General features: G+C 60.7%; 115 protein-coding genes and 2 tRNA genes (1 of these 117 only partly in view). 46 read left to right on the plus strand and 71 right to left on the minus strand.

Annotated features, from left to right (window positions below; all coding sequences use genetic code 11):
- Positions 1-573 carry the 5' portion of a flagellin gene (locus tag FHT77_RS03875; RefSeq protein ID WP_183752666.1) on the minus strand. It extends 318 nt beyond the left edge of the window, so 573 of the gene's 891 nt are visible here — the first part of the coding sequence; its start codon is at positions 571-573; its stop codon lies beyond the left edge, outside the window.
- A gap of 321 nt (positions 574-894) precedes the next feature.
- Between FHT77_RS03875 and FHT77_RS03880 the strand changes: the two genes are divergently transcribed.
- On the plus strand, positions 895-2,826 hold the full coding sequence (locus tag FHT77_RS03880; protein WP_183752668.1) for a glycosyltransferase family 41 protein: 1,932 nt from the start codon (positions 895-897) through the stop codon (positions 2,824-2,826).
- 86 nt (positions 2,827-2,912) lie between these two features.
- On the opposite strand, the gene fliP is transcribed toward FHT77_RS03880, so the two are convergent.
- The 13 genes from fliP to flgF form a co-directional block, all read right to left on the minus strand.
- A complete protein-coding gene (gene fliP / locus FHT77_RS03885) occupies positions 2,913-3,650 on the minus strand; it encodes a flagellar type III secretion system pore protein FliP (RefSeq protein WP_183752670.1) in 738 nt (245 codons plus the stop codon).
- Positions 3,647-4,165: a flagellar basal body-associated FliL family protein gene (locus FHT77_RS03890; protein ID WP_183752672.1), complete on the minus strand. Its 519-nt coding sequence runs from the start codon at positions 4,163-4,165 to the stop codon at positions 3,647-3,649. Before FHT77_RS03890 ends, fliP begins: the two co-directional genes overlap by 4 nt.
- An 11-nt stretch (positions 4,166-4,176) precedes the next feature.
- Complete coding sequence (gene flgH / locus FHT77_RS03895) at positions 4,177-4,893, minus strand: flagellar basal body L-ring protein FlgH (protein ID WP_016552764.1); 717 nt, start codon at positions 4,891-4,893, stop codon at positions 4,177-4,179.
- Positions 4,890-5,423, minus strand: coding sequence for a MotE family protein (locus FHT77_RS03900; RefSeq protein WP_183752674.1), 534 nt, complete (start codon positions 5,421-5,423; stop codon positions 4,890-4,892). The genes flgH and FHT77_RS03900 overlap by 4 nt, the downstream gene beginning before the upstream one ends.
- On the minus strand, positions 5,420-6,541 hold the full coding sequence (locus FHT77_RS03905) for a flagellar basal body P-ring protein FlgI (RefSeq protein WP_183752676.1): 1,122 nt from the start codon (positions 6,539-6,541) through the stop codon (positions 5,420-5,422). Before FHT77_RS03905 ends, FHT77_RS03900 begins: the two co-directional genes overlap by 4 nt.
- Positions 6,538-7,023: a flagellar basal body P-ring formation chaperone FlgA gene (gene flgA, locus FHT77_RS03910; RefSeq protein WP_183752678.1), complete on the minus strand. Its 486-nt coding sequence runs from the start codon at positions 7,021-7,023 to the stop codon at positions 6,538-6,540. Before flgA ends, FHT77_RS03905 begins: the two co-directional genes overlap by 4 nt.
- Before the next feature lie 17 nt (positions 7,024-7,040).
- Positions 7,041-7,829 carry a flagellar basal-body rod protein FlgG gene (gene flgG, locus FHT77_RS03915; protein ID WP_016552760.1) on the minus strand — a complete coding sequence of 263 codons (789 nt, stop codon included), beginning with the start codon at positions 7,827-7,829 and terminating at the stop codon, positions 7,041-7,043.
- 19 nt (positions 7,830-7,848) lie between these two features.
- Positions 7,849-8,175, minus strand: a complete 327-nt coding sequence (locus FHT77_RS03920) for a flagellar hook-basal body complex protein FliE (protein ID WP_183752680.1) — start codon at positions 8,173-8,175, stop codon at positions 7,849-7,851.
- Positions 8,175-8,591, minus strand: coding sequence for a flagellar basal body rod protein FlgC (gene flgC, locus FHT77_RS03925; protein ID WP_037114251.1), 417 nt, complete (start codon positions 8,589-8,591; stop codon positions 8,175-8,177). Before flgC ends, FHT77_RS03920 begins: the two co-directional genes overlap by 1 nt.
- A 4-nt stretch (positions 8,592-8,595) precedes the next feature.
- The gene (flgB, locus tag FHT77_RS03930; RefSeq protein ID WP_114711419.1) at positions 8,596-8,988 is read right to left on the minus strand and encodes a flagellar basal body rod protein FlgB; all 393 of its coding nucleotides are present in this window, start codon (positions 8,986-8,988) and stop codon (positions 8,596-8,598) included.
- A 173-nt stretch (positions 8,989-9,161) separates the two neighbouring features.
- The gene (locus FHT77_RS03935; RefSeq protein ID WP_183752682.1) at positions 9,162-9,713 is read right to left on the minus strand and encodes a flagellar protein; all 552 of its coding nucleotides are present in this window, start codon (positions 9,711-9,713) and stop codon (positions 9,162-9,164) included.
- 11 nt (positions 9,714-9,724) lie between these two features.
- A complete protein-coding gene (fliI, locus tag FHT77_RS03940) occupies positions 9,725-11,116 on the minus strand; it encodes a flagellar protein export ATPase FliI (protein ID WP_183752684.1) in 1,392 nt (463 codons plus the stop codon).
- Between the two features lie 14 nt (positions 11,117-11,130).
- A complete protein-coding gene (gene flgF, locus FHT77_RS03945) occupies positions 11,131-11,865 on the minus strand; it encodes a flagellar basal-body rod protein FlgF (protein ID WP_016552754.1) in 735 nt (244 codons plus the stop codon).
- Positions 11,866-12,116: 251 nt separating this feature from the next.
- Between flgF and motA the strand changes: the two genes are divergently transcribed.
- The 6 genes from motA (at position 12,117) to FHT77_RS03975 (ending at position 17,307) form a co-directional block, all read left to right on the plus strand.
- Positions 12,117-12,989 carry a flagellar motor stator protein MotA gene (gene motA, locus FHT77_RS03950; RefSeq protein WP_007796569.1) on the plus strand — a complete coding sequence of 291 codons (873 nt, stop codon included), beginning with the start codon at positions 12,117-12,119 and terminating at the stop codon, positions 12,987-12,989.
- Between the two features lie 6 nt (positions 12,990-12,995).
- A complete protein-coding gene (locus FHT77_RS03955; protein ID WP_183752686.1) occupies positions 12,996-13,934 on the plus strand; it encodes a FliM/FliN family flagellar motor switch protein in 939 nt (312 codons plus the stop codon).
- 64 nt (positions 13,935-13,998) lie between these two features.
- Complete coding sequence (gene fliN, locus FHT77_RS03960) at positions 13,999-14,583, plus strand: flagellar motor switch protein FliN (RefSeq protein WP_183752688.1); 585 nt, start codon at positions 13,999-14,001, stop codon at positions 14,581-14,583.
- A 29-nt stretch (positions 14,584-14,612) separates the two neighbouring features.
- The gene (fliG, locus tag FHT77_RS03965; protein WP_183752690.1) at positions 14,613-15,653 is read left to right on the plus strand and encodes a flagellar motor switch protein FliG; all 1,041 of its coding nucleotides are present in this window, start codon (positions 14,613-14,615) and stop codon (positions 15,651-15,653) included.
- A gap of 129 nt (positions 15,654-15,782) precedes the next feature.
- Positions 15,783-16,862, plus strand: coding sequence for a flagellar biosynthesis protein FlhB (gene flhB, locus FHT77_RS03970; RefSeq protein WP_183752692.1), 1,080 nt, complete (start codon positions 15,783-15,785; stop codon positions 16,860-16,862).
- 4 nt (positions 16,863-16,866) lie between these two features.
- On the plus strand, positions 16,867-17,307 hold the full coding sequence (locus tag FHT77_RS03975) for a hypothetical protein (protein ID WP_183752694.1): 441 nt from the start codon (positions 16,867-16,869) through the stop codon (positions 17,305-17,307).
- An 18-nt stretch (positions 17,308-17,325) separates the two neighbouring features.
- Here the strand turns inward: FHT77_RS03975 and visR are convergent, their stop codons facing one another.
- The 13 genes from visR to FHT77_RS04040 all read right to left on the minus strand — a co-directional run bounded on the left by visR (position 17,326) and on the right by FHT77_RS04040 (position 29,418).
- Entirely contained in the window at positions 17,326-18,072 is a 747-nt protein-coding gene (visR, locus tag FHT77_RS03980) for a transcriptional regulator VisR (protein ID WP_016552747.1), read from the minus strand.
- Between the two features lie 12 nt (positions 18,073-18,084).
- A complete protein-coding gene (gene visN, locus FHT77_RS03985) occupies positions 18,085-18,831 on the minus strand; it encodes a transcriptional regulator VisN (RefSeq protein ID WP_114711407.1) in 747 nt (248 codons plus the stop codon).
- 375 nt (positions 18,832-19,206) lie between these two features.
- Positions 19,207-20,898 carry a flagellar basal-body MS-ring/collar protein FliF gene (fliF, locus tag FHT77_RS03990; RefSeq protein WP_183752696.1) on the minus strand — a complete coding sequence of 564 codons (1,692 nt, stop codon included), beginning with the start codon at positions 20,896-20,898 and terminating at the stop codon, positions 19,207-19,209.
- A 111-nt stretch (positions 20,899-21,009) separates the two neighbouring features.
- The gene (locus FHT77_RS03995) at positions 21,010-21,402 is read right to left on the minus strand and encodes a hypothetical protein (protein WP_016552744.1); all 393 of its coding nucleotides are present in this window, start codon (positions 21,400-21,402) and stop codon (positions 21,010-21,012) included.
- A gap of 17 nt (positions 21,403-21,419) precedes the next feature.
- The gene (cheD, locus tag FHT77_RS04000) at positions 21,420-21,974 is read right to left on the minus strand and encodes a chemoreceptor glutamine deamidase CheD (RefSeq protein ID WP_016552743.1); all 555 of its coding nucleotides are present in this window, start codon (positions 21,972-21,974) and stop codon (positions 21,420-21,422) included.
- Entirely contained in the window at positions 21,971-22,360 is a 390-nt protein-coding gene (locus FHT77_RS04005) for a response regulator (protein ID WP_007530058.1), read from the minus strand. The genes cheD and FHT77_RS04005 overlap by 4 nt, the downstream gene beginning before the upstream one ends.
- Positions 22,360-23,403, minus strand: a complete 1,044-nt coding sequence (cheB, locus tag FHT77_RS04010; protein WP_183752698.1) for a protein-glutamate O-methylesterase CheB — start codon at positions 23,401-23,403, stop codon at positions 22,360-22,362. The genes FHT77_RS04005 and cheB overlap by 1 nt, the downstream gene beginning before the upstream one ends.
- Positions 23,400-24,311, minus strand: coding sequence for a protein-glutamate O-methyltransferase CheR (gene cheR / locus FHT77_RS04015; RefSeq protein WP_183752700.1), 912 nt, complete (start codon positions 24,309-24,311; stop codon positions 23,400-23,402). The genes cheB and cheR overlap by 4 nt, the downstream gene beginning before the upstream one ends.
- Positions 24,308-24,775 carry a chemotaxis protein CheW gene (locus FHT77_RS04020; protein ID WP_183752702.1) on the minus strand — a complete coding sequence of 156 codons (468 nt, stop codon included), beginning with the start codon at positions 24,773-24,775 and terminating at the stop codon, positions 24,308-24,310. Before FHT77_RS04020 ends, cheR begins: the two co-directional genes overlap by 4 nt.
- A 4-nt stretch (positions 24,776-24,779) precedes the next feature.
- Complete coding sequence (locus FHT77_RS04025; protein WP_183752704.1) at positions 24,780-27,065, minus strand: chemotaxis protein CheA; 2,286 nt, start codon at positions 27,063-27,065, stop codon at positions 24,780-24,782.
- A gap of 17 nt (positions 27,066-27,082) precedes the next feature.
- Positions 27,083-27,448 carry a chemotaxis response regulator CheY1 gene (gene cheY1, locus FHT77_RS04030; RefSeq protein WP_007530053.1) on the minus strand — a complete coding sequence of 122 codons (366 nt, stop codon included), beginning with the start codon at positions 27,446-27,448 and terminating at the stop codon, positions 27,083-27,085.
- On the minus strand, positions 27,445-27,741 hold the full coding sequence (locus tag FHT77_RS04035; RefSeq protein ID WP_183752706.1) for an STAS domain-containing protein: 297 nt from the start codon (positions 27,739-27,741) through the stop codon (positions 27,445-27,447). The genes cheY1 and FHT77_RS04035 overlap by 4 nt, the downstream gene beginning before the upstream one ends.
- A gap of 63 nt (positions 27,742-27,804) precedes the next feature.
- On the minus strand, positions 27,805-29,418 hold the full coding sequence (locus tag FHT77_RS04040; RefSeq protein WP_183753875.1) for a globin-coupled sensor protein: 1,614 nt from the start codon (positions 29,416-29,418) through the stop codon (positions 27,805-27,807).
- A gap of 645 nt (positions 29,419-30,063) precedes the next feature.
- Here FHT77_RS04040 and FHT77_RS04045 point away from each other — a divergent pair.
- Together FHT77_RS04045 and FHT77_RS04050 are read left to right on the plus strand one after the other, a co-directional pair.
- Positions 30,064-31,497, plus strand: coding sequence for an ArnT family glycosyltransferase (locus FHT77_RS04045; RefSeq protein ID WP_183752708.1), 1,434 nt, complete (start codon positions 30,064-30,066; stop codon positions 31,495-31,497).
- A gap of 207 nt (positions 31,498-31,704) precedes the next feature.
- Positions 31,705-32,073 carry a hypothetical protein gene (locus FHT77_RS04050; protein WP_183752710.1) on the plus strand — a complete coding sequence of 123 codons (369 nt, stop codon included), beginning with the start codon at positions 31,705-31,707 and terminating at the stop codon, positions 32,071-32,073.
- Positions 32,074-32,154: 81 nt separating this feature from the next.
- On the opposite strand, the gene FHT77_RS04055 is transcribed toward FHT77_RS04050, so the two are convergent.
- A complete protein-coding gene (locus FHT77_RS04055) occupies positions 32,155-32,463 on the minus strand; it encodes a DNA-binding transcriptional regulator (protein WP_183752712.1) in 309 nt (102 codons plus the stop codon).
- A gap of 34 nt (positions 32,464-32,497) precedes the next feature.
- Between FHT77_RS04055 and ybaL the strand changes: the two genes are divergently transcribed.
- The 4 genes from ybaL to FHT77_RS04075 all read left to right on the plus strand — a co-directional run bounded on the left by ybaL (position 32,498) and on the right by FHT77_RS04075 (position 38,193).
- Complete coding sequence (gene ybaL, locus FHT77_RS04060; protein WP_183752714.1) at positions 32,498-34,315, plus strand: YbaL family putative K(+) efflux transporter; 1,818 nt, start codon at positions 32,498-32,500, stop codon at positions 34,313-34,315.
- 54 nt (positions 34,316-34,369) lie between these two features.
- A complete protein-coding gene (locus FHT77_RS04065) occupies positions 34,370-34,753 on the plus strand; it encodes a hypothetical protein (protein ID WP_183752716.1) in 384 nt (127 codons plus the stop codon).
- A gap of 91 nt (positions 34,754-34,844) precedes the next feature.
- A complete protein-coding gene (gene secD, locus FHT77_RS04070; protein WP_183752718.1) occupies positions 34,845-37,400 on the plus strand; it encodes a protein translocase subunit SecD in 2,556 nt (851 codons plus the stop codon).
- Positions 37,401-37,485: 85 nt separating this feature from the next.
- Complete coding sequence (locus FHT77_RS04075) at positions 37,486-38,193, plus strand: ATP-binding protein (protein ID WP_183752720.1); 708 nt, start codon at positions 37,486-37,488, stop codon at positions 38,191-38,193.
- 8 nt (positions 38,194-38,201) lie between these two features.
- Here FHT77_RS04075 and FHT77_RS04080 read toward each other — a convergent pair whose 3' ends face one another.
- From FHT77_RS04080 to FHT77_RS04090, 3 genes are all read right to left on the minus strand, one after another.
- Positions 38,202-38,636: a response regulator gene (locus FHT77_RS04080; protein WP_183752722.1), complete on the minus strand. Its 435-nt coding sequence runs from the start codon at positions 38,634-38,636 to the stop codon at positions 38,202-38,204.
- A 14-nt stretch (positions 38,637-38,650) separates the two neighbouring features.
- The gene (locus tag FHT77_RS04085; protein WP_183752724.1) at positions 38,651-39,355 is read right to left on the minus strand and encodes a helix-turn-helix transcriptional regulator; all 705 of its coding nucleotides are present in this window, start codon (positions 39,353-39,355) and stop codon (positions 38,651-38,653) included.
- Between the two features lie 312 nt (positions 39,356-39,667).
- A complete protein-coding gene (locus tag FHT77_RS04090; protein WP_183752726.1) occupies positions 39,668-40,042 on the minus strand; it encodes a response regulator in 375 nt (124 codons plus the stop codon).
- Between the two features lie 169 nt (positions 40,043-40,211).
- Here FHT77_RS04090 and FHT77_RS04095 point away from each other — a divergent pair, with 169 nt between their 5' ends.
- From FHT77_RS04095 to FHT77_RS04125, 7 genes are all read left to right on the plus strand, one after another.
- Positions 40,212-42,359 carry a PAS domain S-box protein gene (locus FHT77_RS04095; RefSeq protein WP_183752728.1) on the plus strand — a complete coding sequence of 716 codons (2,148 nt, stop codon included), beginning with the start codon at positions 40,212-40,214 and terminating at the stop codon, positions 42,357-42,359.
- Entirely contained in the window at positions 42,346-42,783 is a 438-nt protein-coding gene (locus tag FHT77_RS04100) for a response regulator (protein WP_183752730.1), read from the plus strand. The genes FHT77_RS04095 and FHT77_RS04100 overlap by 14 nt, the downstream gene beginning before the upstream one ends.
- Positions 42,776-44,392, plus strand: a complete 1,617-nt coding sequence (locus tag FHT77_RS04105; RefSeq protein ID WP_183752732.1) for a response regulator — start codon at positions 42,776-42,778, stop codon at positions 44,390-44,392. Before FHT77_RS04100 ends, FHT77_RS04105 begins: the two co-directional genes overlap by 8 nt.
- Entirely contained in the window at positions 44,389-46,011 is a 1,623-nt protein-coding gene (locus FHT77_RS04110) for a VOC family protein (protein ID WP_183752734.1), read from the plus strand. Before FHT77_RS04105 ends, FHT77_RS04110 begins: the two co-directional genes overlap by 4 nt.
- 721 nt (positions 46,012-46,732) lie before the next feature.
- Positions 46,733-47,650, plus strand: a complete 918-nt coding sequence (locus FHT77_RS04115) for a glycosyltransferase family 2 protein (protein ID WP_183752736.1) — start codon at positions 46,733-46,735, stop codon at positions 47,648-47,650.
- A 67-nt stretch (positions 47,651-47,717) separates the two neighbouring features.
- On the plus strand, positions 47,718-49,208 hold the full coding sequence (locus FHT77_RS04120; protein WP_016552720.1) for a lipopolysaccharide biosynthesis protein: 1,491 nt from the start codon (positions 47,718-47,720) through the stop codon (positions 49,206-49,208).
- 42 nt (positions 49,209-49,250) lie between these two features.
- Entirely contained in the window at positions 49,251-50,270 is a 1,020-nt protein-coding gene (locus FHT77_RS04125) for a polysaccharide pyruvyl transferase family protein (protein WP_183752738.1), read from the plus strand.
- Positions 50,271-50,276: 6 nt separating this feature from the next.
- Here the strand turns inward: FHT77_RS04125 and FHT77_RS04130 are convergent, their stop codons facing one another.
- A complete protein-coding gene (locus FHT77_RS04130; RefSeq protein ID WP_183752740.1) occupies positions 50,277-51,173 on the minus strand; it encodes a DMT family transporter in 897 nt (298 codons plus the stop codon).
- Positions 51,174-51,320: 147 nt separating this feature from the next.
- Positions 51,321-51,746 (minus strand): OsmC family protein, encoded by a 426-nt coding sequence (locus tag FHT77_RS04135; protein WP_183752742.1) that lies wholly within the window; start codon positions 51,744-51,746, stop codon positions 51,321-51,323.
- Positions 51,747-51,981: 235 nt separating this feature from the next.
- Between FHT77_RS04135 and FHT77_RS04140 the strand changes: the two genes are divergently transcribed.
- Positions 51,982-52,188: a hypothetical protein gene (locus tag FHT77_RS04140; protein ID WP_016552716.1), complete on the plus strand. Its 207-nt coding sequence runs from the start codon at positions 51,982-51,984 to the stop codon at positions 52,186-52,188.
- 112 nt (positions 52,189-52,300) lie between these two features.
- Here FHT77_RS04140 and FHT77_RS04145 read toward each other — a convergent pair whose 3' ends face one another.
- Positions 52,301-52,705, minus strand: a complete 405-nt coding sequence (locus FHT77_RS04145; protein WP_016552715.1) for a hypothetical protein — start codon at positions 52,703-52,705, stop codon at positions 52,301-52,303.
- A gap of 244 nt (positions 52,706-52,949) precedes the next feature.
- On the opposite strand from FHT77_RS04145, the gene FHT77_RS04150 reads away from it, so the two are divergent.
- The 3 genes from FHT77_RS04150 (at position 52,950) to FHT77_RS04160 (ending at position 54,555) form a co-directional block, all read left to right on the plus strand.
- Positions 52,950-53,183: a hypothetical protein gene (locus FHT77_RS04150; RefSeq protein WP_183752744.1), complete on the plus strand. Its 234-nt coding sequence runs from the start codon at positions 52,950-52,952 to the stop codon at positions 53,181-53,183.
- A 180-nt stretch (positions 53,184-53,363) separates the two neighbouring features.
- Positions 53,364-53,564 (plus strand): hypothetical protein, encoded by a 201-nt coding sequence (locus tag FHT77_RS04155; protein WP_183752746.1) that lies wholly within the window; start codon positions 53,364-53,366, stop codon positions 53,562-53,564.
- 145 nt (positions 53,565-53,709) lie between these two features.
- Entirely contained in the window at positions 53,710-54,555 is an 846-nt protein-coding gene (locus tag FHT77_RS04160) for a class I SAM-dependent methyltransferase (RefSeq protein ID WP_183752748.1), read from the plus strand.
- A 111-nt stretch (positions 54,556-54,666) separates the two neighbouring features.
- On the opposite strand, the gene FHT77_RS04165 is transcribed toward FHT77_RS04160, so the two are convergent.
- The 10 genes from FHT77_RS04165 to FHT77_RS04210 all read right to left on the minus strand — a co-directional run bounded on the left by FHT77_RS04165 (position 54,667) and on the right by FHT77_RS04210 (position 60,595).
- Positions 54,667-54,742, minus strand: a tRNA-Phe gene (locus FHT77_RS04165).
- A 183-nt stretch (positions 54,743-54,925) separates the two neighbouring features.
- A complete protein-coding gene (gene yacG, locus FHT77_RS04170) occupies positions 54,926-55,132 on the minus strand; it encodes a DNA gyrase inhibitor YacG (RefSeq protein WP_114712461.1) in 207 nt (68 codons plus the stop codon).
- Between the two features lie 17 nt (positions 55,133-55,149).
- A complete protein-coding gene (locus FHT77_RS04175) occupies positions 55,150-55,770 on the minus strand; it encodes a Maf-like protein (RefSeq protein ID WP_016552710.1) in 621 nt (206 codons plus the stop codon).
- Between the two features lie 49 nt (positions 55,771-55,819).
- Entirely contained in the window at positions 55,820-56,038 is a 219-nt protein-coding gene (gene infA / locus FHT77_RS04180) for a translation initiation factor IF-1 (RefSeq protein ID WP_003545338.1), read from the minus strand.
- A gap of 118 nt (positions 56,039-56,156) precedes the next feature.
- On the minus strand, positions 56,157-56,633 hold the full coding sequence (locus FHT77_RS04185; protein WP_183752750.1) for a low molecular weight phosphatase family protein: 477 nt from the start codon (positions 56,631-56,633) through the stop codon (positions 56,157-56,159).
- A gap of 5 nt (positions 56,634-56,638) precedes the next feature.
- On the minus strand, positions 56,639-57,112 hold the full coding sequence (locus tag FHT77_RS04190) for a UPF0262 family protein (RefSeq protein WP_183752752.1): 474 nt from the start codon (positions 57,110-57,112) through the stop codon (positions 56,639-56,641).
- Positions 57,113-57,115: 3 nt separating this feature from the next.
- On the minus strand, positions 57,116-58,414 hold the full coding sequence (gene hisD, locus FHT77_RS04195) for a histidinol dehydrogenase (protein WP_183752754.1): 1,299 nt from the start codon (positions 58,412-58,414) through the stop codon (positions 57,116-57,118).
- A 35-nt stretch (positions 58,415-58,449) separates the two neighbouring features.
- Complete coding sequence (locus FHT77_RS04200; protein WP_183752756.1) at positions 58,450-58,887, minus strand: DUF2948 family protein; 438 nt, start codon at positions 58,885-58,887, stop codon at positions 58,450-58,452.
- A gap of 117 nt (positions 58,888-59,004) precedes the next feature.
- Positions 59,005-60,297, minus strand: coding sequence for a UDP-N-acetylglucosamine 1-carboxyvinyltransferase (gene murA / locus FHT77_RS04205; protein WP_016552705.1), 1,293 nt, complete (start codon positions 60,295-60,297; stop codon positions 59,005-59,007).
- Between the two features lie 103 nt (positions 60,298-60,400).
- Positions 60,401-60,595, minus strand: coding sequence for a hypothetical protein (locus FHT77_RS04210; RefSeq protein ID WP_016552704.1), 195 nt, complete (start codon positions 60,593-60,595; stop codon positions 60,401-60,403).
- A gap of 152 nt (positions 60,596-60,747) precedes the next feature.
- Between FHT77_RS04210 and FHT77_RS04215 the strand changes: the two genes are divergently transcribed.
- Together FHT77_RS04215 and FHT77_RS04220 are read left to right on the plus strand one after the other, a co-directional pair.
- Positions 60,748-60,822 (plus strand) — tRNA-Thr (locus FHT77_RS04215).
- 250 nt (positions 60,823-61,072) lie between these two features.
- A complete protein-coding gene (locus FHT77_RS04220) occupies positions 61,073-61,210 on the plus strand; it encodes a hypothetical protein (protein ID WP_183752758.1) in 138 nt (45 codons plus the stop codon).
- A gap of 181 nt (positions 61,211-61,391) precedes the next feature.
- Here FHT77_RS04220 and FHT77_RS04225 read toward each other — a convergent pair whose 3' ends face one another.
- The gene (locus FHT77_RS04225; RefSeq protein ID WP_016552701.1) at positions 61,392-61,640 is read right to left on the minus strand and encodes a hypothetical protein; all 249 of its coding nucleotides are present in this window, start codon (positions 61,638-61,640) and stop codon (positions 61,392-61,394) included.
- Between the two features lie 297 nt (positions 61,641-61,937).
- Here FHT77_RS04225 and FHT77_RS04230 point away from each other — a divergent pair, with 297 nt between their 5' ends.
- Positions 61,938-62,180, plus strand: a complete 243-nt coding sequence (locus tag FHT77_RS04230) for a DUF982 domain-containing protein (protein WP_183752760.1) — start codon at positions 61,938-61,940, stop codon at positions 62,178-62,180.
- A gap of 228 nt (positions 62,181-62,408) precedes the next feature.
- Here the strand turns inward: FHT77_RS04230 and FHT77_RS04235 are convergent, their stop codons facing one another.
- Both FHT77_RS04235 and FHT77_RS04240 read right to left on the minus strand, forming a co-directional pair.
- On the minus strand, positions 62,409-63,557 hold the full coding sequence (locus FHT77_RS04235) for an acyltransferase (protein ID WP_183752762.1): 1,149 nt from the start codon (positions 63,555-63,557) through the stop codon (positions 62,409-62,411).
- Between the two features lie 150 nt (positions 63,558-63,707).
- The gene (locus FHT77_RS04240) at positions 63,708-63,965 is read right to left on the minus strand and encodes a hypothetical protein (protein ID WP_183752764.1); all 258 of its coding nucleotides are present in this window, start codon (positions 63,963-63,965) and stop codon (positions 63,708-63,710) included.
- A 479-nt stretch (positions 63,966-64,444) separates the two neighbouring features.
- On the opposite strand from FHT77_RS04240, the gene FHT77_RS04245 reads away from it, so the two are divergent.
- Together FHT77_RS04245 and FHT77_RS04250 are read left to right on the plus strand one after the other, a co-directional pair.
- Positions 64,445-64,723 carry a hypothetical protein gene (locus FHT77_RS04245; RefSeq protein ID WP_016552697.1) on the plus strand — a complete coding sequence of 93 codons (279 nt, stop codon included), beginning with the start codon at positions 64,445-64,447 and terminating at the stop codon, positions 64,721-64,723.
- An 81-nt stretch (positions 64,724-64,804) separates the two neighbouring features.
- Positions 64,805-66,865 (plus strand): ATP-dependent helicase, encoded by a 2,061-nt coding sequence (locus FHT77_RS04250; protein WP_183752766.1) that lies wholly within the window; start codon positions 64,805-64,807, stop codon positions 66,863-66,865.
- A 3-nt stretch (positions 66,866-66,868) separates the two neighbouring features.
- Here FHT77_RS04250 and FHT77_RS04255 read toward each other — a convergent pair whose 3' ends face one another.
- The 3 genes from FHT77_RS04255 to FHT77_RS04265 form a co-directional block, all read right to left on the minus strand.
- Positions 66,869-67,933: an enoyl-CoA hydratase/isomerase family protein gene (locus tag FHT77_RS04255; protein WP_183752768.1), complete on the minus strand. Its 1,065-nt coding sequence runs from the start codon at positions 67,931-67,933 to the stop codon at positions 66,869-66,871.
- A gap of 140 nt (positions 67,934-68,073) precedes the next feature.
- Positions 68,074-69,105, minus strand: coding sequence for a UDP-glucose 4-epimerase GalE (gene galE / locus FHT77_RS04260; protein WP_183752770.1), 1,032 nt, complete (start codon positions 69,103-69,105; stop codon positions 68,074-68,076).
- 293 nt (positions 69,106-69,398) lie between these two features.
- Entirely contained in the window at positions 69,399-69,590 is a 192-nt protein-coding gene (locus FHT77_RS04265; RefSeq protein ID WP_183752772.1) for a hypothetical protein, read from the minus strand.
- 260 nt (positions 69,591-69,850) lie between these two features.
- On the opposite strand from FHT77_RS04265, the gene FHT77_RS04270 reads away from it, so the two are divergent.
- From FHT77_RS04270 to FHT77_RS04285, 4 genes are all read left to right on the plus strand, one after another.
- A complete protein-coding gene (locus FHT77_RS04270; protein WP_183752774.1) occupies positions 69,851-71,353 on the plus strand; it encodes a DUF1254 domain-containing protein in 1,503 nt (500 codons plus the stop codon).
- 87 nt (positions 71,354-71,440) lie between these two features.
- Positions 71,441-72,586, plus strand: coding sequence for a calcium/proton exchanger (cax, locus tag FHT77_RS04275; RefSeq protein WP_183752776.1), 1,146 nt, complete (start codon positions 71,441-71,443; stop codon positions 72,584-72,586).
- A 97-nt stretch (positions 72,587-72,683) separates the two neighbouring features.
- Positions 72,684-73,025 (plus strand): hypothetical protein, encoded by a 342-nt coding sequence (locus FHT77_RS04280; protein ID WP_183752778.1) that lies wholly within the window; start codon positions 72,684-72,686, stop codon positions 73,023-73,025.
- Positions 73,026-73,159: 134 nt separating this feature from the next.
- Positions 73,160-73,471: a potassium channel family protein gene (locus FHT77_RS04285; RefSeq protein ID WP_183752780.1), complete on the plus strand. Its 312-nt coding sequence runs from the start codon at positions 73,160-73,162 to the stop codon at positions 73,469-73,471.
- Between the two features lie 74 nt (positions 73,472-73,545).
- Here the strand turns inward: FHT77_RS04285 and FHT77_RS04290 are convergent, their stop codons facing one another.
- Entirely contained in the window at positions 73,546-74,712 is a 1,167-nt protein-coding gene (locus tag FHT77_RS04290; protein WP_183752782.1) for a pyridoxal phosphate-dependent aminotransferase, read from the minus strand.
- Positions 74,713-74,836: 124 nt separating this feature from the next.
- Positions 74,837-75,277, minus strand: a complete 441-nt coding sequence (gene mscL / locus FHT77_RS04295; RefSeq protein WP_183752784.1) for a large conductance mechanosensitive channel protein MscL — start codon at positions 75,275-75,277, stop codon at positions 74,837-74,839.
- A 217-nt stretch (positions 75,278-75,494) separates the two neighbouring features.
- Here mscL and FHT77_RS04300 point away from each other — a divergent pair, with 217 nt between their 5' ends.
- The gene (locus FHT77_RS04300; protein WP_183752786.1) at positions 75,495-78,998 is read left to right on the plus strand and encodes a PAS domain-containing hybrid sensor histidine kinase/response regulator; all 3,504 of its coding nucleotides are present in this window, start codon (positions 75,495-75,497) and stop codon (positions 78,996-78,998) included.
- Positions 78,999-79,002: 4 nt separating this feature from the next.
- Here FHT77_RS04300 and FHT77_RS04305 read toward each other — a convergent pair whose 3' ends face one another.
- Positions 79,003-79,557, minus strand: coding sequence for a TetR/AcrR family transcriptional regulator (locus FHT77_RS04305; RefSeq protein ID WP_183752788.1), 555 nt, complete (start codon positions 79,555-79,557; stop codon positions 79,003-79,005).
- Positions 79,558-79,691: 134 nt separating this feature from the next.
- Here FHT77_RS04305 and FHT77_RS04310 point away from each other — a divergent pair, with 134 nt between their 5' ends.
- On the plus strand, positions 79,692-80,897 hold the full coding sequence (locus FHT77_RS04310) for an MFS transporter (RefSeq protein WP_183752790.1): 1,206 nt from the start codon (positions 79,692-79,694) through the stop codon (positions 80,895-80,897).
- 13 nt (positions 80,898-80,910) lie between these two features.
- Here FHT77_RS04310 and FHT77_RS04315 read toward each other — a convergent pair whose 3' ends face one another.
- On the minus strand, positions 80,911-81,315 hold the full coding sequence (locus tag FHT77_RS04315; protein ID WP_183752792.1) for a GFA family protein: 405 nt from the start codon (positions 81,313-81,315) through the stop codon (positions 80,911-80,913).
- Positions 81,316-81,369: 54 nt separating this feature from the next.
- On the opposite strand from FHT77_RS04315, the gene FHT77_RS04320 reads away from it, so the two are divergent.
- Positions 81,370-81,870, plus strand: coding sequence for a MarR family winged helix-turn-helix transcriptional regulator (locus tag FHT77_RS04320; protein ID WP_183752794.1), 501 nt, complete (start codon positions 81,370-81,372; stop codon positions 81,868-81,870).
- Between the two features lie 117 nt (positions 81,871-81,987).
- Here the strand turns inward: FHT77_RS04320 and FHT77_RS04325 are convergent, their stop codons facing one another.
- From FHT77_RS04325 to FHT77_RS04340, 4 genes are all read right to left on the minus strand, one after another.
- Positions 81,988-82,203 (minus strand): hypothetical protein, encoded by a 216-nt coding sequence (locus FHT77_RS04325; RefSeq protein ID WP_016552681.1) that lies wholly within the window; start codon positions 82,201-82,203, stop codon positions 81,988-81,990.
- A gap of 286 nt (positions 82,204-82,489) precedes the next feature.
- The gene (locus FHT77_RS04330) at positions 82,490-86,287 is read right to left on the minus strand and encodes a peptidoglycan-binding protein (protein WP_183752796.1); all 3,798 of its coding nucleotides are present in this window, start codon (positions 86,285-86,287) and stop codon (positions 82,490-82,492) included.
- A 343-nt stretch (positions 86,288-86,630) separates the two neighbouring features.
- Entirely contained in the window at positions 86,631-87,332 is a 702-nt protein-coding gene (locus FHT77_RS04335; protein WP_183752798.1) for an SDR family NAD(P)-dependent oxidoreductase, read from the minus strand.
- A 58-nt stretch (positions 87,333-87,390) separates the two neighbouring features.
- Positions 87,391-87,849 carry an Lrp/AsnC family transcriptional regulator gene (locus FHT77_RS04340; protein WP_183752800.1) on the minus strand — a complete coding sequence of 153 codons (459 nt, stop codon included), beginning with the start codon at positions 87,847-87,849 and terminating at the stop codon, positions 87,391-87,393.
- Positions 87,850-87,969: 120 nt separating this feature from the next.
- On the opposite strand from FHT77_RS04340, the gene FHT77_RS04345 reads away from it, so the two are divergent.
- Positions 87,970-89,253, plus strand: a complete 1,284-nt coding sequence (locus FHT77_RS04345) for a cystathionine gamma-synthase family protein (RefSeq protein WP_183752802.1) — start codon at positions 87,970-87,972, stop codon at positions 89,251-89,253.
- A 13-nt stretch (positions 89,254-89,266) separates the two neighbouring features.
- Here FHT77_RS04345 and FHT77_RS04350 read toward each other — a convergent pair whose 3' ends face one another.
- The 5 genes from FHT77_RS04350 to FHT77_RS04370 form a co-directional block, all read right to left on the minus strand.
- Positions 89,267-89,638, minus strand: a complete 372-nt coding sequence (locus tag FHT77_RS04350; RefSeq protein ID WP_183752804.1) for a hypothetical protein — start codon at positions 89,636-89,638, stop codon at positions 89,267-89,269.
- A 236-nt stretch (positions 89,639-89,874) separates the two neighbouring features.
- Positions 89,875-90,894: a histidine kinase dimerization/phosphoacceptor domain -containing protein gene (locus FHT77_RS32030; RefSeq protein WP_183752806.1), complete on the minus strand. Its 1,020-nt coding sequence runs from the start codon at positions 90,892-90,894 to the stop codon at positions 89,875-89,877.
- Between the two features lie 16 nt (positions 90,895-90,910).
- Positions 90,911-91,348 carry a response regulator gene (locus tag FHT77_RS04360; RefSeq protein ID WP_183752807.1) on the minus strand — a complete coding sequence of 146 codons (438 nt, stop codon included), beginning with the start codon at positions 91,346-91,348 and terminating at the stop codon, positions 90,911-90,913.
- Complete coding sequence (locus FHT77_RS04365; RefSeq protein ID WP_183752809.1) at positions 91,345-92,838, minus strand: sensor histidine kinase; 1,494 nt, start codon at positions 92,836-92,838, stop codon at positions 91,345-91,347. Before FHT77_RS04365 ends, FHT77_RS04360 begins: the two co-directional genes overlap by 4 nt.
- A gap of 139 nt (positions 92,839-92,977) precedes the next feature.
- A complete protein-coding gene (locus FHT77_RS04370) occupies positions 92,978-93,451 on the minus strand; it encodes a VOC family protein (RefSeq protein ID WP_183752811.1) in 474 nt (157 codons plus the stop codon).
- A 204-nt stretch (positions 93,452-93,655) separates the two neighbouring features.
- Between FHT77_RS04370 and FHT77_RS04375 the strand changes: the two genes are divergently transcribed.
- Genes FHT77_RS04375 through FHT77_RS04385 form a run of 3 tightly spaced genes read left to right on the plus strand, consistent with a single transcriptional unit; the run spans position 93,656 to position 98,923 of the window.
- Positions 93,656-95,452 carry an acyl-CoA dehydrogenase C-terminal domain-containing protein gene (locus tag FHT77_RS04375; protein ID WP_183752813.1) on the plus strand — a complete coding sequence of 599 codons (1,797 nt, stop codon included), beginning with the start codon at positions 93,656-93,658 and terminating at the stop codon, positions 95,450-95,452.
- A 36-nt stretch (positions 95,453-95,488) separates the two neighbouring features.
- Positions 95,489-96,697, plus strand: coding sequence for an acetyl-CoA C-acetyltransferase (locus FHT77_RS04380; RefSeq protein WP_153269413.1), 1,209 nt, complete (start codon positions 95,489-95,491; stop codon positions 96,695-96,697).
- Between the two features lie 12 nt (positions 96,698-96,709).
- Positions 96,710-98,923 (plus strand): 3-hydroxyacyl-CoA dehydrogenase NAD-binding domain-containing protein, encoded by a 2,214-nt coding sequence (locus FHT77_RS04385; RefSeq protein ID WP_183752815.1) that lies wholly within the window; start codon positions 96,710-96,712, stop codon positions 98,921-98,923.
- Positions 98,924-98,992: 69 nt separating this feature from the next.
- On the opposite strand, the gene FHT77_RS04390 is transcribed toward FHT77_RS04385, so the two are convergent.
- The 3 genes from FHT77_RS04390 to FHT77_RS04400 all read right to left on the minus strand — a co-directional run bounded on the left by FHT77_RS04390 (position 98,993) and on the right by FHT77_RS04400 (position 101,550).
- Positions 98,993-99,421, minus strand: coding sequence for a plastocyanin/azurin family copper-binding protein (locus FHT77_RS04390; RefSeq protein ID WP_183752817.1), 429 nt, complete (start codon positions 99,419-99,421; stop codon positions 98,993-98,995).
- Positions 99,422-99,543: 122 nt separating this feature from the next.
- On the minus strand, positions 99,544-100,659 hold the full coding sequence (locus FHT77_RS04395) for a flavin-containing monooxygenase (RefSeq protein ID WP_183752819.1): 1,116 nt from the start codon (positions 100,657-100,659) through the stop codon (positions 99,544-99,546).
- Positions 100,660-100,737: 78 nt separating this feature from the next.
- Positions 100,738-101,550 carry an arginase family protein gene (locus FHT77_RS04400; RefSeq protein ID WP_183752821.1) on the minus strand — a complete coding sequence of 271 codons (813 nt, stop codon included), beginning with the start codon at positions 101,548-101,550 and terminating at the stop codon, positions 100,738-100,740.
- Positions 101,551-102,084: 534 nt separating this feature from the next.
- Here FHT77_RS04400 and FHT77_RS04405 point away from each other — a divergent pair.
- Positions 102,085-102,567 carry a hypothetical protein gene (locus tag FHT77_RS04405; RefSeq protein WP_183752823.1) on the plus strand — a complete coding sequence of 161 codons (483 nt, stop codon included), beginning with the start codon at positions 102,085-102,087 and terminating at the stop codon, positions 102,565-102,567.
- A gap of 103 nt (positions 102,568-102,670) precedes the next feature.
- Here the strand turns inward: FHT77_RS04405 and FHT77_RS04410 are convergent, their stop codons facing one another.
- Entirely contained in the window at positions 102,671-104,293 is a 1,623-nt protein-coding gene (locus tag FHT77_RS04410; protein WP_183752825.1) for an ABC-F family ATP-binding cassette domain-containing protein, read from the minus strand.
- A 280-nt stretch (positions 104,294-104,573) separates the two neighbouring features.
- Between FHT77_RS04410 and FHT77_RS04415 the strand changes: the two genes are divergently transcribed.
- Positions 104,574-105,206 (plus strand): TerC family protein, encoded by a 633-nt coding sequence (locus tag FHT77_RS04415; RefSeq protein WP_183752827.1) that lies wholly within the window; start codon positions 104,574-104,576, stop codon positions 105,204-105,206.
- Positions 105,207-105,230: 24 nt separating this feature from the next.
- Here the strand turns inward: FHT77_RS04415 and FHT77_RS04420 are convergent, their stop codons facing one another.
- Entirely contained in the window at positions 105,231-105,824 is a 594-nt protein-coding gene (locus FHT77_RS04420) for a DUF922 domain-containing Zn-dependent protease (RefSeq protein WP_183752829.1), read from the minus strand.
- 279 nt (positions 105,825-106,103) lie between these two features.
- On the opposite strand from FHT77_RS04420, the gene FHT77_RS04425 reads away from it, so the two are divergent.
- A complete protein-coding gene (locus tag FHT77_RS04425; RefSeq protein ID WP_016552660.1) occupies positions 106,104-107,024 on the plus strand; it encodes a sulfite exporter TauE/SafE family protein in 921 nt (306 codons plus the stop codon).
- Complete coding sequence (locus tag FHT77_RS04430) at positions 107,024-107,830, plus strand: TIGR02186 family protein (protein WP_183752830.1); 807 nt, start codon at positions 107,024-107,026, stop codon at positions 107,828-107,830. The genes FHT77_RS04425 and FHT77_RS04430 overlap by 1 nt, the downstream gene beginning before the upstream one ends.
- Here the strand turns inward: FHT77_RS04430 and FHT77_RS04435 are convergent, their stop codons facing one another.
- Positions 107,831-108,337, minus strand: a complete 507-nt coding sequence (locus FHT77_RS04435; RefSeq protein WP_183752832.1) for a winged helix-turn-helix transcriptional regulator — start codon at positions 108,335-108,337, stop codon at positions 107,831-107,833.
- A gap of 90 nt (positions 108,338-108,427) precedes the next feature.
- Between FHT77_RS04435 and FHT77_RS04440 the strand changes: the two genes are divergently transcribed.
- Positions 108,428-108,985 carry a dihydrofolate reductase family protein gene (locus FHT77_RS04440; RefSeq protein WP_183752834.1) on the plus strand — a complete coding sequence of 186 codons (558 nt, stop codon included), beginning with the start codon at positions 108,428-108,430 and terminating at the stop codon, positions 108,983-108,985.
- Between the two features lie 33 nt (positions 108,986-109,018).
- Here FHT77_RS04440 and FHT77_RS04445 read toward each other — a convergent pair whose 3' ends face one another.
- The gene (locus FHT77_RS04445; protein ID WP_183752836.1) at positions 109,019-110,086 is read right to left on the minus strand and encodes a cyclic nucleotide-gated ion channel; all 1,068 of its coding nucleotides are present in this window, start codon (positions 110,084-110,086) and stop codon (positions 109,019-109,021) included.
- Positions 110,087-110,325: 239 nt separating this feature from the next.
- On the opposite strand from FHT77_RS04445, the gene FHT77_RS04450 reads away from it, so the two are divergent.
- The gene (locus FHT77_RS04450) at positions 110,326-110,907 is read left to right on the plus strand and encodes a transglycosylase SLT domain-containing protein (RefSeq protein ID WP_183752844.1); all 582 of its coding nucleotides are present in this window, start codon (positions 110,326-110,328) and stop codon (positions 110,905-110,907) included.
- A gap of 58 nt (positions 110,908-110,965) precedes the next feature.
- Here the strand turns inward: FHT77_RS04450 and FHT77_RS04455 are convergent, their stop codons facing one another.
- Positions 110,966-111,268, minus strand: a complete 303-nt coding sequence (locus FHT77_RS04455; protein WP_183752846.1) for a hypothetical protein — start codon at positions 111,266-111,268, stop codon at positions 110,966-110,968.
- Positions 111,269-111,408 lie beyond the last annotated feature (140 nt).

Below are 111,408 nucleotides of genomic sequence, written 5' to 3' on the forward strand. Positions count from 1 at the left end.
GATCGAGCCGGCGGTGTAGTTCGTGCCGGTCGAGCCGAGAATGCCGCCCGTCGCGCTGTTGAACAGGGTGTTCGTGGCGCTGAGAGCGTAGTCTGTGGTCTTGATGCTGACCGTGCCGTTGGTGCCGCGGACGAAGGAGGAAACAACGCTGACGGTACCGCCCGAGTTGTTGACCCAGTTTTCACCGTTGAACGAAGCAGACTGGGCAACGCTGTAGAGCTGTGCCTGGAGCTGCGAGATTTCGTCCTGAACCTTCGCCTTGTCGACGCCCTTTTCAGTTGCGGCAACGAGCTTGGCCTTGATTTCGCCAACGATGTCGATGGCGCTGTCGACAGCGGTGTAAGCCGTGTCGATCTTTGCAGCACCCATGCCGAGGGCGTCGGAAACAGCCGAAAGGGCCTTGTTGTCCGACTTCATCGTGGTGGCGATCGACCAGTAAGCAGCGTTGTCGGAAGCCTTGCCGACGCGCAGGCCAGACGAAACGGCCGCCTGCGTCTCGTTCAAGCCCTTGTTGACGTTGCGCAGCGTCTGGAGTGCCGCCATTGCAGAATTGTTGGTGTTAATGCTTGTCATAAGTCTGTCCCCAAAAACAAAATACAAAAGGAGGACATACCGGACTTCTATACCGGCGATGACGGACCAGCTTCATGCCACTCGGTGCCGTTTTGTTTGCAACCAAACCCGTCATGTCCATGTGAATTTCGCAGCCATTGATTGCCAAGCAGTTAAGATCATTAGGAAACCGCCGACGACGCCTGCAGTGGTTAACGATGACTGAAGAGATCGCCTCGCCCCGCTGCAACACCGGCTTCATGCAAGCTTCAAATGCTTAGAATGAGACAGCTAGGACCGTGCCCATATGCTCGTGGTCCGGCGCGTCGACGAAATCCCGGCATGGAGTGGGTCTTGAACAGTAGCATTTCATTCGCAGCGGCCTCCAAGGACTACCAGAAGGGCCTCTATCTCAAGTCGCTTGAGGTGCTGAACCAACTCGTCGACACGCAGAAGGACGTCAAGACCTACGTGCTTCTGGCCAAAAACCTCATAAAGCTTGGCTTCAAGGCCGAAGCCGCCGCCGCCTATTCGCTCGCCGGGAAGCTCGATGGTCAGGCGGCGTCGATCTACACACGCGAAGCAGCAATCCTGTATTTCCAGAGCGGCGACGAACAGGAAGCGCTGGCGCATGCCTTGCGCGTGATGAAGTTGGCGCAAAACGACGCCGATCTCGCCTATGTCCTAGTCTCGATCTACATCAAGCAGGGACGGCTTGACCTCATCAGCCCCTTCAGGCGCGTCATCTCGGAAAGCTCCAATCCGGACCATATCGCGCTCGCGGTCCACGCGTTGACCGACCACATTCTGGATCCGACGAACGAGGCTCTGGTAACGAACCTCTTCAAGCGATTTCCTGAAATGCCAGCCCTCCGGCTCCTCAATCTCGTCTTCGCGCGAGAGACCTGCGACTATGGTCGCGTCGCCAGCCTCTTTGGTCCGATCGCCGACATGATCGCGAAGCGCGATCTCGAGTTTCTGCGGAAGGACAACCCCTTCTACAATCTGCATTGGTGCGGAGATGAGGCGCTGAACGGCATCGTCTCGCTCAACCCCCTCCTTTCACTGCCGGAACTCGCAGCCAAGCGGCGGTCGTTGCCTCACAAGTGGGGAGAGAAGATCCGGATCGGCTATCTCTCGTCAGACTTCTGGAGCGACCATGCGACGATGAAGCTGCTTCAGCGCGTGCTCGAGCTGCATGACCGCAATCGTTTTGAAATTACCCTCTTCTGCCACTCCGGAGAAGCGTATCTGGCGGCGAACAAGGCCGACCGATCCGCCTGGGGCAATGTCTGCCTGATCCGTGATCTGACCAACGCGGAGGTCGCCGAGAAAATCCGAGAGCTGGAAATCGACATTCTGGTTGATCTGAAGGGGCATACCACTGACGGACGGCCGGATATCCTCAACCAAAGCGTCGCCCCGATCCATGTCTCCTGGCTGGGCTTTCCCGGCAGCACTGTCAACATTGACCTCGATTACATCGTCGGCGATCACTTTGTTCTCCCCGATCGCGCCAAGCCTCACTATCACGAGAAATTCGTTCGGATGCCTGAGAGCTACCAGCCGAACGATCCGACGAACCGCCCAAAGCCGGCCCCCACCACGCGGGCGGCGGTCGGATTGCCGGACGATGCATTCGTGTTCGCGTCATTCAACGGCAACCGAAAGATCACGGCTGAGACACTCGATATCTGGTGCAACATCCTCCGGCGGGCGCCGAACAGCGTCCTCTGGCTGATGCTGTCGTCAGTGCGCGCCGAAACGAATATCCGGAACTATGCGAACAAGCGCGGAATCACTTCGGACCGCATTATCTTCTGCCCGCGCGTCACCTATCAAAAGCACATCGACCGACAGCAATGCGCCGATCTCGGCCTCGACACGTTCCCGGTCAACGGCCACACGACAACGTCGGAGCAGCTCTGGGGCGGGTTGCCGGTCCTCACCGTCAAGGGTACCAACTTCGCGTCGCGCGTCAGCGAGAGCTTGCTGAATGCCATCGGCTTGCCGGAACTCGTGGCCGCCGATACGCAGGCCTATGAGGATATGGCTGTGGAGATGGCGCTCGACGCGCAACGCGTCGTCGCCTACAAGGCGCGCCTCAAGCAAAACGCCGGCATCATGCCGCTCTTCGATGCGGATCGCTTCCGGCAGCATCTCGAGAAGGCTTACGAAATGATGATCGACCGCGCCAAGCGCGGCCTGGAGCCGGATCATCTCGACGTCCCGGCGCTGCCGCCGCGGACAACGCCTTTCATCACCACCGTGTGAGCCAACCCGACAAACAGAAAACCCGCCGCGTCTCCGCGGCGGGTTTTCTGTTTCATGGTGTTCGGCGCGGACCGCCCGGTGTGAACCTAATGGAAGGAGCGTACCAGGCTTCCAACCAAGAGATTCCAGCCGTCGATCAGCACGAAGAACAATATCTTGAACGGCAGCGAAATCGATGTCGGCGGCAGCATCATCATGCCCATCGCCATGGTGATGGTGGCAACGATCAGGTCGATGACGAGGAACGGTAGAACAACCAGAAAGCCGATCTCGAAACCGCGCCGGATCTCCGAGATCATGAAGGCAGGAATGAGGACGCGGTAGTCGATCTTCTCACCGGTCTCGACGCTCTGGCCGCGCTCCCGCGCCAAGTCAACGAAAAGCGCCAGATCCTTGTCGCGCGTGTTGCTTGTCATGAAGGTGCGGAAGGGCTCCGCAATGCGCGTGATGGCCTGCTGCTCGTCGATCTGGTTCGACAGGAGCGGTTGAACGCCGGTCTGCCATGCCTGGTCGAAGGTCGGCTGCATGACATAGAAAGTCATGAACAGCGCAAGCGACAGCAAGATCATATTCGAAGGAGTGGAGGACAGGCCCATTCCCGATCGCAGGATCGAGAAGGCGATGACGAAGCGCGGGAAGCTCGTCACCATGATCAGAATGCCCGGCGCGACCGAAAGGACGGTCAGCAGGCCGAATGTTCTGATGATCCATGCCGCGACCGAACCGTCGACCGGCAAGTTCAACAGGTTTGTCGGGAGCTGCTGCGCATGTGCCAGCTCCGGTGCCGCCATCATGGCAGCGAACAGCAATAGGAATCGAATCATTCGACGACGAAGGTCCTGAACATGACCTTCGATACGCGGCCTTGCGCGCGAAGGTCAACACGCTCCTGGATGTCATCCTTAAGATATTCGAAGCCTCGCGGCCCTTCGATCTGCTGCAACGAAACCGTACGGACGTAGGCGAGAATATCTTGATGGATATCCTCTGCGAGTTTCACGTCGGGCGGGCCGGAAAACAGCAGTGCGACTTCCAGACGAACCCAGTTCTCCGAGGGATAGGCGAGGTTCGACGTGATCGGCTCAAGCTGAACGACGTTGTTGGCTTCCGTGGAAATGTGAGGCAGTCCCGCCTCGCCTTCCTTCTTTTGCGCGGCCTCGTCCTTGGCCGCCTTTGCCTGCTCCGCCTGCTCGGCACCCTTGATGTTGGGCGCGACCATGGCACCAACCACCCAGCCGCCGCCGGCGCCAAGCAGCGTCAGGATCGCAAGCCCGGCGATGGTCATGATTGCGGCCGATTTCTTCTTCGGCTGGCCTTCGGCGGCTTCTGTCTCTGCCATGATGTTCTGCCTCAGAGCGGCGAGAAGAGATCGACGGCCTGCTGGCCGCGCGGCGGCTGCTGCACTTCCATCAGGCGGCCGCGACCGCCGTAGGAGATGCGGGCCTCAGCAATCTTCTCGTAGGAAATCAGGTTGTCGGCGTCGACGTCCTGCGGACGGACGATACCGGCGACGTTGAGAATGCGGATTTCCTGGTTGACGCGAACTTCCTGAGAGCCGCTGATTACCAGGTTACCGTTCTCCAGAATGCCGGTGACCACCGCGGCGACCAGCAGCTTCAGCGTTTCGGAGCGGTCGATCTTACCCTTGCCGTCGGTGCTCGTGTCCGAGCCGTAGGTCAGGTCGGTCTTCGACGACGGATTCCAGCCCATGACGTTGGCGTTGACGTCCCAGTTCATGGCGCTCGAATTGGTTCGGCTGCGGCTGGTGTCGTTCTCGAACTTCGCCTTATCGTTGATCTTGATATCGACGGTCAGGATATCGCCGACGTTGAGAGCGCGGGCATCCTTGAAAAGGGCGGCCTGCGAGTCGCTCCAGAGCGAATAGCCTTGCGCCACCTGGCGCGGCTGCTTCGGATAGAGCGCCATTTGTGGGGTCTGGCCGTAGGCGAGACCGCTGCCGATCGGGCTCATGGCCGGGGCGCGACCGATCTCGTTGACGGCCTGCGGCGATGCGCAGCCTGCAAGGAGGGCTACAGCGGCAATCGCGGCCGGGAAACGCTTGTTCATGAGGGGTCCTTCGACGTATTGGGATCGGACGCGCTGGCGATGATGTTGGCGATGACCGCAGCCTTCTGCGGATCCATCTCGTTGAGGATCAGGCTCGACTGGGTCGGGTTCAGCCGCATGATGACCGCCGCTGCGACTTCGATCTTGACCTCTTGCAGCTGCGATGCGGCTGCGTCCGGCTTCATTTTCTTGTAGATATCGGTGAGGCCCGCTTCGGCCTGCTTGAGGAAGACATCACGGCGCTTCAGCCAGTCCTGATATTCCTCTTTGCGCTTGTTCATCTCGGCGATGCGCGAATCGACGTCGGCACGAAGCTTCTCGAGCTCCTGCTTCTGAAGCAGGTAGCGTTGGTCGCGGGCGGGATCGGCAATGTTCGTGCAGAACTGCTTGATCTCCTCCTGCGAGGTCATTTCGCCCTTCGGCGCCGGCTGCTCCTGTGCGAAGGCGCCGGGAATGGACAGCGCCACGACGGCCATGGCCGGCAAGGCAAGACGCTGAAGCAAATCTGACAAAGCCATGGTCTTCATCATTGCAGAACGAGCTCCGCTTGCAGCGCGCCGGCTGACTTGATGCCCTGGAGGATGGCGATGATGCCATCCGGCTTGACGCCGATATTGTTGAGGCCAGCCACGAGTGTCCTGAGGTCCGGCCCATCCAGCAGCGCCACCTTGCCGCCCGTTTTCTGCGCCGCGATATCGGTCTGCGGCTGAACCGCAGTCACGCCACGCGAGAACGGCTCGGGCTGAATGATCTGCGGCGTCTCGGTCACCTGGACGGTCAGAGTACCATAGCTGACGGCGACCGGCGACACGCGCACGTCCGCACCGATGACGATCGTTCCGGTCCGCTCGTTCACGACAACCTTCGCCGGGGTATCTGTTTCGACGACGAGATTCTCCAGATCGGCCATCAGGCGCGTCAGATCAGCTGTTCTCGGCTTCTGGACGATAACCTCCTGCGCATCCTTGGCCTCGGCTACCGGCCCGCCGAAGCGAGCGGACGCATAGCCGTTGACGACATCGGCAATGCGGATGGCCGTCGAGAAGTCGGGGTTGCGCAGCTGCAGAACGAGATTGACGGAATCCTTGAAGCGCGAAGGCAGCTCACGCTCGATGATGGCGCCCCCCGGCACGCGACCGGCCGTCGTGACACCTTCGGTTACCGTTGCAGCCTGGCCTTGGGCGGTAAAGCCCGAGACAACGACCGAGCCCTGTGCGACCGCGTAGATCTGGCCGTCCGCGCCCGAGAGCGAGGTCATGATCAGCGTACCGCCGCGCAGCGAGGTCGCATCACCAAGCGAACTGACGTTCACATCGATGCGGCTGCCGGGGCTGGCAAACGGCGGCAGGTTGGCGGTGACCATCACGGCCGCCGTATTCTTGGCGTTGGACTGACTGCTCTGCGTGGAAATGCCGAGGTTCTGCAGCATCGCGCGCATCGACTGCTCGGTAAAGGGCGAAGCGCGGAAGCCGTCGCCCGTGCCTTGAAGACCAACGATCAGGCCGTAGCCGATCAGCTGGTTGTCGCGCCCGGCCTGCAGGGAGGCGATGTCCTTGATGCGCGAATTCATCGCCGCAGCGGGCGTGACCGCGACGACGTTCGGAGACAAAAACGCGAGAGCGACGAAAAGGCGGAAAAACTTCTTCATTTTGCGGCCACGTGTATGGTGCCGTCAGCGAGCACGGTGCCGCTGACAATCACGCCGGAATCCATGTTGCGAACGCGGATGAGCTGGCCGGTCATGCCGTCTTCAAGCGGCGACCCGGCCGCTGAGATCGTCATCGGGCCAAGCGTGAAGATCAGCCGGATCGACGAGCCGCGTGTCACGGTAAAGGGCTCGCGCAGCGCCGAGACCGAGATGGTGCGTCCCGGCAGGAGCGTGCGCTTCGAGATCATTCCCTCCACCTGGCGGATCGACTTTGCGTAGTCGCCGGACAGGTTCGGGTTGGTTACTTCCACTTCCTGGAGCTGGGCACCGGACACGGTTTCGCCGGGGTAGATCGTCGTCGTCGGAACGACCGCAAAGCCCATGCCGGCAGCAACAGCTGCCTGCGCTGCGGCAAATACGGCGATCGCAATGGCGGCGGCTGCCGCCCATCCGAGGATACCTTTGACCTGGCAAAACATCATGTTTCGGCCCTTCCCGATTACTTCAGGTTTTTGCTGACGATGGAGGCCATTTCGTCGGCGGTGGTGATGACCTTGGAGTTCATTTCATAGGCGCGCTGTGCCGATATCAGCTCGGTGATTTCCTTCACCGGATCGACGTTCGAGGACTCCAGGTAGCCCTGCTTCATGTAGCCGAAGCCCTCTTCGTCGGGCGTGCCGACGACGGGATCGCCGGAGGCCGGCGTCTGCTGGAAGAGGTTGTCGCCGAGCGGCTGAAGGCCGGCTTCATTGACAAAGTCGGCGATCTGCAGCTGGCCGAGCACGGTCGGATCGGTATTGCCCGGCAGCTTCGCCGAGACTTCGCCCGAGCGGCTGATCGTGACCTGCGTCGAGCCCTGCGGGATGGTGATGTTGGGCGCCACGAGATAGCCGTCGACCGTGACGATCTGGCCCGTCTCGTTCTTGTTGAAGGCGCCGGCGCGGGTATAGAGCGTGGTGCCGTCCGGCGCCTGGATCTGGAAGAAGCCGCGACCGATCATCGCCACGTCGAGATCATTGCCGGTCTGCGAAAGTTCGCCCTGGATGTGCAGGTTGCGGACAGCAGACGTCTGGACGCCAAGACCGATATTCGCACCTTCCGGCACGATCGCCTGGTTCGCGCGGTTGGAAACGCCCTTGGCGCGCTCGGTCTGATACAGCAGGTCGGTAAATTCAGCGCGGGCCCGCTTGTAGCCGGTCGTGTTGATGTTCGCGATGTTGTTCGCGATGACTTCGAGGTTGGTCTGCTGGGCATCCATACCCGTTGCAGCAATGGCAAGCGCTCTCATGGCTTCGTCCTTAAATCAATTACATCTGCATCCGGGTGACGTCGAGAAAGGCAGAAACGACCTTGTCGCGAATGGCAATTGCGGTCTGCAGCGTCTGCTGCGCCTGCATGACGGCATCGACGACTTCGCGCGTCGTGGCGGTGCCCTTGATGCCGGCGAAAGACATGCCTTCCGCATGCTTCAGGGTGTTCACGGCGCCAGTCGCAACATTGCTGAGAACAGCACCGAAGCCGCCGTCGTTTGCTGCGCTTTCTGCAGCCGACGAAGCCGTCGAGCTGTCCTTTTCGATAGCGGCGAGGCCGCGGGTCATGGAGAGGGAGCTGACGCTATTGACGTTGTTGATCATTATTGGCTCTTCAGTAGATCGATCGTTGCCGAGATCAGGTCGCGGGATTGCTTGATGGTCTGCAGGTTGGCGTCGTAGGAGCGGTTGGCTTCCCGCATGTCGGCCATTTCGACCAGCATGTTGACGTTGGGGAGCTTGACGACGCCCTTCTCGTCCGCCGCAGGATTGCTCGGGTCGTATTCGGTGATGAACTTCGATTCATCCTCGCCGAGCTTCTTGACGTTGACCGTGGTGACGCCGTTTGCGCGGTCGACGGCTTCGCCGAAGGTTACCGTCTTGCGGCGGTAGGGATCGGCGCCGGGCGTATCACCCGTCGAGCGGGCGTTGGCGATGTTTTCGGATACGATGCGCAGGCGCGTCGATTGCGCCTCTAGTCCCGATCCTGCGATTTTGAGTGCTGCCGACAAAGGATCCATGATCTTAGCCCTTCACCGTCATCAGCATCATCCGATTGAACGAGCTCACCAACGAGGTGTTCAGATCGTATTGCCGCTTGATTTCACCGGATTTGGAAAGTTCCTCGGCTAGACCGACCGTATTGCCCGACTCCTGGACGCCGATCTCCTGATCGAGAGCCGCATCCTTCACATCGATGTCGCTCTTCGTGCCCAGGTCATTGCCGGTCAAGTGCGCCGCATTGGTGCGCGCCATGGTAACGTCCGACTTGTCGAGGGCGGCCTGGAAGGGCGTGATGTCCTTGGCGCGATATTTCGGCGTGTTCGCGTTCGCGATGTTGCCGGCAACAACCTCCTGACGGATCGTCAGCCATTCGGCCTGCCGCGAGGCCAAGTCGAAAAGTTGAATCGGTTGCATGGGAACTCTCCGTTTTTACTGATGCGAACCTAGGGCGGTAATCTTGCGTCAGACTTACGGGGGATGCGGTCCGGCAATCCCGGAGCTTTTTGGCCACTGCGTCCAGAACGCGAAGAAGGCTCCAACCTTATCCGGCGGAGCCTTCCGTTGATTCGCTGCCTCGTGGGCGGTGCTCAATTATGCTGATAGACATCGCCTTTGGAGGTGATGATGACCCATTTGCCATCACGCTCCTCCAATGTCGCCAGCCGGCTCTCGTCCGGCAGAATGGAGCCGACACGCACGACGTACATGCCGGACGGGTCTTCGATCAGCGCGCGGCCGTTTGCCACGTGGAGAAGTCGAAAACCGGATTTGCTGGGAAACGGCTGATCTTCGGCCGGCGGACCCTTGTCATCCTCCTTGCCGATGTTGGAGACCGTCGCGGTCGTCAGCGGATCGACCGGAATTTCGGGCTTCTTCTCGTATTGGTTCTTGTTGGCCATCGCCAGCGGCGAGACGCTGAAGACGTTTCGCGCCGGCCAGTCCGGAAGATCGCGCGTCCGGTCGCCCTGCGCGACGTTGATGCCGAACTTGTCCTCGTTGAAGAAGACGTACCACGGGAAAAAAGCGGACGCTCCGGCCAATGCGAGGCCGGCAATGGTCAAGGCGCGGTCGAGGAACACGGTCTTGCGCCGCAAGGGCTTCAACGGCGCGATCTTCTCATCGTCATCGAAATCGGTCACGTCACGCCTCTCTACCTGCGGATATTCGGCTGGCCGCCGATGCCGGCCGCCGCTTTCAGGGCCCCAGCCAGATCGGCAAAGGCATCCTGCGAATCGACATCGCCCGGCGACTGTTTCAAAACATCGTAAATGATCGGTACCTGCTTGACCGCCATGTCGAGATCAGGATCGGCGCCCTGCCGATAGCCGCCGATCAGGCGAAGGTCGCGGGTTTCCTCGAAGCGGTGGATGAGCGTCTTCAGACGCGATACGAGCTTTTCCTGGTCCGGGGTCCAGGCCTTGCGCGCGAGGCGCGAGATCGAGGCCAGCGGATCGATTGGTGGGTAGCGTCCCTCCTCCGCCAGGCTGCGCTGCAGGACGATATGACCATCCAAGATACCGCGGGTCGAGTCGGCGATCGGGTCGTTGTGATTGTCGCCATCGACGAGGATCGAGATGATCGCGGTGATCGTCCCCGTGCCCTCCGGGCCGGGACCTGCGCGCTCCAGCAGACGTGGCAGCTCGGTGAAAACAGAAGCAGGGTAGCCGCGCGCGATCGGCGGTTCGCCGGATGCGGTCGCAACCTCGCGGATGGCGTGGGCAAATCGGGTGACACTGTCGACGATCAAGAGCACGTTGTCGCCCTGATCGCGGAAATGCTCGGCGATGGTGACGGCCGTCAGCGGCGCCATTTTGCGCAGCATCGGGCTTTCATCGCTCGTCGCAACGACGGCGATCGCCTTCCTCATGTTGGCGCCGAGGGTGTCCTCGATGAATTCGCGCACTTCGCGGCCACGTTCGCCAACCAGGGCGATGACGACCTTGTCGAAGGCGTCTGCGCGCGCCAGCATCGAGAGCAGCGTCGATTTGCCGACGCCTGAACCCGCGAAAATGCCGAGACGCTGGCCGAGGCAGAGTGGCGAAAAAATGTCGATGGCGCGAACGCCTGTCTTGAAGCCTTTCTCGACGCGCTTTCGCGTCATCGACGGCGGCGCGGTGTTCGAAATGGAGCGGCGGCCGAGTCCTTCAACGATGGGGCCGAGCCCATCGATCGGCTCGCACAGCGAATTGATCGTGCGCCCGCACCAACTGTCATCAGGCGAAATGCGAAAGGCACCCTTGCGGATGACCGTATCATGGATGCCAATCGGCTCGCCCGGCTCGATCGGGCAGACATAGGTCAGTTCCGGCTCAACACGCACGACCTCACCGAGGTGAATACCGGTGGACGATTTGTGTGCTACGAACTCGCCGAGCCTCACATGGCGCGACAGCCCGGTGACCGTGTAGTGGCCGGCCGCGATCGTCTGGACATGGCCGCCGGCGGCGACCGAAAAATCGGGATTCGAGTAGCGCGACACGAGCCCGGCAAGATGCGCGAGCTTCGGTGAGAGATCGGCTTCGGTAAGCGGCGTATTACCCATGCGTCAGACCTCGACTAGCGGCTGCCGCCGAGCGTCTTGATCGCTTCGCTGAACGACGCTTCGCTGTCCTTCGAAAGCGACGTCATGCTCTCGAAGGCGCGATTGACTTCGATCAGCTGCGTGATTTCGCGCATGGCGTTGACGTTGGAGTTTTCCAGGTAACCCTGCTGGACGCCGACGTTGAAGCGATCGGTCACGGCGCGCGGCTGCTCCGTCGTCATGATGCCGCTGTTTTCATAGCGCAGGTAACCCTTGCTGATATCGGCCTCGAAGAGACCCAGCGAACCGACCTGCTTGCCGTCCTGGTAGATCAGCCCATCGGCGCCGACCTTTGGCTCGCCGGCAGCCGTGTTGAGCGTCACCGGCGCACCGCCGGCATCGAGAACCGGATAGCCGCGAACCGAAACGAGTTCGCCGTTATCCTTCATGGTGAAGCGGCCGTCCTTAGTCAGAACCTTGCCGGCCGGCGTGTCCACCGAGAACCAGGCGTCGCCCTTGATTGCGAAGTCCAGCATGTTTCCGGTGTGCTCGAGCTCGCCGCTATCACCAGAGAGATAGTCGTTGCCCTGTGACACATAGGCGATCTTGGCATTGATCTTGTTGCCTGTTTCGCCGAGCATCTCGTCGAACTTCACCTCCGTCGCGCGAAAGCCCGTCGTGTTCACGTTCGCCATATTGTCGGCGATGGTTGTGAGGCGACGTTCGAGTGCGATCTGCGACGACAAAGAAACATAAAGACCGGATTGCATCCCGACAGGCTCCTGCATTGGCGATGAACGGTACGAAATCCGGGTGTTTGCAGTCGGTTCGACCACGAATTTCGCTGAGGCGGCATCTCAGAAACGGGCACGGATGCCCATTCGTCACCGACAAGCTGACAGCAAATGCTTGCGCGAAGCTGGCACTGCAAAAGCTTGGTTTACAGGGGCAACCATCAGCCTCACGCAAGCCAGCAGCCCTATCCCTTGGGTTGAAAATAACGATCAGGTTTGGACTGACGATGAATATCATTATCGGATTTGTGATTACCTGCGGCTGCATCATCGGCAGCTTCATGGCGATGGGCGGTCACGTCGAAGCGCTCTGGCAGCCCTTCGAGCTCGTCATCATCGGCGGTGCGGGCCTCGGCAGCTTCGTCATGGGCAACCCGATGAAGGTGGTGAAGGATTCCGGCAAGGCGCTCGGCGAAGCGTTCAAGCACACGGTTCCTAAGGAACGGAATTATCTCGATACGCTTGGTGTTCTCTATTCCCTGATGCGCGACCTTCGTACGAAATCGCGCAACGAGATCGAAGCCCATATCGACAATCCGGCCGAATCCTCGATCTTCCAATCCGCGCCGACGATCCTGAAGAACAAGGAACTGACGGCGTTCATCTGCGACTACGTCCGCCTGATCATCATCGGCAATGCCCGTTCTCATGAGATCGAAGCGCTCATGGACGAAGAGATCAACACGATCCTTCACGACAAGATGAAGCCCTATCACGCGATCCAGACCATGGGCGACGCCTTCCCGGCGATCGGTATCGTCGCCGCCGTTCTCGGCGTCATCAAGGCGATGGCGCACATCAACGATTCGCCCGAAGTTCTCGGCCACCTGATCGGCTCGGCACTCGTCGGCACCTTCCTCGGCATTCTCTTGTCTTATTGCGTCTGCTCGCCGATCGTTTCTCAGATCAAGATCGTCCGCAACAAGCAGCACCGCCTCTATGTCATCGTCAAGCAGACACTGCTTGCCTACATGAACGGCTCGGTGCCGCAGGTTGCGCTCGAATACGGCCGCAAGACCATCTCGGCCTACGAACGTCCGTCAATCGACGCCGTCGAGCAGGAAATGATGAACCCCGGCGGCGAGAACAAGGCGGCGTAAACGGTCATGAACGCTATCCTCAAGAAACCCCTCATGGATGAAGCCCTTCTTGCCAAGCTGACTGGCCGGCTCGGCGACAAGGCTACCATCGAGAAGATCTGCGGCGCATTCGGCGATGTCTATACGGCCTTCCTGCCGGACGTCATCAAGAGCGAGACCAACCTGGACGTCGAAGTCGCCTATCTCGGCTGCGACAGCGGACACAAGAACGACCTGGTTACCGATCTGGGCGGCAACACCACGCTTGTCGACGCGACACTCCGCAACTGGTCGCAGAATATCACGCTCGCCTGCGGCAACAGCTTTGTCATCACACTGATGGAGCATTTGCTGGGTGCGGATGCAGGGACAGTCGAGCAGCCGGCCGACCGCCTGCTCTCCATAATCGAGCTCGAACTCGCGGTCATGGTTTTCGACAAGATCGCCAATGTTCTCCGCTCGGCGGTGAACGCGCCCGGTGGATTCGAGCCTGCCATGGAGTTCCCCTACGCCTTCGAAACGCGGACCAAGCCCGCCGAGGACAAACCCGACGAGTTTGCCGCCGCAATCAACATGTCGATCACGCTGTCCGGCATCACTTCGGATTTCTCGCTGATCGTACCCCAGGCCGCCCTGTTGAAGACGACGGTGGCGCCTCCAAAAGCCAAGGGACAGTCGGCAAAATCCGCGGAATGGACCGACCAGCTCAGCGAGCAGGTGCGCCGCTCGCAGGTAACGCTCAACGCCAAAATCCGTCTGCAAGACCTGACGCTGAGGACCATTTCAAAGCTCGCTGCCGGCGACGTTATCCCCTTCTATGACCGCGGCGACGTTCGCGTCGAAGTCAGCGCCAACAGCAAGGAACTGTACATCTGCGAGTTCGGACGATCGGGCGAGAATTACACCGTCCGGGTCAAGGATACGATTAACTCGGATGACGAGCTCATCCGCCACTTGATGAATTAGCCCATTTTCCAACCGAGCCGCCGCACGGCAGCTTGAGGCAAGTTTCAACTGGAATAGTGATTTCATGGCGACGAAGAAGACACCCAAGACCAGCGACCTTTCAACGGAGCTCCCGGGCAACGAGGCCGAGCTTGATCAGGCTATCGATGACCTGCGCGGCGTCCTGAAGACCGACGCGGACGGCGGCCTGCCGGACTTCGCAGGTGAGAGCGACGCGTTCAGCGGCAGCACCGATCTGTCGACCTTTGGCGGCGATTTCGAGGAAACCGCCGGCGATTCCGCATTCGGTGGAAGCGATTTCGGCGTAACATCCGACTTTGGCGGCTCTTCCGATTTCGGCGACAGCTCTTTCGGTGCGATCGCGTCCGAGCCGGCGCCGCTTGGCAGCGCCATGCAGTCGAACCTCGACCTGATCATGGATATCCCGATCGACGTTCAAATCATGCTCGGCAGCAGCCGCATGCAGGTTGCCGGCCTGATGAACCTGAATGAAGGCGCAACCATCGCGCTCGACAAGAAGATCGGCGAACCGGTCGAAATCATGGTGAACGGCCGCAAGATCGCGCGCGGCGAGATCACCGTTCTGGACAACGACGACACGCGTTTTGGCGTCAAGCTGATAGAAGTTTTGAGTACGAAAAAAGCCTGATCCCGGTGCAGGGACGGAGAGGTTAGACCATGATGGACTTTGACGATTTCGGCGGCGCTCTAGCCGAGAAACCGTTGACCCAGGCTGAAAAGGCGGCGGCCGTTCTCCTCGCGATGGGGAAAGGGGTCGCCGGCAGGCTGTTGAAGTATTTCACGCAGGCCGAGTTGCAGACGATCATCAACTCCGCGCAAACGCTGCGCGCCATCCCACCGGATGAGCTGCTTGGACTTGTCGCGGAATTCGAGGACCTGTTCACCGAAGGTGCGGGTCTCATGGACAACGCCAAGGCGATCGAAAGCATTCTCGAGGAAGGCCTGACCCCTGACGAGGTCGACAGTCTGCTTGGCCGTCGCACGACGTTCCAGGCCTACGAGACGTCGATCTGGGACCGCCTCGGCGAAGGCGATCCAGCTTTCATCGGCAAGTTCCTGTTGCGCGAGCACCCGCAGACTGTTGCCTACATTCTCTCGATGATGCCCTCGTCATTCGGCGCCAAGGTTCTGATGCAGATCCCTGATGGCCGCCGTGCGGACATCATGAACCGTACGGTCAATCTCAAGTCTGTCAGCCCCAAGGCCGCGCAGATTATCGAAAAGCAGGTAATGACCCTGCTGGCCGAGATCGACGCCGAGAAGAACTCGATCGGCTCGACGAAGGTTGCGGAACTGATGAACGAGATGGACAAGCCGCAGGTCGATACCCTGCTCACCTCGCTCGAATCGATCAGCCGCGAATCGGTCAACAAGGTCCGCCCGAAGATCTTCCTCTTCGACGACCTCATGCTCATGCCGCAGCGCAGCCGCGTCATGCTGCTCAACGATATCTCCGCGGACATCCTGACCATGGCGCTACGTGGTTCGTCGGCCGAAATGCGCGAAGCGGTTCTCGCGTCGATCAGCCCGCGCCAGCGCCGCATGATCGAATCGGATCTGCAGAGCGGAACGACCGGCATCAACCCGCGCGAGATCGCGATCGCGCGCCGCGCCATTGCCCAGGAAGCGATTCGCCTGTCGAATTCCGGTCAGATCCAGCTCAAGGAGACCGAGGCGGAAGACTCGGCAGCGGCTTAAGCCACTGTTGTTGTGCACGAAGCGTCTCCTCTCCGTCACCGCGGTTGATCGCGGCGACGAAAGGGAGATACCCTTCCGGAAAGGCCGCGCCCTGGCGCGGCCGTTTCTTTTTGATGGAGGGCTTCGGCCTTGGCCGACGACGACAAGGATAGCAAAACAGAAGACCCGACAGCGAAAAAGAAAAGTGACGCTGCCGAGAAAGGTAACGTCCCTTTTTCGCGAGAGGTACCTCTCTTTGCCACTGTTCTTGCCACCTTCGTCTACATCATCTTCTTCCTGCCGAGCGGGCTCAGCAAGGTAGGAGAGGCGCTGAAGGACATTTTCGAGCAACCCGACCAATGGAAGCTCGAAACGGGGCCGGACGCGCTTTCCCTGTTCGTTCACCTCGGCTGGGTTTCGGCGACCTTGCTTGCGCCCGCCTTCATCCTGTTCATGGTGTTTGGTGTCGGAGCATCCATCGCTCAGAATTTGCCGACGCCGGTGCTCGAGCGAATCAGGCCGCAGTTTTCGCGTATCTCGCCTGCAAAGGGGTGGTCGCGGTTGTTCAGCCTGCCCGGCCTCGTTGAGTTCGGCAAATCGCTGACGAAGATCGTGATCGTCGGTGTCGTGATGTTCTTCGTGCTGAAGAGCGAATATTTCGGCGCCATCGATGCGATGTTTTCCGATCCGCAAACGATCTTCACCCGCATGATGACTTCGATGCAGAAGATCACGATCGTCGTTCTGATCGCCACCGCGGTCGTGGCGATCGCCGACTTCTTCTGGACGCGCTACCACTGGTTCACCGAACTGAAGATGACGCGGCACGAGGTCAAGGAAGAAAACAAGCAGTCGCAGGGCGACCCCTTCGTCAAAAGCCGCCAGCGCTCGCTGATGCGCGACCGCGCCCGCCGCCGCATGATCGCCAATGTCGACCGTGCGACGCTTGTGATTGCCAACCCGACGCACTTTGCCGTCGCCCTGCGCTATGTGCGCGAGGAGAACGACGCACCTGTCGTCGTCGCCAAGGGTCAGGATCTAATTGCGTTGAAAATCAGAGAGATCGCGGAGAAGAACGGGATTCCGGTTTTCGAAGACCCGCCTCTTGCGCGCTCCATGTTTGCGCAAGTCTCGGTCGATAGTGTCATACCGTCTGTATTCTACAAGGCAGTCGCGGAGCTCATCCATCGGGTTTACGCGACGCATGCCAAGAACAAACGGGTAAGATAGCCGAATGAAAAAATGCCCCTACTCTACCCAGCGTGAAAAAATCCTGGCGGAAGCCATCAGCCCGGTAGCCACCGAACTAAGGCTTCTGGACGCTTCGGACCTCATCTCGCTGCTGCGCTTCGAGTACTATGGCAATCTTTCCGATCTGGTATCGTCAGCTGCGGAGCTCTTCTTCCACCCCGGCACGGTCAATTTTGGCCATGGCGGTAGCTATACGCTTGAATGGGGCGGCAAGCCTGAAGTGGTGATCGACCTCGAAATCAAGCCACGCGGCGTCACGATCTACGCACAGCTCACGCTCGCCGAGCAACATGCCGGCATCGAGATCAACCACATCGCGTTCCAGGATCCATCTGCTGATCCGGACGAAAACACCGTTTTCCTCGCGCGGAGCCTGCGCGACGCGCGCTATAACGTCGAGGCATTGCGGGCAATGGCGGGCTAAGACGCCCTCGCCCTCATATCAGCTGATATATCCGAGGCGAATGGCCTTCGCGATCGCCTGTATTCGGTTAACCGAATCCAGCTTGATCGTCGCCGAGCCGAGGTAGGCATTGACGGTATGCACCGAGAGGCCAAGCTTGTCGGCGATCTCTTCGCTGATACGCCCGTCTCCAGCAAGCTGCAGGCAGGCAATCTCGCGTTCGCTGAGAGCTTCGGCGGCCGCCACTCTGCGCTCGTCGAGCGAGAGCAGATCGATCATGACCTGGCAGGACCTCGCATGCAGTTCGACGATCATATCACTCGCTGGTTCGAGATCATCGCCCGTGAAGACGATGAAGCCGTTACCGACGGCACCGAGGCGAACCGGAAAAGCTATGCCCGAGAACGGCAGCAGGCCGTCCTTCAGGCGCGTCATGAAGGGGGCAATGCTGGCAGGCCTTGGGGCAGCGCGATCAAGCCCGCCGGCCCATACGACCGGCAAAAGCGATTTCTCGATATGATCAAGCAGCGCCTCGCCATGCGCGTCGACGAATGCGCGGCTGAAGCCACTATGCGTCGAACCCCAGTTCTCCAGTTCGCAAACCAGCCGCTGCTTTCCTGGCACACCCGCGCCGCTGACGCGGTAAACCGCAAAATTCTGAGCGTCGGCGAGTTTCTGCATGCCGATCAGGCGCGGAAACAGGTCCGATCGGCTCGCAACCTTGTTGACGCGCACCGCGCGCATCGTTTCTGAATGTCCCATCGAGCGACCGGATGACTGCCCCATAACGCCGTCCCCCTAGACGAGATTATTCCTGACCGCGAACGCGATGGCCTCGGAACGAGTCTTCGTGGCCGTCTTTCGCATGACACTGGTGATGTAGTTGTTGATGGTGTTGCGGGAGATGCCGAGGATCATCGCGATCTCGTCGCTGGTCTTTCCCTCGGCGATCCAGAAAAGGCACTCCAGTTCGCGATCGGTCAGTTCGAAGTCCCGGTCAGCCTTGGTGGCGCCGCACTGCAGGAAGCTAGCGAAGTAAGCCGTCAAAAGTCCCACGTCCCGCAGCCGCTCCTGTGACAGGATGAAGCCGTCGTCAAACAGGAACATCAGCACGAGGCGCGAACGGCCGATGTTGAACATCAGCGAACAGTATTGGCGGCTCGCGCCATCAGGCGCGTCGGCCTCATCCGGTAGGAGGGCGAAATGCGGCTGGAAGAGCAGCATGCATTTTTCGAGCTCCGTCGCGCGGGCGAAGCCGCCAACGAAGGCATGCGCCAGGTTGGTGACAAGATCGAATGGCCAGTCGGAGGAGACCACGAAGTCGAGGCCGGCTTCCTGCACCAGGTCCGCTCGCGCCAGGAGATAGTGCGAAGCGCCGACATAATCGGTCAGCGCCCGCAGCCCCGGCTGCAACCGTCCCGTGCTTGAGATCTCACAGAGCTGCGCGATCAGCTCGTCACGTGAAGAGAGGTTTGTCGCTGCAATGCCAACAAAGTTTGCCTTGTGCGTATCGCTCTTGAGAGCCTGCAATATATGCATATCCATAGGCAAAACCCCGCGGCTGTAAACCACTTACGACAGAAGCTTGATCCGCATGCTCCTGAACAAATTACGACCTCTCCGCGAATCACCCAAGATTACGATAGGTAGCATAATGCACCATCTCCGAGTTCTTGGGATTTACATTACCTGCTTTTTGTGCCCTGATTCGCACGCAAATTCCGCTTGTTAAGGAATTCTTAATTTAAAGTGATTCGGGGAATTCTGACAATACGATTCGCGTAAAACGCGTGGCTACATCCGGCCTCTGTCAAGTCTATCCTCAGAAATCTTCATGCCCGCATTCGACCGATGGCAAAAGATGACTAGGATCGCCGTGTAGGCGTAGACAAAGAAAAAGGCCGGTCTCCCGGCCTCTCTTTATGCGGCGTTGTCGACCGCCCATTTCCTGAGGATTTTCGCAGCGCGTTCCTCGTTGATCTCGACCATGCGCGCCAGCTTGCGTTCTGGACCTTCCTTGACGCGACGATTGAAGTTTCCGTCGTCGTCGCCAAGGCTGAGCAGGTCTTCGGTACTGTCGAAGCCGAAGTCCGAGCCGAAGCCATCCATCAGCGCGCCACCGGCGCCACCGCCCGCTGCTGGAGCGAAGTCTGGAAGTTCGAGTCCAGCACTTTCCGGCGAGGTGTCGCCGAGGACGGCGGCACCACTGCCCGTCACGCTGCGAACCATCGGTCGTACACCCATCCAGATCACCAGGAAGGCAACCGCGACGAAGGCGAGAGAGTTGATGATGCCGGCGAGGTTGCGGCTCAACATATCCATGACGCGAACGCCACCGCCCGTTTCCTCGAGAAGCTGGTTCTCCAGGAAGTCCATGGCCGTGACGGTGACGACGTCACCGCGATTGGTGCTTATGCCGGCTGCCGATGCCACGATCTTCTGCATTTCAGCAAGGTAGGCATCCATCTTCGCCTGGTCAGCCGGCTCGCCGACCATTTGAGCAATGCGGCCCTTGTTGACGACGACAGCGATGGAGAGCTTTTCGATCTTGTAGCTGTTGCGCGTCGTGGCGGTCGTCTTGCTGTTGATTTCGTAGTTGGTCTGCTCTTCCTTTTTGTCAGACTTGTCCTGTGATTCCGGGCCGGTAGGGCCGCCAGAGTCGGGCGCTGCCTGCGGAATGTTCTGCTCGACAGTTGTCGCGTTGTCGGACTGCTTCTGCTGCGACTGCGAGGCTTCCTTGGTCGTGCGGATCGAGCGCTCGACCTTCGATTCCGGATCGTAGGTCGTTTCCTGGATCTGCTGTGCGTCGGTATTCAGTTCGGCGGTGACACTGGAGCGAAAGTTGTCCATGCCGAGGAACGGTGCGAGCGCCTTGTCGATATTGGATTCCACTTCGCCCTGGACGTTCTGGACGATGTTCAGGGAACGGTTCAGCGAGCTGTTGCTGGCCTCGTCGCCAGAGGCGAGCAGTTGTCCGGCGGAATCGAGGATAGTGACATCGCCGACATCAAGACCAGGAACAGCTGATGCAACCAGATGACGGATTGATGTCGCTGCCGTGCGGCCTGTCGCGGCACTTGCGCGGATCATGACGGAAGCGGTCGGCTTCTGCTCGGCTTTGCGGAAGTTCCCGACTTCGGGCATGACGATGTGGACGCGTGCAGCTGTGATGCCCGAGATCGACTGGATCGTTCGGCCAATCTCGCCCTCAAGTGCACGGACGCGCGTAACCTCCTGCATGAACGACGTCAGGCCGAGCGAGCCGACGTTGTCGAAAAGTTCGTAGCCTGCGTTGGCGCTGTTCGGGAGACCGCGCTCGGCGAGCAGGAGGCGTGCCTTGCCGGTCATGCCGGCCGGAACCGTGATGCTGGAGCCGTCGGTTCCGACCTCGAAGCCGATATTTGCCTCGGCAAGCGCCATGCTGATCTGGTTCAGATCCGGCTGATCAAGCCCGACATAAAGGGTTTCCTGGGCCGGTTTATTGACCAAAAGGGCCGCCCCCAGGATGAGCGCGACAGAAACGACGCCCACGCCAGCCAGCGCCAACAGGCGATTCCGCCCTAGCGAACTGAAGTTCTTAAAAATTTGAACTAATTGATTTAACAGATTCATTCTGTTCTCGCACGACCGTCACCGACAAAGCAGGCTTATTGCCTCATGTCCGACGATAGATGCCGAAACTTGTGCGAGCGTTTCGTAAAATCGTGCGAGGAAATGCTGGGATCAGAAGAAGTCGAAGTCTCCGGCTGCCTTCGCCAGCGGCTGCACGTTGCCATGACGTCTGGCACCACCCAGGGCACGCTGCATTTCACTGAGTTTCACGAGGCTCAATGCAGTCGCAACATCGACCGCCCAGTCCTGCGGGATTTCGCCGGTGATGGTGTCGATGAATTCTGCGAGACCGCGCGTCTTCTGGACGGCAAGATCAATGCCCTGCATAACCTTCATGCTTTCCGGCGAGTTCAGCAGTTCGGCGCCGCCTCCTACGTCAAGGAGCTGCGGCTCGATCCGCTCGATCAGGTAGGCGACGTCATGCAATTCCGAGACGATGCGCATCAGGATCTCAGGCAGGGCTTCGGCCGGCAACGGCTGCTCTGTCATGGCATTCACGGTCATTACTACTGTCCTCGCCCTCAGAAGAATTCGATGCTTGTTTCGACGGGTTTCTGCGGAGCGGCCGGACGCTGCTCGAGCGCAACCGTTCTCTGCGTTTCGGCACCCGTCAACGGGTACTGCCGAGCGCGCCCGGAAACGGGCCAATATTCGAGCTTGCGCCCGTGGTCACCACCGGTACTGGAGCCGACGACGGGAATGCCTTCATCCTTCAGGAACTGCACGGCGAAAGCGGCGTTCTGTTCGCCGACATTCGAGAATGTCGAGATCGTCTTCGCCCCTCCGAAGATCTTGGCCTCTAGGCGGTCGCGGCGCGCGCCCTGCTTCAGGAGGCCGTTGATCAGCAATTCCATCAGATGGACGCCATAGCGTGTGGCGTCGCCGCCCGTCATCGGCGTATTTCCTGTCCCCGGCAGGAGGAAGTGGTTCATTCCTCCAACGCCTGCCACGGGATCTCGCAGGCATGCAGCCACACACGATCCAAGGATGGTCGTCAGAACCGCGTTCGGATCATTCAGGACCTTCCATTCGCCCTGGATGATATTGACGCGGCGGGCCGCAACCTCGAGATTCATTTCAATGCTCCAAATACGGCTTCGATAGCCGCCTTCATCTTCTCGATCGTGAAGGGCTTGGCGAGAACGTTGTTGGCGCCAAGCTGCGCTGCTTTCGTGACGAGGGCGCGGTCGCCCTGTGCCGTTAGAATGATGAAAGCCGCCTTCTTCGTCGCCGGGTTGGCGCGAACCGCCTGAAGGAAGCCGAGGCCATCCATCTTTGGCATGTTGAAGTCGGAGATTACGAGGTGATGCGGCTGCTGGGTCATGATCTTCAAGCCCTGCTCACCGTCGCCGGCGGCCGTGATCTGCTTGAAGCCGAGCTGGGTCAGAGCGTCGCTGAGCAGCAGACGGCTGGTAACCTGATCGTCGACAATCAGAACTTTGATTTTCTCTGCGATAGACATTAGTCAGTTCCTTCCTTTCGGGCGGCTGTCATTTTCAAAATTTCTTCGCCGATGGCATTCAACGGCAATTGCTGCTCGACGGCGCCGAGCTCATAGGCGACCCTCGGCATACCGTAGACCACCGAGGTCTTTTCATTCTGGCCAAGCGTACGCGCGCCGGCATGGCGCATCTTCAACAGGCCGGCGGCACCGTCGCGCCCCATGCCCGTGAGGATCACGCCGACCGCGTTGCGGCCTGCCAGTTCGGCAACCGAGTCGAACAGCACGTCGACGGACGGCCGGTGACCGTTCACCGGATCGCGCTCGATCAGGCGGCAGCACGGCGCGTGAGCATTGGCAACCTGCAGGTGACGTTCGCCGCCCGGGGCAAGATAGATCTTGCCGATCTCGAGGCGTGCTCCGTCTGTTGCTTCCTGCACGACCGGCGCGCAAAGGCGGTTCAGGCGTTCCGCGAAGCTCTTCGTGAAGGTCGGCGGCATGTGCTGTGTGATAACGGTCGGCGGGCAGTTTGCCGGGAACTTCTGCAGCACGGCAATCAACGCCTCGACACCGCCGGTCGATGAACCGATGGCGACGATCTTGCGTCCGACGCGAAAGTCGGCAACCGCAGGGGGCGGTACAACCGGCGTCGGCTGCGTATATTGGCGGCGCTGCGAACGGGCGGCTGCCTTCACCTTTTCAGCGAGATCGCCGAACGGGCGTGCATCACCTGGAAGCGGCTTGCCGACGCAATCAAACGCGCCGATTTCAAGCGCCGCCAGCGAGGCATCGGCGCCGCGATGGGTCAGCGTCGAAACCATGATGACGGGCATGGGGCGGAGCCGCATGATCTTCTCGAGAAAGTCGAGGCCGTTCATGTTCGGCATCTCGATGTCGAGGGTAACGACGTCGGGATTAAGCTTCTTGATTGCCTCGCGGGCCTCGAGCGCATCGCCGGCCTGGCCTATGACGTTGACCTCGGGATCGGCGCTGAGAACTGCGGTGATCAGGCCACGCATGGTGGCGGAGTCGTCGACGACAAGAACACGTGCCTGTGCACTCATGCCTTCCTCCCCACACCCTTGGTCGTATAGCGATAGGTCGTGATGCCGATATTGTCGAAGACGTGCTTGGCGTCGCCGGAGACGCGCTCGGAATGGCCGATGTAGAGGTGGCCGCCTTCCGGCATCAATTCGGCGAAGCGCGACCAGATCTTCATCTGTGTCGGCTCGTCGAAATAGATCACAACATTTCGACAGAAGATGACGTCGAACTTGCCCTTGAACGGCCACTGCGCCATCAGGTTCAGCTCGTTGTAGGTGATCAGGCGCTTGACGCGGTCATCGACTTGGAACTTGCGGCGGCCCTGCATCTCGACTTCGCTGAACCACTGCTTGCGCATGGCAGGCGACACGGTTTCAAGCGCGCTCTCGTCGTAAGCTCCGGCGCGGGCAATCGCCAGGATCTTCGGATCGATATCGGTCGCTAGGATCTTGAAATCGTAGTCGGCGACGTTGGGCATCATCGACAGAACCGTCAACGCGATCGAATAGGGCTCCTGGCCATCCGAGGAGGCGGCCGACCAGATACGGACCCGACCACCCATCTTGGCGCGCTGCAACAACTCCGGCAGCACATGCTCGCGAAGATGCTCGAAGTGATGGTTCTCGCGGAAAAACCGCGTGAAGTTTGTCGTCAGATGCGACAGCATCTCACGTCGAGGCGCGGCACCAGCTGGCGAGGAGACGAGCGCGCAATACTCCCGAAATCCGGACAGGCCGAGGTTGCGGATGTGCTTCGACAGACGCGAGTAGACGAGCGAGGCCTTCGTCTCGTTCAGGAAGATGCCTGCGTCCGAGTAGATCATCGCGGCGATTTCCGTGAGGTCGCGACGGGTCAGCGGATACTCGCCGCTCGCCAGCACCTCGTCCGGGCTTCCCTGCCGCACGTCTTTTGCACTCATGACATTCATGCAGCTTCGCTTTCCGTATCGGGGAAGATGGCGTCGAGTTCGAGCAGGCAGATCATGCGCTTGTCGATCGCCAGGATGCCGCGCGCAAACTGCCGCTGCAGTTCGGAAGCGATCTCCGGCGTCGGCTGCACATTTTCATCCGTCACCGTCAGGATGTCGGATACCGCTTCGACGAGCAGCCCAACCACCTTGCGGCACACCTGCGCGACAATAATGACATGACGCTGCGTAGGCTCGGTGGCCTTCATGCCGAGCCGCGCCGACAGGTCGATGATTGGCAGGACGGCACCGCGAAGGTTTATCACACCGCGCATGTAAGATGGGGAGTGCGGCATGGCCATGGCCGGCGTCCAGCCTCGGATTTCGCGGACCGACATGATGTCGACGCAGAATTCCTGATCGCCGATGCGGAAGGCGATCAACTCGCGACTGCCGGCGCTCAGATTTTTTGCGGCATAAGACATGATGCTATCCCGCTGCTGCCAGAGACATTTCAGGCTTCAAGGCCTGACCGCGCGAAGCGCCGACGACCGCATCGACGTCCAGGATAAGCGCCACGCGGCCATCACCAAGGATGGTTGCGGCAGCGATGCCCGGAACATGCGTGTAGTTCGCTTCAAGGCTCTTGATGACGACCTGACGCTGGCCCTGGATCGCATCGACCATGAGGGCGCGCTGACCGCCACCTTCGGATTCGACGAGAAGGGCGACACCTTCCACCGGATTGGCCTGGGTGGCCCGGAAGTTCAGGATCCTACCGACATCGACCAACGGGCAGAAGCTGTTGCGGATCGAGATCAGGCGATGGCTGGCGCCGAAGGAGTGGATCGCGGACGCTTCCGGCTGCAGGGTCTCGACGATTGCCGTCAGCGGCACGACTAGCGTCTGACCGGCGACAGTGACGACCATGCCGTCGAGAACGGCGAGCGTCAGCGGCAGGCTCATGGTAAAGACAGAACCCTGCCCCGGCCGCGAAGTGATGTTGATACGGCCGCCGAGCGCCTGGATCGAGCGTTTGACGACGTCCATGCCGACGCCGCGTCCGGAGATGTCGGAGATCTTGTCGGCCGTGGAGAAGCCCGGCAGGAAGATCAAGTTGTCGATTTCCTCGTCCGTGAGGTTGGCATCGGCCGGGATCAGCTCGTTGGCGATCGCCTTCTGCTTCACCTTCTCGCGATTGATGCCCGCGCCGTCGTCCGCAAGCTCGATCAGGATGCGGCCCGAGCGGTGTTTTGCCGTCAGACGAACCGTACCCTCGACATTCTTGCCGTTGGCAGCGCGCTTCTCCGGCGTTTCGATGCCGTGATCGACAGCGTTGCGGATCATATGCGTCAGCGGCTCGGCCAGCTTGTCGATAACCGTCTTGTCGACTTCGGTGTTTTCACCTTCGGTAATCAGGCGGATCGTCTTGCCCGTCATGTCGGCGATTTCGCGGACGATGCGCGACATACGCTGGAAGACCGGCTTCACCGGCTGGGCGCGGATCGCCATGACCGAATCCTGGATCTCGCGGGTGAGCTGCTGCAGCTCCTCGAGACCCATATTGATGGATGACGTTCCGGTCGTGTCATTTTCGATGACGCTCTGCGAGAGCATCGCCTGATTGATGACGAGCTCGCCGACGAGGTTGATCAAGCGGTCGACGCGGTCGAGATCGACGCGGATGGTCTGGCCAGCACCGGCAGCGGCGTTGTTCTGGGCGGCGGCAGCTGCACTTGCGGCAGCAGCGGCAGCCGATTCCTTCTTCTCGACGCGAGCAGCCGCAGCAGCCATCTGGGTGACGTTGGACGCTGTTTCGGCGGCGGCAACCGCGGCAGCAACATCGGACTTCGGCTGCTCGGCCGGCGCACCGGTCGCGCCGTCGTCGAGGATCGACAGGTCGAAGGGCACTGGGATCATCGGCAGTTCTTCGGTCTCGGCGGCAGCCGCCTTTTCCTCGACGGCAGAGATCTGCAGGTCGCAATCCCACTCGGCAAATTCGAAGACCGTGCGGATCGCGTCCTCGCCCTTGTCGGTCTTGAGCGTGACGTTCCAGTAGAAATAGGCGGCTTCCGGATCGAGTTCGTCGAGGCCGGGAAGCTCATCCATGTTGCAATAGACGCTCATCTCGCCGAGGCGGGAGAGATCGCGCAGCAGGAGGGTCGCGTCGTTGCCCTTGGAATAAAGGTCCGAGCGCGGCTTGAAGGTGATTTCGTAGGCGGGCAGATCGGAACCGGCCTCTTCGTCGCCGCCGAAATCGTCGAAGGAGAACGGGATCGGCTGGAAGCCGCTATCATCGGTGGGCTTGGGTGCTGGGGTGGCGGCAACCGGTGCGGCGACCGGCGTCGGCTTTGCTGCTGGAGCTTCTACGGCTGCGGAAGGCATCGGCAGCTCGCCGTTGGCGAGCGCTTCCAGTTCCTTTACCAGGCCGCGGCTGCGGCTTTCATCGACGCTGCCGCCATCGCGGGCAGCATTGGTCAGATCGGCCAGGACGTCTGCCGACTTCAGCATGACCTTCAGGACGTCCTGGGTCGGCTCAAGCTTGTTGGAACGAACGCAATCAAGTGTGGTCTCGAACACATGCGCGAAAGCGACGAGATCATCCAGACCAAAGGCGCCAGCGCCGCCCTTGATCGAATGGACGGCACGGAACACCGCATTGACGGTTTCCGGATCGCGATCGCCATCATTCATTTTCAGAAGACCCGATTCCAGTTCGGCGAGCTGCTCCTCGCACTCCTGGAAAAAGATCTCTTTGATTTCGTTCATATCCATAGGAGAAAATCCTGGGTTTAAGCGGTTACGCGCTCAATGGCATCGATCAGCTTGGCAGGGTCGAACGGCTTGACGATCCAGCCGGTGGCACCGGCCTGGCGCGCGCGGTTCTTCTTTTCCGCATCGCTTTCGGTTGTCAGGACCAGGATCGGGATCGCGCGGTACTTGTCGTTGCGGCGAACGCCTTCGATAAAGCCGAAGCCGTCTAGGCGCGGCATGTTGATGTCAGTGACGATGACGTCGGGGTTGGATTCTTCCAGAACCTCGAGGCCTTCGACGCCGTCTTCCGCCTGGATCGTCTCGAACCCTGCATTGTTGAGGGTGACGAGAAGCATGTTCCTGATGGTCCGTGAATCATCCACGGTAAGCACTTTTTTCTTCATTGCCGGATCTCCTTGGCAAGCAGATGGTGGATATCGACACCAATCAGCTGCATGGTTTTCTGAAATGCGTCCGAAACCTTGCTGAACTTGAAGGCCAGCTTGTCCTGGTCCCAGGTTTTGGCAGCCGCCATCAGGACCTGCGCGCTGAGCGCACCGACGCGTTCGACCGCAGAGGCGTCGATGGCCAGATCGTTGCCGCGCAACGCAGCAAGCTTGTCGCGAAGCGTGGTCGCTTCGTTCAGATCAAGCACCGCCGACAGGTTCAGCGTCTTCCCAGTTTTTCTTGCCGCCATCAGCTCGTCCTTGTCTCCTCGTTCCCACTCACCGAAGGTGAGCAGGGCTCATATACTGGTGTGTTAGTAAACAATCCGCCCTCCGACCGAGGCGACGGGCTGCACAAATCCGAAATCGTCTTCCTCGGCCACGACGTCGACAGGGCGTCTGACATCGAGCGTCGCCGACAACAGCGGCGCAGAGCGCGCAGCTTCGGCATTTTGCCGGGCAATTCGAAATTCGCGGATCGTCTGGCCGAGTTCGACAATGACGGTATGCAGGTCGTCGGCGCGTTCCGCGGACTGTGTCGCCGAGGCAGCACTGCCGGTCATCTGAACACCGAGATCCTTGACGTCGGTCGTCACCAGATCAAGGTTTGCGGCATGCTCGCCCGCCTGATTGGCGACCGCCGCAATCGCCGCGTTGATGTCGGCGACCTGACGAACGATGTTGCCAATGGAATCCTGCGTTCGGCCGACCATTTGGACGCCCGCACCCACCTGCGATTTGGTGGTGCTTACAAGCGTCTTGATCTCCCGCGCAGCATCCGCGGAACGCTGCGCCAAGGCGCGCACTTCCTGGGCCACGACCGCGAAGCCGCGTCCGGAATCACCGGCGCGAGCGGCTTCGATGCCGGCATTCAACGCTAGAAGGTTGGTTTGGAAGGCGATCTCGTCGATCGCTCCGATGATCTGCCCGATCCTTTCGGCCGACTGCTCGATGTCCGCCATGGCGGCGATTGCCCGACCGACGACCTGGCCGCTCTCTTCGGCTGCCGTGCGCGTCGACGCTGCCGCCTGCTCCGCAGCACGGCTGCCCGCGGCACCGTGACGTACGCTCTCCGAGAGATCGGCAAGGGCGGCCGCAGATGAGAGCAGTCGCTGTGCATGCGCGGAGGCATTGCCCGCAAACTGCTTTGATGAAACGCCAAGCGTCCCGACCGACGCTTCAGCGGCCGCAGTCTTTTCGGCAATCGACTGGAATTCGGACTGAATGGCATCGAGGGCACCGTTGAGTGCCTGCGCGATGTCCCGATGGGCACCCTCTTCCTCGACGTTTGCCCTGACCGTCAGGTCGCGATTGACAAGACCGTTGATGACATCGGCGAAAACGCGGGTGATATCGGCCTTTTCATGGTTGCGCTGATCGGCAAGGGCGCGCTGCTGGCTAGCCCGCAAGGCATTGAAACGCAAAGATACGGCAATCTCGACATCGACCATCACCAAGCGGACGACCGCGGTCATGAGGTCGGAGATTTCCTTGGCCCTGCGGCGGCTGCTCGGCAGGAAGGAACGTCCCGCGAGCTCGCCGGCGAGGCCGCCAATGATGTGCTCGAGAACGACGCCATGGCCGGCGACATGCCAGCGCGGGTCGAGACCCATCTTGCTTTCGGAATCCGAGAGAACCTTCACGCGCTCCGCATAAAGACTGTCAAAGCGTGCATCCGTCAAAACGTCCCAGTGTGATGCCTGCAGATCGTGGAGCCGCTCAACCTGGCGCTCGCTCTCGAAGTTCCGGGCCGCATCGGGAAATGATTGAAAACGCTGGAAAAGATCGCGCAGACCAGCAGACAGGTATTGCTGGAGATCAAGGCGGCGACGCCGCACCAGGTCGCAGTGCTCGGCATCGAGACCGGCAAAACGCAGCCTGTCGCGCAAGCTGCCCGCCTGCGCACCTCGTGCCTGATCTGATGGCATTTCCTGCCCCAACGCCTGCCCCCAACCACATGCCGGGCGGATGCCCGTCATAATTCTACCGCTCCGAGCGGCAGGCACACTGCTGATTGATGGCTTGCCTCCGGCGGCCGCCGGCGGCCTGAAGCCTCCCGATCAGTAGTTTCTACTTCGGAGCTACTTGAAGAGATGGATTCCGGATTGACCGGTACGGCGGTGCGGCGTCATGCCTGGTGGGAACGAGTGAGTTTTCCCATTCCGACGTGTCATGCAATGTTTATGGTTAATTCCTTGCCTGAAGGTTAATGCGTATTTTATGAATGTCGACTTTCCGGCAGACCCTAATAACCATCTACGAATTACTGGGCTTGCGTTGCCGCGCTGCTACAAGTCCGGCGCAAGCTTTGTGCTATAGCCCCGAAAATAACCGTGACATGACGTCAGAAGGATTGGGCAATGATTGTTCTCGGATTGGGGTCGTGCTTCCTCGCAATTGCTGTTCTCGCAGCCGTCACGCTGCTGGACCGCATCGAAGCGACCCGCGGCCAAATCGCCCTCCGTGTTCTTTGAATTTCCATAATACGCCAGTAGAAACCAGCCACGCGCCCGGCACGCCGGCGCGCCAAACCTCGGCTCGACTACTGTTTGCGTTCAGCGGAATTTCCGTTCATGTCTGCCAGACTTGGCCTCTTCATCATCCTTGGCGTGACACTCTGGCGAGTTCTCAGCCTTCATTTTGACACCACCGACCTCTTCGTCGACGAGGCGCAATACTGGTTCTGGTCGCAGAACCTGGATTTCGGCTATTACTCGAAACCGCCGATGATCGCCTGGGTCATCCGAGCCGTGACGGAACTTGCGGGCTCGACATCGATCTATTGGATCAGGGTCAGCGGACCGCTGATCCATATGGCGACGGCAATTGTGCTGATGAAGACGGCGAAGCGCTTTGTCGGACCAAAGATTGAAGGCTGGACCGGCGCCACCTTCATCACGCTGCCGGGCGTTGCCCTTTCATCGGTGTTCTTTTCCACCGATGTGGTCCTTCTCTTCTTCCTGACGGTCGCGCTGTGGGCCTATTTCGGCCTGACCGAGAAGCGCTCTGTCGGTCTCGCTCTCCTGATGGGATTTGCGTTCGGCTGCGCCTTTTTGTCGAAATACGCCATCCTCTTCGTCGTCCCTGGCGGGCTGATCGCGCTCATCCTTGTTCCAAACGCGCGGATCGCCTGGCGCGACTTCTTTCTGTCCGTGATTGTTGCCCTCGCCGTCGCCGCCCCGAATCTCTGGTGGAACCTTGCGCATGACGCCACGACCGTCCGGCACACGACAAACATCGCACACTGGAGCAAGCTCGGCATTAACATCGGCGGTGGCCTCGAATTCTTCGCCGCGCAATTCGGCGTTGTCGGGCCGATCATCTTCTTCGCCATGCTGTGGGCTGTTGCACGCGCGCTCAAGGGGGAGAGCGAGCCGCGGGAACGGTTGCTGATCTGGCTGTCGATCCCGGTCGTGCTGCTAATCACGCTTCAGGCACTGGTCGCCAAGGCCTACGCCAACTGGGGTGTGACCGCCTATGTTGCTGGAACGATCCTTGCCGTGTGGCTGCTTGACCGCCTCTGGCCGAAGGGCTTGCGCCTATCACTTGCGGTCAACGGTACGGCCAGCCTCCTGTTTCCCCTCGCCGCGGTCTTTGCACATCAGCTGGTGCTGCCGAATGGCAGCGAAATCATGAAGCGCTACCTGGGCCGCAGTGCGATCAGCCGCGAGGCCGGCGAGCTGGCGCGGCAGTCGGCGACACCGGTGATCGTCAGCGACAGCCGCGACCTTCTGGCGGACATGTTCCATACGCTGCGGAACGATCCTGTCCACATCTATGCAAAGCCACCGGTCGACGCGCCTGATAACTATTACGAGCAGACCTTCGCGCTGCCGAGTCAAATCGCGGACAACGTGCTCTACATAACGATCCATCCGGTGGACTGTGCGCAAGCGCCTGAACTCGTCCGGAGCTGGCAGCCGGCGGAAGGCTACTATCGCGGAAAGACGATCTTCGCCTACCGGATTTCACCGAATTGCCTTGCGGTACCTAACCAACCGCGTTGAGTGGAGTATATCGGTTTCGGACGCCGAGGCCTCGGCTGGAGCAGCTGTCGCTGTCATTTGCGTGAAGGGCTTGCCGAGAGGTCGCTAAGCGCAACGGCCAGCGACCGGAGGCTGATGTAGTCACCCGTCGGGGCTGACATTTGACACGATTCTCTTGAGCGCTAGGCTTCGCAGCCGACCGACGTTCCAGCAAAGAGGGAGCGAGACATGCCAGCCAGTTCGCCCGACGCACCGCTGATCGATCGCATTTTCGAGGTGTCCGATGAGATCCGCTATGTCGCCCTCTACCGAAGAGGCGAACTGGTTTCGCGACAGAAGTCGCAGGTGGCTGGCGCCTCTGCATCGGAATCGGACAAATACGAGGAACTGTTCGTCAATCCCACGCTGCTCAAGCTGGCGCGCCAGCGCGGCGACCTCGATTGTGGCGGCATGCGCTTCGTCGTGATCGGATACGGCAATTTCCACCAGCTTGTCATCGACCTGCCTGACGGTCACGTATCGGTCTGCTTTGAACTCGGCTCCGCGCCATTGGACCACTGGGAGGCCATTCGCGACATTACACTCGCTTCCGGCTAACGGTCCGGCGCGGCGTGCCCCTTATACCGCACCGAAGGTCCCTGCCGGGAAGCGGCATGGACAACCTCTTGAGGCTAACATCTAGCGATCGTCTGGCGCTGACAGGCCCAGGCAGATCCCCATGCCTTCGACATCCACGAACGCGACGCCGCCGTTTTCGAAAGCGAGCCGCAACTGCGCCTCGGTTGCGCGGTGGATTTCGTGGTGCTTTCCTTCATAGTCGCGGATGGTGCTGCGCGACACGGCCGCATGCTCTGCCAGATCGAGTTGCGTCCAGTCGAGCAATCCACGAGCGGCCCGGCAGAGTGCTGGGGTCAGAATTGTTTCCTTCGCGCCTTGACCCATAATGTCAAACCACCCATATTGGTTGATATAAGCCATATATGTCATAATTGAACCGGGATTTCCAGTACAGGAGAACGTGATGCCGCACGACACACCTTTGATTTCGACGATCGTCGGAGGTCTCGTGCTTGCGTTCATCCTCGGCGCGCTTGCCAACAGGCTCCGCATGCCCCCCTTGGTCGGATACCTCATTGCCGGCGTGCTTGTCGGTCCGCATACCCCCGGCTACGTTGCCGATCAAAACCTTGCTCCTGAACTCGCCGAAATCGGCGTCATCCTGCTGATGTTCGGCGTCGGGCTGCACTTTTCTCTCAAGGATCTCCTCTCCGTTCGCGGGATCGCCGTTCCGGGCGCCATCGTGCAGATCGGATTTGCGACGTTACTCGGCTGGGGACTGGGGGCGTTGATGGGATGGCCGACGGGCGGGAGCCTCGTCTTCGGACTCGCTCTTTCCGTCGCTTCGACGGTCGTCTTGTTGAAGGCGCTGCAGGAGCGACGGCTGATCGAAACCGATCGCGGCAAGATCGCGGTGGGTTGGCTGATCGTCGAGGACCTCGCCATGGTGCTGGCGCTGGTTCTCATCCCGGCCGCGGCCAGCATCGGCGGTGGGGAGCATGCGACCGTCGAGCCGCTCTCAGCCGCTGTCAGCCGAATTTTCGGCCTCGATCTCGGCATCGGCGGCATCATCGTCATGACGCTGATCAAGGTCGCGCTGTTCGTTGGGCTGATGTTGGTCTTCGGGCGGCGCATCATTCCCTGGACGATGCACCGCATCGCGCACACCGGATCGCGCGAACTCTTCCGCCTCGGCGTGCTTGCCATTGCGCTCGGCGTTGCCTTCGGCGCCTCGAAGATGTTTGGCGTTTCGCTGGCTCTTGGCGCTTTCTTTGCCGGCATGGTTCTGGCCGAAAGCGAACTCAGCCACCGGGCCGCCCAGGAAAGCCTGCCGCTTCGCGATGCCTTCGCGGTTCTCTTCTTCGTCTCCGTCGGCATGCTGTTCGATCCGAACATCCTGGTCGACAAGCCGCTGCCGCTGCTTGCAACCATCTTCATTATCGTCATCGGCAAATCCATCGCCGCCTTCCTGATCGTACTGCTGTTCCGCAAGCCCGTCGGCACGGCGCTGACGATTTCGGCAAGCCTCGGGCAGATCGGCGAATTCTCCTTCATCCTGGCAACGCTTGGCGTCGCCCTCGGCCTGCTGCCGGAGGAAGGGCGCGACCTCATCCTGGCGGGAGCGATCATCTCGATCATCCTCAATCCGCTGCTCTTCTATGTCTGCGACCGGCTGCGCCCGATGCTGGAGCGTGGCAAGCGGGAAGAGCCTGTCGCCGAGCTGACTGCTGAGACGGCACCAGAACCACTTGACGAGCCCGTCGCAGAGGAAGACGAAGTGCACCCGACGGCGCTTCGGGGGCACGCGATCCTTGTTGGTTACGGCCGCGTCGGCAGCATCGTCGGGCAAAACCTCAGATCTTCAGGTACGCCTTTCCTCGTGATCGAGGACTCGGACAAGCGCATCGGCGAACTGCGGGACCAGGGGACGGAAACAATCAGCGGCAATGCGGTGACGCGCGAGGTGCTCGACCTTGCCAACATCGGTGGCGCCCGCAGCCTCGTCATCGCCATCCCCAATGCCTTCGAGGCCTGCCGCATCGCCGAACAGGGCCGCGACATCAACCCGTCCATCCTGATTGTCGCGCGTGCGCATTCGGACGCCGAGGTCGAGGAACTGAAGGAATACGGTGCAGACACCGTCATCATGGGCGAACGGGAAATTGCCATGGGCATGGTTGACCGGCTCGCTCAAGTGCATCATGACAGTGTGCGCTATGAAGACGAGGCCGAGACTGCTACAATTGCAGCCAAGGAAGCGCCTTCTCCCGACAAAGAATGAGAGACTTTTGCGCCGTTGAACCGGTACGAGGCCGAAAATTTGGGTGACCACGAGATGAGGCTCGACGCACGCCGCATGAGCGGTCGCGTTGCGATTTCTCTGGTCATTGCCGTCTTCGCTTATCTCGGCCTGCTGTTCGGCGGCAACCTTGTCATCGGCCCGACGCGCGGCCCGAACTCTGTCTCCTCGTCCAGCAAGGATGGCCAGCCGCTGCAGCTCAGCGTGCGAGACGCCGTCCGCGGTATTCTGACCGCCGAGCGCAAAGCGGCACCGAAATATATTCCTTACGATTCCGCCAACGCCGCAGTCGGAGCAATCCCCGGAATTGCGCTCCTTTCGTTCGTGGAGCCTACATATCCCGTCGCCTTCCACCCGCAGCCTCGTGCCGCCGATGCGAAGGCTTACGATTCGCACGGCCCGCCTGCGGCCGCGGCATGAATGCGCGCCCTCCGGCGCTTTCCATGGCTTTTAAGACACGCCGCCTGCGCGAGGAGCGCAGGCTCAAGCGTTATCAAGGATAAACAACAACATGCGTAATTCACCATGGCTGGTGTTCACCTATACGGTGATCATTCTCCTCGGCATTCTGATCGCTTTGCCGAACGCACTGCCGCAGTCCACCCTCGACCGCCTGCCCTCGTGGTTGCCGCACGACCGGGTTTCCCTCGGTCTCGACCTTCGCGGCGGCTCGCATCTCGTTCTCGAAGTCGACGAGGCGGACCTGACCCGCGAGCGCCTGCAATCGCTTCTGCAGGACGCGCGTCGCGTGCTTCGTGAAAAGAACATCCAGACGAAGTCGATCGTTCGCAATCAGAACCAGATCGTCGTCACCCTGACGGATACCGCACAGACCGACGAAGCCGTCACTCAGCTGAAGACGCTCGGCAACGCCATCGCCACTGGCCTCAGCGCCGGCCAGTCGGATCTCGCGGTGACGACCAGCGGCGGCAATATTCTTGTCGCCTTCTCGCCGGCAGGCATCGCGGCCAACGTCGATTCCGCGGTCCAGCAGAGCCTTGAAGTCATTCGCCAGCGCGTCGACCAGGTCGGTGTTGCCGAACCGACGATCCAGCGCATCGGCGGAAACCGCGTGCTCGTGCAGCTCCCTGGCGCGCAGGATCCGTCGCGCCTTCGCCAGCTTCTCGGCTCGACTGCGAAGATGTCCTTCCACATGCTCGCTCCGAACAACCAGCCGGGACCGGGCGTGACGATGCTCAAGGACGAGCAGGGCAACAGCTATCCGGTTCTCGATCGCGTCGAAATCTCGGGCGACCGCCTCTCGGATGCCCGCGTCTCCTTCGATCCGAACACGCATGAGCCTGTCGTTAGCTTCCGCTTCGACAGCGCCGGCGCAACCCGCTTCGCCGACATCACCCGCCAGAACGTCGGCAACCCGTTTGCCATCGTTCTCGACGACAAGGTGCTGAGCGCGCCGGTCATTCGTGAGCCGATCACCGGTGGTTCCGGCCAGATCTCCGGCAGCTTCTCGGCTGACAGCGCAACGACGCTTGCCGCCATGCTGCGCGCCGGCGCCCTGCCCGCCAAGCTGACCGTCATCGAAGAACGCACCGTTGGCGCCGACCTCGGCGCGGACGCGATCCGCATGGGTATCTATTCCGGCCTCGTCGGTTTCGTGCTTGTCGCGGCCTTCATCTTCATCCTATACGGCAAGTGGGGCTTCCTCGCGAACTTCGCGCTGCTCATCCACACGATCCTGACCTTCTCGGCTCTGACGCTTGTCGGTGCGACGCTGACGCTCCCAGGTATCGCGGGTGTCGTTCTCGGTATCGGTCTTGCGGTGGACGCGAACGTTCTCATCAACGAGCGCATTCGCGAAGAAACGCGCAAGGGCAAGAGCGCCTTCGCCGCCATCGACACCGGCTTCCGCCGCGCCTACTCGACGATTATCGACGGCAACATGACGGCGCTAATCGCAGCGGCGATCCTGTTCTGGTTCGGCACCGGTCCGGTTCGTGGCTTCGCGGTCACCATGGCGCTCGGCCTGATCATCTCGATGTTCACGTCGGTTGCCTTCGTTCGCGTCACGATGATCGAGATCACGCGTCGCCGTAAGCTGAAGGTTTTGAACATCAAGCCGCTGATCCCGATGATGTTCAACCCTTACGGCCGCCACATCCAGTTCATGAAGGCTCGCTTCTTCGGCGTGACGGTCTCGGCGCTTCTGTCGATCGCCTCGGTCGTCCTCTTCATCCATCCGGGCCTCAACTACGGCGTCGACTTCCGCGGTGGTATCCAGATGTCGGTGAAGACCGCGGAAGCCAGCGATCTTGGCCGCTTCCGCGAAGGCTTGAACAGCCTTGGCCTCGGCGAGGTGTCGCTGCAGTCCTATGGCGACAACAACACCATGGCGGTGCGCGCGCAACGCCAGGACGGCGGTGAAGAGGCCCAGACGGCAGCCGTCGAAAAGCTGAAGGCGGAGATCATCAAGATCGACCCGTCGGCAACCGTCACCGGCACCGACGTCATCGGTCCGAAGGTCAGCGGCGAGCTCGCCTGGGCTGGTATCCTGTCGGTCGTCATCGCAAGCTTGGCGATGCTGTTCTACATCTGGTACCGTTTCGAATGGCCGTTTGCAGTCGGCGCCATCGTCACGCTCATCCTCGACGTGACAAAGGCGATCGGCTTCTTCGCGTTGACCGGCCTCGACTTCAACCTTACCGCCATCGCCGCCATCCTCACGCTGGTGGGCTACTCGGTGAACGACAAGGTCGTGGTCTATGACCGCATGCGTGAAAACATGCGCCTCTACAAGTCGATGCCGCTGCGCGAAATCATCGACCGGTCGATCAACGAGACGCTGGCACGTAGCCTCTACACCAACGCGACCGCCTTCCTCGCCCTGCTGCCGATGGCGATCTGGGGTGGCAGCGCGGTCTCGAGCTTCGCGATCCCGATGGTCTTCGGCATCCTCGTTGCCGGCGCGTCGTCGGTCTTCATCGCGGCACCCATCCTGCTCTTCCTCGGCGACTGGCGTCGTCGCCACGGCAAGGCTGTCGCGGCCGCAGAAACCGCGCCGGAGATCATCCCTCCGGAAGAGGGCCAGTCGCGCAAGACCGCCGGCTGAGAACATGCTGACGTGACTTGAAAAGAGGGCGCCGGTTGCAGAGCCGGCGCCCTCTTTCTATGTTGACGCAAGGAGATTCCGCGACATGTCGTCTGAACAATCGCTTGCATCGACTGAGAACGAGGAGCGCATTCGCCGCTTCCTGGCGATCGCCTCGCACGATCTGCAGTCGCCGCTACGGCACATCGCGATGTATGCGGAAATCCTGATCGACGACCTGGGTGACAAGCTCGACAGCGAGCAGTTGAAAAGCCTGCAAACCATTCTCCATAAAGCAGAGACGGCGCAGCGACTGACAAAGGCGCTGATGGGCTTTGCCACCAGCATGCCTCAGGTGGCCGCGGATGAGATCGATCTAAACGGTCTTGTCAGCGAGATCTGGGCCGCTATGGAGAGCGACGTGATCGCGTCCGGTGCGACCTTGCAGCACGATCGCCTCCCGACGATCGTTTCGGATGGTGCGATCGTCAGGATCGCGCTGACAAACGTGATTGCCAATGCACTGACCCATCGCGGCAGCTTGGTTCCGGTCGTGACAATCGAAGCCGAGCGGGAAGCCGCCGAAGTGACGATCCGCATTTCCGACAACGGTCCCGGTATTGACCCGGCTCATCAAGACAAGATCTTCGATGCTTTCTGGAAGCTGCCGCAGGGGGGCCTGCCGGTCGGTCCTGGGCTTGGATTGACGGCCTCGCGCGAAATCTTGCGGGCGCTCGGCGGCAGCATTCGTCTGGAGCGGTCGGACGCGGGCGGCAGTCGCTTTGCCATTCGCCTCCCCGCCTCGCGAGCATAAAAAACGAGCTACGTGGTGTAGTCGTCCTTCCAGACGTCGGGCATGTTGTAGGTCACATATTCGCGGATGATGTATTGCAGGGTGTCCGCGTCTATCTCGTCCTTGCCGATCCGGAAGTCGACGCCGTAGTCTGGGAACTGCTGGAAGTAGCCGTCCGAGATATCCATGGAAATGACGCCGATCGGGCCGGTATAGCCGCTGCCCCGCAGCTTAGGCACCGTTTCGCGAAAATCGGCATTCGGCAGCAGCCGATTGTCGAGGAGGATCAGGTCGAACCTGTCGCCGCCGAGCTTGCCCAAAGCGTCGCCGATCGTTTGCGCATAGTCGATCACGACCGGCGGATCGGTCAGCGTAGAGAGCTTCTTTTTCAGCGATCGAAACTCGATGAACTCGTCGTCAACGAACAGCACCTTTACCGCCCTGCGGCCCTCACCGGCTGTCATTCCCGTTTCTCCGATCACGACACCAGCCCCATCCTGAGCGCGATTGCGACCATGTGGACGCGGTTGACAGCCTCAAGCTTTCTCACGGCGGCCGCGATGTGGGAATTGACCGTGTGTTCCGACAGGCCAAGGATGATCGCGATATCGGCGGAAGTCTTGCCCTCACTGGTCCACTTCACGACTTCGGTCTCGCGCTGAGTAAGACGTGCCGACATTTCATGCGCCAGGATCTCCTCATAAAACTTATCGAAGATTCGGATCGTGTCGAGCAGCACCTCGGCGACTTCGCCCTGATCCGGCTCCGCCCGCTTGCCGCTGAAGGCGACGCAATAGCGCTTGCCCTCCGGCGTGAACAGCGGGACGAGGAGGAAGGAGTTGCTGTCAAATTCGTTGAGGACGAGATCGCGCGGGTAATCTTCCCGCAAACTGCCGCTGCCGGTGAGCGGCATCGCCAGAAACTGCGCGGCTTTCGTCTTCAGCAGGCCTAGAGCCTGGCGCATGCCGTAGAGAAACAGGGCGACACGCCGTTCGGCAACGTTTGTAATGATGATCTCGCGGTTGCTGAACGGTGGCGAAGCTTCGGAGACACGCGCCAGGGCGAAGCAGTCGAAGCGGTAGTGCTGTGCTGCGGACTTCAGCAACCGAAAGAAATCGGTGCGGTTTATCGCCCGACCGAGCTCCGGTCCGAGATGGAAAGGAATGGCGGCGGCACTGCTCATTGCACGTCCTGGGCCTCTCGGGTTTGGCGGCCTTATCCCTAGATCTAAGGATACACGTCCTAGACCGGCACAGTTATTACCACCAGCAAGACTATTGCAGGAAGAGCGTGAAACAAGACCTCGATCTTCGGATTAGGGGCCCGCGCCGTCTCCTCCCAGTCTTTTGTCTTTCCGCATCCAACACCCCTTGAGTGCGGAAAGCGGTGCCGTAGCGGCATTGGAGAGAGCCGGCAGCCTTTCAGTCAAGGGGTTGGCTGTGTTTGTGGCGGCAAACTTAAGGTTGCCCGGCTCTCTCAGCTTTTTCTTCCGACATTAGCCTATTCGCGCCACCATGGCCGGGAGATCGATCGGTTTCTCGACATAGAAGTCGGCACCCGCGGCCAGCGCGCGCCGGCGATCCTCATCCGCATCCGAGCCTGTGCAAACACCGAGCCTAACCTGCGAAAACCGTGCGTCGGCGCGCAGTCGCATGATCAGGTCGAGGCCGCTGTCGAGCGGCATATAGAGATCGACGATCAGGGCGTCCGGCAATTCTTCATGCTTCGCATATGTTTCTTCCAGCGCCTGCACGGCATCCTCAGCCTTGGAGAAGCATAGGAGCGTGACGCCAACCTGCTGCTTCTTGCGCACATAATCGGCGTAGAAGAGGTCGTCGGCGTTGTCATCTACGTAGAATACCGTCGGCATATCGATCCGTTCGAACCATGAGGCTGCCACTATGCCTTAGGATCGGGTGGCGGGAAAACCGAAATACGCCATCCCTGCAGCGCGCGGGAAAGCTCTCGTAACCGCAACGAACCATATTGAAAGTTCCCAGTTTCCAGAACTAGATGAGCGCGCAAATGGGAGAGACCGCGTGCCAAAGCCGATCGAGGCCGCCAGCGCCGATATACTACGCCGCCAACGGCAGTACCGGTTCGTTGTTATAGCGATCGGCGCCCTCCTCGTTGCGCTCGGCGCGGTCGTGATCGTCGCCTGGATCGCGCAGATCCAGAGTATTCTCTCAGTGCTGCCCGGCTTCTCGTCAATGGCCCTGAACACGGCCCTATGCTTTGCGCTCTCCGGGCTCGGTCTCATCTCCTCCGTTCAACCCGGTCAGCGCGGTCACATGCTGGCATTCCTGCTCTTCAGCCTTGCGGCAGCGATGAGCGGACAGCGTCTGATCGAAATCCTGTTTGTCGGAAATCAGGCGCAGATCGTCGAGCGCTTTCTCGCAAGCCTGATCGTTGACCCCGACTTTACCGCGAGGGTCAATCGCGGCATGGCCCCGAATACGGCGGTCATCTTCTTCGTCGCCAGCCTCTCGCTCGCTTTTGCGCTCTCCGGGCGAGCGGACCGAACACAGCTTGTGCAGGAGCTTGTCGGCTATGTCGTCATAGGTCTCGGCATGGCAGCGCTTGCCGGCTATGCGACGCGGTCTGAGCAAGGATACCAGTGGGGTGCCAATATCGGCATGGCCGTCCATACCGCGGCTGGGCTGGTGCTGCTCGGCTCAGCGATGCTGGCACGCTCCTGGTGGCCGAATCCGGAAAGTCGCGGCCGCATGCCGATCTGGTTGCCGGCAGTCGTTTGCCTTACCGGCTTATTCGTCGATCTCTATACGCCGCTCGGCGTGGCCAACGGCATTCTCTATGTGCCTCTCGTGCTCGCCTCCTTGTGGTTCGGCAACAAGAATGCACCCTTTTCCTTCGCGTTTGCTTGCTCCGTGCTCGTGTCGCTCGGGTTCTTTGCGGTGGATCGGGCGGGCGCAGGCTACTGGTACGAGGCCACCAACCGAGCCATCACCATAGCGACGCTGTGGCTGGTTGCCCTGCTCGTCTTCTATTTTCTCCGCAAGGACAGCAGCCTGAATGCGGAACGCATTCGCTTCGACAGCGTCATCAGAAACACGCCGAACGCCGTGATCGCCATAAACGCGGAAGGCTTAATCTCGCTGTTCAATCCGGCAGCGGAGAAAATTTTTGGCTATGCCGCCAAAGAAGCTATCGGCCAGAACGTTCGACTGCTGATGCCGGAGCCCTATCATTCCGAGCATGAGAGCTATCTTGCTCGGTACGCCCGGACCGGCGAAAAGCATATCCTCGGAACAACGCGGTCCGTTTCCGGCAGACGCAAGGGCGGCGAGGTATTTCCTCTCGATCTCTCAGTGAGTCGGTTGGCAACGGACACGACCATTGCCTTCGTCGGCATCCTTCGCGACATTAGCGATCGCGTCGCGCATGAGGAGCAGCTGAAGACGATGTTTCGCCAACTGCAGGCCTATACGGCCGATCTCGAGCGCAGCAATGCGGATCTCGACGAGTTCGCCTACATCGCCTCGCATGACCTCAAGGAGCCCCTGCGCGGTCTGCACAATCACTCCCGTTTTCTCCTGGAGGACTATCAAAGCCAGCTCGACGAGGATGGCACCAGGCGTCTCAACCGGCTTGTTCTCCTTAGCCAGCGGATGGAGAAGCTGGTCAACGACCTCCTCTATTTTTCGCGCATCGGGCGGCAGCAGCTGGCAATCAAGCGCAGCGATGTCAACGCGATCGTCGGGGACGTCGTTTCGACCATGGAACTCTATCTGGAGGAGCGCCATGCCAAGGTTCAGGTCGAAGGTCGCCTGCCGGAGATCGTCTGCGATGCTCTGCGGTTGACGGAGGTCTACCGCAACCTGATCACCAATGCTGTCAAGTACAACGACAAGCCCGACCCCATCGTAACAATCGGACATCTCCAGCAATTCACGGGCAATGATGGCACTTCGGCACGCGACGTCTTCTTCGTCAGGGACAATGGCAAGGGCATTCCGGCTGAGTTCCACGAAGACATTTTTCGTATTTTCAAACGGCTGGAAAAGCCTAAGGATTCCGACGACGGTACCGGAGCCGGGCTGACCTTCGTGCGCAAGATCATTGCCCGGCATGAGGGCGATATCTGGCTGGAGTCCGAGGTGGGGCGCGGAACGACCTTCTACTTCACCTTGGGCCACAAACGAGAGGACCAGAATGCCACAGCGTGAATCACAGCCGATCCTCATCGTCGAGGACAGCGAAGACGATTTCGAGGCAACGCTGCGCGCCTTTCAGCGTGCCAAGCTGAAGAATCCTATCCGTTGGGCAGCGTCGGGGCAGGATGCCCTGGAAGCGCTGGCCGCCATGATGCCGCGACCCGGCCTGATCCTGTTGGATCTGAACATGCCAGGCCTCGACGGCCGCAAGACGCTGGAGGCGATCAAATCCAATCCGGAATGGCGCAAGATCCCGGTCGTGATCCTGACGACATCCGACGACGAGCGCGACATCGAAGGGTGCTATGCGCTCGGCGCCAATACCTATGTGCAGAAGCCGGTGGATCTCGATGGCCTCTTCGCCGCCATACAGCGGCTGAAGGAATACTGGTTCGAGATCGCCATCCTACCCGCCGATGGGGACGACCGTGGCTGACGACTGCGCCATACTCATCGTCGATGACAACGTCGACGACCGCGAATTCTATCGACGCATGCTCTCGCGGGTGTCCGAGGCCCACTACAGTGTTCGCGAGGCCGAAAGCGGCGACGAGGGAGTCGCACTTAGCCTTCTGAAACGTCCTGACTGTATCTTGCTGGACTACTCTCTGCCCGGCCGCGACGGCATCGGCGTGCTGGAAGAAATCCTGAAACAGGATCCGACCGCAAACGTCGTCATGCTGACCGGCCAAGGAAGCGAAACCATCGCCGTCGAGGTGATGAAGGCCGGAGCTCGCGACTACCTGACGAAGGATTCGCTCTCCCCTCAAACTCTTCATTGGTGCATCCAGAACGCCATCATGCATGGCGACCTCGAAGCCAAGCTGGAGCAGAAGCGGCAGTCGCTGGAAATCTTTACCCGCGCGATGGCGCATGACCTGAAGGAGCCGCTGCGCACGATCCGGTCGTTCAGCAAGATCCTGCAGGTTTCCCCGACGTTGTCAGACGAGGACCGCGAATTGCTGGACTACGTCGTCGGGGCAGCGGGTCACATGGAAGATCTCATCGTAAAGGTTTCCGGCTTTACCAAGCTCGAGGCTTCGGGCGAGCTGGAGTTGAAGCCCATCGCGCTTGCGGCAGTGATCGAACGCGTGGAGAGCAACCTTCGTGAACAGATCGCCAGTTCCGGCGCGTCGCTTTCCTATGGCGACCTGCCCGAAGTAATGGGCGATACAACGCTATTGGTGCAGTTGCTGCAGAACGTCGTCTCGAATGCAATCCGCTACTGCGTCGATCGGCCAGAAATCCATGTCTCCGCGGCAAGCGATGGTGAGATATGCCGCCTAGCCGTCCAGGACAACGGTCCAGGTATCGACGCGGAGCATCGCGAGGTCATCTTCCAGCCGTTCAAACGACTGGTGGGACGCGGCATCGAGGGCACGGGGCTCGGACTTGCAATCTGCCGGCGCATCGCGCAGCTGCATGGCGGCGCGATCTGGTGCGAAAGCAGGCAGGCCACAGGTTCGACCTTCGTCGTCGAATTGCCGCTTGCCAGACCCGCTGCCTCCGCTTCGGCAAATGTGCCGTATGGACATGCTGCCAATGTGTTGTCGCCAGCACCCGAAGGCTCGCCCAGGCTTGCCGAGGTTCTACTCGTCGAGGATAGCCCTGCGGACGTTCAACTGCTGAAGATCAAGCTGATGCAACGCGCCAAGGTGAACTTCAACCTCCATGTCGCCGGCAACGGCCGCGATGCCATGCGACTACTGCAGGAGCGGGCGACATCAGATGGCATCCCTGGAATCGACCTCATGCTGCTCGACATCAACATGCCGATCATGGACGGTTTCGAGGTTCTCGGGGCGCTTTCGGCGGACGCGCGGCTGAAGACCATTCCCGTTTGCATCCTGAGCACTTCTAGCGACGAAAGCGACATCCAGCAGGCAAAAAGACTTGGCGCTAGCGCCTACATGACCAAGCCGCCGACCCTCCAACAGTTTCAGGAGGCCTTGGCCGGACTGGACAGTTTGGATTTGAAGCCGCGCGGAGATAGCCTAGTTCTTTATGCGGAACCTTCGAGGCAAACTCCAATTGTAACGGCATGACGTTTATACTCGCACTGATTCTGGCGCTTACGACGCCCTCCACGCCATCCGGACTGAACTCAATGGTATCTGGCATCCATCACGTGACCCTTCTGACCCGAAAGGTTCAGGCCAACGTGGATTTCTACGCGGGGTTTCTCGGCATGCGGCTGGTCAAGCAGACCGCGGGCTTCGAAGACGCCACGCAGCTTCATCTCTTCTACGGAGACACCGTGGGCAGCCCCGGCTCGTTGGTGACCTTCCTCGTCTGGGAGGATGGTTCGCCCGGTCGTGTCGGCCATAGCCAGATCGGCGAACTCGCGCTTGCCATCGATCCCTCCAGTATCGGTTATTGGCTGACGCGCTGCATGAGTTTCGGGTTTCGCTCAGAAGGTCCGGCCGACGAGTTTGGCGAACCCGTGCTGCGGCTGAAAGACCCCGATAACATCATCGTCAAGCTTGCCGGCGCTCGTAATCTGAAGTCCCCGGCCGCCTGGGATGGCGCCGGCGTGCCGATCGAGCATGCCGTGCAGCGCGTGCGCGGCGTTACCATGCTGACGGAAAAACCGGCAGAAAGCCGTGACTTCGTGGAGCGGCATTTCGGCTATCGCTTCCAGGAGCGCCGCGGCAACATCGAACGGCTTGTCTCTGAATCGGGCGATATTGTCGACGTCAGAAACGCTCAGGGCTTCTGGGCCGGCGCGCCGGGCACAGGGACTGCCGACCACGTCGCTTTCCGCGCCGCCGACGAAAAGCAGCTCCATAAGGTACACGATGCGCTGAAGGATGGCGGCGCGGCGGCGACGAACCTGCACGATCGCAAATATTTCGAATCGCTTTACGCCCGCGAGCCGGGCGGCACGCTAATCGAACTGGCGACAGACAAGCCCGGTATGATGGTGGACGAGCCGCAGGCCACACTCGGCACCAAGCTCTTCGTCCCCAAGGATCCGATCACTGACCTCAAGGACCTCAAGGTCGTGCTGCCGCAGTTTTCGATGCCGGGCGAGCCGCGCGTCAACTATCGCGACCTGCCGTTCGTGCACCGCTTCTATACGCCGCCAAATCCTGACGGCAGCGTGCTCGTGCTGTTGCACGGTTCGGGCGGTAACGAAACGACCCTGATGCCGCTCCTGCATGAGGCGGCTCCGCGCGCCACGCTGCTCGGCGTGCGCGGACGGGCGACCGAGGAAGGCATCCCGCGCTGGTACAAGCGCATCACGCCGTTCTCCTTCGACCAGGATGACATCAAGAGCGAAGCAGAGGCCTTCGCCGCCTTTATCGAGGGCGCCGTGTCGTCATACGGTATGGATCCCAAGAAGATCGTCTATGTCGGCTATTCCAATGGCGCGAACCTGCTCAACTCGTTGCTCTATCTGCATCCGAATCTGGTGCACCGTGCGGTGCTGTTGCGTTCCATGCCTGTTTTGAAGACCTATCCGCATGCCGATCTGAAAGGCACGGATCTTCTTGTTATCAGCGGAAAGACGGATGCCTACGGAAAGTATGCGAACGAACTCGAAACGCGCCTCAAGCAATCGGGCGCGACAGTCGATTCGGATGTCATCTCCGGCGGACACGACCTCGGCGAGGGAGACGTCTCGATCATCCAGAAATGGCTGTCGCAGCAAATCAACTGAGCAGAGCGCCTTGTGGCGAAGGGCATCAGCGTCGAGCGATTCGGCTACAGCGCCTTGGCATAACTGGGGATAATAGCCCCCTTGCGAGCAAGGCGTTTGCCTGCGTGCTCCGACCCATGCCCATGCGCCCGCAGTTTTGCCAGTTGTTGGCAGAGTAGTATTTAACGTCCGCACAGCGGCGGTAGCGGACAACACTACGTTGGCGGCATGAGACGACGATGAAGACATGCGAAATGGCCCTCCAACAGATCCGATGGCTATCTATTCTCGAATCTGCACAGTGATCGCGCCATGCCGTTGGCTATGGCCAATGCTACCCAGAAGGGTGTTTGTGATCGTTTCTGTTGAGGACTACCGACTGCCGCAACGATTATTGCAAGCACTTATCGACAAAATACTTCTTATTGCATTTTGACGGTCGAATACTATAGAAACAACCGAAGCCGCACCAATCTTCTTTAATTTTGGCAAGCTAAAAATTCTTCGGTGCTTAGGTAGAACTACATAAGATTATTTTTCATTGTTATTTTTACGATTAACTTTGATTTGTGACAAAATCTATATTTGTATTTATTTTCTATCTTCTTGAGGCAAGAAATTACCACATTCGTCTGCGAACTGCTCCAACTGTTCTATTTTGCTGCAGCGCAAAAAGCTCCTTGCCGAAGCGGGGTCTCAGCCCTATCCTCGCCTCGACATCGATCGCAGAAGGGGAAATTGCATGCCTCCTCGGCCCGTGGACATCAGCCTGATTATCTCGTCGAGAAATCGGGCCTATGGACTGACGAACTGCCTGGATGCCGTGTCTGTTGCCGCCCGGCAGGCAGACTATCTGAGAGTTGAGCTGGTCTTCGTGGACAATGGATCCACGGACGAGACGTCGGACGTCGTTCGCCAATGGGCGTCGACCGCGCCGATCAAGACCAACTTGATCTACGAAGCGAAGCCCGGCCTCGCCGTGGCCCGCAACACGGGCCTGAACGCCGCCAGAGGTCGCATCCTTGCCTTTACCGACGACGACTGCGAGATTTTCCCAGACTATTTCACGACGCTTGCGGCGCTTTTCAGCTCGGATACCGAGATGGTCATGCGCGGTGGACGGATCGAACTCGGTGATGCCCGCGACCTGCCGGTGACGATCAAGCCTGAGATGGAACCCGCGGTGCTGACCAGCGACTTGCACGCCGGCGGCTTCATTCATGGCGCCAACATGGCGTTTCCGCATGGCCTGGTCGAAAGGATCGGCCTCTTCGACACGCGTTTCGGGGCCGGCACGCCTTTCCGCTCCGGCGAAGACACGGATTATGTCCACCGCGCCTTCAATGCCGGCGTGCGCGTCGAATATCTGCCCGATTTTGCCGTCAAGCACTTTCATGGACGGCGTGATCTCGCTGATATCAAGCGCCTGCAGACCGGCTACGCCTTCGGCAACGGAGCGCTGTACGCCAAATATCTCTTCGATCGTCGCTCGAACATGCGCGGCATGTTGCGCTGGGAAATCCGCCAGGCGCTCATGGAAGCCATGGGGCGCCAGAAACTCAACGAGGACCTTGGCCTGACCTATCGCAGCCAGCTTCGTGACAACCTGACCGGCATGCTCGCCTACTGGCGGGCGCCGAAGGCAAAGCAGCCCGCCTAGGGCGCTCGCCTCACCGTCAACGGAAACACGCGAGACCGATCGCGAGCCAGATTCGATTGGATAATGCATGGCCGATACGGCAATTGCGCACGCCGAGCTTAAGAAGAAAACCGCGCTCTCCGTCCTTTGGTCGGTCGTCCGCGTGGCCTGGAGCACGATCGCAACCTTTGTGATCTTCGTCATCCTGGCGCGCATTCTCGGGCCGGGCGATTTCGGGACCTTCGCGCTTGCGAGCCTGTTCGTGGAAATCGGCCGCGTGTTGGCTTATGCGGGCCTCGGCGATGCCGTCACGCGCCAGCTCGATCTCGACGAGGAGCTTGCCGACACGGCCTTCTGGGCGACGATCGCCTTCAGCGGCATCGTTGCCTCGCTGGTGTTCTTCTTCGCGCCCTACTACGGCGATCTGGTGCGCGACCCATCGGTCTCAGGCATTCTACGCTGGCTGGCGCCGCTGCTTCCGATTTCCTCGCTGGCAGTCATCCACAATGCCCGCCTTGCCCGCGAGTTCGGCCACAAGAGCCTTGCCGGGCAGGCGATCGCCGCCAGCCTGCTGTCCGGCATCACCGCCGTCGTCTGCGCTTTCCTCGGCTGGGGCGTCTGGGCGCTCGTAGCGCAGACCGCGGTCAACGCTGCCGTGACCGTGCTCCTCGGCTGGTTCTACTATCCCTGGATGCCGAAGTTTCGCTTCAACGTGCCGATGTTCCGGTCCGTTTTCCTCTTCAGCATCAGCCTCGTGGTCACCCAGCTGATGTGGATGCTGCTTGCCCGCGTGCAGGACATCTTCATTTCGCGCTGGTTCGGCCCGGTCGAAGTCGGCCGCTACCGCATTGCCTGGCGACTGATCGAGCTGATCGGACAAGCGGTGCTGGCGCCGATCGGCAGCGTGTCGCTCGTGACGCTGTCGCGCCTGCAGAACGACCACACGGCCTTCCGCAATGCCTATAACAAGATCGTCGGCGCTGCCGCGCTCGGAACCATCCCGCTGCTGCTCGGCTTCGGCGCTCTGTCCAACGACATGATCGCCCTGCTCTTCGGCGACAAGTGGGGCAATGCCGGCGATATCGCCACCGTTCTCGTGCTGATGGCGGTTCCTTTTGTCATGAACTTCTTCGCCTCGTCGGCGCTTTCTGCGGTCAACCGGGCGGAATCGATCCTGTCCGTCGCTGCCCTGCAGCTCGCGACGACGTTGATCCTCACCTGGCTGCTCGTCCCCTACGGCGTCGTGGCCGTTGCCGCGGGCTACACATTGCGGGCCTGGCTGACGATGCCCTATCAGCAATATGTGCTTGCACGATATGCGCATATCGACGCCAAGAGCACGTTGAAGGCTGTCGCCCTGCCCTTCTGCGGCGCGGCGTTGATGGCGGTCTGCGTCTGGTTCGCACATCCAGTCATCCTCGCACATATTCAAAACCGCTGGCTGGCGCTCGGCCTCAGCATCGGTCTTGGCGGACTGATTTACCTCGCCTTCCTGCCGATCTTCGGCCGCTCGGTCATCCGTCCGTACATCGCGCTTGCCATGTCCCTCAACCCATTCCGCAAACAGGCCGAAGCCTAGCCGCTTGCATGGACCCAAGTGTCCGCAAACAAGGAGCATTCCATGGAATCCAATATTACGATCATCAACCGTCTTCAGGGTGTGATCGCCAATTGCCTTTCCGATCTCTTTGATCCGTCCGAGCGTTTTGCGCTTCTCGACTTCCCGAACCACTACAACATCGGCGACAGTGCCATCTGGCTTGGCGAACTGGCCTATTTTGACCGGAAGCGCACCCGTCCGACCTACGTGACCGAGATCCCGACCTACGATGAAGGCCGGATGCTCAGCGCGATCGGCAACGGTCGCATCTTCCTGCACGGCGGCGGCAATTTCGGTGACATCTGGGCCGGCTACCGCCAGTTCCGCGAAGGTCTGCTCGACAAGCACAAGGGCCGGCCGATCGTGCAGATGCCGCAGACCATTCATTTCAAGGAACAGGCGAACGTCGACAGCACCGCGCGCGCGATCGAGCGTCACGGTCAGTTCACGCTGCTCGTCCGCGACCAGCGAAGCCTGGAATTTGCCCAGCGCTGGTTCCAGTGTGAGACGCGCCTTTGCCCCGACATGGCCTTCTGCATCGGTCCGGTCGCTCGACCGACGCCGCAGCACGAACTGCTGCTCAATCTGCGCGAGGACCAGGAAGTCGGTACCGCACAGGACTTGACAGCAGCAACCTTGCGTCCGGGCACCGTGAAATCGGACTGGCCCGACGAGCCTGCCGATTTCCAGCGCCAGACGAAGCACGCCGCGATCCTGAAGGGCCTTCTGACCGGCCGCATCGGCGGTCGCGCGCGGATGACCGAGCTAGCCTATCGCGAACGGGCGCAGCAGCGTTTCGACCGCGGCGTGGCTCTATTGGGCTCGGCACGCCAGGTCATTACCGACCGTATGCACGGACACATCATGTGCGTGCTTCTCGGCGCGGATCACTGCGTTCTTGATAACAGCTATGGCAAGACCAGCAGCTTCATCGCGGCCTGGGGCACCTGCAACAGCGACAAGGCGGAACTTGCCTCGACAGTCGACGAGGCGCTTGCGATCCTCGATGCGCGACGTGTCGCTCCTGCAGCGGTCGCCTGACTGAGATCAGCCTCGCCGGGCAACCAGAATCCCGGCGAGCACCACAATGCCGCCGATCGCCTGCATCGGACCGATCGGCTCGCTGAGCAGCACCCAGGCGAGGATTGCCGCCACCACCGGCTGCAGCAGCAGCGTCAGTGAGGAGAAGGCGGCTGGCAGATAGGCGAGCGCGTAGGCGATGGCCATCTGCCCTCCCGCGTGACTGACGAAGGCAAGGCCGAAGACGATTGCCCAGCCATAGGCCGTCGGCGGCAGCATGTGGCCTTCGTAGAAGAATCCAAGCGGAAAGATGCAGACAGCGGCGGATGCCGTGCTCCAGAGCATGATACGGACCGTATCGAAACGGCTGCGAAGCTTGCCGATCGCCAGGATGTAACCGGCATAGAAGACGGCGGCGATGACCGCCACACCGTCGCCACGCAAGTCGCCATTGCCGAGTGCCGCAGGGCCTCCCTTCAGGATGACCACGCCTGCAAGCGCCAATATCAGCCCGAGAACGAACACACGGGTGACGGACGCGCCGAAAAAGACAAGCCCGATCACCGTGACGAAGACGGGGGCAAGATTGGCAAGCAGCGTCGCATTGGCCACCGACGTCATGGTGATGGAGAGATGCCAGGCAGCCAGATCCATCGCGAGAACCACGCCCGGCAGGATCAGCAGGGCATAATCCGAGAGTTTTTCAGGCTTCGGGCCGGCGTTCTTGCCCTTGGCAAGCGAAAAAATGAAGAGCGGGATCAGGGCAAGCGCCACGCGCCAGAAGGCGGTTGCCATTGGGCCTACTTCCGACAGCCGAACGAAGATAGGCGAGCCGCCGATCGCCGCGCCGCCGAGGATCAGGGCGGCAAGAGCCAACCGGTTGGAGGTAGGGGGGTCTGCGATTGTGGAAGCGGCCTGCGACATGACTCTCGATGCTTTCTGAGCCGCCTGGAGGCAGGCGACGGAACGGGCCTATCAGAAGCTGTACCGAGTGGATAGCCGAGGAGCGACAAGGGTAGGCAAAAGCGTAATCTTATTGTCCGCCGATGCGCATTTGCAGCACTGCGCCCATCAACCGGAAACGACGGTCGAGAATTCGGGCGTGCCGCGGATGGTGTTGCTGACCGTACAGATCTCTTCGGCCGCATGAGCGATCTTCAAGCGCGTCTCTTCGTCGATGTCACCCTTGATCGCGAAGGCAATGTTGAATGCCTGAACCCGCGACGGACCGTCGCTTGCCTTCTCGCCCGTCACGTCTGCAGTGATCTCGGTGATGCGGTCGAGAATGCCCATCTGGCTCGCGGCGATGCGGGCGCTGAGGACCAGGCAGGCCGACAGGGACGCATATAGAAGGTCCAGCGGATTGAAACCAGGCTGCGAAGCGCCGGTGACGATATGCAACTCGCCCTTGGTGGCCGACGTGACATGCGGAAAGCCGGTGCGGCCGAGAACGGCGGTTGCGCCAACGGGACGGGGGCGCGCCTTGAGGTCAGCCATGGGAAAATCCTTTGGTGATGATAGCCTGCCCTAGATAGGGATTTTGAACCGCCGCGGCAACGCGCATTTGATCTGCTCGCGGCGGGAACAGACAATCAAAAGTGATTCGGCCAGCGACAATCGGCCCGCTCGTCAACCTCAGTTTCCCATCCCGATTTCTGAGGATAGCTCCGAGTCAGCTTCAAGGCGCAATATGCAAATGCACTAAAACAGAAACGACTCATTGGAGTTATCCATGCGAGCACTTGCGGCTGTTCCTGTTGCACCCAGCGTTATCATCGATGCCGAGCCCTTCGGCTACGTCAGAAAAGTCTATGTCGACGAAGACCCCTGCTGGGGTCTTTTCGATTCCGACGGCGACGTGATCTTTGTCGGCGACGCCGCCAGCGATTGCCATGACTACGCGGCCAAGGAACAGATCCGCATACAGATCATCCACTGAAGCTCCGGTCCGACGGCACCACACCGTCAGAGCCTGAGATCACGAGCGGATATCTGCACCAAGAGCGTTCGGCAAGGCGATCACGCCCCGCCGAACACCGCGTTGGGTGATGTCAGCGATACGAAGGTGCCGACGGTGTGACGACCACTTTTCCGCTCGAGAAGATGATGAACGCGAAGAGCAAGACGCCCACAAAGGTGACGACAGAAGCGAGCGCGACGATCGGCTCCATCGCCGCATTGCCCTGCAGCATGAGATAGAGCGACGGCACCATAAGGACGATGCCGGCCGTGTAGACGTAGTACTGGATCATGGCCAGGCGCGTCTCCGCCTTCTGCGGATTGAGCGCATGGTAACCGCCAAAGATCGCCATGGTGACCCAGCCTAACAGATTACAGTGCGCATGGGCGCCGATGACGGTGTGATCTTGGGAGATCGCCATGTTGAGACCCATGAGAATGCCGATAATCAGAAATAGAATTGCGGTCTTAAAGTATAGCTGCGAGATGCGTGGCATAGAGTATCCCCTCCGTTTGCGCCGTTAGTATTATCATTGCAAAAGCGGATTGAGAACGGCAGATGAACGGAGTTTTAACCTTCGGAAAATCATCATGTTGCCATCGCGTGAGCCATGTCCCGAAGGCGACGCTCGGGCATCGCCGCGCGGAAGTGCCACAGCCCCGCCCAGTAGCTATTTCTTAAGCACTTTCTTAAACTCATTCCCGCTATTCTGTCTCGTTGGCACATTCGCGGAGAGCGAGATGAGAGACATCTACAGACCCTTCGTCACGACAGACGACCCCGATCGGGACGTCCGCTGCCAGGACGCCCTGCAGTTTGCCTTCCGCGATCTTGTCGCAGCATCGGTCGAGGCGGGCTGGAGCGAGCATGAAGCGCTCGAGGCCATCATCACGCTCGCGGACGACGGCCTAAGGCGGATCGGCGCCAATGATGACGCGCAGACACTGCTCGACGTGCTGCGCAGGATGGCGTAATTCCGCTCGACCTCAGCGGACCACCGGCGGTCGCAATAGCCTTCGTAAAAATTGCTCGAAGAGCTTGTATCATTCCCGTGGAATGAGAGTACACTAATGAAATCGGCCCCATAAGATTAATCGGCGGGGACTGCTTGGGAGTTTTTACGTGCTCTTGCCGCTTTAGCGAAGGGCACAAAAATGCTCCAATCTCTCATATCGCTTACAGACCACGATGTTGCGCGCGTTACCGAAGCCGTTCGGCAATGGTGTTCCGCCCAACGGATCGACGTTGACAGCAGTGAAGGGCATCGCGCCCTTACCGTCGCAATCGATCTTGTCCTGACGAGGCGAGGCGAAGCGCTGTTCGAGGAACTCGTCCAGCGGCTCGACCGCGAATAGCCCTATCGGGCCCGATGCTGGCGGGCGACCGTGGCAGAGCGATCAGGGTGCCGTGACTCGCTCTGGATGGGGATTGTCTGCGTACGAGATATCCATAACAATATGGCGTTGAGAGCTGTCATTCGGATCCAGACGGGGGGACAAGATGAACAACGCCTCAAGTCCCGAACGCGTTACATCGGCTGGGCACAGGCTCAGTGGCGGCAGGCATCTTGACGTTCACTACTTGGCGCTAAAGGACGAGTACGATGCTACGCTTCGCGCCACCGGCATCCGACCCGGTTGGTCGGTGCTTGACGCTGGTGCCGGGAATGGGGTCTTCCTGCCTTTGATGGCGGACTTGCTGGGTAGCCAGGGACACATCGAGGCTCTGGATCTGGCACCCGAAAATATCGAGGCAATCGAAAGCCTGATTGCCGATCAACAATTTCCCTGTCCGATAAGCACGCGAACCGGAGACATGACCGCGCTGCCACAAGAGGCGGGAACGTTTGATGCGGTTTGGAGCGCGAACGCCAGCCAATATCTGAGTGACGAACAGCTCGCCCGCGCAATCGAGGAGTTTCGCCGCGTCGTAAAGCCAGGCGGGCTCGTTGCCGTGAAAGAGGTCGACATCTCGGTTTGGCAATATCAGCCGCAAGATCCCAGACTCATGTGGCGGCTGCTCGATGCGCTATCCGGCGATACGCAGATCTCCGGCGCCATGCGGGGAACGCGCTTGCCAGCCTGGTTTCGAGCGGCGGGCCTTGAGCGCGTCTCTGCCATCACGACACTCGCAGAGCGACGTCAGCCGCTAAAGCCGGTGGAGCACGAGTATATCCGCAACAACCTCGAATTCTTATCCAGGCTCGCTCGAACCTGTGACCTGTCGGAAGCGGATCATGACCAATGGAAGGCGATTGGCGAAGAGCCGGACCGCCTGATTTCCGACCCCGACTTCTGCTACCGTGAAATGTGGGTCCTCAGCCTGGGTATCGTGCCGAAGCGCTGAGCCGAACATCAAAGTTGTTCGACACCCGAAAGGTCAACCAGCCCTCTCGGAAAGAACAGGATCTAATTTGGAGTGGTTCGTTCGGAACCATTTGAAAGCAAGTTTTTGGAGTGGTGCCCAGAGCCGGAATCGAACCAGCGACACGCGGATTTTCAATCCGCTGCTCTACCAACTGAGCTATCTGGGCTAACCCGCTTCATGCAGATTCTTTCCTGAGAAAGAACCGGGGACCTTGGTTCGCCCCGGAAGCGAGCGGGGTTATAGCATCTTGTCCGGACATGGCAAGCGTCAAAATGACAGTTTTTTGAGACGTCTTGGATTTTTCCGGATTCATCAACGAATTTAATGGCTTCGCCCGTGGAAAACGAGCCTATTCGTTGTCCTCGTGCTCCGCTTTTGCTTCGTCGTCGGCAACGGGTATGGCGTAGGAGCCGGAGAGCCAGCGCGAAAGATCGAGCTCACGGCAGCGGTTCGAGCAAAACGGATAGTGTTCGCGGCTCGACGGCTTGCCGCATTCCGGGCAGGGCCGTGTCTTTCGCAGCGGTTCGACCTTGGCGGTTTTGTTTTCGTCAGACATCAGCGTCCCTTCGAGGATCAGCCCTCGGGCCACCGGCTGTGCACGTCAAAGCCTTCGCCGGTCAGCAGAAGGATGGTTTCATAAAGTGGCAGACCAACGACATTGGTGTAGGAACCGACCATCTTCTGCACGAATGTGCCGGCCAGCCCCTGGATGCCATAGGCGCCGGCCTTGCCGCGCCATTGCCCGGAGGCAAGGTAGTTCTCGATCTCGAAACCGGAAAGGCGCTTGAAGCGCACCTTGGTCTCAACGATCTTCTGCCTGACCTTGCGGTCTGGCGTGACCAGGCAGACGCCGGTGTAAACCCAGTGGCTGCGGCCGGACAGGAGATAGAGCGAGGCCGATGCCTCATCCGCGAACTCGGCCTTCCCCAAGATACGGCGACCGACGGCAACGACGGTATCGGCGGAGAGGATATAGCTGCCCTTCCACGTCATGTCGCCCTTGATGGCGGCAAGGGCCGCCTCGGCTTTTTCCGTCGACAGGCGCCGCGCAAGCGATCGCGGGTGCTCCGACTTCTTCGGCGTCTCGTCTATGTCCATCGGCATCAGACGCGAGGGCTCGATCCCTGCCTGGTTCAGCAGATCGACGCGGCGGGGCGAGCCGGAAGCCAGAATGAGCTTGTATTTCAGCGCCATGGAACCTCGACCACCGGGAGACGGAGACAACGGCCTTTCGAGACCAGGCCTACTTGAAGCGGTAGGTGATGCGGCCCTTGGTCAGGTCGTAGGGGGTCATTTCGACGAGGACCTTGTCGCCTGCGAGAACGCGAATGCGGTTCTTGCGCATGCGGCCGGCCGTGTGGGCGATGATCTCGTGTTCGTTTTCGAGCTTTACGCGGAACGTCGCGTTCGGCAGAAGCTCGGTTACAATACCCGGAAATTCGAGGACTTCTTCTTTAGGCATATATTGGTTTTCTTCCTGTCGGTTGAGATGGCAGCCACAGCCGCCCAAAATTTTGCGCGGAAACTACACAATCAATGGGGGTTTGTGAACCTAATTGATCGTGTTTCTGTCATTTGTTTCACGCCGATTGCGCGGCGGTGGAGTTTCGTCTCACCAGCCGGCTCTCAATCAGTTCCGTCAGGTGGTCGCGGACTTCGCGGTAACTGTCCAGAATCTGCTCCCGCGTGCCTTGAACAACGGTCGGATCCAGGGTCGGCCAATACATCACTTCGATGGCGTTTGACCGGGTCAGTTCCAGGGCAGCATGGTGCGCCTGCGGCGAGAGCGTGATGATGAGGTCGAAATAGTCATCTTCCAGTTCTTCCAGCGTGTGCGGGTGATGCCGCCCGAGCGAAAGGCCGATCTCGTCCAACGCAACGTCAACGAAAGGATCACGCTCTCCGGCACGGACGCCCGCCGACCGGATGTAGACATTGGCCGGCAACATGCTGCGAGCAATCACTTCGGCCATCGGGGAGCGGATACAGTTCATGCCGCACATGAACAGGATGGCACCCGGCCTCTTCCCTTCGCCTGCCCCGACCGGCGTTTCCATTGGCGTCAGCCGCGCCAGTAGAGCACGCAGACCAGCGTGAACAGCCGGCGTGCCGTATCGAAATCGATCTCGATCTTGCCGTTCAGACGGTCCCTCAGCGTCTGCGAGCCCTCATTGTGAATACCGCGCCGACCCATATCGATCGCCTCGATGCGGCTCGGCGAAGCCGACCGGATTGCCTCATAGTAACTTTCGCAGATCAGGAAATAGTCTTTGACGATGCGGCGAAACGGCGTCAGCGACAGGATGTGGGTTGCGACGGCGCCGCCATGCTCTGTCGTGATCGCGAACACCAGCTTGGAATCGACCAGCGAGATGTTCAGGCGATACGGGCCGCCGGAATGACCAACGGGCGTGAAGCTGTTTTCCTCGACAAGATCGAAAATGGCGACGGCGCGCTCGTGCTCGACGTCGGGCGTCGCTCGGCCGATGGTGTCGTCAAGGACGACGTCGCAAAGCCGAAAGTCGCCCGCTGCCATCTGTCACCCTTCCAGATTGAGGCGGATCGCAACCGATCGCGCATGCCCGTTCAGTCCTTCGGACACGGCGAGCGCAATGGCGGCCGGGCCAAGCATGCGGAGCTGTTCAGGACCAAGGCGCAGGATCGAGGTGCGCTTGACGAAATCGAGTACGGAAAGCCCGGAAGAGAACCGCGCCGAGCGGGCCGTCGGCAGGACGTGGTTCGAGCCGCCGACATAGTCGCCGATCACCTCGGGCGTATGGGCGCCGATGAAGATCGCGCCGGCATTGCGGATATGAGGCAAAAGCGCGTCCGGATCGGCAACGGCCAGTTCCAGGTGTTCGGGCGCGATCCGGTTTGCCAGCGGAATGGCGTCCTTGATCGACTTCACGAGAATGACCGCGCCAAAGTCGCGCCAGCTGGCGGCGGCGGCTTCAGCGCGATTGAGCGTCTTGAGCTGCCGCTCGACGGCGGCTTCCACCAGCTTCGCAAACTCGGCATCGTCGGTCGCGAGGATCGCCTGCGCGCTCGCATCATGCTCGGCCTGGGCCAGCAGATCGGCGGCGATCCAGTCCGGATTGTTGTCCTTGTCGGCGATGACGAGCACTTCCGAGGGACCGGCGATCATGTCGATACCGACGGTGCCGAAGACATGCCGCTTGGCGGCGGCGACATAGGCATTGCCGGGACCGGTAATCTTGGCGACGGGCGCGATGGTCGCCGTCCCGTAAGCCAGCGCGGCAATCGCCTGTGCACCGCCGACGCGGTAAATTTCGCTGACGCCCGCGAGCTTGGCCGCGGCAAGCACCGCAGGATTGACGGCGCCGCCTGTTGCGGGAACGGCAATGACGATGCGATCGACGCCTGCGACCTTCGCCGGCACGGCATTCATCAGCACCGAACTCGGATAGCTAGCAGTGCCGCCCGGCACATAAAGGCCGACCGCCTCGATCGCGGTCCAGCGGGAACCGAGGCCTACGCCCATGTCGTCTTCGTAGATATCGTCCTTCGGCAGCTGGCGACGGTGGTGCGATTCAATGCGCACCTGCGCAACCTTCAGCGCGCCGAGGACTTCCGCCGGAACCGCTTCGATGGCGGCGTCAATCTCCGCCTCGCTCACGCGCATCGGCGTCACGGCAAAATCGATGCCGTCGAATTTCTTCGAATACTCGGCAAGCGCCTCGTCACCGCGCGCCCTGACGTCATCGATGATGGCGCGGACCGCCGTGTTCACATCCTCGGAAACTTCGCGCTTGGTCGTCAGAAAGGCTGCAAAGCGCTGCTCGAAACCTTCCGATGCCTGATCCAGCCAGATTGCCAATGCGATATTCCTCTTGATAACAGACGAAGCAGATCTCAAGCGCCGGGATGACGGGGCTTTGATGCGGTTTCCCACGCCCCGCCAATATCCGCAAGCTGAACCTCGATGCATTCGACATCCAGCGCAATGGTCGCCGTGCCGGAGAGCGCCAGTTCAACGGTGCCGTCAGGCCCCTCGCCTTTCTGCTCGAAGCGGACGGCCAGCAACGACAAGACGTCGTCGCGGTTCTGGCGATCGATGCCGGTGGAGCGCACAGCAAGCACGCGTTTGAAGACAACAGCGGCGCGGCGGCGCTCGAAACCCTTGCGCTTCTTGCCGGCTTCCTCCCACGCGAAGCGATTGACCGCGACCGAGAACTGCCCCTCGCGCGGCGACCAGGCGATATCGGCGACCTTGAAGACGCTATCCTGCAAATGCGTGGAGACAACGGCAAGATCTTCGCTATCGAGCGCAACCAGCCTCAGATCAGTCATGCAGGCATTACCCCATCGCCAATGCATCGCCGGAATGGCGATGCGTCAGACAACGGACATAAGGCGCGGCAACGCGATGCGCAACCGGGCTTAAGGGCGAATTTGACGCCCTTTTGGTTACTCGCTGACGCGCTCGACAATGGCGCCGCAGCGGGTGAGCTTTTCTTCCAGCCGTTCGAAGCCGCGATCGAGGTGATAAACGCGGGATACCATCGTCTCGCCTTCGGCGGCAAGGCCGGCAATGACGAGCGAAACAGACGCGCGCAGGTCGGTTGCCATGACGGGCGCACCCTTCAGCCGCGGAACACCTTCGATCTTCGCGGTCTGGCCCGACAGCGAGATCTTGGCGCCGAGGCGCGCCAGTTCCTGCACGTGCATGAAGCGGTTTTCGAAGATCGTCTCGGTAACATGCGAGATGCCGGTCGAGCGCGTCATCAGCGCCATGAACTGCGCCTGCAGGTCGGTCGGGAAGCCCGGGAATGGATCGGTGACGATATCGACCGGTTTGATGCCAGCGCCATTGCGGCGGATGCGCATGCCGTTGTTGGTCGGCGAAATTTCCGCGCCGGCGCGCCGAAGCGTTTCAAGCGCCGTGTCGAGCAGAGCGACATCGGTGTTTTCGAGAACCACGTCACCCCCGGCCATGGCGACGGCCATGGCGTAGGTGCCGGTCTCGATGCGATCCGGAAGGACGCGGTGGCGGGCGCCGGAGAGCGAGGTGACACCTTCGATGGTGATCGTGCTCGTGCCGGCACCCGAAATCTTTGCACCCATGGCGATCAGGCAATTGGCGAGGTCGACGACTTCGGGCTCGCGGGCGGCGTTGCCGATCACGGTCGTGCCGCGGGCAAGCGTTGCAGCCATCATCATCACGTGGGTCGCACCGACCGATACCTTCGGGAAGGTGTAGCGGGCGCCAATCAGGCCGCCTTGCGGGGCCGTCGCATTGATATAGCCGCCGTCGATCTCGAGGTTCGCACCGAGCGCCGTCAGGCCATCAAGGAACAGGTCGACGGGACGCGTGCCGATTGCGCATCCGCCCGGCAGCGAGACGCGGCACTGGCCTTCGCGCGCCAGCAGTGGGCCGATGACCCAGAAAGAGGCGCGCATCTTGGACACCAGCTCATAGGGAGCGGTGGTGTCGACGATGGTGCGGCAGGTGAAGTGGATGGTGCGCGAGTAGGCGTCTTCCTGGCGTTCGCGGCGGCCGTTGACGGCGACGTCGACGCCGTGATTGCCGAGGATGCGCATCAGAAGCTCGACATCGGCCAGATGCGGCACGTTTTCGAGCGTCAGTGTATCGCTGGTGAGCAGCGAGGCGATCATCAGCGGCAGGGCGGCATTCTTGGCGCCGGAAATCGGAATGATGCCGTTAAGCTCATTACCGCCGACAATTCTAATACGATCCATGGGCGCTTACGGGCGATGCCCGCCTTTCTGAAAGGCTGTCTGAAAAAAGATGCGGGTGTTTAGACGAAATTAGCGGGGGCTTCAATTCGCCGTGAACGGAACATTACGATTCGTCCATTTTTGCGGCAGGCAGGCCATCCGTCTCATCTGCCTGCCCCGAACGGCGGGCGCGGGTCTGCTGTTTGCGGCGGGACAGATTTTCGCGAAGTTTTTCGGCAGCACGCTCGCGGCGCAACTCCGCCTGGCGTTCGATCGCCGCCTTCCGGCTCTTCTGGCCTTTTTCGGTGTTCTCGGTCATGCCGCAGCCTTACCCGAATTTGCGCCAATCCAAAAGTGGCCTGACCTCAATCTACACAAAGATGGAAATTGCGGCTTGCGCTTGGCATGAACCTGTGGCAATAGGCCCCCCGTTCACGCAATGCAGCCGCTTCGGTTGCGCGTCTGGTCCTTGCTGCCGTAGCTCAGTGGTAGAGCACACCCTTGGTAAGGGTGAGGTCGGTGGTTCAATCCCACTCGGCAGCACCAGTTTTCCCCGGCGAAATCGACAAAACAGCACTCACGAACCTGAAGATCACGTCGTATAGCTCTCCTCCAGCGACCGCAGACGCTTGCCGTCATGCGTTCTGAGATGGTACTCGACCTCACGCGGCCGACATCAACACTTGACGGGCTGCGGTAGGGGCATTGGGAGCTTCGAAAGCGACTGACACCTGATCACAGGCTGCGTAGCGATCCCATGCCGGTGTAGAAAAGAAGCTGACTGAAAGTCGACCCTATGAGCAATGAAAACGACGATCAGCCATCGAACACCGGATGGGTAGGGAAAGCAATTATTGTTGTGGCCATGGCACTTGCGGTCGTGGTCGCGATCGGAGGCGCGGTGGCGGTCTACAAGGCGACATTTATCCCGTAATCAACAAGCCTGCCGGCCCGGCCGAAAGCGCGACACGACCGGCCTGCGAGATGCCAGCAGAAAGCAATGCCTACTCGACTACGCCTGCGTCTACGATCCGGATTCCGTCTACAACTTCCATTCGGAGTTGAAGGCACCGCAAAGTCGTTGGCCTAACATCCAAATTGATGTGACGACAGGATCAGGCGTCGAAATGCCAATCCTTCGTGGGGCGGGATGACAGATAATCGGACGCATCGAGGTCCTGGATCATCTGCCTAAGGGTTCGGACCGTCTCCTCGAACGTCGCAAGCTTGGCGTCGGTGACATCCACGTTGCTGCCCGTTGCCTCGTCGACTTCGAGCCATCGCTGCTTGCCACGCCGCATGGATACCACCATGGAAACATACTTCTGGCATTCCGCATTCAGCACGTTTTTGAGGTCCTGCATTACCGATCTCCAACGCTGACAAGGGGCGACTGACGTTGAGCTTTTGATGGTTGCACAAAGTGCCGGATTCAGCCAGTTAAAAGTGCAAGCAACAGATCCGCTATCGCCAACGAGAAAATAACGCCTCGCGACGCAAAAAGATCGGAAAGGTGGCCGGAGAATTAGGGCAGACCCGGGCAGCGGTTTTCCCGTTTGCGGACGTCGAAAATATCGCTAAAATACCTTCTGCATGAGGCCTTCTAGAGGAACGCGGAGGCCGATTGCACGTTTTGGCCTAAGCATGGAGGAAAGACGCCGATGGCCGTAGAGAAATGGAATGACCCTATCCACGTGGGGTTCGAAAGCACTGGCGCGCGCACGATCCTCGGGCCCTTGGACGCGCTGAAGTGCTTGGCGGACCTGTGGCCGAACGCCCGCGGACTACGCTACCTGAAGGCAAGAAGCACATGCAGGGCAGCCCTCGATGGTCGCAAGACGGTCGAAGAGGCGCGCGCGGAATTTGTAGCGGCGGCAGAAGAAGCCAAGCTGAAGGTCAATTGAGCAACAGCAGCCGGTGGTCGCCGGCCGATTATCGATAGCCTGTGCCGGAACAGGGCAATAGTTTATTTTTATTTAACCCTCGGCGACGCCAGCTGTTGGGATCGTGGCGAAGTTCATTGCCATTCAGGCACGTCCCTCAATAGAACATCGGCAGCCATCATGATGATGGTCAGAGGCTCGTCACCCTCTGCGAAAGCAGACGAGCCTCGATTGCAATAGCTCGCCCCATCACGCCGGCTCGAGCCGGCGCCCGCGGATCCTTTCAAGAACCTTACGCCCGAGCTTCTGACCCGGTCCCTCGATACGGGTGAAGCCCAGGTATGCCAGCACATAGGCCGTCGGCAAAAGAGCGGCGACAACGATCGCAAATCGTTCCGGTGCGGAAATCCCAGCCCCGAAACGCCTGATGACGAACGCGGCGATCGGCTGCAGCAACAGCAGATGGATCAGGTAAACGCCGAACGAAAGCTCGCCCAGCCAATGGCAGAAGCGATTTCCCATGAGTGACGAAACGCGGTCGCCAAGCTTTCCCATCAGGCCCGGCAGCAGGTGGTAATGCACCAAGGCGAAGAAGCCGACGACGAGAAGCAGCCGGACGCCGATCTTCGTCGTGGTCATATCGCCGCCGATCGGAATCATCACCAGAATGACTGCCAAGAGGCCGTTCATAACGGTTTGCCGCGGCGTCACGAACAACCCATTGGCGATCAGCATGCCGCATAGGAAAACGTGCATCTTCAGTGGCAGGAAAGACGGCATCGGAAAGTCGATATGCGCCGCCTGGATCGCCTTTGCGATTACAAAGCCCACAAGCGCAATCAAGGCGGCGCCCGGCAGCCATCTGGTTTTCCTCAAGAGCAGCATCGCAATCGGAAACACGGCATAGAACTGCATTTCCAGACCGAGGCTCCAATCCGGTAACGCCGTGCGGAACGCGTAAGCGGGATGCAGCCCGAAGAGGAAGCTCAGGTGCATGAGGAGATTACGCAGGCTGTCGTCCAGATAGCGCTCCGGCAATTGCGGGCCATGCGCGAGAAATGTGTCGATGACCATGCGGGCTTGATAGAGCTGCGGGCCTAGAAGCAGCGCCACACACAGCATCACATAATAGAGCGGCGCGATGCGAAAAAAGCGCTTCAACCAGAAGCCGAACCAGGTGGCCGGCTTTTCCCAGCGATTGGCCGTCTCGCGCAGCCGATAGTGAAAGACCATCAGAAAGCCGGACAGCATAATGAAGAGGTCGACGCCCAAATCCGGCGACGAAAGGATCGGAAGGTGCCAGCCCGTCAATTGCAGACTGTGGCCGAGGAGGACCCAGAGCGCGGCTAGCCCGCGCAGCCCGTCTAGGCATCCGATCCGCTTGCTCTCAATGATCATAGGGTATCCTTCTGGTTGAGGCTCAGCTTCGCGGGAAGCTAACGCAATGTGCTGCAATGCACAACGCGCAACCAGAAAAGTTGATCGACGCCCCTTGGGAAGCGCGACCTTGGCTACCTTATTTCACGGATTCCATGACGAATGAGACGATCAACAACGATCGTCGCTCTGCACCTCGAGATAGCCGACGCCGATAATGGTGCCGTCAAACGATCGAATGAACGAGGGAACATAGTGTGTCGCCGGCTCGGTGCAGGACACGGAGCCAGTGTATTCGTTCATTGCCATTTCATCCCGAGGCAGGGCGGAGTAGTCGCTCGTAATCTCGAGCGAAGCCGAAGCTGGGGTGATGAAGGTCCCTATTGCCAGCGCAAATGCCGGCACTCCCAATCGAAGAAGTCTTTGCATGCGCTTCTCCCGTGTTTTGATTACAAGCATTAACTAATGAAAAGCGCTTTTAGTTCCAGTGCCGCCGCTACTACTTTCGCAGAGTTAATTCTTCGTATTTTCGATCAGGCTAAATTGTATGATTTTACATAATGATAGTCGGATGTTTCCGGGCACCCAGCTACATGCTGTATGCGCGCGCAAAAACGGATGACCTTACAGTATTATATTTGGGTAGGCCGCCTAATGCCCGCAGCTGCGGCCCTGGGCATAGCCCCTTGCGAGCAAGGCTCCCGCCAGACCAACGGTCCGTACGACGTAACCCATCTGCCGGACGAATCCTTTGATAGAAAAGCCCGCATCGACTGAGGCCATGCTGGCGCTTTAGTCGGGCCGCACCAATCTATACTCGAAAGAATCTCACCGATGCCGGTGCAAGCTACTTGGCGTCTCGACCTGGCGGGCCATATATACCAACGGCTTGGGTGGGGGTTGCAACGATGAGATGTCTGCTTCCGACAATTCTATCGCTCGTCATGCTATCGAGCTGCACGACGGACAGCTCGAGCGAGGTTCAGCCAATTCCGGGAAGCATCACCTATGGCGGGCAGCCGCGCACGAAGCTGACCAAGTCTCCGCCGGGCAGTGCCATCTACAATTCGTTCTATGACTCCACCGGCAGCAGGGTCAAAGAGACCTATATCCTTCAACCGGATCGCAGCCTGAAGCTCGTGCGACGCGTCATCGTGCCCGATTTCCCCTCACGCGGCGGTTCTTGACACACGCGCCGTTCGAGAACATTCAAGGAACGTCGAACATTTTCGCGGGGCGATTCTCCGCCGAAGCAACCGGACGGCTGAATGTATCTTGAGAAGCTCAACCCTCAGCAGCGCGCGGCCGTCGAATACGGCACGCTCAATGACGGCAGCCACGTTGCCGGCCCGCTGCTGGTGATCGCCGGCGCTGGTTCGGGCAAAACCAACACCCTGGCGCACCGTGTTGCGCACCTGATCGTCAAGGGCGCCGATCCACGCCGTATCCTTCTGATGACGTTCTCCCGGCGCGCGGCCGCCGAGATGGCGCGGCGTGTTGAGCGTATCTGCGCCCAGGTACTCGGCAGCAATTCCGGGATCATGGCGGATGCGCTGGCCTGGAGCGGAACCTTTCACGGGATCGGGGCGCGGCTCCTGCGCGACTACGCCGAGCAGATCGGCATCGACCCCGCCTTCACGATCCATGATCGGGAAGACAGCGCCGACCTGATGAACCTCATCCGGCACGAGCTCGGCTTTTCGAAGATGGAGAGCCGATTTCCGACCAAAGGCACCTGCCTTGCGATTTATTCGCGCGTCGTCAATTCGGAAGGTGAACTTGGTCTCGTTCTGCGCGACGCCTTCCCCTGGTGCTCGGCCTGGGAGCACCAGCTGCGAGACCTCTTCGGCGCCTATGTCGAGGCCAAGCAGAGCCAGAACATTCTGGATTACGATGATCTGCTGCTCTACTGGGCGCAGATGGTCAGCGAACCGATCATCGCGGACGATATCGGCAACCGCTTCGATCATGTCCTTGTCGACGAGTACCAGGATACGAACCGGTTGCAGGCGTCGATCCTGCTCGCATTGAAGCCCGGCGGGCAAGGCCTGACTGTCGTCGGCGACGATGCGCAGTCAATCTATTCCTTCCGCGCCGCCACCGTGCGCAACATCCTCGACTTTCCCGCGGCGTTCAGTCCGTCGGCCAACATCATCACGCTTGATCGCAACTACCGCTCGACGCAGACAATCCTCGCTGCGGCGAACGCCGTGATCGACCTCGCCTCGGAACGCTTCACCAAGAACCTCTGGACCGAGCGCCAGTCGGCTCAGCGTCCGAGGCTCGTCACCGTGCGCGATGAAACCGAACAGGCGCGATATGTCGCCGACAAGGTGCTGGAGAACCGCGAAGAAGGCGTGACGCTCAAGCAGCAGTCGGTGCTCTTCCGCGCCTCGCATCACAGCGGCGCGCTGGAGGTCGAGCTCACCCGCCGCAACATCCCGTTCGTGAAGTTCGGCGGGCTGAAGTTCCTCGACAGCGCCCATGTGAAGGACATGATGGCTGCTCTGCGCTTTGCCCAGAACCCCCGCGATCGCGTCGCCGGCTTCCGGTTGATGCAGTTGCTCCCCGGCGTCGGGCCCTCGACGGCGCAGCGCGTCATCGACCAGATGGCGGCAGATGCGAGCCCGATGCAGGCGCTTGCCGAACTGCCGGCCCCTCCCCGTTCGGGCGAGGATTGGACGGCCTTCGTTGCGATGCTGCAGGAGGTGAAGACCGGAAAGGCCGGCTGGCCAGCGGAGATCGGCCTTGTCCGCGAATGGTATTCGCCGCATCTCGAACGCCTGCACGACGACGCCTCGACCCGCCAGGCCGACCTTTTGCAACTCGAGCAGATTGCCAGCGGCTATCCTTCCCGTGAGCGCTTCCTGACGGAGCTGACGCTCGACCCGCCGGATGCCACCAGCGACCAGGCAGGCGTGCCGCTGCTCGACGAGGATTATCTTATCCTCTCCACGATCCATTCCGCCAAAGGGCAGGAATGGACACGCGTATTCATGTTGAACGTCGTCGATGGCTGCATCCCCTCCGACCTTGCGGTCGGCACGAGCGCCGAGATCGAGGAAGAGCGGCGACTGCTGTATGTCGCGATGACGCGCGCCAAGGACAATCTCGACCTCGTCGTGCCGCAACGCTTCTTCACGCACGGCCAGAACGCGCAAGGCGACCGGCACGTCTACGCATCACGCACGCGCTTCATTCCGGCAACCTTGCTGCAATTCTTCGAGGTGGTCGGCTGGCCGCAATCGAGAGCCGACGGCGGCGCGTCGCACCAGGCGCGGCAAGTGCGTGTCGATGTCGGCGCGCGCATGCGCGGCATGTGGCGCTGAAGCTCAGAGCGCGAGCGGCGGCTCGGCGGGCCGGAAGAAGGCATCGATCGCCGCCTGGTCGACCGCTTCCGGTGTCGCCGGCATCCAGTGTGGGTTGCGATCCTTATCGATGATGGCGGCGCGGATGCCTTCGTAGAAATCCGGGCTTTTCAATATCTGCTGACAGGCGCCGAGCTCGTGGTTCAGGCATTCGGCGATGTTTCTGCTCTGCCTTCCCTGACGCAACAAACGAAGCGCAAGCTTCAGACTGGTCGGGGAGCGCGTCTGAATGACCCGCAGTGTTTCGGCGGCAAATTCGCCGGGCTCCTTCTCGAGCGCATGGATGATTTCCTCGACAGTGCCAAAATGAAAGCAACGTTCGATCAGGTCGCGGTTGCTCTTTATGGCGCTCGTCCCCGGATCGCTGGAAAGGTTCTTCAGCACCGCCTCGACATCGCGCGTCCCTGCGTTTCGGGGCAATTCCGCCAGCGTATCGACGACGTCAGGCAGCCGGAAGGATGCGATGTAATGATCGGCCAGCGCGGCATAGATGATATCAGCCGCGTCGACGGTCAGGCCCGTGAGACCCATCCAGGTGCCGGCTTCGCCGGGTGCGCGCGGCAGCAGCCAGGTTGCCCCCACATCCGGAAAATACCCAATACCCGTTTCCGGCATGGCAAGCTTGGTTCGCTCCGTCACGACGCGGTGGCGGCCATGCGAGCCGAGGCCGACACCTCCGCCCATGGTGATGCCGTCCATCAGCGCCACATAGGGCTTCGGATAGGTGGCAATCCGGTGATTCAGGCGGAATTCTTCGCGCCAGAAGGTCATAGCCAGATCAGTACCGGCCCGGCCGCTTTCATGCAGTGCGCGGATGTCGCCGCCGGCGCAGAATCCGCGGTCCCCTTCCCCCGACGCAATCACGGTGGCGATATTGGCGTCCGCCGCGAAGTCGTCCATTGCAGCGGCAAAGGCGCGGACCATGTCGAGTGTCAGGCTGTTCAGCGCACGCGGTCGATTGAGACGGATGATGCCGGCCGAGGCGCGCCGTTCGACAATCACCTCACTCTGCTGAACCTCGTCCCGCATGCTGACCTCCTCGCTTCCCGTTGCGCGTTGGTATCACGATCCGGGCTCGCCTTGACGAAAACGCCGCTACCAAGCGTCATGCCACCTTAACGCACTCGACGGCATAGTCGATGGCTGGGACTGGGGATGGGCTTTGTTTCTCAGAACGAGGCGGCGAGCGCCCGGTGAAGGCTTTGCAGATCGTCGACGTTGCGGTTCATCAGGAACAGTTCCCAGTCGAGCGCACTCTGCACGATCGTCTCCAGCGAATCGTGCTTCGGCTTCCAATCCAGAACGCGTTGGACAAGGCCTGAGTCCGCGACCACACTTGCCGCATCGCCCGGACGCCGCGGCGATATGTGAACCTTGAAGGAATGCCCGTGCAGGCGTGTGACCATATTGAGCACGTCGAGCACCGAATAGCCGGTGCCATAGCCGCAATTGGCAACCAGTGAGCCGCTGCCATGGCGCAAATGCTGCAGCGCCTTCAGGTGAGCCGCGGTGAGGTCGCTGACGTGGATGTAGTCGCGGACGCCGGTGCCGTCATGGGTCGGATAATCGATGCCGTAAACCTGCACGCCGCTGCGTTTACCAAGAGCCGCCTCGCAGGCGACCTTGATCAGGTGGGTGGCGCCAGATGTCGATTGGCCCGTACGCCCCAGCGCATCGGCGCCGGCGACGTTGAAGTAGCGCAACGCGACATAGTCGAAATCGTAGGCCGCCGCCGCGTCCCGCAACATGAATTCCGTCATCAGCTTCGACTGGCCGTAAGGATTTTCGGGATTGAGCGGCGCCGTCTCCTTGACCGGCTCGGACGTCATCTGCGGACCGTAAACCGCTGCCGTCGAGGAGAAGACGAAATGACGGATGCCCGCATTGATTGCGGCGCTCAATAGCGCCCGCGTCTTGCCGGAATTGTTGTCGTAGTAGGCAAGCGGATCTGAGACGGATACGGGCACGATCGCCGAGCCGGCAAAATGAATGATGGCTTCGATGTCGTTCTCGATGACGATCGTCTTCAGCAACTGGGCATCGGCGACATCACCGAGATAGAAGCGTGCGCGCGGAGCCACCGCCCAGCGAAACCCGGTCGAAAGGTTGTCCAGCACAACGACGTCTTCGCCTGCATCCAGCAATGTCCAGACCATGTGGCTGCCGATGTAGCCCGCCCCGCCCGTGACCAAAATTGCCATATCCCACATCCCCGCTTCATTCACGCGGGGGCATCTGACGCCGTTTTTCCTTTCAGAATCTCCTATCGAATGAGCCCCGAAGGGCTTCCACGCCGGTAAGTTTGACGGCTTGGTTAGGGACGGATTTCGAGCTCTGTTACAATTTTATGGATGTGCCGTTTCGGGGGACTATTTTCGGAATCCGACGCTCTCGATCAACCGGATGTTGCTGCGGAACAGACAAAGTACCATCGGGGCGCCGGTCGCCTAAGCGGCGATGTGAACGCCGTTGGCGACAACCAACCTTCCAAGTTTCAATCGCGTCGAATGAATGCCGTCAGATCTTCCCAGAGAATGGCTATCCCAACGGCGAACAAACCGATGGGAACGAGGAAATACAGAGTTCTGACGGGATCAACGGTGAAAAACAGCAGATACAGAAGGCCGTAGATCCCGGCGAGTACCAAAACCGTCCCCAGAACGAGGGAAATTATCTTCTTGACCAAGATGCACCCCCTAAACCTCTAAGGGAATTGCTACACCAAACATGTCCAAGCTGTATAGCCGGTATGCTGGCTGTCTGGGGTCCGAAGGCTGAACGAGGCGACGGGTCTTGGGTAGGGCGCTGTCTTCGGGCTCCCGGCGCTCCGAGCGTCCACGATCGTCCACCCGTTGCAAAATTTACCGTAACGTACTTACGCGAACGCGAAAAGAATGGCCCGATCCACCGGCGAATGATCTGTTCCTCATTCTTAGGAGTTCCCCAATGAACCGGCTTGCGGCTTTGGCGTATGCCTCGCTTCTGACGTCGCTCACGGGCGTTGTACTTTCCATGAGCAATTCGCCGCTCCGTGCGCAGGACGACAGTAAAATCCCTCCTCTCATGGAGCAGATCAACAACGGAAACTGGCTGCCGCAGCAGGAAGCGGAGTCGCTTCGCGATGAGTTCTACTATCAGAACGCCGTACAAGCCTATGTCCTGACGCTGCCCATTCTCAACACCATCGGCATGCGGGACGGTTCGGAAGCAACCTTCGGCGCCGGCTACAATGTCTTGCCGATCTGGAAGGAGCGCATGGACAGCCGTACATGGGTTCCAACGCCCAACGCCGACGTCATCTACTCGATGAGCTATCTCGACCTCAAGAAGGACGGGCCGTTGGTCGTGGCCGCGCCCCCGAACGTCATCGGCATGTTTACTGACTTCTACCAGCACACACTCACCGATGTCGGCGCGATTGGTCCCGACAGGGCGCGGGGCGGGCTATATCTGCTGTTGCCGCCAGATTATGACGGGGAGGTACCGAAGGGCTACTTCGCATTCAAGTCGCCGACATACAACGTCTTCTTGTTCTTCCGCACCATCATGGCAAAGGGAGAGAACGGACCTGACCCGGCTCCGGCCGCCGCAAATGCCGAGCGGACGCGCGTCTACCCCCTCTGGGCTCCAGAGAAGGACGTGAAGCCCATGCAGTTTCCCGACGCCAGCGGCAAGCGCGTCAATATGATGTATCCGACGGGCAGCACCTACTGGACGAAACTGAAGGCGTTCGTCGACTACGAGCCCGTTGCCTCGATCGATCCTGTGACCCGCGGCGTGCTCGCCTCGGTCGGCATCATCAAGGGCCAGCCGTTTGAACCCACCGACAAGCAGAACGCCGCCCTGCAGAAAGCTATCGAAACCGCACCCAAGATGATCCTGGCAAGCCGCCAGCTCGGCCGTCCCGATAAGCGCAATCTGTACTATACGGATCGGCAGTACGAGAACATCTGGGCGGGCGGCACCGCCGAATGGATGCAGGACAGCTATCTGGATGTCTTGCAGCGCGCCTCTTACTTCCAATTCGCCTATTCCTCAGCTCCCGCCATGGTCATGCGAACTCTCGACGCAGGTTCGAAGTATCCGTTCACAGCCCGCGATGCGGATGGCGATTTCCTGAACGGCTCGAATTCCTACAAGTTACACCTGCCGCCGCACCCGCCCGCCGCGCTGTTCTGGGCCGTCACAGCGTACAATGTTACCGATGGCTCGATGCCCGAGACAAAGCAGCTCCTGCCGTCGATCAATGCCTTCTACAAGGTGAAGACCAACGATGACGGATCGGTCGACCTCTATTTCGGAGCGACCAAACCAGCGGAGGCTCCTGACAGCAACTGGATCCAGACGGTCGCGGGCCGTGACTTCATTGCCGCTGTGCGTCTCTATGGAACTGGAGTGGAATTCTTCGACCAGACATGGAAACCGGATGACGTCGTCAAGTTGAAATAGCCTTCACCACACGTTCAAGACGTCGCGACAGCAATTATGAAAGGTGGTAGGCTTCGTCTTAGGTCGCTCCGATTCCGGATAAAAGATATGGGCAATCTTGGGGAAAGGCCTTCCATCGCGCCGCCGTCTTCGGTGGGAAGAGTTGTCATCGACGAAATCCGTCACGCACCGGTTCTCGGGCTGATCGTTTTCGTACCTGTCGTCATTCTTCTGGAACGGATTTTTCCCGATCGCCACACGCTGTTGTTCCTTGCTTCGGTCGTCGCGATCGTACCTTTGGCCGCGCTCCTCAGCCGCGCAACCGAAGCGGTTGCGGCCAGGACCGGAGACGCCGTCGGCGGCTTGCTCAATGCTACGCTCGGGAACCTGACCGAACTCGTGATCTCGCTCGCGGCTTTGCAGGCCGGACAATACCTGTTGGTCAAGGCGTCGCTCGCCGGCGCGATCGTCACCAATACCCTGTTCATGCTGGGAGGGTCGTTCCTGCTCGGGGGGCTCAAGCATCACGTTCAGGAATTCAACCGGGTCAATGCTCGCTTTCAGGCCTGCCTGCTATTCCTCGCGACGATTGCGGTCCTGGTTCCTTCACTGATCAGCGAGGTGGACCAGCCTCCCGCACTTGACGTCTCCCAAAAGCTGAGCCTTGGATTGGCGATCCTTCTCATTGCCGTCTATGCGCTGGGCATGTTGTTTTCGTTGCGGACACACCGCGAGCTTTTCGCAAGCGTCAGCCACGCGGAAGAAGACGAAAAGCTATGGCCGCTTGGCCTGAGCATCGCCATACTGGTGGTCGTGACGCTGCTGGTCGCACTGGTCAGCGAGATCTTTGTCGGCTCTGTTCAGGCTGCCGCCGAGCACCTCGGGATGACGCCGGCATTTGTGGGTTTCATCGTCGTCGCTTTGGTAGGTGCGGCGGCGGAGATGACCACAGCGTTTTCCGCCGCTCGTGCAAATCGGCTGGACCTCAGTGTCGGGATTGCGCTGGGGAGTGCAGCCCAAATTGCCTTGTTTGTCGCGCCGGTATTGGTGCTCGTCAGCTATTTCATCGGCCCGGAACCCATGACATTGCAGTTTTGGCGGGGCGCCGTGACGATGATGATCGTCGCCGCCTTGGCCGCGGCCCTCTTGTCCAATGGCGGCCGTGGGGCTTGGTATGTCGGCGTCATGGCTCTGGCGCTTTATGCAATTTTCGCGTTCACGTTATTTGTCTTGCCTCCGACTAATCCGTCGTGATGCCACGGGGCCATCCCACGGCAGGCGGGTTGACGAGCGTGTCGCCGAATTACTTCGCCTTCGCATGCCGTCCAGTCATCTCGCGAAAGGATCGAAAATGACCGTTTATGTGGCCGAAGTCTCGGGGCGCGGTGTCATCGCCTTTGAAGCGGCAAACGATGTCGATGCCGCAACCCGGCTCACCGACAGGACACTGCTGCGCGATCTCCGCGTGCTGCAAAATGAGGGCCGTTCGCTCTGGGACGGCGTTTCGCCGATAGGGCTGCGGGAACCTTCGCCACCGGAGCTTGAGATTTGGCAGCAGCGGCCGGTGACAGCAAAGGCGTCCTTGTCCGACGACGACCGAAGCTGGCGCGTCTACTTAGTCGCCGTGGTCGACCCTACCGAGTTCGACGATGATGACGACGACGATGACTATGATGACGGTCCTGGTGACTGAAACCTTCTTGGCACCCTTTCCATGACACAACGTCGCGCAGGGCGATTTATCCGTTTGCAGGCGTAGCATGCATCGCACGCGATCTCGAAAGGCACATGACGATGTCGGCAGGCTCCAGGAACCAAGCCAAACGGATGAGACGGCTGTTCTTTGCCGCGCTGCTTCAGCAGGTTCGCGTACTCTGGCCTATCTTCTCGGGAGTCCTTGTCATCATGATCGGATCCGGGTTTGTCATCGGTCGGATCGAGGGTTGGCGGATCGGTGAAACCCTTTACTTCACCTTCGTAACTGGTCTCACGATCGGCTACGGCGACCTTGCGCCCAAGCATACTGTGGCGCGGATGCTCATCCTGCCGATCGGACTCTCCGGAATCGTCCTGACCGGCCTAGTTGCTGCCGCCAGCGTGCAGGCGCTTGACGCGGCAGGTCGCGGCAAAGCCGAGTAGAGCGGCGAGGCCGAGTGGAGCGACGAGGCCAGCTCATGAGCTGGCTGGCGCCGCGTGATATGCCGCAAATTCGGTCAGAGCTTCAGGATGTAGTCGCACAGCCTGTCGGCCGCGATCTGGACCTGGGCCGGATCGCGCAGGAAGCAGGCGCGCAGGAAGAGCTCGCCGCCCGCACCGAAGGCCGCGCCCGGCGCCAGGCCGACACCTGTTTTGTCGACGATGTCGATCGCCGCCTCGCGGCTGTCGGTCACCCCGTCGATCTTCAGGAATGCATAAAGAGCGCCGTCCGGCTTCAGCGTCTCGACACGGTTCGTGGCGATCAACGCGTCACACAAGATGTCGCGGGAGCGCCTGGCCTTGTCGATGTTGGACTGCACGAAGCTGTCGCCGTCATTCAGGGCCGCTACAGCGCCACGCTGCATGAACTGCGCCACGCCCGACGTCGAGTATTGAATCAGGTTTTCGAGCACCTGACCGGCCTGTGGCGGCGCGACAATCCAGCCGACACGCCAGCCAGTCATCGACCAGTTCTTCGAGAAGGAGTTGACGAACATCACCTTGTCGTCCGGCTCCATCACGTCGAGGAAAGACGGCGCGCGACCGCCAGCAAAGTAGTAGCGGGCATAAATCTCATCCGCCATGATCCAGAGATCATGCGTGCGCGCCAGCGCCAGGATGGCCCGAAGGTCGTCTTCGCTTGCGGTCCATCCAGTTGGATTGGACGGCGTGTTGATGAACAGTCCCTTGGTCTTCGGCGTGATGGCTGCCGCGATGCGATCGAGATCGACCGCCCATTTGCCACCTTCGAAACTCAGCTCGGCTGCGACGGAACGCGCGCCGGCAATTTCCAGGGCTGCCGCGATGTTCGGCCAAGCAGGGGTCAAGTAGACGAGTTCATCGCCTGGCGAGGTCAGCGCCTGCACGGCGATCTGGATCGCCTGCATGCCGGAACCGGTGACGAAGAAATGCTCGACCGGCAGGGTGACGCCGAAATGCCTGGCGTAGTAATCAGAGAGCGCCTGACGCAGCTCGGGAATGCCACGCTGATAGGTATAGAAGGTCTCGCCGCCGGAAAGCGCATCCATCGCCGCTTTGTTGATGAACTCGGGCGTCGGCAAATCCCCCTCGCCGACCCAAAGCGGCAGCAGGCCATCACGGCCACGGGCATAATTGACGACTTCGACGATCCCGCTTTCGGGCGCCAGGACGGCGCGCGGGCTAAGGCTGCTCACAATCGACATGCATCACTCCGGCTTGCGCCTACTTAAAGCAAAAGCGGCGGCAAATCCCATGACAATCGGTGATGCAATATCGTTTTTCGTGATGGATGGACGAGCCCGGCCTTCGTCGGCGGGCTCAAGGCCATCAGGCCGGGCGTTTGGCCAGCAGGTCGCGGATTTCAGTCAGAAGCGCGACATCGGCCGGTGGCGGAGCGTCCTCTTCCTTGGCCTGCTTGAGCTTCAGCTGCTTGTCCACCTGCTTCTGCAGCGTATTCACGCCCTTGACCATCAGGAAGATGATCCAGGCGAGAATGAGGAAGTTGATCATGACCGTGATGAAGCTGCCATAGGCAAGAACCGCACCCTGCTGGCGTGCGGCGGCCAGAGTCGGCGCATTGACGTTGGACGACAGACCGATGAAGTAGTTCGAGAAATCGAAGCCCCCGAAGAGAGCGCCGACGATCGGCATGATGACGTCGTCCACCAACGACTTGACGATACCGCCGAACGCACCGCCGATGATGACGCCGACTGCAAGGTCCATGACATTGCCGCGGGCGATAAATGCTTTGAACTCGTTGAGCATCCGATCCGTCTCCCTCTGATGCAGTTTCACTGACAGGTCATTGTTTTCATTAGCTACATCTTCGATGCAATTATTCAATCGCTAATTACAGAATATCGGCTGGGGTGAGCGGCCTTTGACTTAATGCCTAGATGCCCCCTGATGTTCAAAGGTGGGGAATTGCCGTAGTCTCGAAGCATCCGGGAGAGCCGGCGCGTGGTGCGCTGGCGGAGGTTCGATGCTGCCAGGTTGGGTCATACTCGCATCTGCATTCGGCTATCTGCTGCTGCTCTTTGCCGTGGCAAGCCATGGCGATCGCAAGCGGCGGATGTTCGGCACGCCGCCAGGCGGGCGGCCGGTCGTCTATGCACTCAGCCTTGCGATCTATTGCACATCCTGGACTTACTTCGGCAGCGTCGGACAGGCATCGCAGCGCGGGCTGGAGTTCCTGGGGATTTATATCGGACCGGTCCTGATGTTCACGCTCGGCATGCCGCTGCTGCGCCGGATCATCGAGCTCGCCAAGGCGGAAAAGCTGACATCCGTCGCCGACTTCATTTCTGCGCGCTATGGCAAGAATTCCACGGTCGCGACCATCGTTGCGCTGATCTCGCTGGTCGGCGCCATCCCCTACATCGCGCTGCAACTCAAATCGGTGTCCACCACCGTAACGGCGATGCTCGATCCGTCGGACTACGGCATCGGCAGCGGCAATCTCTATTTCCTTGACCTGCCGCTGCTGGTCACTCTGGTCCTCGCCTGCTTCGCGATCATGTTCGGCACGCGCCACACCGATGCAACCGAACACCAGGACGGACTGATCCTCGCCATTGCCATGGAGTCGGTCGTCAAGCTGTTCGCCTTCCTGACGGCCGGCGTCTGCGTGATCTGGTTCCTGTTCGACGGCCCGTCCGACCTCTGGCAGAGGGCCGCCGAAAACCAGCTGGTGCTCTCGGCGCTTCACTATCAGACGCCGCTCAGCCGCTGGATCACCCTCATTCTGCTGTCGGCCTTCGCCATCATCATGCTGCCGCGACAATTCCACGTCACGGTTGTCGAGAACAGGACGGCGCGGGAGCTCCGGCTCGCGGGATTGTTGTTCCCGCTATACCTCATCGTCATCAATCTCTTCGTGCTGCCGGTAGCGATCGGCGGCCTGCTAACCTTCGGCGGTGGGGGCAATGCGGATCTTTATGTGCTCTCGCTGCCGCTCGCCGGGCAGATGCCTGTTGTCTCGCTGATCACCTTTATCGGCGGGTTTTCGGCAGCAACGGCCATGGTGATTGTCGCATCGGTGGCGCTGTCGATCATGGTGTCCAACGACATCATCATGCCGATCTTCCTGCACCGGAAGCTGACCGACCGTACCGGACAGCGCAACGACTTCGCCAAAACCCTGCTCAACGTCAGGCGCAGTGCGATCTTCGCCGTGCTTTTACTCGGATACGCCTACTATCGATCGACCGACAGCACGACCGGGCTTGCCTCGATCGGCTTGCTCTCCTTTGCCGCCATCGCCCAGATGGCGCCTTCGCTCTTCGGCGGCCTCTTATGGCGGCGGGCCAACGCGCGCGGCGCCATCCTGGGGCTGACCTCCGGCTTCGTGATCTGGATCTACCTGCTGTTCCTCCCATCACTTGGCGGACCGGACTACTCTTCCGTCGCAAGGGCGGTCCTTGGATTCCTGTTTCCGGGCACGACGGTTTTCAGCGGGCCCGACGCCGACCCGCTGGTCAATGCCACGGTCATGAGCCTGCTCGTCAACACGGCCTTCTTCATCATCGGTTCGGTGACCCGCAATGCGCGACCGCTCGAACGCATCCAGGCCGGCATCTTCGTCAAGCGGCAGTCCCGCTCGCAGTTTGCGACGCGCGGCTGGAAAACTCGCATCAGCATCGCCGACCTGAAAGCGACAATCTCGCGCTATCTCGGTGAGGAGCGCATGGAACGGTCGTTCCAGACCTATCAACAGAATTCGGGCCGCAAGCTGGAGGACGATCAGCCGGCGGACATGGCGCTCATTCACTTCACCGAGCAGCTGCTCGGCAGCGCCATCGGATCCTCCTCCGCTCGGCTCGTTCTGTCGCTGATCCTTCAGAAGATGGAGGACGCCTCCGCCGATACGGCTTGGCTGCTCGACCAGGCAAGCGAGGCGCTGCAATATAACCAGGACATGTTGCAGACAGCGCTTTCGCAGATGGACCAGGGCATCGCGGTCTTCGACAGCTCGAACAACCTGACGATCTGGAACCGACGCTTCCGACAACTGCTCGACCTGCCCGAAAACGCCGGACAAGTCGGCTTCCCGCTGGCTGACATCGTGGCGATCCTCAGCCAGCGCGGCGATATTCCAGCCGGCGACGTGCACCACACCGTCCGTCACTTCCTTACGCTGGACAAGCCCTTCGCGCTGGTGCTCGGCGGCGGCGAGCGGATCATCGAAGTGCGCTCCAACGCAATGCCGGACAAAGGTATCGTGGCGACCTTCACCGATATCACCCAACGCGTTGCAGCCGACCGGGCGCTGAAGCAGGCGAACGAAACGCTGGAACAGCGCGTTGCCGAACGAACCGCCGAGCTCACTCGCGTCAACCACGAACTCGGCGAGGCAAGGGCAGCGGCGGATGAAGCCAATCTCGGCAAGACGCGCTTCTTTGCCGCCGCCGGCCACGACATCCTGCAGCCGCTCAATGCCGCCAGGCTCTACTCATCGGCGCTGGTCGAGCGCATGGGCCAGTCCGACAGCAGCGCCATCGTTCGCAACATCGATTCCGCGCTGGAATCGGTAGAGACCATCCTTGGAGCCGTGCTGGATATTTCGCGGCTCGATACCGGAGCCATGCGGCCACGGCTAGCCTCGGTGCCGCTTTCCGATCTACTGGAGCGGATTCAGACCGACTTCGCGCCGATCGCCCGCGAAAAGAAGCTGAAACTGGTGGTGATGCCAACCACGCTCAGGGTCCGTTCCGATCCGAACCTGCTGCGCCGCCTGGTGCAGAACCTCGTTTCCAACGCGATCAAGTACACAGTCGACGGAAAGGTGCTGGTCGGCGCGCGGCGGCGCGGAAACCAGGTGGTGATCCAGGTGATGGATTCGGGGATCGGCATCCCGCCGTCGAAGTTCCGGACGGTCTTCAAGGAGTTCGCCCGGCTCGACGAGGGTGCCAAGACGGCCTCTGGACTGGGCCTCGGCCTGTCGATCGTCGACCGCATCGCGCGCGTTCTCAATCACCCGGTGGAACTGCATTCGACGCACGGCAAGGGCACGGACTTCCGCATCGTCATGCCGCGCGAGACGTCCCGGCTGGTCGAATCGGTTGGCGCGGTGCAGCCGGTCGAGCATTCGGCGCAGAGCCTCAAGGGACTGAAGGTCCTCTGCGTCGACAATGAGCCGCACATCCTGGAAGGCCTGCAGCTCCTCATCAGCGGCTGGGGTTGCGAGGTCCAATGCGTCGATTCGCTAAACGCCATCAGTGGGCTCGATGCCCGTCAGCCGCCTCCGGACCTGGTTATTGCCGACTACCACCTTGGCGACGGCACAGGCGTTGCCGCCATTCTGACGCTGAGGGAACGGTTCGCCGCCTTCATCCCGGCGCTGATCGTCACGGCGGATCGGACGCCGGAGGTGCGCGCCGAAGCGGAGCGACACGGAATCGGCATCCAACACAAGCCGGTACGCCCGGCGGCGCTCAGGGCCCACATTACGCAGATTTCGGCGCATAAGCGCGCGGCAGCCGAGTGAGCGGCTAGGCCTTGGTCATTACCTCGGCCACAAGGCCACGCACGCGCTCCGGACTCGGCGCGTCGTCAAACAGAATGCGGTAGACGATAGGTGCAACGACCTGATCCATGACGGCATCGACAGTCGGAAAGCTTTCGCCACGGGCAAGCGCCCGGTTGCTCAGCAGCTGCATCTGTTCTCGCGTGAAGGCAGAGCACTGACAGGCGTTGGCGTTGTCTTGCGCGGCCAGCACGTCGCGGATCATCTCGCGTCCGATGCCCGAGGACATTTCTTCGGCATATTGCTCCGCCCAAGCTTGGAGATCCCCACGACCGCTGCCGGTGTCGATTGGCTGCATGTCGGGGCGCAGGCGTTCGACGGCGACATCCGCCAGCAGTTCCTGCAGATCGCCCCAGCGACGGTAAATCGTTGAGGGCGTGACACCCGCCCTTGCGGCGATCAGTGGGATCGTGACATCGGCCCGGTCCAAGTCGGCAAGCAGCGCGCGCACTGCTTGATGCACGGACGCCTGCACTCGGGCACTGCGGCCACCGGGGCGGAGATTTTCCTTAGCTGCCATATTCTTAAGTCCTGTCTTCCTGCCCGGCGCATGGTTCAAAATCTTTGACGGATCCGTTAACGCAAATTATTTGCTTTTAGCGTTGAGTCGACCTAAATGGCTAACGCAATGAATTAGCTTTAAGAGGCTTATATATGTTCCGCGCCGCCAATTCCACAGAGACCTCACGCAATCCGATCCGCTTCCACGCGATTACGCTGGCAACCTTCTTCGGCGCATCGGCCGCGCCGACGCCGCTTTACCGGATCTATCAGGAAAATCTTGCCCTCTCGCCGGTGCTGATCACCGTCATTTTCGCGGTCTACGCATTCGCGCTCCTCGCAGCATTGCTGATCGCCGGCTCGATCTCCGATCACCTCGGTCGCAAGCCGGTGATCTTCACGGCGCTCATTCTGGAGATCATCGCCATGGGGCTGTTCGTTGTGGCAAGCGGTCCCGGCTGGCTGGTTGCCGCGCGGATCGTCCAGGGACTGGCAACCGGCATTGCCGGCGCGTCTATCGGCGCAGCCCTTGTCGATATCGACCGGGCCAAGGGCCAACTCGTCAACTCGATCGCGCCGCTTTCCGGCATGGCCGTCGGCGCCATCGGCACCAGCGCTCTGATCCAGTACGGACCGTTCCCGCTGCATCTCGTCTATGCGATCCTGCTCGCTGCTTTCGCAGGACAGGCCGCCGCGATCTGGGCGACCGGCGAAACCGGTGGTCGCCGGCCGGGTTTCTGGAACTCGCTGAAACCGACGATCTCAATTCCGCCGCAGGTGAAACGCCCGCTCGCCCTGGTGACGCCGATCAACATCGCCAACTGGACGCTTGGCGGGTTCTACCTCTCGCTGGTCCCCTCACTGGTTGCCAGCACAACCGGCAGCCGGGCGCCGCTCACAGGTGGCTCGATCGTGACCGCGTTGATGGTATCGGGCGCAGTGGCTGTCTATTGCAGGAGGAACACGTCCGGCGCCGCCAATCTCGGCTTCGGCACGGCCGCGACCACACTTGGAATTTTGACCGTCGTCGCAGGCGTCCATCTCGGCAACGTCCCGCTGCTGCTTATCGGCACGCTCCTGACGGGCGCGGGCTTCGGCACAAATTTCCTCGGCTCAATCGGCACAATCATGCCACTTGCAAAGGCTGATGAGCGTGCCGGCCTCCTGTCCGCCTTCTATATCCAGAGCTACCTCGCCTTCAGCCTGCCGGCCATCCTCGCCGGCTTCCTGACCAAATCGCTCGGCTACCAAATAACCGCCGACCTCTATGCGACGGCGATCATTCTCGTGAGCGGAGCCGGGCTGCTCGGTCTTCGCGCCGAGCGCGGCCGGGCTGCGAGAGTCCCGGCCTGCGGCTAGAGCCTTTCAGCGTCTAGAGGTAACTCGTCACCGCGGGCTCGTTCCACCAGTTGTCGTGGCGCCCGTCCATGAAGCGGACGGGCAGTGCGGCAAGCTCTTCTGGTGATATGTCGTCGAGACAGGCAACGTTGATTGACACGTAGTCCCCGCCGATCTCCTCGATATGGCCGTGTCCGTAGGCATGCAGGCCGCAGGTGGTACAAAAGCGGTGATGGCCGCTCATCGTTGCGAACTGATAATCGCCAGCCGCCGTCTCTTCACATAACAGACGGAAATCCTCGGGCTTAGCAATGGCCCCCCAATAACGCCGCTTGCTGCAGACCGAGCAATTGCAACGCCCAGTGCCAGCCTGCAGGTCGACATCGACCTCGTAGCGGATCGTGCCGCAATGGCAGCTGCCCGTATAGGTCTTCTTCATGGAATTCCTCCTCCGGCCCTTTGCAAGAGCTCCCAATAATGACAATATGTTGTCATGATTGACGAGATACCAAAACGACAACATGTTGTCAAACATAACCATTCGAAGCGGACGGTGGAAGGCGATGCGTTCTCGCTGTTTGCTATCACCGCATTGCGGCTTGCCGGTCGCCTGACCACCGCCGGCGATGAGTTGGCAAGGCCCGCCGGGCAGACGAGCGCTCGCTGGCAGGTACTCGCGGGGGCGCGAAACGGCACACATTCCGTCGCGCAGATCGCCCGGATGCTCGGGGTCGCCCGGCAGGGTGTGCAGCGGCTGGCGGACACGTTGGAGGATGATGGGCTGATCAGCTACGTCGACAACCCGCAGCATCAGCGCGCCAAGCTCGTACAGCTGACGAAGGAGGGTGAAGCCCGCCTCGCCGCTATCGAAATAGCGCAAGCAGATTGGGCCGACAGGCTCGGGCAGTCCTTCACCGCCACCGAGCTCGAGGCAGCCCGGCTCGTCATGGCCAGATTGATCGATACCCTCGACGCTGAGGCCGGCAAACCATAGGCAGACGCTTGTCCAGTCGACCGATGCAAGCTGCCAGAAAAGAATCGCAACGAAGAAGACGCAAAGCAGGCGCCTGGCTCTACCCCTTGAACCGGCGGCTCCCGCGACGGACTGCGATCAGGTCTCTTGGGCAGCGAGCTGCCTGTCGGAATTCAACGAGGCCGCATGGGCTTCAAGGATGGCGGCAGCAATGACTTTCTGAAGCTCGTAAACCAGTGTGCGCGACCGTTTGCGATCCAGATCTTGCGCCGCCTTCGCAAGATTCAACCCCTCGTTCAGGACGATATGGTGAGCTCGCGTCAGCGCCCAACTCTCAATATCAAGACTAATCATTCGGAATCTCCGCCAAATCATTCAGCATCAAAGACATTCACCGAATCACGATACGCAGAGCACTTACGCAGCAAGAAGAATCATAGTTGCAATATTTTGCAAATGGCATTTTTGGAACAACACGCGCCAAATGCGAAATTTATTCTTCTTGAGCTGCGATAGATACAACCGCCCGCCTCTGAGCCGCATGAACGGACTCCAAGCTTGCCCATAAATACTCGGCGAAGCTTGCACGGGCCTGCCCACGCGAGCAGGCGCGTCGCCCCAGGAGCCTGGCGCGCTGCCATCAGACCTTGGTGGCAGGGCCCTTATTGCGCTCCAGCAAAGCTTTCACCGTATCGTCGTTGATCTTGCCGCTCGGCTCCTGGCCGACCGACTTCTGGAAGTTCTTGATCGCCGCGACGGTCTTCGCGCCCATCGCGCCGTCCGGCTGACCAGCATCGAAGCCGTTGTTGTTGAGGATCGCCTGGATGTTGCGGATCGCCTTCTTCATGTCGACGGTCGAGGTCTTGGTGGCGTTGCCGACCCACTCGTCAGGAGCCTCGACAGCGTTCGCTTTGCTGTCAAGCGGTGCCGCCTTCCATTGGTCAGCCTTGGCACGCGCCTTCTCCAGCTGATCAGGCTTTAACGCGTTCGCCACTTCGTCGCGCTTTTGTGCGGCGTCCTTGTCACCGCCCTTGGCCGCAATCGCAAACCACTTGTAGGATTCGGTCAGGTCCTGCACGACGCCGTTGCCGCGAGCGCAAAGGATCGCCAAATTGAACTGGCTGTCGGCGATGCCGAGGTCGGCCGCCTTGATGAACCAGTCCGCGGCCGCCTTGTAGTCCTGCTGGCCTAGCGCGCCCGATGCATAAAGCACGGCGAGATTGTGCATCGCGCTTGCGTTGCCGCTGCTGGCGGCCTGCTCGTAATACTGCTTCGCCTTGGCGACGTCGCGGTCAACGCCCGTGCCTTTTTCATAAATGTTGCCGAGACGGTATTCAGCCGGCGCGAAACCCTTGTCGGCGGCGAGCTGGTACCAGTGTGCCGCTTCCTTCGGATCGGCGGCAATGCCGGCACGACCTTCGCTATAGCGAGCGCCGATCTCGAAAAGTGCCAGCGGGTCGCCGCTTTTGGCGGCATCGGCAAGCGACTTCGGCTGCACGACGTCCGGAATGGCGATGCCGGCTGTTTCCGCCGCCGGGGCGGGCGCGGCGGCCACGCCAGCGGCAACCGGGGCCGTATCCTTGGCCACGAAGCCGGAGGCATCCTGCGGAGTGCCGGAGGGCGCAAGTGGAGCGGCCGCATCGCCATTCAATGGTGCTGTCGCCGTCAAGTGGTCGGGTACGGCCGGCGCGGGCGTTGGATCGGCGCTTGCGAGCGGCACGGCAGGGGCTTCTTCGGCCGGGACTGCCGGAGCGGTTGCTACCACCTGGTCGGGTGCGGTTTCGCTATCGACCGGAAGGACATTGCTGGACGAATCCGTCAGTACTGCAACTTCGGCGGACGGCGCCGGCTGGCCGCTGGTCAGCGTTCGGGCCAACGGGAAGGCCATGATCGCCAACAGAACGGCGCCGACGGCGAGCAGGATCGGACGGCGGAAGCGCGAGAAGGCGCCACCCTTGGTCGTATCCTTGTCCTTTGCCTTCTTCTCGGCCTTCGCTAACTGCGGCTTGGCGGTCGGCTCGGTTTCCATGGCGGCGGCCTGCGCAGCGCGACGGGCGGCGGCAATGTAGTCGGCGCGCTCGTTTTCCGTTGCCGGTTTGGCGTTTGTCCGCGCAGCGTTCTGGCTGGCGCGCACCCGCTCCAGAATCTTCTTGATGTCAGGTGCACCCGAGCCCGGTTCAAGCGGCTCATTGGCGGCCTCCGGTGGCATCACATCGACCGGATCGATCGACGGCGCAGGATCGACGACAGTCCGTTCGGTGACGGCCGTTTCCGCCGTCGCCTTCTTGCTGGGCAGCAGACGCTTGCCAAGGCTGGAAAGCAGGCTGCCCTTCGAGGGAGAGGCTGCCGTCTTCGTCGCTGCCTCGATCGCGATCACACTGGTATCCGTTGCCGCCATGACCGGAACGAGGGGTGCTTCCTCGGCAACCTCGGGCTCGCGGCTGACCGATGTACGGGTTCCGAACGCAACGGGCTTCAGGGCGTCTTCGGCGCCAGCCTGCATCATCGCGTAGGGATCAACCGCGAATTCGACATCGGCGATAGGCATTCTCGGCGCCGGTCTTGCGACGGGGCGATCTTCCATGGTGTCGAGGCGCTCGGCGATCTGAACAAGCGTCTCATGCAGGGCCTGGAAGGTCTTGTGCGTGCGCTCCTCGCTGCTGCGGCTCAAATCTTCCAGTTGGCGCAGGTCTTCGGCAAGCGCATTCAGCGCCGACATATCAGCGGCTGCCGGTGCACCGCCTTGCAGGGCGCCGCTTCTCGCATAGGCCTCGACCACTGCTTCCGCCGCCTGGCGGGCAGCCTCGATGATATATTCGTCGCTGGTCGCCATGTAGTCTTCGATGGCGCCCATCCGCCTGTCGAACTCCGCCGGCAGCTCGGCCGCAGGTCGCGGCTCGCTCATCAGCGCCGACAGGTTTGCGATCTGATCCTCAAGGCTCTTCAGCGCATGCGGGTCGGCCGCCGGTGCTGCAGTGCTCTCCTCGAGGCGTGCGGCGATATCGCCAAGCCTGCTTTCGATGCGGCGGAAGGCGCTGTCGTCCACTGGTGCAGCAACCGGCTGAAGCGGCTGGAAGTCCATCTCGTCGATACGACGGGCGAGATAGTCGAGGCGCTGCGCCAGCGCATCATTGACCGAACCGGTCTCGAGCGCATCGATCTTGCGCGAGATGTCGGCGAGTGCGCCTGTCAGCTCCGGCTGCGGTGCAGCCTTGTGATTTCGCTCGAGCAGGTAGGACAAGTGCTCCAGACGTTCATCGAGGCGCGACGTTGCCTCTGCGTTGGCAAGTTCCTCGACGCGCAGCGTTAGGGTTTCGAGCCGATCCGCCAGGGCATCCGTCGGCGCGGCCCGACTGGCAACGCTGCGGCCCATCATGTCGATCTGGTCGCCAAGCGCATTCAGGCGGCCTTCGAGGCGATGCATCATGGCCGGATCGCCGCTTGCGGCCGCACGGCTGGTTGCGGCGATGGCGCGGCTGATTTCGTCGAGGCGGCTGTCCATCGCCGCAAACTGCTCGGACATCGCCCGGTCGTGCGGCTGGATCATGCTGCCGAACTGCTCCATCGCCGTCGCGATGGAGATAAGCTTGTCTTCGAGAACCCGCACGGCCGGGCTATCGCCCATGCCACCGATATGGCGCTTGATGTCATCGAGCCGGTAGGCGAGCGCGACAAGCTCCTCCTGCAGGCCTGCGGTGTCGAGCGCGTGCAGTTGGTTCTCGAATCCGTCCCAGCGGGTTTCCATGTGGCGGATCGAATCTTCGCGTGCGAGCCCGTCCATCAGCGAGCGCAGTTCTTCGAATTCGCCGCGCAAGCCTTGCGCCTCGGGCGCGTTGGAACGGCCCGCAAGCTGGTCGATGCTGCTGGCCAGCCGGCTCATATCGGCGCGGATGTCATCGGCGAAGCGGCGGTCTTCCGCTCCAACCTTGATGCTGCGGATTTCGTCGCGCAGCGCATTCATTTCCCGGGTCACGCCATCGGAGATGTCACGCTTCAGGTCCTGGCGAAGGTTGACCAGCGCTTGCGCGATCTCGGTCATCGTGTCTTCGGCGGCTCTGTTGCCCGGTTGCGGAGCCGGGGCGAGCGGCGCGCGTTCGGCGACCGGAAGAGGTGCACGCGGAGCGGCCGCCGGCTGCTCGCGCGTGTAAGAAGCCGGCTCGCGCGCTGCCGGGCGTTCGCGGCTGGCTTCGAGGATGCGCTGGCGCTGGCGAATTTCGGCGAAAGGATCGGGTCGCGCTTCGGACGCATGGGGCGCGCGGGCGACATAGGGATCGGCATAGATCTCACGCTCCGGCGCGGGAGCGCGCTGACGCTGATCGCGTGGATTGGTGCCGATCAAGCCCTCGATCCTCGCCTCCAGACCTTCGATGGTGCGGTTCAGCGCATCGAGCGACGCCCTGTCGGAATGCCGTGGGGAATTTGATCGCGATCCGTTCATCTTCTTGCTCGCTTCATCTGTCCGAACCCTCGTCAGGGTCGATCATTGGCTTCCGTCACCGCCGCACCGGAATGCGGACGAGAGCACCGTCCATGAAGGGATAATCAATTAGACTTTCCTCAACCTGTACGGCGTAGCGGCATTCCCATGAAACGCGAGACTGAAAAAAGGAATGCAAGTCGCCAATGCTCAGACAGCACCATTCACGAAACGTGGTAAACAACCCGTTAATCGGCGTGAGATTTTTTTAACTTTTGAGGATTTTCAACCGGTTTCCGTGTCAAAATCGACCTGCGCGTGCCACGCCCGCAACGTTAGGCGGTGTGCGCATGTTAGGCTGGTATCAGAACGATTCCGTCCACGGTCGTACCTCGATTTCCTGCGACCAGGCGCTCCTGTGCTGCAGCAGAACGTCGATGTAGGTTTGCGCGATGGCATCGGGGTCGAGCATCGCATCCGGCTTGGCCGGATCCTCCCGGCGCATCTCCGATCGGATTCCACCGTCGATGATGAAATGGGCGACGTGAATGCCCTTCGGCCCGAGTTCACGGGCAGCGCTCTGGGCAAGACCGCGAAGCGCGAATTTGCCCATGGCAAACGCGGCCGACTGGGCATATCCCTTCACGCTAGCCGTCGCCCCGGTAAACAGGATCGCACCGCGTCCCTGCGGCAGCATCCGTCTTGCCGCCTGCTGGCTGACAAGAAAGCCGCCATAGGCGCTAACGGCAATTGCCTGCTCGACCGCTGCCGGATCGAGTTCGGCCAAGGGGCCACGTAGCCGGCCGCTGGCGTTGTAGACCACGACATCCGGATCGCCGATCGCTGCCGCGACTTCGTCAAAGAGCGCCGCGACGGACGCCGGCTGGGCAGCATCCGCCGCAAACATCCTCGCCCCGGTCTCGTCAGCGAGCTTGCTCAGCTTGTCAACGTTGCGCGCCGCCAGCGCGACCTTGACGCCGCGCCGCGTCAATTGACGTGCAAGCGAGGCGCTGAGACCCGGGCCTGCACCGACGATCAAAGCGGAACGGTAGGGAAACTCGGTCATCGCTATCCTCCGGTCGTTTTGTCCGAAACCTGGGCGCAAGATCAAGCTCTCGCGGATATCACACCCGGCGCGCCTTGATCGTGTTCATCACGAAGCTGGTCTCGATAGTATCGACGCATTTCAGCCGGGCAATCTTTTCCTTGATGAAGCGCTCGTAATCCTCGAGACCCGAACTCATCACCTTCAGCACATAGTCCCGTGATCCGGTGACAAGATGGCACTCGAGCACCTCTTCCCATCCGCGAACCGCACTCTCGAACATCTGGATTTCATCCTCGTGCTGGCGGCTGAGCCGAACCGAAGCCAGCGCCGTCATCGTCCAGCCGTCGACCGCCGGATCGACGAGGGTCGTATAGCCCTGAATGATTTCCGCGTCCTCCAGCCGGCGCAGACGGCGAAGACAAGCGGATGCAGAGAGTCCGACTCGCTCGGCAAGTTCGTTGTTTGGAAGACGGGCGTCATTCATCAACTCCTTGAGGATCTTCCGATCCATCTCGTCAGCAATTTTCTGCGTCACAATGCTTCATTCTCCGCACTAAGTTGCTTCAGAGAGCATAACCGCGCGGCAAATAGCAAGAACAGCCGTCGCATTCTGATATAATTTGCGAGCATCACGGCATCGCGCGAGGAGACGACAATGACCGCACCGCACCCTTCCAAGACCCACATCGGCAACCACGCCCTGCATCCCGAAACGCAGATGCTGAACTATGGCTACGATCCGGAATTGTCGGAAGGGGCAGTCAAGCCGCCGGTATTCCTGACCTCGACCTTCGTCTTCAAGTCTGCCGAGGATGGCCGCGACTTCTTCGATTATGTCTCCGGCCGCAAGGAGCCACCAGCCGGCAAGGGCGCCGGGCTGGTCTATTCGCGCTTCAATCACCCTAACAGCGAGATCGTCGAGGACCGGCTTGCGGTCTACGAACGGACCGAAAGCTGCGCCCTCTTTTCGTCAGGCATGTCGGCAATCGCGACGACACTGCTGGCCTTCGTCCGGCCGGGTGATGCCGTCCTGCATTCACAACCTCTCTATGGTGGAACGGAGACGCTGCTGGCAAAGACCTTCCTCAATCTCGGCGTTGCTGCCGTGGGCTTCGCCGACGGCGTCAGCGAAGCGTCGGTGCAATCGGCTGCGGAACAAGCCATGGCCAAGGGCCGGGTCTCGATGATCCTCGTCGAGACGCCAGCCAATCCGACCAACAGCCTCGTCGATGTCGCAATGATCCGCCGCGTCGCCGACGCGATCGGCAGGAAGCAGGGGCATACGCCTGTTATTGCCTGCGACAACACGCTGCTTGGTCCGGTCTTCCAGCGACCGATTGAGCACGGGGCGGACATTTCGCTCTATTCGTTGACCAAATATGTCGGCGGCCATTCGGATCTGATCGCCGGCGCAGCGCTCGGCTCGAAGGCAGTCATGAAGCAGGTCAAGGCGCTACGTGGCGCCATCGGTACCCAGCTCGACCCGCACTCCTGCTGGATGCTCGGTCGTTCGCTGGAAACGCTGCAGATCCGCATGGAGCGCGCTGACAACAATGCCCGCGTCGTTGCCGATTTCCTGCGCGAGCATCCGAAGGTCGAGAAGATTCACTACCTGCCCTATCACGATGCCAACTCACCGCTTGGAAAGACCTTTGCGGCGCAGTGCACCGGTGCCGGATCCACGTTCTCCTTCGACATCAAGGGCGGTCAGCCGGCATCCTTCAAATTCCTGAACGCCCTGCAGATCTTCAAGCTTGCGGTCAGCCTGGGCGGCACGGAATCGCTCGCCAGCCATCCGGCAACGATGACGCATTCCGGCGTGCCGGCCGACGTGCGCCAACGGATCGGCGTTTTGGAATCGACAATCCGCCTGTCGATCGGCATCGAGCATCCGGATGATCTCGTCGCCGATCTGCAACAGGCTCTGGACGCCGCGTGATTTGGGCGGCGGCTTAGGCGGCCGCCGTTTCCCTCACATCGTCGAGCAGGAAATGCACGACGACATATTTCGTCGTGTGGTGGCGGCCGCTGTCGGACACATTGTCGAGGCTGCCGCCATCTGCGGGATGCCAGCGATGATAGTGCGGGCTGGTGGTGATCAGGGTGATCGCCTTGCCGGCCATCTTGCCGTCGAGACGGTAACGCATTTCGGCCAGCGGCCAGATGCGCTCATAGTCCTCCATGGATATGCGGACCTTCAGGGCTTTGCGGCTCACCGCTTCGCTGCGTGAGCCGTCTTCGTGCTCAACAGCCGGCAGTTCCAGCGTGACTTCCTCGGCTCCATCGAGAATGGAATTGAACTCCTCCGGCCACATCCGTCTCATAAAATCGCTCCTCCAAAGCTCTTTCATCAGTCTGCCTGCGAAATCTAGCGTGTCTTCTCCCGGAAGCAAACAGTTCCGACAAAGGTTAGACGAAAGCCTCACGCACAGGCATGGCAATCATTATCATTTCTGTGTCGCGCAATGGGCTTTGTCCGATTCAACACGCCGCCCCGACGCATCGATGGAACACATGGACAGGCCAGGTCTGCCGGTCGCGACCGTTCGTGATCGCGTTCTCAGTGCCAGCGCACGGCCACATATGTGCCCGTCGACTTACCATCACGGCCGTAGGTGATCTCCGCACCGAGTGTCGTCGTCATGGCGTTGATCAGGCGTGTGCCGAGGCCGGTTCCCTTTGGCCCGCTCGCCCGATCGAAACCGACGCCATCGTCCTCGACGGACAGCACATTTCCACCGTCTTCGGTTCTTCGCAGGACAACGCGCACTTCGCCCTCGGCCTCGGGATAGGCGTACTTCATCGCGTTGGTTACCAGCTCTGTCAGGATGACGCCGAGTGCAACGGCCCTGTCGGCGGTCGTTGATATGCGGCAAAGGTCGGATTGGACCGCTATGCCCCGCGAAAAACTGCTTGTGCCGTGCAACTCTGCCAGCAGCGGCCGCAGATAGACGTCGAGCTGCACTTCGCCGACGTCACTTGACGTGTAGAGACTGCGGTGGACGCCGGCGATCGCCGTAATCCGGTTCTGCGTCTCGTCAAGCGCAGTCTTCGTTTCATCGCTGCGAGCGATCTGCATCTGCATGCGGATCATCGCGGAAACGAGTGAAAGGCTGTTGGCGATACGGTGGTTCATTTCGGCGAGCAGCAGTTCCGCGCGTTCCTTGGCGACGACGAGCTGTCGATCCGCCTCTTCCTTCTCGCTGCGCAGGCGCGCATTTTCCAACGCCTGCTCGAGCGCGCTGATAAGAAGCGGGAAGAAGTCGTCCGTCGCGGTCTTGACGACGTAGTCCGCAGCGCCGCCCTTCAGCGCCTTGATCGCCACGTCGGCGTCGCTCGACCCTGTCACATAAAGAACCGGCGTTCGCCGATGGGTTTCGGCGATTGCCTCGAGGAAATGCAGGCCCGTCTGGTTCTCGAAATAGTGATCGAGAACGACCGCCTCGAATTCCTCGGCTTCGAACAGTTCGAGCCCGGTGGTGATCGACGGGGCATGAATGACTTCGAAATCACTGCGCGCAAGGACCCGTGTGGCAAGACGGGCTAGAGCCGGATCATCGTCGATGTAAAGAATGCGCACAGATATTGGCTACTCGTTAGGGGATCTGGATGACGGAGAAGAACAGGCCGAGATTGCGGATCGCGGTGGCGAAACCGTCATAGTCGACCGGCTTGGTGATGTAGACGTTGGCGCCGAGATCGTAACACTTCTGGATTTCCCGCTCGTCGTCCGTCGTCGTCAACACGACGACGGGAAGGCGGCGGGTGTATTCGTTGCTCTTGATCTGCTCGAGAATGTCGAGGCCCGACATGTCGGGCAGGTTGAGATCGAGCAACACAAGCAGATAACGATCCTTGCTGACCACGCCATCGCGGCTCGGCCCGAGGATGTAGTCGAGCGCGCTCTTGCCGAGGGTGAAGGGCACGATCTCGTTGTGCACGCCGGCGCGGCGCACGTTCTTTTCGATGAGACGGGCGTGGCCCTCGTCATCCTCGATCATGACGATCGTTACTTCCTGACCCGTGGCTTTCATGATTCCATGCTCCGGACGATTTTCGTGAGGTCGGACGGCAGCGTCAGAATGAAGGTGCTGCCCTGGCCGAGTTCGGCTTCGACCGTAATGTCTCCGCCCAAATTTCGTATTAACGAGCGCACATGCGCAAGGCCAATGCCTTCGCCGCGCTGATCCTGCTCCCCTGCCCGACGAAACAGCTCGAACACCCGTTCGAGGTCCTGAGGCCCGATGCCGCGTCCATTGTCCTTGAAGTCGATCCGCACGCGGCCCGGACCATCCGGACGGGCGTCGATCTCAAGCGCCAGCGGCCGACCTTGCATCTGGTACTTCACAGCATTGTCGAAAAGATTGCCGAAAATCTGTTCAAGCGAAAAACGATCGGTGATGACCGCGCCCGCGCGGACGCGGATGTCCACCGCTCCGTCGGATTCGGACAGCTGGTGTTGAACGTTTGCGGCCGCCGTTTCCAGCAGGGATTTGAGGTCAATACGCTCCGGCTGAAGCTTCCTGCGGCCGTCACGAGAGATCTTTAGGATCGCGTTGATCAGCGAGTCCATCTTGCGCGTCGACGAGCGGATGAAACCGAGAGCTTCAGGCAGGTCCTCCTCGACCGCCTGCCGCGCTTCGCGAATTTCTTCCGCAGTCGGCGACTTGTCGTCTGCAAGAATGTAAGCCGTGACCGACTTCATCGCCGTGTCGAGCTCGCTGAGGAAGCCCATGATGTTGACGAGCGGCGCGCGCAGGTCGTGGGTGACGATGTAAGCGAAGCGCTGGATTTCCTGGTTGGCGCGGATGACCTCCTCCGTGCGCTCGCGCACGCGTGTCTCCAGCCCAACGTTGAGAAGTTCGACCTCGTCGGTTGCCGCCTGCAGATCGCGCACATGCTGCACGATGATCATGATCGCGCCGCCAAGTACGACCAGGATCGCGATCGCACCGCCGATCGTCACCCATTGCAGATTGCCGGCGGCCGAGAGCTGCGCCTGCACGAGGACGCGCAGACGGTCGTCGGTCTGCTCGAGGAAATCGCCGAGGATCGTGCGCACCTTATCCATGTATTCGCGGCCGGCGTCATCGCGAACGATGGCCACGGCCTCGGGGAGCTTGCCTTCCTTGGCAAGCGCAACCGTGGTCGAAAGCTCCTGCAGCTTGCCGTCTATGGCCGTGCTCAGGGCATCGAGTTGCGGGGCGTAGTTTGGCAGCGGCGAGACGTTGTCGACCAGAGCCTTGCGGCGTTCAGGCAACGCCTGCAGCGCCTTGTCGTATGGCTCGAGATAGCTGAGGTCGCTCGACAGCAGAAAGCCTCGCTGGCCGGTTTCCGCGTCCTGCACCGTTGTCAGAAGGCCAACGATCGAACTCCGCACGCGACGAAGCGAGGCCGTCTCCTCGGAGTAATTGTTGTTGGCACGCACCAGCCAGATCGACGAGCCAACAATGCCAAGCAGGATCAGCACCCCGACGGCGAGCATGATCAAACTGGAACGGTAGAAGGCAGCGGTGGAAGTCATCAGGCATCCGCATTATCGGTGGGCGCCTTCTTGTATACACAGCCACCCGCGAAAGATAGCACCCTTATAGTATGCCGCTCCAACAGTTCTCCCGCAGCAACTGGCGAGCCGTTGCGGGAGGAAGTCGCGAGCCGGGCGACTAGCGGTACGCTGCCTCGAGCTTTGCAATATCGAGCTTGACCATTCCCAGCATAACCTCGGTGACGCGCTTGGCGCGTTCGCGGTCGGGATCTGCGACCATCTCCGACAGAACACGCGGAACGATCTGCCAGCACAAGCCCCAGCGATCCCTTAGCCAGCCGCACTGTTCTTCGACGCCGCCGTTCTCCAGGAAGGCGCGCCAAATCCTGTCGATCTCCTGTTGTGTCTCGCACTGTACCGAGATCGAGAAGGCGTGATTGAATGCATCCAGCGGGCCGGCCTGCATCGCCACGAAATCCTGATGCCCGAGCTTGAACTCGATGATGACCACGCTGCCCGGAGGGCCACTCGGCGTTTCGGCCGGCAGGATGGTCGTGCGCCCCATGGACGAATTCGGAATGGTCGCCACATAGAATTCGACGACCTCCCGGACGTCCTTCTCAAACCAGAGGTTCGAACTGACCTTGAGCATGGATTGTCCTCCTCGTTGCTGCTCCGATGATGGGTTCGACAGCCCTAGGACGTTCCTGGCCCGCCCTTCCCGACAGCGCACACACAATCGTCATCAGAAATTCGAGTCCGCGCAAAATTTGACGTTTACGCAAACGTCAATATTTTGTAAGAGACTCTCGAATGCCGGTGTCATCCGGCGTGCCGAATTGGAGGAATTCGAACGATGCCAGTCTACAAGGCCCCGGTTAACGACACGCTCTTCGTGCTGAACGACGTGCTCGGCCTGGAACGCTACAACAATCTCCCGGGGTTTGCCGACGCCACGCCTGACATGATCGAGGCGATCCTCGGCGAGGCTGCGAAAGTTGCGGAGGAAGCGCTATTTCCGCTCAACTATTCCGGTGATCAGCAAGGTTGCGTGCGCCACGAAGACGGATCGGTCTCCGTTCCCGATGGTTTCAAGGGCGGCTACGACGCCTATTGCCAGGGCGGGTGGATCGGGCTTGCCGTTCCCGAGGAGTTCGGCGGACAGGGCCTCCCCTACGCACTGCATGCGGCTGTCGGCGAATATACCTCTGCTGCCAACATGTCGCTGATGATGTATCCCGGGCTGACCCAAGGCGCGATCGCGGCGATCCTCGTCCATGGCTCGGACGAGCAGAAAAAGACCTATCTGCCGAAGATGGTTTCCGGCCAATGGTCGGGCACCATGAACCTCACCGAGCCGCATTGCGGCACCGATCTCGGCCTGTTGCGCACCAAGGCGGTGCCGCAGGCAGACGGCAGCTACAAGATATCAGGCCAGAAGATCTTCATCTCCGCCGGCGAGCACGACATGACGGACAATATCGTCCATCTGGTGCTGGCGCGCATCGAGGGCGCCCCCGAGGGCACCAAGGGCATTTCGCTGTTCATCGTGCCGAAGCATCTGGTCACGGCTGACGGCACTGTTGGCAAGCGCAACCAGGTCTCCTGCGGCGCGATCGAACACAAGATGGGCATCCATGGCAACGCCACCTGCGTCATGAACTACGACGAGGCCACCGGCTTCCTGATCGGTGCCGAGAACAAGGGCCTCAGCGCCATGTTCGTGATGATGAACGAGGCGCGCCTCAGCGTCGGCCTGCAGGGGCTGGCAATCTCGGAAATCGCCTACCAGAACGCCGTCAGCTACGCCCGCGAGCGCATTCAGGGCCGCTCACTGTCAGGCCCGAAGGCGCCGGAGAAGAAGGCCGACCCGATCATCGTGCATCCGGATATCCGCCGCTCGCTGATGACGATCCGCGCCTTCAACGAGGCCGGCCGCGCTTTCCTGCTCTGGACGGCGCTGAAGTCTGACATCGCCCACCGCTCGGCGGACGAGAAGGAACGCCAGACCGCCGACGACATTCTCGGCCTCGTGACCCCGATCCTCAAGGGCGTGCTGACCGACAAGGGCTTCGACCACGCCGTCATGGCCCAACAGGTCTTCGGCGGGCACGGCTACATAGAAGAGCACGGCATGAGCCAGTATGTGCGCGATGCGCGCATCGCCATGATCTACGAAGGCGCCAACGGTATTCAGGCGCTCGATCTCGTCGGCCGCAAGCTCGGCCAGAACGGCGGCCGCGCCGTCATGGCGCTGTTCAAGGAAATCGGCGATTTCTGCGAGGAGAACCGCAACGACGAACAGATGACCTTCTTCACCAAGAACCTGAAGAAGGGGTTGAACGACGTGCAGGCGGCGACCATGTGGTTCATGCAGCATGCGATGGCCAAGCCCGACAATGCCGGCGCCGGCTCGACCGACTACATGCACCTCTTCGGCCTCGTCGTGCTCGGCTACATGTGGGCAAAGATGGCGAAGGCTGCCGAGGACGGCCTTGCTACGGGAGACGCGGATCGCGAGGCATTCCTTCGCAACAAGCTTATCACCGCGCGCTTCTTCATGGAGCGGATCATGCCGGAGACGGCGCTGCGCAAGGCCCGGATCGAAACCGGTGCGGAAACGATGATGACCTTGGCCGCCGAGGCCTTTTGAGTTCAACGGCGCTCGCGCCGATAGGGAGATAGAGGAATGACCGAGGTTTTCATTTACGACCACGTGCGCACGCCACGCGGCCGCGGCAAGAAGGACGGCTCGTTGCACGAGGTGCCATCCGTGCGCCTTGCCGCCAAGACGCTGGAGGCGATCCGCGACCGCAACGGGCTTGATACGGCGACCGTCGACGACATCGTCATGGGCTGCGTCGATCCTGTCATGGAAGCCGGCGCGGTGATCCCGCGCGGGGCGGCCTTCGAGGCAGGCTATTCCACCAAGGCACCCGGCATGCAGATCTCCCGCTTCTGCGCCTCCGGTCTCGACGCGGTGAATTTCGGCGCGGCGAAAATTGCTCAGGGCGCCGACGACATCGTCATCGCCGGTGGCGTCGAGTCGATGTCGCGCGTCGGTCTCGGCATGTCCGGCGGCGCATGGTTCATGGATCCCTCCGTGAACTTCCCGGCCTATTTCATGCCGCAGGGCGTCTCCGCGGACCTGATCGCCACCAAGTACGGCTTCTCGCGCGACGACGTCGACGCCTATGCGGTCGAAAGCCAGAAGCGCGCGGCGAATGCCTGGGAGAAGGGTTACTTCAAGAACTCGGTCATCCCAGTCAAGGACCAGAACGGCCTTGTTATCCTTGCCCATGACGAGCACATGCGTCCGGGCACCGACATGCAGGCGCTGGCAGCGCTCAATCCCTCCTTCCAGATGCCGGGCGAGATGGGCGGCTTCGAGGCCGTCGCAATCCAGGCGCATCCGGAGGTCGAGCGCCTCAACTACGTCCACCACGCCGGCAACTCCTCGGGCATCGTCGATGGCGCGGCTGCCGTGCTGCTCGGCTCGAAGGCCGGCGGCGAGAGCATGGGCATCAAGCCCCGCGGCCGCATCAAGGCCTTCGCCAATATCGGCTCCGACCCGGCACTGATGCTGACCGGCCCGGTCGACGTCACCGAAAAGCTTCTGAAGCGCACGGGCATGACGCTTGCCGACATCGATCTCTTCGAGCTGAACGAAGCCTTCGCCGCCGTCGTGCTGCGCTTCATGCAGGCCTTCGAGGTCCCGCATGACCAGATCAACGTCAACGGCGGCGCGATCGCCATGGGCCACCCGCTCGGCGCCACCGGCGCGATGATCCTCGGCACGGTGCTGGACGAACTGGAGCGCCGCGATCTCAACACCGCGCTTGTCACGCTCTGCATCGGCGCCGGCATGGGCACGGCGACCATCATCGAACGCGTCTGAGGGAGAGAGACGATGACCTACAAGAACTTCACCGTCGAAACCGACGCGGACGGCATCGCCCTTGTCACCTGGGATATGCCAGGCAAATCCATGAACGTCTTCACCGAAGAGGTGATGGATGAGCTCGACGGCATTGTCGATGCTGTCGTAGCCGATAGCGCCGTCAAGGGCACTGTCATCACCTCAGGCAAGTCGAGCTTCTCCGGCGGCGCGGACCTGTCGATGATCAAGTCGATGTTCTCGCTCTACCAGCATGAGAAGGCAACCAATCCCGATGGCGCGGCGCAGAAACTGTTCGATCTCGTCGGCCGCATGACCGGCCTGTTCCGCAAGATCGAAACTTCGGGCAAGCCCTGGGTTTCGGCGATCAACGGCACCTGCATGGGCGGCGCCTTCGAAATGTCGCTCGCCTGCCATGGACGCGTCGCCTCGAATGCCAAGTCGGTGAAGATCGCGCTGCCCGAGGTCAAGGTCGGCATCTTCCCTGGTGCCGGCGGCACGCAGCGCATCTCAAGGCTGGCGGACGCCCAGTCGGCTCTGCAGATGATGACGACTGGACAGTCGCTGACGGCGGCGCGCGCCAAGGCGATGAACCTCCTGCATCAGGTGGTCGAGCCGGACCAGCTGATCCCGGCGGCCAAGCAGATGATCAAGGACGGCCTCAAGCCAGTCGCACCTTGGGACGAGAAGGGCTTCAAGGCACCCGGCGGCGGCATCTGGACGCCTGCGGCAGCGCAGCTCTGGCCGGCAGCCCCCGCGATCCTGCGCCGCGAAACGGCAGGCAACTACCCGGCCGCCCTTGCCATCCTCAAATGCGTCTATGAAGGCCTGCAGGTGCCGTTCGACACCGGCCTCAAGATCGAGCAGCGCTATTTCACCGAGATCCTGCAGACCAGCGAAGCCTTCTCGATGATCCGTTCGCTCTTCATCTCCATGCAGGAGCTCGGCAAAGGGGCCCGCCGCCCCGCCGGGATCCCGAAAACGGAGCTGAAGAAAGTGGGTGTCGTCGGCGCCGGTTTCATGGGAGCCTCGATCGCCTATGTGACCGCCGCCGCCGGCATCCCCGTCACCCTCATCGACCGCGACATCGAAGCGGCGACCAAGGGCAAGAGCGTCGGCGAAGGCCTGGTGAAGGACTCCATCAGTAAGGGACGCCTTACGCAAGACGAGGGTGCGGCGCTGCTTTCGCGCATCGTCCCGTCGGCCGACTATTCTGATCTCAAGGATGCCGATCTGGTCATTGAAGCGGTGTTCGAAGACCGTGAGGTCAAGAAGGCCGTGATCGAGGCGGTTGAAGCCGTGTTGCCTGAAGGCGCCATCTTCGCCTCCAACACCTCGACCCTGCCGATCACGGGCCTTGCCAGGAACTCCAAGCGGCCCGCCGATTTCGTCGGCGTGCACTTCTTCTCGCCGGTCGAGAAGATGATGCTGACCGAAGTCATTCTCGGCAAGGAGACCGGCGAAAAGGCGCTCGCCGTGGCACTCGACTACGTCGCCGCAATCAAGAAGACGCCGATTGTCGTCAACGACACCCGCGGCTTCTTCGTCAATCGCTGCGTCTTCCGCTATATCCACGAAGCCTACGACATGCTGATCGAGGGCGTCCCGCCCGCGATGATCGAGAATGCCGCCAAGATGGCCGGCATGCCCGTCGGTCCGCTGTCGCTGAACGACGAAGTGGCCATCGATCTCAGCCAGAAGATCCTGAAGGCCACCGTCGCCGATCTCGGCGAGACCGCCGTCAATCCCAGGCATATGGCGCTGATCAACAAGATGGTCGACGAACTCGACCGCCGCGGCCGCAAGAACGGCAAGGGCTTCTACGACTATCCGGCGAAACCCGCGAAGAAGTCGCTCTGGCCGGAGCTGAAGACCTTCTACCCGCAGAAGAAGGCCGACGACATCGACGTCGAAGTGCTGAAGCAGCGTTTCCTCGTCACCATCGCGCTGGAAGCGGCGCGCACCATCGAGGAAGGCATCGTCACCGATCCGCGCGAGGCCGATGTCGGCTCCATCCTCGGCTTCGGCTTCGCGCCCTACACCGGCGGCGTGCTCAGCTACATCGACGGCATGGGCGTGAAGAGCTTCGTGGACCTCTGCGAGAAGCTTGCCGCAACCTACGGTGCACACTTCAAGCCGACGGCGCTGCTGAAGGACATGGCTGCCAAGGGCGAGACCTTCTACGGCCGGTTTGATCCCTATGCAAAGGAGAAGGCGGCGGCATAAGCCGCCACCGGACAATCTCAAGCAAAAGCCAGCCGTCGCCTTCGGCTGGCCTTCCATCTCGGATAACGGCTATTTCGTGACCGTCAGGCCGGCCTGCATGCCCGCCTCGTAGTGCCCTTTGATATTGCACAGCAACAGATAGGCACCCGGGGCAAGTTTTGCTTTCAACTGCCCGTCCGCTCCCGGCTTGAGGTCCGAGACTTCGCCGATGCTTTTGAGCTGCTTTTCGTCGACCCGATGCCGTGAAGCAACCACCGGGATCTTCTGGTCGGCGGATTTCAGCTTGACCAGCACCATCTCGTGATCCTCGGTCATCGCGTCGTTGTGAACGGCGAAGACCGTTTCGCCCGCCTTGATCGTGGTCTGGTCGAGCGTCAGGGTCATCGGCCCGCCACCCTCGCCGCCTTCTGTGACTTTCACCGTCGTTGCCGCCCATGACGGCGAAGCAATTGCGACTACGGCGGATGCTGCGAGAGCATACCATGCGTACCTGTTCATCAAATCAGCCTTTCCGTTGCAGCCCGCGCTTCGTTTAGGCAGCACGTCTGACGTTAACCTGAAAGGCTGGTCCACCAGCCTGCGACGCAAAGTCGATACTGGTTCAAGCGGCGTAAAGCGCATTATTTGCCGGCGATAGAGGCCGCGATCTTTTCCGCTTCTAGTCCGATCTCCCGGAGTAGACCGGTCGGCACGGCGGTGAAGCCGCAAAAGTAGAGACCGTCATTCGCCGGCTGCAGCGCGCCGCGGGCGGGACCGTCAGCGCCGGCAAATCGCTCAGCGAAATCGGGTAGAAGCGCTTCAAGCCCTGATCGGTAGCCGGTCGCCAGAACGATCGCATCGAACATGTCGGATCGGCCGTCGACGAAATTGACGCGCCGCGCCTCGCTGTTCGAGATAGCCGGGAACACCTTGATATCTCCTGACCGGATCCGCTCGATCGTTCCGATATTGATCAGAGGAGTACGGCCCCTTTCGATGATGCCGGTCAGCGGGCCGCCCTTTGCCCGCTCCAGTCCGAATTTCCCAAGGTCGCCGAACCGCAGGCTGAGGATCGGCGCATTCATCGCATCGACCAGGCGATAGGGAAGGAAGCGTTGCGCGATGGCGATGCTGGCGCTCGTCACACCGAACAGTTCGAGCGGCACGACGCTGACCGGACCGCGCACCGCCATCGCGACATCAAGACCGGCCTCGGCGCATTCCAGCGCGATCTCGCCGGCCGAGTTGCCGAAGCCGACGACGAGGACGCGCTTGGCGGCAAGCGCGGCGGCATTGGTAAACTCGGAGGAATGAAGAAGTTTGCCCGCAAACAGCTCCCGCCCTTCCCATACCGGCCGTATCGGCGTGTTCGCGAGGCCGGTCGCGACGATGACGTTCGTCGCCTTCAAGGTCCCGTCGGAGCTCTCCACGGTCCACGTGTCGTCCTTGCGGATCGTCGTCGCGCGCACACCAAATCTCACCTCGATGTCGTTCGACGAGCTATAGGTTTCGAGATACTCGATCACCTGAAGCCGCGATGGATATCTTGGAAAATGCCGCGGCATCGGCATTTCCGGCAGGGCAGAGTGCCTCTTGTGGGTATGCAGGTGAAGGCGGTCATAGTGGCGATGCCAGGCGGCGGCCAGCGTATCGCCTTTCTCAAGCACGACAAACGAGCGCCCACGCGCCTGCAGCGCCACAGCGCAGGCTAATCCTGCCGGTCCCGCGCCGATGATGATCGTCTCTGCATCCGTCAATAGAGATCTCCGGCGGCCGGAAGCCGGGACAAGCATAGAGGAGATTTCGCTGACGAGCGAGCGTGTTTCGGGATATCGCTATCGCAGAACGGGCTTCAAAGCATCGAGCAGAGCATTCGGGGACACGGGAGAACCGTTCGCCTCCCAGGCGCTTTGAAACTCCGCGATCTCGATCCCTATGAAATCATGCTCTGCAATTAGCTCGCAGCAGACCCTCAGATCATCCAGCGATAGGCCGCCTTCGTGCTTATAGTCCGTCGGTACAATGCCCGGCTCCAAGACATCGCAGTCGAGATGCACATAGACGGATCGACCACTTATTGCGTTCCGAAGCTCAGTTGCCAGATTAGCGCCCGGCTTGATGAGCGGAATGTTGTGCGTCGCTATAAGATCAAGTTCAAATGGATCGAGGTCGCGCTGCCCCACCAGAACGACCTGATCCAGGCTCAAGCCTGCACCAAGGCCTGAATCCCAAAGCCCGACAGGCCCTGCCAACGCCAATCCACCGAGATATCCAGTCGGGCTCGCTTCAGGTGGATTGAGATCGCCATGCGCATCGAACCACACGATGCAGGCGGAGGGAAAATGCTTTGCGACCGCCGGCAGCGTCGCCAGAGAAACGGCGCACCGGCTGGTTGCGGCAATCGAGATTGCTCCTCTGCCAAATACATCGTCGAAGCGAGATTGAATTTCCTTCAGCGATGGAAGAGCTGCATCCAGTTCTTCATGCCAGCCGGCATTCAATGCGGGTGCCGGGGTGCCAATCACCGTAGGCGAGATACCAGTGCGGCTTTCCAACTCCTCGCCAATGGCCTTCGCGCCGGAAATGGCCAGATCGTTATGATCGCCTGCACGCCCTTGGAAAACTGTGTACTCTGCCCGCTTCGCCAAGACTGCAACCTCCGACTACGCGCCGCAACCCTAAAGGCAATTTGCAGATCGAGGAAGCCTGCTTGTGGCGCATCCAAACGTTGCACCTACTCGGTCATCCGGTCCGGCGGCGAACAAAAATTCGCTCCGATTTTCCCCACCCTTCGGCTCCATGCCTACAATCGTCCCGCTCCCGTCGCCGGGGTGTTTCGCGAGACGTTCGCGGGCAGGCGGGAGCCGGCGCCCTGCGCCAGGCTGTAACGTGCAGCCGAACGCGGGGAGGTGAAAGCCGGGCATCGGGGTCAAACCCGCTGCCGTCACAAGTCTCCCCCGGATGTTCCAACATCCGGTTTGGTTCAGCCATGCAAGTCAGGGCGAAAATGCCCGGACGCAGCGAGACGAGGCGATCATCTGAAGGGAGCGGAAGTCCCGAAGAACGCCGAAGGCCACGCAAATGCGGAGCCACCATAAAACCAACCAGTGAGGTTCCGCATTTGCGTGGGCTCTCCGGATCGATGGTCGAAACATGGCGGCGGAGCCGCCGTGGGGAAACGCATGGAAAGTAGCCTGTTCCTGAAGAGACTTCTCGCCTTACCAGTCATGGATGTGCTCGCCGTCGTCGAAGCGATGAACTTCGATGATGGTGGACTGGTCCATGATGAGGAGAAGGCGCGGCCCGGCGGCTGCGTCATCACCCGGCTGGCTGCCGGCGAATGCGGTTTCTGGAAGGATTGCGCCATCCCCGGCTGCCGCCGCGCCCGGGCATGCAAGGGCAGGCTGACCGCCGCACAGATGCAGCACGGTTCCGGCTATCACCCCTATTTCCCGCCTTGCACGCGCGCTAACGAGGACCGGCGGCAGGCTATCTTTCGGATGATGGGCAGGATGCCAGAGACGACTGCCGACGACACGGCGGAATTCCGCGATCTGGAGCGTCGCTTGGCAGAGGCGGCACGGCTGCAACCGGAACTCCGATCGCGGCTCAGCGCCTTTCCCGGCCGCTACGGCCTGCCGGCAGCGCCGAAATGCCAGAAATAGCGGCGCCTGGTGTTCAAAAGGCAGCTGCGCGGCAACCCTGTGCGAAGGTCGCCACGATAGCGGTTTGTGTCGAGCCCGGAGGCCGACGGGTGCCCCGGCGCCGTCAGCCCCGCAGGCCGGGTGCCTCGTAGCCGGTGCGCTCGACATATTCGGTGTAGCCGCCGCCGTACTGATGGATGCCGTCAGGCGTCAATTCCAGCACGCGGTTGGAAAGCGCAGCAAGGAAATGCCGGTCGTGCGAGACGAACAGCATGGTGCCCTCGTATTGCGACAGCGCCTTGATCAGCATTTCCTTGGTGTCGAGGTCGAGGTGGTTGGTCGGCTCGTCGAGGACGAGCAGGTTCGGCGGATCGAACAGCATCTTGGCCATGACCAGCCGCGCCTTTTCGCCGCCGGACAACACCCGGCACTTCTTCTCGACATCGTCGCCGGAGAAGCCGAAGCAGCCGGCAAGTGCACGCAGCGGCGCCTGCCCCGCCTGCGGGAAGGAATCCTCCAGCCATTCCAGCACCGTCCGCTCGCCGTCGAGCAGATCCATCGCGTGCTGCGCGAAATAGCCCATCTTGACGCTGGCGCCGAGAGCGACGCTGCCCTCATCGGGTTCGGCGGAGCCAGCCACCAGCTTCAGCAGGGTCGACTTGCCGGCGCCGTTGATGCCCATGATGCACCAGCGCTCCTTGCGGCGCACCATGAAGTCCAGACCTTCATAGATGGTCCGGCTGCCGTATTTCTTATGAACATTCTTGAGGTTGATGACGTCTTCGCCGGAGCGCGGCGCCGGCAGGAAGTCGAAAGCAACGGTCTGGCGGCGCTTCGGCGGCTCGACCCGGTCGATCTTCTCGAGCTTCTTCACACGGCTCTGCACCTGCGAAGCGTGCGAGGCGCGCGCCTTGAACCGCTCGATGAACTTGATCTCCTTGGCAAGCATCGCCTGCTGGCGCTCGAACTGCGCCTGCTGCTGCTTCTCGTTCTGCGCCCGCTGCTGTTCGTAGAAGCCGTAATCGCCAGAGTAGCTGTTCAGCGAGCCGGCGTCGATCTCGATGATCTTGCCGACGATGCGGTTCATGAACTCGCGGTCGTGCGAGGTCATCAGCAACGCGCCGTCGTAGGTCTTCAGGAAATCTTCCAGCCAGATCAGGCTCTCGAGATCCAGGTGGTTGCTCGGTTCGTCGAGCAGCATGACATCAGGGCGCATCAACAGAATGCGCGCGAGCGCGACGCGCATCTTCCAGCCGCCCGACAGTCCGCCGACATCGCCGTCCATCATTTCCTGCGTGAAGCTCAGACCTGCCAAAACTTCACGCGCACGGCCCTCGAGCGCATAACCGTCCAGTTCCTCGTAGCGCGCCTGGACTTCGCCGTAGCGCTCGATGATCCGGTCCATCTCGTCGAGCTTGTCGGGGTCAATCATTTCCGCTTCGAGCTCACGCAGCTCGGCTGCGACGACGCTGACGGGGCCGGCGCCTTCCATGACCTCGGCCACGGCGCTGCGGCCCTCCATCTCGCCGACATCCTGATTGAAATAGCCGATCGTCACACCCTTTTCGGCGGCGACCTGGCCTTCGTCGGGCTGCTCCTGTCCGGTGATCATGCGAAAGAGCGTCGTCTTGCCGGCGCCGTTCGGACCGACGAGGCCGATCTTCTCGCCTTTGTTGAGGGCTGCGGATGCCTCTATGAAGAGGATGCGGTGGCTGTTCTGCTTGCTGATATTCTCAATACGAATCATGTCTGCGTGGAGTCCGAAAGCGTTGCTGCGCCCCTCGATCATGCCGGCCGGGGCTTTTTGCGGCTCTCGCTAGCACGTTCGCCGCGTCATGGCCAATCCCCGACCATGCAAAGAAGCTTAAATGAGGAAAATGAAGGCTGTTTGTCGGTTTCGGCGGAACTGCAACGGCCAGCAGAACTTTTCCACAATACGCCAGCGCCACTTGATCAGCTGATCAACGATCATCTATGCGTTAACGACGCGCCGGCGGTGCGTTTCGAAAAGTCGGGGATTGTCATACATGGAAATTTTCACTTCTGCCGGCTTGGCCGCGCTGTTGCAGGTCGTTCTCATCGACCTGGTGCTTGCCGGGGACAACGCCGTGGTGATCGGTCTTGCCGCCGCCGGGCTGCCGGCCGACCAACGCAAGAAGGCGATCCTCGTCGGTATTCTTGCCGCCACCGTGCTGCGCATCGCGCTTGCCAGCGTCACCGTTCAGCTCCTCGAGATCATCGGCCTGCTGCTCGCGGGTGGCATCCTGCTGCTCTGGGTCTGCTGGAAGATGTGGCGCGATCTGCGCAACGGCAGCGGCGGGGAAGCCGAGGGCCCTGAAGGGGCGGCGGCGCCGCGGAAGACCTTCTTCCAGGCCGCCAGCCAGATCGTCATCGCCGACGTGTCCATGTCACTCGACAACGTGCTTGCCGTCGCAGGTGCCGCCCGCGAACATCCGACGGTCCTCGTCATCGGCCTGATCCTGTCGATCGCCATGATGGGTATCGCTGCGAACTTCATCGCGCGCCTGCTCAACCGTTACCACTGGATCGCCTATCTCGGCCTTGCCATCATCATCTACGTGGCGCTGAACATGATCTATCGCGGCGCGCTGGAGGTCTGGCCGCACCTCGCTCCGGTTGCCGCTGCCGCCTTGGGCTGATCCCGCAAAGCTTCGAGCGGCCCCTCAGGGGCCGTTCACCAACTGAAGGACGAGGCGGCGGATATTGCCGCCCCCGCTCATCTCGGCCTTGTCGAAATCGCGGCCCTGCTGTCGCTGCCGCGCCGAGAGTTCGCCCAGACGCTTCGTCAGTTCGATCCGAATCTTGCGGCAGTCCGGGTCATTGTCGGCCGAAAAGCCGAGGCTCATCGCTTCGATCTCGCGGACCATCTGCTCGATGTAGTCGCCGTGCACCCGCTCATGCGTTTCGATGCCGGCGATGAACGTCGCCCAGCTTGCCGCCGTGGCAGCGGGAAGCTTTCCGGCTGGCTTCGGCAGCGTGTAGGTGATGATCAGCTTCGGCCGCGCCACGGCAATCACGCAGGCGTTGCCGCGACGCTCGTATTTTCTTGTCCAGGTCAGCTTGAAGGTTGTGTGCGCCACCGCGCGGCTGCCGCCAAGGTCCGGGCCGTTTTCGCCGATGGAATCGTACAGCGCCGCGCCGGAACTGCCCGTCACCGCATAAGTCCGCACCTCTTCGATCGGTTGCCATTCCGCCCTCGCCGCAAACGGCTGCACGATGCAGGCCACCAGCAACCAACGAACCAATCCTGCCTTCACGCGAATCCCCCGGACAATGACGCTGGGACCCTAGTCGCCGGGCGTCTTGCATTCAACAGGCGATCCCTAATGCGGCGATCGGATGCTTTGTCGAGATCTCCTCCTAAAGGCTTGTCATAAAACCCAAAAAAAGCCTGATTATTCGAGAGCATCACGCTATCGAGCGGATTGCATGTCGCTTATCGAAATCCTCTGGCAACGATTTCACCGTATGATGCGCCATTCGAACGGGATGTAAGACGCCTGCCTGTGGGGGCAGTTCATAGATTGGGGTCTGCTGTGACAATCTATCTGCCTATCGCAGAATTGTCGGTGAACATCTTCATCATTCTCGGCATGGGAGCAGCCGTCGGCTTTCTGTCCGGAATGTTTGGTGTCGGCGGTGGCTTCCTGATCACACCGCTGCTGATCTTCTACAACATCCCCCCGGTCGTCGCCGTCGCCACTGGCGCCAACCAGGTCGTCGCCTCGTCGATCTCGGGTGCGATCACGCATTTTCGTCGCGGATCGCTCGACCTGAAGCTTGGAACCGTGCTGCTGATCGGCGGTCTGACCGGCGCCACGGTCGGCATCTGGATCTTCTCGCTGCTGCGACAGATCGGCCAGCTGGATCTCATCATCTCGCTGCTCTACGTTATCTTCCTCGGCACCGTCGGCGGCCTGATGCTGCTCGAGAGCGTCAATGCCATGCGCCGCGCGGCGAAGAACGTGCCACCAACGCCGCGACGCCCCGGTCATCACCATTGGGTGCACAAGCTACCGCTCAAGATGCGGTTCAAGAAGTCGAAGATCTTCCTCAGCGTTATCCCGGTAATCGCGCTCGGCTTCGGCATCGGCGTGCTGACGTCGGTCATGGGCGTCGGCGGCGGCTTCATCATGGTGCCGGCGATGATCTATCTGCTGCGCATCCCGACCAACGTGGTTGTCGGCACATCGCTGTTCCAGATCATTTTCGTGACCGCCTATACGACGGTCGTGCAGGCGGCGACCAACTTCTCGGTCGATATCGTGCTCGCTTTCATCCTGATGATTGCCGGCGTCATCGGCGCGCAATACGGCGTCCGCGTCGGACAGAAGCTGCGCGGCGAACAGCTTCGCGCGCTGCTTGGGCTTCTCGTCCTCGCCGTCGGCCTTCGCCTTGCCGTCGCGCTGGTTGTCACCCCGGCGGATGTCTACTCCGTGGTCATGGGGGGGAACTGATGCGCCGCGTTCTCACCGCCCTGCTGCTTTGCGTCATCATGCTGCCGGCTGTCGCGGAGGCGCAAATGCTCCTCCCAGGGCAGGCAACGCAAACGACGGCCGAGGGCCTTGAGATTGGCACGTCGACCAGTGAAATCGCCATCACCTCGGATTTTCGCGGCGCGGACCTCACGATCTTCGGCGCTGTGACCAACACCGACAGTCTGCTGTTGGCAATCGGCCAGTATGATGTGGTCGTCGTTCTCGAGGGGCCGCGGGAGAACGCCACGGTACGCCGCAAAGAGCGCGTCTTCGGCATCTGGGTCAACACCCGCTCGATGACCTTCGAGGCGGTGCCGCATTCCTATTCGATGTCGAGCTCCCGCATGCTCGACGACATCACCACGCCGCTTGACCTGACGGATATGGGGATCGGGATCGACCACATTCCGCTGACACCGGTCGGCTTCGTCGGCAATGCCAGCAATCTTGGCGAGTTCCGGCAGGCCTTTCGCCGGCTGCAGGAGAATGGCGGTCTCTACGATCGCGACCCGAGCGGCGTGCGCTTCGTCAGTTCCAGCCTTTTCAAGGCGAGCCTGCGGCTGCCGGCAAATATTCCGAATGGCGTGCACACCGTCCGCGCCTATCTCTTCAAGAGCGGCAACTTCGTCACCGAGAAGTCGGTTCCGCTGCGCGTCATCAAGACCGGGATCGAGCAGATGATCACGGACGCTGCGCACGCGCAGCCGATTGCCTACGGCCTGCTCTCCGTCTTTCTGGCGCTGATTACCGGCTGGGGCGCCAGCGTGGTGTTCCGCAAGGACTGATCAGGCGGATTTCGTCTTGCGCTCAACCACATCGAGATAGGCTTCCGTCAGTCGCCCGAGCACCGACGGCGTTCCGGCAGGCAGCGTCTTGCCGAGGTGCTTGGCGCGCAACTCGTCCATGAAGTCCTCCCAGAGCTCCGCGCCCCCGGTCTCCAAAAGCTCGGCACGAATGGAGAGCTCCTCGGACACCGGAAGGTGTCTTCTGCCCCAGGCGCCCATATGGGCGAAGATCGGTACCAACTGGATCGCCATCTCCGTCAGGCTGTAGATGGCCTTCTGCTTGTGGCTTGGATCGTCCTGACGGGTGAGCAATCCTCGGTCGACCAGGCGACGCAGGCGGTCGGCCAGAATGTTCGAGGCAATCCGCTCCTGCGAATTCTGCAGCAATTCGCGAAAATGGCGCCGATTGCCGAACATGATGTCGCGGATGACGATCAGGCTCCAGCGATCGCCGAGCACTTCCAATGTCAGGTTGATCGGGCAACCGGAGCGGTGAGCATCGTCCATCAGTACCTCCAAAAACTGCTTGCATTTTGCCATCAGTCAATCTAGCTTTCAACCAGTTGCAAATTGCAATCAGTTTCAAAGGAGGACGAAATGAGAAAGCTTGTCGTTTGGAATCTGATGACGCTTGACGGTTATTTCGAAGGCACGAAGCCGTGGGATATCGAGTTCCACAATCTGGTTTGGGGTCCCGAGCTCAAGCGTTATGCCGAGCAATTCGGCGAGGAAGGCGATCTGCTGGTCTTCGGCCGGAAGACATACGAAGGCATGGCGGCTTATTGGCCGGCAGCGGAGGGAGAAGAGAAGATCAAGGCCTATATGAACGGCATCGCCAAGATCGCCGTGTCGCGGTCGATGACGACGGCCGACTGGAATAATACACGCGTCGTGAGTGAACCTGTCTCGGAACTCAAGAAGCTGAAGGCCGAGGCCGGCAAGACGATCTTCATATTCGGCAGCGCGGAACTCGTGGATTCGCTCTTTCAGCAAGGACTGGTGGACGAAGTCCGCATCTGCCTGGTGCCGGTCATTCTCGGCGGCGGCAACCCGCTCTTCAAACCGGCCAGCCAGCAGATCCCGATGAAACTGCTCGACAGTGCGACAACAAAGAGCGGCGCGGTCATCCTGCGCTACGAGCCGGTCAAGGCATGACGCCGGTGGCTGCGGACTGCCGCAGCCGGCACTTCATTCCTTTGGCAAGCCGCCCCGTCGCTCAAATGCCGTCTTGCGGATCGTCTCGGCGATCTCCGGACTGCTGCTCGACAGCATCTGGAAATCAACGGCGGAGAGCGACAGCAGGGAGACCTCGGTGGTCGCGCTGACGGTTGCCGAACGTGGCTCTCCACTGATCAGTGCCATCTCGCCGAAAAAGCTTCCAGTACCGAGTTCGACCGGATGATCGGGCGTCGCAACGCTGACCCGCCCTTCGACGATAAAGAACATCTGATCGCCGACATCGCCCTTGCGGCAAATCACGGCGCCAGCGGGCACCGTGCGCGGCCGCAGCGCGCGGACGATCTCGATCAGAGCTGCCGAGCCAAGTCTCTGAAACAGAGGCACGGCGGCGACGAGTTGCCAGTTGCGCACGAAATCCCGACGGCGAACCTCCTCGTAGAAGCCCGTGGCGAGGATACCGGCCCAAAGTGCGAAAATGCCGATGCCGCTCATCATCACCAACCCGGCGAGCACCCGCCCAGCCAGGCTTTGGGGGATCTCGTCGCCGTAGCCGGTCGTCGACAGGGTCACGACCGCCCACCACATCGCCTGCGGAATGCTGCCGAACTTGTCCGGCTGGATATCCCGCTCAATGACATAACCGGCCACCGACGCGCCGAAGAGAACACTGGCGAAAACCGACGTCACGCCGAGGAGGTTGCGGTATTCCTTGACAACCACCTTTGCCATCAACCTGAAGAAGCTCGAGTCCCGCAGCGGCTTGAGAAGCCAAATGGCGCAGTACAAGCTTCGATCGCGAGATCCGACGAACAGGAATGCGGCCAGGGGAAGCAGGACCGCAATTACGTCGATCAGCAGAGGTGGTGTTCCGCCCGGCAGGCGGTGTCGCCGGGACAGCAAGGTGCCGGCCAATTGGAAGACGTAGGCCACCCAGATCGCGACAAGCACAAGCTGGCAGGCGAATCTCGCCTGCGGGGTCAGATCCGGTGTCGTAAGCAAAGCCACCATAAGCAGTCCGGTCGCGGCAAGCAGCGCATTGAGCGGCGAGGAAATCTTCGAAAAAGGCACTGCCGACATCAGACACTCCCAACCGCCCCGGCATTTCTCGACAATAGATACGTTGGGGTCGCGCGCAAGGGGAGCGTTCAGCCCCTTGCGTTGTTCCGGCACCTCTCGGCCCGGTGACCGCGCCAAATGCCTCTCGCTGGCATGGCGAGCCGTGGTCACCCTTTCACCCGTGGCAACTCGCAATCGACTAAAAACCGCTCGTTAATATTTACGAGTTAGTAATCTCTCGGAACGAGAGGTTTTCTGTAATGCGTATCCGTACCCTCCCCGTCCTCGTGCTTCTGGCACTTGCTGCCGGCTGTGCAACGGCTCCCAAACAAACCCGAAACATCTGCGCTGTCTTCGACCAGCGCGACGGAATGTTCACGAGCTGGCAGCGCGCGGCGGAAAAGACGGAGCGTAAATATGGGGTTCCGGTTCCGATCCTGATGGCGACGATGTACACCGAGTCCGGCTTCCAGCCCTATGCGCGGCCGCCGCGCACCAAGCTGTTCGGCTTCATTCCCTGGACTCGGCCATCGACGGCTTACGGCTATTCGCAAGCGCTCGACGGCACTTGGGATCACTATCAATCGGCGACCGGGAGCTTCGCTGCCCGCCGCACCAACTTCGCCGATGCGATCGACTTCATCGGCTGGTACCATTCGCAAAACAGTCAAACGACCGGCATCCCGCTTAACGATGCCTACAACCTCTACCTCGCCTATTATTCCGGCCCGAAGGGCTACATGCGCGGCGACTGGCGCTCGAATGGGCAACTGCAGAAGACGGCGCAACGATTCAGCAATATGGCGGTGACCTATCAGCAGCAGTTGCAGGGGTGCAATTGAGGTCTCCTCTACCGGGCCCAAAACAGACGCACGCGAAGCTTTTGACAGTATCTCAGTCTTAGTCCGGTAGCCGCTGGGCAACCTCGACAATGTCTCGGGTGCGCGTCGCGCGCCCGCCCCATTTGCCATCAAATTCGTTGCCCGACGATTGAATAGCGACGTTCGCCGCTTCTAAGCTAGAGAACTCATAGAAGGCAGTGTGCTTCGAAGGATCGGTTCGGCTCCAGGCGCGCCAGGCCCGGAGTGCCCCGAATGCGCGCAACGCCTCTGGCAGATGGCGATCGTACCATCGATCGAAGGAGGCACGATCCGCTTCATTCGGAACATCGGCATGCACGATTAGCAGCGCTTGAGTGGACATTTTTGGCCCCTTTTCTCAGATCACATATGACCTGAGGCGGTCCGATAAACATACAGGAATTCGGCACTGTTCACGACAACCGAGACGCAGATCGGCCGCCCGACTGTGGAGACGTTGCTGATGGCATTTGCGACATCACA

This window comes from Rhizobium sp. BK181 (assembly GCF_014193305.1).
In the GTDB taxonomy this organism is placed as follows: Bacteria; Pseudomonadota; Alphaproteobacteria; order Rhizobiales; family Rhizobiaceae; genus Rhizobium.

Bases quoted from the DNA above. Each gene is read 5' to 3' on its own strand.
- motA (WP_007796569.1), top strand. From the start codon at position 12,117: ATGAATATCATTATCGGATTTGTGATTACCTGCGGCTGCATCATCGGC.
- flgA (WP_183752678.1), bottom strand. From the start codon at position 7,023: ATGATGTTTTGCCAGGTCAAAGGTATCCTCGGATGGGCGGCAGCCGCC.
- FHT77_RS04345 (WP_183752802.1), top strand. From the start codon at position 87,970: ATGACCGCACCGCACCCTTCCAAGACCCACATCGGCAACCACGCCCTG.
- FHT77_RS03955 (WP_183752686.1), top strand. From the start codon at position 12,996: ATGAACGCTATCCTCAAGAAACCCCTCATGGATGAAGCCCTTCTTGCC.
- FHT77_RS03920 (WP_183752680.1), bottom strand. From the start codon at position 8,175: ATGATCAACAACGTCAATAGCGTCAGCTCCCTCTCCATGACCCGCGGC.
- FHT77_RS04310 (WP_183752790.1), top strand. From the start codon at position 79,692: ATGTTCCGCGCCGCCAATTCCACAGAGACCTCACGCAATCCGATCCGC.
- fliG (WP_183752690.1), top strand. From the start codon at position 14,613: ATGATGGACTTTGACGATTTCGGCGGCGCTCTAGCCGAGAAACCGTTG.
- FHT77_RS04430 (WP_183752830.1), top strand. From the start codon at position 107,024: ATGCGCCGCGTTCTCACCGCCCTGCTGCTTTGCGTCATCATGCTGCCG.
- FHT77_RS04190 (WP_183752752.1), bottom strand. From the start codon at position 57,112: ATGGCAGCGGGCGACTTTCGGCTTTGCGACGTCGTCCTTGACGACACC.
- FHT77_RS04255 (WP_183752768.1), bottom strand. From the start codon at position 67,933: ATGCGGGACGAGGTTCAGCAGAGTGAGGTGATTGTCGAACGGCGCGCC.
- secD (WP_183752718.1), top strand. From the start codon at position 34,845: ATGCGTAATTCACCATGGCTGGTGTTCACCTATACGGTGATCATTCTC.
- cheD (WP_016552743.1), bottom strand. From the start codon at position 21,974: ATGAATCTCGAGGTTGCGGCCCGCCGCGTCAATATCATCCAGGGCGAA.
- FHT77_RS04390 (WP_183752817.1), bottom strand. From the start codon at position 99,421: ATGAACAGGTACGCATGGTATGCTCTCGCAGCATCCGCCGTAGTCGCA.
- FHT77_RS04075 (WP_183752720.1), top strand. From the start codon at position 37,486: ATGTCGTCTGAACAATCGCTTGCATCGACTGAGAACGAGGAGCGCATT.
- FHT77_RS04440 (WP_183752834.1), top strand. From the start codon at position 108,428: ATGAGAAAGCTTGTCGTTTGGAATCTGATGACGCTTGACGGTTATTTC.
- FHT77_RS04220 (WP_183752758.1), top strand. From the start codon at position 61,073: ATGAGCAATGAAAACGACGATCAGCCATCGAACACCGGATGGGTAGGG.
- FHT77_RS04035 (WP_183752706.1), bottom strand. From the start codon at position 27,741: ATGGCGGCAAGAAAAACTGGGAAGACGCTGAACCTGTCGGCGGTGCTT.
- cheY1 (WP_007530053.1), bottom strand. From the start codon at position 27,448: ATGAAGAAAAAAGTGCTTACCGTGGATGATTCACGGACCATCAGGAAC.
- FHT77_RS04150 (WP_183752744.1), top strand. From the start codon at position 52,950: ATGAGAGACATCTACAGACCCTTCGTCACGACAGACGACCCCGATCGG.
- FHT77_RS04055 (WP_183752712.1), bottom strand. From the start codon at position 32,463: ATGACATATATGGCTTATATCAACCAATATGGGTGGTTTGACATTATG.
- FHT77_RS04125 (WP_183752738.1), top strand. From the start codon at position 49,251: ATGGAATCCAATATTACGATCATCAACCGTCTTCAGGGTGTGATCGCC.
- flgF (WP_016552754.1), bottom strand. From the start codon at position 11,865: ATGCAATCCGGTCTTTATGTTTCTTTGTCGTCGCAGATCGCACTCGAA.
- FHT77_RS04280 (WP_183752778.1), top strand. From the start codon at position 72,684: ATGACCGTTTATGTGGCCGAAGTCTCGGGGCGCGGTGTCATCGCCTTT.
- FHT77_RS04335 (WP_183752798.1), bottom strand. From the start codon at position 87,332: ATGACCGAGTTTCCCTACCGTTCCGCTTTGATCGTCGGTGCAGGCCCG.
- murA (WP_016552705.1), bottom strand. From the start codon at position 60,297: ATGGATCGTATTAGAATTGTCGGCGGTAATGAGCTTAACGGCATCATT.
- visR (WP_016552747.1), bottom strand. From the start codon at position 18,072: ATGGGGCAGTCATCCGGTCGCTCGATGGGACATTCAGAAACGATGCGC.
- FHT77_RS04445 (WP_183752836.1), bottom strand. From the start codon at position 110,086: ATGTCGGCAGTGCCTTTTTCGAAGATTTCCTCGCCGCTCAATGCGCTG.
- FHT77_RS03995 (WP_016552744.1), bottom strand. From the start codon at position 21,402: ATGACCGTGAATGCCATGACAGAGCAGCCGTTGCCGGCCGAAGCCCTG.
- FHT77_RS04285 (WP_183752780.1), top strand. From the start codon at position 73,160: ATGAGACGGCTGTTCTTTGCCGCGCTGCTTCAGCAGGTTCGCGTACTC.
- FHT77_RS04360 (WP_183752807.1), bottom strand. From the start codon at position 91,348: ATGAAAGCCACGGGTCAGGAAGTAACGATCGTCATGATCGAGGATGAC.
- FHT77_RS04450 (WP_183752844.1), top strand. From the start codon at position 110,326: ATGCGTATCCGTACCCTCCCCGTCCTCGTGCTTCTGGCACTTGCTGCC.
- FHT77_RS04315 (WP_183752792.1), bottom strand. From the start codon at position 81,315: ATGAAGAAGACCTATACGGGCAGCTGCCATTGCGGCACGATCCGCTAC.
- FHT77_RS04235 (WP_183752762.1), bottom strand. From the start codon at position 63,557: ATGATCATTGAGAGCAAGCGGATCGGATGCCTAGACGGGCTGCGCGGG.
- FHT77_RS04385 (WP_183752815.1), top strand. From the start codon at position 96,710: ATGACCTACAAGAACTTCACCGTCGAAACCGACGCGGACGGCATCGCC.
- cax (WP_183752776.1), top strand. From the start codon at position 71,441: ATGGGCAATCTTGGGGAAAGGCCTTCCATCGCGCCGCCGTCTTCGGTG.
- FHT77_RS04200 (WP_183752756.1), bottom strand. From the start codon at position 58,887: ATGACTGATCTGAGGCTGGTTGCGCTCGATAGCGAAGATCTTGCCGTT.
- FHT77_RS04375 (WP_183752813.1), top strand. From the start codon at position 93,656: ATGCCAGTCTACAAGGCCCCGGTTAACGACACGCTCTTCGTGCTGAAC.
- FHT77_RS04230 (WP_183752760.1), top strand. From the start codon at position 61,938: ATGGCCGTAGAGAAATGGAATGACCCTATCCACGTGGGGTTCGAAAGC.
- FHT77_RS04210 (WP_016552704.1), bottom strand. From the start codon at position 60,595: ATGACCGAGAACACCGAAAAAGGCCAGAAGAGCCGGAAGGCGGCGATC.
- FHT77_RS04330 (WP_183752796.1), bottom strand. From the start codon at position 86,287: ATGAACGGATCGCGATCAAATTCCCCACGGCATTCCGACAGGGCGTCG.
- cheB (WP_183752698.1), bottom strand. From the start codon at position 23,403: ATGAGTGCACAGGCACGTGTTCTTGTCGTCGACGACTCCGCCACCATG.
- flgC (WP_037114251.1), bottom strand. From the start codon at position 8,591: ATGGATCCTTTGTCGGCAGCACTCAAAATCGCAGGATCGGGACTAGAG.
- FHT77_RS04175 (WP_016552710.1), bottom strand. From the start codon at position 55,770: ATGGCGCTGAAATACAAGCTCATTCTGGCTTCCGGCTCGCCCCGCCGC.
- FHT77_RS04155 (WP_183752746.1), top strand. From the start codon at position 53,364: ATGCTCCAATCTCTCATATCGCTTACAGACCACGATGTTGCGCGCGTT.
- FHT77_RS03880 (WP_183752668.1), top strand. From the start codon at position 895: ATGGAGTGGGTCTTGAACAGTAGCATTTCATTCGCAGCGGCCTCCAAG.
- fliI (WP_183752684.1), bottom strand. From the start codon at position 11,116: ATGGGTAATACGCCGCTTACCGAAGCCGATCTCTCACCGAAGCTCGCG.
- infA (WP_003545338.1), bottom strand. From the start codon at position 56,038: ATGCCTAAAGAAGAAGTCCTCGAATTTCCGGGTATTGTAACCGAGCTT.
- fliP (WP_183752670.1), bottom strand. From the start codon at position 3,650: ATGATTCGATTCCTATTGCTGTTCGCTGCCATGATGGCGGCACCGGAG.
- FHT77_RS04140 (WP_016552716.1), top strand. From the start codon at position 51,982: ATGCGAGCACTTGCGGCTGTTCCTGTTGCACCCAGCGTTATCATCGAT.
- FHT77_RS04090 (WP_183752726.1), bottom strand. From the start codon at position 40,042: ATGCCGACGGTATTCTACGTAGATGACAACGCCGACGACCTCTTCTAC.
- FHT77_RS04225 (WP_016552701.1), bottom strand. From the start codon at position 61,640: ATGCAGGACCTCAAAAACGTGCTGAATGCGGAATGCCAGAAGTATGTT.
- yacG (WP_114712461.1), bottom strand. From the start codon at position 55,132: ATGTCTGACGAAAACAAAACCGCCAAGGTCGAACCGCTGCGAAAGACA.
- FHT77_RS04160 (WP_183752748.1), top strand. From the start codon at position 53,710: ATGAACAACGCCTCAAGTCCCGAACGCGTTACATCGGCTGGGCACAGG.
- FHT77_RS04085 (WP_183752724.1), bottom strand. From the start codon at position 39,355: ATGAGCAGTGCCGCCGCCATTCCTTTCCATCTCGGACCGGAGCTCGGT.
- FHT77_RS04410 (WP_183752825.1), bottom strand. From the start codon at position 104,293: ATGATTCGTATTGAGAATATCAGCAAGCAGAACAGCCACCGCATCCTC.
- FHT77_RS04325 (WP_016552681.1), bottom strand. From the start codon at position 82,203: ATGATTAGTCTTGATATTGAGAGTTGGGCGCTGACGCGAGCTCACCAT.
- flgB (WP_114711419.1), bottom strand. From the start codon at position 8,988: ATGCAACCGATTCAACTTTTCGACTTGGCCTCGCGGCAGGCCGAATGG.
- FHT77_RS04065 (WP_183752716.1), top strand. From the start codon at position 34,370: ATGAGGCTCGACGCACGCCGCATGAGCGGTCGCGTTGCGATTTCTCTG.
- FHT77_RS04320 (WP_183752794.1), top strand. From the start codon at position 81,370: ATGATTGACGAGATACCAAAACGACAACATGTTGTCAAACATAACCAT.
- FHT77_RS04110 (WP_183752734.1), top strand. From the start codon at position 44,389: ATGACGTTTATACTCGCACTGATTCTGGCGCTTACGACGCCCTCCACG.
- FHT77_RS04370 (WP_183752811.1), bottom strand. From the start codon at position 93,451: ATGCTCAAGGTCAGTTCGAACCTCTGGTTTGAGAAGGACGTCCGGGAG.
- flgG (WP_016552760.1), bottom strand. From the start codon at position 7,829: ATGAGAGCGCTTGCCATTGCTGCAACGGGTATGGATGCCCAGCAGACC.
- fliF (WP_183752696.1), bottom strand. From the start codon at position 20,898: ATGAATCTGTTAAATCAATTAGTTCAAATTTTTAAGAACTTCAGTTCG.
- galE (WP_183752770.1), bottom strand. From the start codon at position 69,105: ATGGCAATTTTGGTCACGGGCGGGGCGGGCTACATCGGCAGCCACATG.
- ybaL (WP_183752714.1), top strand. From the start codon at position 32,498: ATGCCGCACGACACACCTTTGATTTCGACGATCGTCGGAGGTCTCGTG.
- mscL (WP_183752784.1), bottom strand. From the start codon at position 75,277: ATGCTCAACGAGTTCAAAGCATTTATCGCCCGCGGCAATGTCATGGAC.
- FHT77_RS04405 (WP_183752823.1), top strand. From the start codon at position 102,085: ATGGAAAGTAGCCTGTTCCTGAAGAGACTTCTCGCCTTACCAGTCATG.
- FHT77_RS04305 (WP_183752788.1), bottom strand. From the start codon at position 79,557: ATGGCAGCTAAGGAAAATCTCCGCCCCGGTGGCCGCAGTGCCCGAGTG.
- FHT77_RS04250 (WP_183752766.1), top strand. From the start codon at position 64,805: ATGTATCTTGAGAAGCTCAACCCTCAGCAGCGCGCGGCCGTCGAATAC.
- FHT77_RS04020 (WP_183752702.1), bottom strand. From the start codon at position 24,775: ATGTCTTATGCCGCAAAAAATCTGAGCGCCGGCAGTCGCGAGTTGATC.
- FHT77_RS04145 (WP_016552715.1), bottom strand. From the start codon at position 52,705: ATGCCACGCATCTCGCAGCTATACTTTAAGACCGCAATTCTATTTCTG.
- FHT77_RS04120 (WP_016552720.1), top strand. From the start codon at position 47,718: ATGGCCGATACGGCAATTGCGCACGCCGAGCTTAAGAAGAAAACCGCG.
- FHT77_RS04415 (WP_183752827.1), top strand. From the start codon at position 104,574: ATGGAAATTTTCACTTCTGCCGGCTTGGCCGCGCTGTTGCAGGTCGTT.
- FHT77_RS03975 (WP_183752694.1), top strand. From the start codon at position 16,867: ATGAAAAAATGCCCCTACTCTACCCAGCGTGAAAAAATCCTGGCGGAA.
- FHT77_RS04025 (WP_183752704.1), bottom strand. From the start codon at position 27,065: ATGGATATGAACGAAATCAAAGAGATCTTTTTCCAGGAGTGCGAGGAG.
- FHT77_RS04300 (WP_183752786.1), top strand. From the start codon at position 75,495: ATGCTGCCAGGTTGGGTCATACTCGCATCTGCATTCGGCTATCTGCTG.
- fliN (WP_183752688.1), top strand. From the start codon at position 13,999: ATGGCGACGAAGAAGACACCCAAGACCAGCGACCTTTCAACGGAGCTC.
- FHT77_RS04290 (WP_183752782.1), bottom strand. From the start codon at position 74,712: ATGTCGATTGTGAGCAGCCTTAGCCCGCGCGCCGTCCTGGCGCCCGAA.
- flgH (WP_016552764.1), bottom strand. From the start codon at position 4,893: ATGAACAAGCGTTTCCCGGCCGCGATTGCCGCTGTAGCCCTCCTTGCA.
- FHT77_RS03890 (WP_183752672.1), bottom strand. From the start codon at position 4,165: ATGGCAGAGACAGAAGCCGCCGAAGGCCAGCCGAAGAAGAAATCGGCC.
- FHT77_RS04350 (WP_183752804.1), bottom strand. From the start codon at position 89,638: ATGAGACGGATGTGGCCGGAGGAGTTCAATTCCATTCTCGATGGAGCC.
- FHT77_RS04245 (WP_016552697.1), top strand. From the start codon at position 64,445: ATGAGATGTCTGCTTCCGACAATTCTATCGCTCGTCATGCTATCGAGC.
- FHT77_RS04115 (WP_183752736.1), top strand. From the start codon at position 46,733: ATGCCTCCTCGGCCCGTGGACATCAGCCTGATTATCTCGTCGAGAAAT.
- FHT77_RS04130 (WP_183752740.1), bottom strand. From the start codon at position 51,173: ATGTCGCAGGCCGCTTCCACAATCGCAGACCCCCCTACCTCCAACCGG.
- FHT77_RS04435 (WP_183752832.1), bottom strand. From the start codon at position 108,337: ATGGACGATGCTCACCGCTCCGGTTGCCCGATCAACCTGACATTGGAA.
- FHT77_RS04080 (WP_183752722.1), bottom strand. From the start codon at position 38,636: ATGACAGCCGGTGAGGGCCGCAGGGCGGTAAAGGTGCTGTTCGTTGAC.
- FHT77_RS03900 (WP_183752674.1), bottom strand. From the start codon at position 5,423: ATGATGAAGACCATGGCTTTGTCAGATTTGCTTCAGCGTCTTGCCTTG.
- FHT77_RS04380 (WP_153269413.1), top strand. From the start codon at position 95,489: ATGACCGAGGTTTTCATTTACGACCACGTGCGCACGCCACGCGGCCGC.
- cheR (WP_183752700.1), bottom strand. From the start codon at position 24,311: ATGAATGTCATGAGTGCAAAAGACGTGCGGCAGGGAAGCCCGGACGAG.
- FHT77_RS04135 (WP_183752742.1), bottom strand. From the start codon at position 51,746: ATGGCTGACCTCAAGGCGCGCCCCCGTCCCGTTGGCGCAACCGCCGTT.
- FHT77_RS04365 (WP_183752809.1), bottom strand. From the start codon at position 92,838: ATGACTTCCACCGCTGCCTTCTACCGTTCCAGTTTGATCATGCTCGCC.
- FHT77_RS04045 (WP_183752708.1), top strand. From the start codon at position 30,064: ATGTCTGCCAGACTTGGCCTCTTCATCATCCTTGGCGTGACACTCTGG.
- FHT77_RS04240 (WP_183752764.1), bottom strand. From the start codon at position 63,965: ATGCAAAGACTTCTTCGATTGGGAGTGCCGGCATTTGCGCTGGCAATA.
- FHT77_RS03905 (WP_183752676.1), bottom strand. From the start codon at position 6,541: ATGAAGAAGTTTTTCCGCCTTTTCGTCGCTCTCGCGTTTTTGTCTCCG.
- visN (WP_114711407.1), bottom strand. From the start codon at position 18,831: ATGGATATGCATATATTGCAGGCTCTCAAGAGCGATACGCACAAGGCA.
- FHT77_RS04100 (WP_183752730.1), top strand. From the start codon at position 42,346: ATGCCACAGCGTGAATCACAGCCGATCCTCATCGTCGAGGACAGCGAA.
- FHT77_RS04455 (WP_183752846.1), bottom strand. From the start codon at position 111,268: ATGTCCACTCAAGCGCTGCTAATCGTGCATGCCGATGTTCCGAATGAA.
- FHT77_RS04270 (WP_183752774.1), top strand. From the start codon at position 69,851: ATGAACCGGCTTGCGGCTTTGGCGTATGCCTCGCTTCTGACGTCGCTC.
- FHT77_RS04050 (WP_183752710.1), top strand. From the start codon at position 31,705: ATGCCAGCCAGTTCGCCCGACGCACCGCTGATCGATCGCATTTTCGAG.
- FHT77_RS04005 (WP_007530058.1), bottom strand. From the start codon at position 22,360: ATGTCTATCGCAGAGAAAATCAAAGTTCTGATTGTCGACGATCAGGTT.
- FHT77_RS04040 (WP_183753875.1), bottom strand. From the start codon at position 29,418: ATGCCATCAGATCAGGCACGAGGTGCGCAGGCGGGCAGCTTGCGCGAC.
- FHT77_RS04185 (WP_183752750.1), bottom strand. From the start codon at position 56,633: ATGGAAACGCCGGTCGGGGCAGGCGAAGGGAAGAGGCCGGGTGCCATC.